Below are 115343 nucleotides of genomic sequence, written 5' to 3' on the forward strand. Positions count from 1 at the left end.
GCCTTTTAGTATCAAAACCAGAAGACTTAATTAAATTAGAGTCCCAAAAATAATCAATTTTATTTTGTAATACATTAATTTATAGAGTGTAAGAATGTTGTCTGAGTTTTTTTTAGTACATTTAAAACGCTATTAATTTACTAAAAAAAACAAATGAAAAATTTAGGAACTCTAATCCTAGGAATTATTCTTGGGGCATTACTGATGTATTTTTATTTTAATATGTCTAATAAAGGAGATGGAACTACCGCCATTATCAAACCAAAAGGAGTCATCACTCCAGCTGAAGCAAAAGTATTAGATACGACTTTCAATCTAAGACACAAATTAATTAGTGATAGTATTGTTATTAGGCCAGATAATAGGTCGAGTTGGTGGTCTTTAGATGATATTACAAATTATTTAGAGTATTCTAAACATAAAGCAGATAGTTTAGGATATGCTATGAGTGGTGTTAGAGTTTATTTGGGCGCTTATCCTGAAGAAAATGGGCAAGTAGGCTACACAACGATGTTTATGGTTCCAACAGGTTCCGAAACGCAGGTAAACGAAGGTTTTAAATTTGAAGCTATAAATAATGAGGATCTTACAGGTATTGGTCCTTTAAATATGGGGACAGGGGGTAATCCACCAAACTCAAATTATCCTCAATAATAAATTGATTTGGAGACGTTTTTAAGACAAAATTACGGAGCAATAACACATGGTGTAGAGTTATTAGCGGTATTAGTTGGTTTATTTTGTTACAAAAAATTTAGATTAACTGCAGCTAGGTATTTTATTTTCTTTTTGCTTTATGTTTTTACTATAGATTTAATTGGAGAATATCCTAATTTTTATGATCAAATAGAATGGCTGTCTATTATAAGGTATTCTAAATTTCACTATAATTACTGGTTGTTTACAGTATTCTATATTTTAGGTAGTATTTTGTTTTTTATGTTTTATTATAGTAAAATATTAAAGAATAAGACGTACCAAACAACTGTAATAATAATCGGGAGTGTCAATTTTATTATTGCTGTTATTTATATAGTATTTAATATAGATGCCTTTTTTATTAAATTTTTACCTTTACTTAATGTTTTAGCTTGCATTTCTATCCTAGTGGGCACTATTTTTTATTTTATTGAATTATTACAAAGCAATAAGATTTTGAATTTTTATATTTTTTTAGATTTTTATATAAGCATAGCGTTATTTTTTTGGTGGATAGTTACAACTCCAGTCATATTTTATGGTGTTTATAATTCTTTTGAAGATTTAGATTTTGTATTATTAAAGTGGCAAATATTTTTATTTTCAAATGTATTGATGTACTTGATTTTTGCTTTTGGACTTTTAATTTCTAAAACAGAAAAATAACTTTAAATAATAAAGGATTAAATTAAATGAATGAACGCGTTTTTATATTCCTATTACTTGTTTATTGACTAAATACTTTTAGTTTTATGTATTGAAAAAGTATAAGTATAGTTTAATCTGGGCATGTATTTTTTGTGCCTTTTTATTAGTGAGAGGTGGTTAAGTCTTTATTAGTGTAACAGGAGTGAGGATGGAGATTTCGCAAATTTATAACGACGTGTATTATTATTTACTGATATATTTATGTATACTTGTTTTTGTATAGGACAAATAGCTTCCAAACCTAATTTTAATCATGACTAACTTTTTATTTTTTTTGCAAACACCTCAGGTGTCTACAACAGCAGAACGCTATTTACTGATATACATGATTGGCGTTTTAATAGTGGTTACCACTTTGGTTATTTTATTTTTTATTGTGTTTCAAAAAAGAAAAAATAAGTTGCTCTTAGATCAAATCGTGCAACAACAAGCTTTCGATAAAGAACTGTCCAATGCGCAGACCGAAATACAAGAACAGACCCTTAAAAATATTGGTTGGGAGCTTCATGATAATGTAGGGCAGTTGTTAGCGGCAGCAAGTATGCAGCTTAATATTTTAAAAACTAAAGTGGATGAAGAAACTAGAGAACACTTTTCTGAAGCGTCAGACTATGTCAAGCAAAGTCTTAAAGAAGTAAGAATGTTGTCACGCTCTTTAAACAACGAAGTTATTTTAAATATAGGGTTTGAACAATCAATTACTAATGAGTTAAACAGATTAAAGAAAATGAAGTTTGCGTCTGCAGAGCTTCAAGTGAAAGGTGATATTGTGCCTTTCAATAACAAAAAACACGAAATTATTATATTTAGGATATTACAAGAGTTTTTCTCTAACACCGTTAAATATTCTGAAGCTAAAAATCTTAACGTTACGCTTCATTATTTAAAAGAGCAATTACTAGTAGAGGCTAAGGATGACGGAATAGGTTTTGACATGACTACCATAGAAGAAGGCTGTGGATTATTAAACATGAAAAGCCGTGCAGAACTTATAAATATGTCTTACAAACTGTCTTCTACAATAGGAGAAGGTGTGAAATTAGAATTGGCATATCCTCTTGGTACGCTTTCTGAGTAGTAGTAACGGGTCAATTACAACCAGTTTAATACTTTTTTAACAAGCTTTAATTTTCCGTTATAAGGCGCGTAACGTACTGTTATATCTAACCAATTTGCTTTTTTGACCACTCCTTTTTTATGGCTAAACGTGTCAAAAGTATAGTGTCCATGATAAGCCCCAAGACCACTATTTCCAACACCTCCAAACGGTAATCTATGATTAGCAAAGTGTACAATGGTGTCATTGATACAACCCCCTCCAAAAGAGAATTTTTGTATTAATTGTTTCGCTTTCGCGGAATTTGTGCCAAACACATACAAGCTTAAAGGTTTGTTATAAGATAAAATAATAGCTTCTAATTCCGAATCATTTTGATAAGAAATCACAGGAAGAATAGGACCGAATATTTCGTCTTTCATCACTTCGCTATCAAGTGTCGGATTGTCAATAACAGTAGGCGCGATGTATAACGTATCAGCATCTGTTTGTCCTCCAATAATACAGTTTTGATTGATTAGCATTTTAGATAAACGCTCAAAATTTTTAAGGTTTATAATACGTGCAAAATCTTTAGATTGTTGCGGTGTGGTAGAATATGCTAGTTCAACCTCATATTCCATAGCTTTATAGAACGCGTTTTTTTTAGAGTCGTGAATCAAAATATAATCAGGAGCTATACACGTTTGTCCTGCATTAACAAATTTACCCCAAACAATGCGTTTTGCGGCTAGTTTAATATTAGCAGTATCATCAATAATACATGGGTTTTTTCCGCCTAATTCTAAAGTGGTTGGTGTTAAATTAACAGCAGCAGCTTTGGCTACAATTTTACCAACGCCAACACTACCTGTAAAGAAGATATAATCCCAGCGTTGCTCTAATAATTTGGTAGAGGTATCCACACCACCTTCTACAACTGTAACATGCTCTGGTTTAAATACTGTTTTAATAATGTCACTAATTAAGGCCGAAGTATGTGGCGTTAATTCGCTTGGTTTTACAATCACAGTGTTTCCTGCAGCAATAGCACCAATTAAAGGTGCTAATGCTAATTGGTAAGGATAATTCCATGGTGCGATAACTAAAACACTTCCATAAGGTTCTGCGTACAAATAATCAGAAGACGGAAAGTTTAACAATGCAGGAAATACACGTTTAGGCTTAGCCCATTTATTTAGTTTTTTAATCGTGTGTTTTAAATCCTGAATAACAATAGCTGTTTCTGTTAAGACAGATTCGAATTCTGGTTTTTTAAAATCGTTGTATAGCGCAGCAGTAATGTCTTGTTCTCTTGCTACTAATTGATTTAAAAGTGCTTTTAATAGTGTTTTCCTAAAGGTGATGCTTAACGTTTCACCTGTTTTAAAATAACTTTTTTGATCGTTTAGTAATTCCGGAATCATGCGTATGTTTTTATATAAAGGTAATGTATTTTATTGTTTTGCTATTGTTGCGTTAGTGGTAGTAATGGCATCCTTTTTTTGCTGGCATAAATGGCAAAAAAAGATATATTGGATAACACGACCCTTGTGGTAACGCCCTTAAATTATAGACAAGCGTCCCAAATAGCATCTTTTGGTAAAGGTGCAGTTATGTTTAGATTGTCTTGAGAAACAGGATGTGTAAATTTGATGTTTCTGGCGTGTAAACTAATACTAGCATCTTTATTACTGCGATCAAATCCATATTTTAAATCGCCTTTTATGGGACAACCAATAGTAGAGAGTTGCGCGCGTATTTGATGATGGCGTCCCGTTTCTAGATTAACTTCTAACAGATAATAATTATCTAATGTTTTGATTGTTTTGTAATGCAGAATGGCTTTTTTACTTTCTGGAATTTCCTTTATATAAGCGGTTGACTTATTATTTTTAGGGTTCTTCTTTAGCCAATGGATTAAAGTATCTGCTTCTTTTTCTGGTTTATTTTTAACTAAAGCCCAATAGGTTTTAGAAATTTCTTTGGATACAAATAGCTTATTTAAACGGGGTAGGGCTTTACTTGTTTTTGAAAAGATAACCAAACCTGTAGTTGGTCTGTCTAAGCGGTGTACGGTCCCTAAATAGACGTTGCCAGGCTTGTTGTATTTGTGTGCAATATATTCTTTAACAACATCACTTAATGGTTTGTCTCCCGTTTTATCGCCTTGTACAATATCTCCTGCACGTTTATTTACGACGATGATATGATTATCCTCGTAGATGACTTGTAGGTTGTCTTTATTTGAAATTATTTTGGACACAAATTATAAGCTAAAAGCCAATAGCAATAAGCTAAAAGCTAAATTAATACTGTTCTTTATCACTAGGGAAGTCACCACTTTTGACATCTTCTCCGTATTGCTTCATAGCATTAGTCATGTCTTCGTAAAGATTCATGTAACGACGTAGAAATCTTGGATTAAACTCGTGTGTCATTCCAATCATATCATGTGTAACTAACACTTGACCATCAACACCAGCACCAGCACCAATTCCGATAACAGGAATAGAAACACTTTCTGCAACTTCTTGCGCTAATTTTGCAGGTATTTTTTCTAATACAATTGCAAAACAGCCTGCTTTTTCTAACATTAAAGCATCTTCTTTTAGCTGAATAGCTTCTTGGTCTTCTTTAGCACGTACGGTGTAAGTGCCAAATTTGTATATAGACTGAGGCGTTAATCCTAAATGTCCCATGACAGGAATTCCAGCATTTAAAATACGCTTGATAGATTCTTTAACTTCTTTACCACCTTCCATTTTTACGGCATGTCCACCAGACTCTTTCATGATTCTAATTGCAGAGCGTAAGGCTTCTTTAGGATCACTTTGGTAACTTCCAAAAGGTAAATCGACAACCACTAAAGCACGATGTATACCACGTACTACGGAAGAGGCATGATATATCATTTGATCTAAAGTAATTGGTAGTGTTGTTTCATGACCCGCCATTACGTTACTTGCAGAATCACCTACTAAAATAACATCTGTACCAGCACCATCAACTATTTTGGCCATAGTATAATCGTAAGCCGTTAACATGGAAATTTTCTCTCCATTTTTCTTCATTTCTACTAAAGACTTAACAGTTACTCTTTTATATTCTTTTTTTGCTACAGACATATTTTTATAGTTTAATATATATTGTAAAAATACTAAAATTAGTACTTATACTAAAGGCTTAATTCTTTTTTAGGATAATACTAGAATTCATTTTTTTTGTCTAACGTCTTAATCCTAACAATCAGATAGACTTACACGTACTGCTAAACCACCTTCAGAGGTTTCTTTATATTTAGTATTCATGTCTTTTGCGGTCTCCCACATGGTGTCTACCACTTTATCTAAGGGCACTTTGACATTTTTTGGATCTGTATCTAAAGCTAATTCTGCTGCATTTATAGCTTTGATGGCTCCCATACTGTTACGTTCTATACATGGAATTTGTACTAAGCCACCAATAGGGTCACAGGTTAACCCGAGGTGATGTTCCATAGCAATTTCTGCAGCAATCATGACTTGTTCTGTAGAGCCGCCCAATAAATCACATAAAGCTGCTGCTGCCATAGCAGAAGAGACTCCAATTTCGGCTTGACAACCTCCCATTGCAGCACTAATTGTTGCGCCTTTTTTAAAGATGCTTCCAATCTCGCTAGCAACTAATAAAAATTGTTTGATTTCTTTAAAACCAGCGTCATGGTTTTCTATAACCAAATAGTACATTAACACAGATGGTATTACACCAGCACTTCCGTTAGTTGGTGCAGTAACGACACGACCAAGAGCAGCATTAACTTCGTTTACTGCCAAAGCAAAGCAGCTCACCCATTTTAAGATTTGTCTAAATTTGACTTCACTATGTCTAATACTTTCTAACCATTCTTGTGGTGTAGTGTAAGGGACTTCTATATTCAAACGTTTGTGCGTATCAAACGCACGTCTTCTCACATTTAGTCCTCCAGGTAAATTACCTTCCGTATGACATCCTGTAAACATACAGTCTAACATGGTGTCCCAAATACGGTGTAACTCAAAATCTATTTCTTCGTCCGTTCTAAGAGAGCGTTCGTTTTCTAGAACAATTTCTGATATCGTTTTGTTTTCACTTTGACAAAAGGCTAACAGCTCGGTAGCTTTATCAATAGGAAAAGGGAATTCTTTTTTAAGTTCTTTATTTTCGGCATCCACCGTACGTTCTTCTTTAACAACAAAACCACCACCAATGGAGTAGAAGGTAGAGGTGTGAATTTCATTTTCAGCGAAAGCGGTAAATTTAATACCGTTAGAGTGAAATGGTAAAAAAGCGCGGTTAAAGACGATGTCTTGCTTTTTATCAAAAGAGATAATACGTTCGTTATTTAGTACGAGTTTCTCCGTATTGCTAATAGACGCTATGATAATATCAATAGTATCTGTGGGTATTCTTTCTGGATCAGCACCACTTAGACCTAGCATAACCGCTAAATCTGTAGCATGACCTTTTCCTGTTAGAGACAATGAACCGTATAAATCTATACGGACGCGTTGTACACTATCAAAAAGGTTTGCTGCTTTAAGTTCATAAAGCCAACGCTCTGCAGCACGCCAAGGGCCTAAAGTATGAGAACTAGATGGGCCAACACCAATCTTTAGCATGTCAAAAACAGAAATACACTCCATATTACGAAATCGTTTAAGTATTAAGCGACAAATATAGTTTTTTGCAACAGATATAAAAGTTAAAAGGGTGTTGATATTTAATTAGATTCTGCCATCATGTCAGTCCGATTGTCTTGGCATAATCATTGACTTACTGATACCGTAACAATTACAATACAAAATTTAAATTATATAAAATTATGAGTAAGATTATTGGAATCGATTTAGGAACAACAAACTCTTGCGTTTCTGTAATGGAAGGTAATGAAGCAGTTGTGATCCCAAACGCAGAAGGTAAACGTACAACACCTTCAGTTATCGCTTTTGTTGAAGGAGGCGAAATTAAAGTTGGTGATCCAGCAAAAAGACAGGCAGTAACTAACCCTACAAAAACTGTTTATTCAATTAAACGTTTTATGGGTAACAAGTATTCTGAGTCTAAAAAAGAAGCAGAACGTGTACCTTACAAAGTAGTTAAAGGTGATAATGATACACCACGTGTAGACATTGATGGTCGTTTATATACGCCTCAAGAATTATCAGCTATGATCCTTCAAAAAATGAAGAAAACTGCTGAAGACTATTTAGGTCAAGATGTAACTGAAGCAGTTATTACTGTACCCGCTTATTTTAATGACTCACAACGTCAAGCAACTAAAGAAGCAGGAGAAATTGCAGGTTTAAAAGTACGTCGTATCATAAACGAGCCAACAGCAGCAGCTTTAGCTTACGGAATGGACAAGAAAGGTACGGACCAAAAAATAGTAGTATTTGATTTTGGTGGAGGAACACATGATGTATCTATCCTTGAATTAGGAGATGGTGTATTTGAAGTGTTATCTACAGATGGAGATACACACTTAGGTGGTGATGATGTTGATCAAAAAATTATTGATTGGTTAGCTGACGAATTTAACGGAGAAGAGGGTATTGATCTAAGAAAAGATCCAATGTCTTTACAACGTGTTAAAGAAGCAGCAGAAAAAGCGAAGATTGAATTATCTTCTTCTGAACAAACAGAAATTAATTTACCATATATTACAGCTACTGCAAGTGGACCAAAACACTTAGTGCGTTCATTAACACGTTCTAAATTTGAGCAGTTAATTGACGATTTAGTAAAACGTACTATCGCCCCTTGTCAAACAGCATTAAAATCTGCAGGTTTATCAAAATCTGATATTGACGAAGTTATTTTAGTAGGTGGATCTACACGTATCCCAGCAGTACAAAAAGCAGTAGAAGCATTTTTTGGAAAAGCACCTTCAAAAGGCGTTAACCCGGATGAGGTTGTATCTTTAGGAGCAGGTATCCAAGGTGGAGTATTATCAGGAGATGTAAAAGATGTATTACTTTTAGACGTAACACCTTTGTCATTAGGTATCGAAACTATGGGTAACGTATTTACTAAGTTAATTGAAGCAAATACAACGATCCCAACTAAAAAGTCTCAAGTATTCTCTACAGCAGCAGACAACCAACCTTCAGTAGAAATTCATGTTTTACAAGGTGAACGCGCTATGGCTGCAGATAACAATACAATTGGACGTTTTCACTTAGATGGTTTACCACCAGCACAAAGAGGAGTTCCTCAAATTGAAGTAACTTTTGATATTGATGCTAACGGAATCATTAAAGTGTCTGCAGGAGATAAAGCCACTGGAAAAACACAAGATATTCGTATCGAAGCATCTTCAGGATTAACTGAAGAAGAAATTAAGCAAATGAAAGCTGATGCTGAAGCAAATGCTGAATCAGATGCTAAAGCAGCTGAAAATGCTAAGACTTTAAACGAAGCTGATTCTATGATTTTCCAAACAGAAAATCAATTAAAAGAATTTGGTGAGAAATTATCTGATGATAAAAAAGCACCAATCGAAGCAGCTTTAACAGAATTAAAGGCGGCTTACGAATCTAAAGATGTAGCAGTTATTGCTCCAGCATTAGAAAAAATTAACGAAGCTTGGAAAGTAGCAAGTGAAGAAATGTACAAAGCACAAGCAGATGGACAAGCTGGTCAACCAGCACCTGATGCAGGAGCAGATACAACTGAAAACAGTGATGTTGAAGATGTAGATTTCGAAGAAGTAAAGTAATAACGTCTTTCTGAACTGGTTTCAGAATCATATTATATAAAAACGCAATCATTAATTTGATTGCGTTTTTTTTTTTGTTTAAGATTTATAGAATGTTCCGTATTAAGGCTTGACGTTAATAGCTAAATCTTGGGTGTTGTAAATACTTAATGAATACTTCAATCTAGTAATTCAAAAAAAAACTATGCATGCATAGTAAATTATTGTTTATATTTGTAAGTATAACAATACTTGAAAAATGGAAACTAAATTAACTCAGCTTTTAAATATAAAATATCCAATCATACAAGCGCCAATGTTTTTGGTGTCTAACGTAGCAATGGTTACAGAAGGTATGAAAGCCGGAATAGCAGGATGTATCCCTGCGCTTAATTATAGAACATTAGATCAGTTAAGGTCTGCTATAATAGAATTAAAGGCTAATAAGGTAGAAGGAGGATCATTTGGTTTTAACTTAATCGTTAATAAATCAAATATTAAATATAAAGAACAACTTAGGGTACTGTGTGAAGAGGGGTGCGATTTTATTATCACATCTTTAGGGAGTCCTGAAGAAACAATTAAACAAGCACATAAAGTTGGTATTAAAGTGTTTTGTGATGTTACTGATTTGCGTTTTGCTAAAAAGGTAGAACAACTTGGTGCAGACGCGGCAATAGCTGTTAATAATGAAGCTGGTGGACATAGAGGTAACTTAACCCCTGAAGAGCTAACCAATCAGTTAAGTAAAGCATTAACAATTCCGGTTATATCTGCAGGAGGTGTTGGTTGTAAAGCAGACATTGATAAAATGATAAGTTATGGTGCAGAAGGTGTATCTGTAGGAAGTCCATTTATTGCTTCTATAGAAGCGGGAGTGACTGATGAGTATAAGCAGGCTTGTGTCGATTATGGAGAAAAAGATATCATCATGACAGAACGTATTTCTGGTACACCATGTACGGTTATTAATACGCCATATGTTCAGAAAATTGGAACGAAGCAAACTTGGATAGAGCGTGTTTTAAATAAAAACAAAAAACTTAAAAAGTGGGTTAAGATGATTCGTTTTTCAATAGGGATGAAGGCTACAGAAAATGCAGCTAAAAAAGCAACTTATAAAACCGTTTGGGTTGCAGGACCAAGTATTGAGCACACTAAAGCAGTATTGCCAGTTAAAGATATCGTTGCTCATCTAACAGTGTAATAACTGGGAGTCATGTCTAAAACGTCTAGATCAGTTAAAAGACTTGTTATCGCCATAGTTCTAATTTTTGTTTTAATAGTTAGTGGCGGATTTTATGCTTTAATATATGAAAGTAAAAAAGAGGTCTCTGAAGACGAGCGCTATTCTAAAGTTTTAAATAGAGCTTTTAAGCTTAAAGATGTGGCCACAATACGTTGGAATGCCACTAACTTAAGATTTAGAAATTATAGTTTAGTTTTAAATGAAGCTTCAGAGTATGATACTCCAGATGTTAAGTCGGTGAAAGTATATAAATCAGGAGATCCCATTACTTTTATTTCAGCAAAGTCTTATTCTAGTTTACATGTTGGTACAACATATTATCTCATTGGACGTGATACTTTAAATACAGGGGAGGTTGTAGAGTTTGAGTATTATTATACAGGAGGTGTACCACCATTTTAATAGTAATAACTATTCTATAGACTAATATTGTAGTAAATGTGATTATAAAACCACCCGATGCCGACCTTATAGTTCCGAATTATAATTCCTATTTTTACATTCTAAAACAAAACAAGTGCAAAATATTACCATAGCCATAGACGGTTTTTCATCAACAGGAAAAAGTACAGTAGCAAAGCAATTAGCTAACCACTTAGGTTACATTTATGTAGATACTGGTGCCATGTATAGAGCAGTTACTTTATATACGATGCAGAATGGTTGGATTGATAAAGACCAATTTGATGTGGTTGCTTTGGTTTCTAATTTAGATAAGATTACGATTAGCTTTACATTTAATCCAGCTTTAGGATTTGCAGAAGTCTATTTAAACGGCGTAAATATAGAAAGAGAAATTAGAACACTAGAAGTCTCTAGTTATGTGAGTAAAGTTGCAGCGATTCCAGAAGTACGTTACCAATTGGTAAAACAACAGCAGCAAATGGGGAAGGACAAAGGTGTGGTTATGGATGGTCGTGATATTGGAACAGTTGTGTTTCCTTATGCTGAATTAAAACTGTTTATGACAGCATCTGCAGATAAGCGTGCCACAAGACGTTTTGAGGAATTAATAGGTAGAGGAGACGATGTTAAATATGAAGCTGTACTGCGTAATGTTCAAGAGCGTGACTATATAGATTCACATAGAGAAGATTCGCCTTTAGTAAAAGCAGACGACGCTATAGAGATTGATAATTCTGATTTAACCTTAGAACAACAATTTGATGCCGTACTTAATTTAGTTAATAAAACGCTAGGTGATTTAGCCTAATTAAATTGTAGGGCATAAAAAAAAAGCGAATTGTTGGCTTTCGCTTAACAATCCGCTTTCGTAATGTGTTATTAAATTCCTATAAATTAGGAATTTTTAATTCTTGATCTACATTGATCATATCAGGATTCTTTAAAATATCCTTGTTAGCTTCAAAAATAGCAGTGTATTTTGCTGCGTTACCGTAGTAATGTTTAGCAATTTTACCTAAAGTGTCACCACCTACAACAGTATGTTTTGCATAAAGACTCTCGTCAGCAACATCAATGTTTGCTAAAATGTCAGAAGGACTATCACCACCTGCACTTTTAATAGCGTCCCACATTAAATTTTTCTCATATTGTGTAGCAGCCGTTCCTTTAACTTTTAATACACCATTTTCTTCAGTAATGTCACCATTAGCGATTTTTAATTTCTCTCCTAAGTCAAGTACACCTTGATATTTTGCTCTTAAAGCCATAAATATTTTGTTTTTAATTGTTAATTCTTCATTAAAGATAGTAATTAAAATAGCAGTTTGAAAAACTAAAATTAAATTTATAACAGGTTTAGATTAAGTGTTTGATTTATCGGTTGAAATACATAAATCAAAGATAATTAATATATTTGTAGTTGTTTGAAAGTCAGTGATTTAATATTTTTATATTACTATTAGGCTGTGTTAGTAAAAAGTAGTATTTTTGCACTCCTTTTTAACGCCTACCAGAAAGATGAAAAGGGATTAAAACAATTTTATTTATAACACTTCTGTGTGTTAGCGTCTAAATCTTCTAAACATAACAGAATACAAAAACATAGTGTATTTAATTCAGCGAAAGCTAAAAGTACATTATTAAAATTATTTAAATGGCTGAAAAAGCAAAACAAGCAGAAGTTGCAGCTCAAGAAGCAGCAGCAGAAACAAAAGCAGCTCCAGTAGTATCTGAAGCTCAAGCAAACCCTGAAAAATTCTTAGCAGATTTTAACTGGCACAATTACGAAGAAGGAATTGATGAGGTTGAAGATTCTCAATTAAAAGAATTTGAAAAATTAGTATCAGAAAATTTCGTAGATACTTTAGATGATGAGGTTGTTGAAGGAACAGTAGTGCACATGACAGATCGTGATGCAATTATTGACATCAACGCTAAATCTGAAGGCGTTATTTCTTTAAACGAATTTAGATACAATCCAGACTTAAAAGTAGGAGACAAGGTTGAGGTATTAATTGATGTGCGTGAAGACGCAACAGGACAATTAGTATTATCTCACAGAAAAGCTCGTGTAATCAAGGCTTGGGACAGAGTAATCAAAGCTAATGAAACTGGAGAAATCGTTAACGGTTTTGTTAAATGTCGTACTAAAGGTGGTATGATTGTAGATGTTTTTGGTATCGAAGCATTCTTACCAGGATCTCAAATTGACGTTAAGCCAATTAGAGATTACGATCAGTATGTAAACAAAACTATGGAATTTAAAGTTGTGAAAATCAACCACGAATTCAAAAACGTAGTAGTATCTCATAAAGCTTTAATTGAAGCTGATATTGAAGAGCAGAAAAAAGAAATCATTGGTCAACTAGAAAAAGGACAAGTATTAGAAGGTGTTGTTAAAAACATTACTTCTTATGGTGTGTTTATTGATTTAGGTGGTGTTGATGGATTAGTTCACATTACAGATTTATCTTGGTCAAGAATTAACCATCCAAATGAGATTGTTGAGTTAGATCAAAAATTAAATGTTGTAATCTTAGACTTTGATGAAGATAAGTCTAGAATCCAATTAGGCCTTAAGCAATTATCTAAACATCCTTGGGATGCTTTAGGAGAAACTGTTGCTGTAGGTGATAAAGTTAAAGGTAAAGTTGTTGTAATCGCTGATTACGGTGCATTTATCGAAGTTGCAGAAGGAGTTGAAGGTTTAGTACACGTGTCTGAAATGTCATGGTCTACTCATTTACGTTCTGCTAACGACTTTGTAAAAGTTGGTGACGAAATTGACGCACAAATCTTAACTTTAGATAGAGAAGATCGTAAGATGTCATTAGGTATCAAGCAATTATCTGCTGATCCATGGACAGATATTACAACTAAATATCCTGTAGGTTCTAAGCACACAGGTATTGTACGTAACTTTACAAACTTTGGTGTTTTTGTTGAATTAGAAGAAGGTATTGATGGATTAATTTACATCTCTGATTTATCTTGGACTAAGAAAATCAAACATCCATCTGAGTTCTGTAACGTAGGTGATACATTAGATGTAGTAGTATTAGAGTTAGATGTTGAAGGACGTAAATTATCTTTAGGTCATAAACAAACAACTGATAATCCTTGGGATAAATACGAAACTGAGTTTGCTTTAGGTACAACACACACAGCTGAAATTGCTGATGTTGTAGATAAAGGAGCTACTATTGAATTTAACGAAGATATCGTTGCTTTCGTACCATCTCGTCACCTTGAAAAAGAAGACGGTAAGATGTTAAAGAAAGGTGATTCTGCAGAATTCAAAATTATCGAATTTAACAAAGAATTCAAACGTGTTGTTGCTTCTCATACTGCTATATTTAAAGCAGAAGAAATGGCAAATGTAAAAGCAGCTGTTAAAAAGGCAGCGTCTCAAGCTGACGAAGCTAAACCAACTTTAGGTGATGCTAACGAAGCTTTACAAGCGTTAAAAGATAAAATGGACGGAAAAGCATAAGCTTTAAAGTTTTTATCAATATTAAAAGCCTCTCAGAAATGAGAGGCTTTTTTTTTGATACAAAAACACCTTTCAACTTATAATAATTTACTTTACCTTTGTTTACCAAACCCGTTTGGAACACTATGAGTCAAAAAGTGCTACTTAATGCTACAGAAGTCAACATCATTCTACATAGATTGGCTTGTCAACTCATCGAAAATCATAATGATTTTTCTAATACCGTTTTAGTTGGTATACAACCTAGAGGTAAGTATTTGGCTAACCGTTTAGCATCTATGCTAAAGAAGGAGTATAAAATCAAAAACTTACAACTTGGTCATCTAGATATTACGTTTTACAGAGATGATTTTAGAAGAGGAGATACGACACTGGAAGCAAATACGACTGAAATTAATGTAGACGTTGAGGATAAAAAAATAGTTTTTATCGATGATGTATTATATACAGGACGTAGTATACGATCTGCATTAACGGCTATTCAATCTTTTGGACGTCCGTCTGAAATTGAATTACTAACCTTAATCGATAGACGTTTTAGTAGACATTTACCGATACAACCCAATTATAGAGGTCGCCAAGTAGATGCTATAAATAATGAAAAAGTTAAAGTGAATTGGGTTGAGAATGAAGGAGAAGATGCAGTATACCTGATAAAAAGTTAAAACAGACTTTCTAGACACGTAATACTAGTGTTTCTTAGATTTAAACTAAAAGATTAACTGGTAGTTTTGACTACCACCTGAATACTATATAATATGAGCGAGTTAAGTGTCAAACACTTATTAGGAATTAAATATCTGAATATACAGGATATAGAGCTTATTTTTAAGACAGCTGATCATTTTAAAGAAGTGATTAATCGTCCTATTAAAAAAGTGCCTTCCCTTCGTGATATTACCATTGCCAATTTATTTTTCGAAAATTCTACACGAACAAAATTGTCATTTGAATTAGCCGAAAAACGATTGTCTGCAGACGTTATTAACTTCTCAGCATCTCAATCTTCGGTTAAGAAAGGTGAAACCTTAATAGATACAGTAAATAATATTCTTTCCATGAAAGTGGATATGGTCGTTATGCGTCATCCTAATCCAGGAGCGGGTGTCTTTTTATCAAAGCATGTTAACGCAAGTATAATTAATGCGGGAGATGGTGCGCATGAGCATCCTACGCAAGCGCTATTGGATAGTTATTCTATAAGAGAGCGATTGGGTAGTGTTAAGGGTAAAAACGTTGTTATAGTGGGTGATATTTTACATAGCCGCGTTGCATTATCCAACATATATGCGTTAAAATTACAAGGTGCTAATGTTATGGTTTGTGGGCCTAAGACTTTATTACCAAAACATATTGATAAGTTGGGTGTCAAAGTGGAAACAGACTTAAGAAAAGCACTTAATTGGTGTGATGTCGCCAATATGTTACGGGTTCAAAATGAACGTATGGATATTAGTTATTTTCCATCAACAAGAGAATATACACAACAATTTGGAGTTAATAAAGCTTTACTAGATAGTTTAGATAAGGAAATCACGATAATGCATCCTGGACCAATAAATAGAGGTGTAGAGATAACGAGTGATGTTGCCGATTCTAAGCAAGCCATAATTTTAGATCAAGTACAAAACGGAGTAGCAGTTAGAATGGCAGTAATCTATTTACTAGCTTCGAAAATAAAACAATAGTTATGATTATAGACCAAAATGAAAATTTAATTATCGTAACCCAAGAAAATGCTTCGGTTATAGAATTAGTAAAAAAAATAGAAACACTGTATCCAAAATTTAAAAACAATAATATTATTGTTAATTTAAATACGATTAAAGGAGTCGCATTAAAAGATGTTATTGAGTTTTTAAGAGTCTCTAACCAACACCGTGCAACAAAACATTCTTTTGTTATTGTTAATGAAGGTATTGATACCGATAAAACTCCAGATGAAATTATAATAGTCCCAACCCTACAAGAGGCTTATGATATTATAGAAATGGAAGTTATGGAACGCGATTTAGGCTTATAAAAAGCGTATTAGCATCTTTTATAAGGTCTCATTTTAAAACAGTAATTATTCTTATCTAATGAAATTAAACATCTTAGGTTGTTATAGTGCAACACCACGTACGTTTACAAATCCGACGTCTCAAGTATTAGAAATAAATAATCATATATTTTTAATCGATTGTGGCGAAGGAGCACAAGTAGAATTGCGTAGGCATAAGATTAAGTTTAATAGGATAAAACACATTTTTATTTCGCACTTGCATGGGGACCATTTTTTTGGTTTGGTTGGTTTGATATCAACGTTTAGATTATTAGGACGCGATACTGAATTACACATACATTCCCCAAAAGGGTTAAAAGAAGTAATAACGCTTCAAATGAAATTAGCCAATTCTTGGACTAATTATAAGTTGACGTTTCATGAGCTAACTAATAAAGATTCAGAGGTTGTTTTTGAGGATGATAAGGTAGAAGTACATACCATCCCTTTGGATCATCGTATTTATACTAATGGTTTTTTGTTTAAAGAAAAGTCAGGAGATAGAAAGTTAGATATGAATGCCGTTTTAAATGAAAATATTGATGTGTCCTACTATCGCAAGTTAAAGCAAGGCTTTGATGTTATAAATGAGGCTGGAGCGCTGGTTAAAAACAAATCCGTTACATTACCACCTAACAAGCCTAAAAGTTATGCTTTTTGTAGTGATACGGCGTACAGTGAGTCAATAATACCGATAATTAAAGATGTGGATGTATTATATCACGAATCTACCTTTTTAGAGCAACACGCCAAATTAGCAACTCCAACTAAGCACAGTACAGCAAAACAAGCAGCTAGTATTGCAAAACAGGCTAATGTTGGGCAATTAATATTAGGACATTACTCTACGCGTTATGACGATTTGAATGTTTTTAAAACAGAGGCGCAAACCATTTTTGAAAACGTAACGCTTGGAGATGATGGTAAAGTATTCGAATTTTAAAGTTTAAAACGTCTATTGGCTATAAAACGACTAATAATAAGTACACTAATTAATAGTGCACTATTTATGTAAAGGATACTATTATCATTTACATTACATATTTTCAATAGTAAATAGGTGAATAAACAGAAAACTCCAAGTCCTATTAATAAGCGTTGTAAAAAGGAGGCTAATCCTTTACTATCTATTTTTTCTTTTTCGGAGTGACTTAATGTATTGTATCCCGCGATCAAATCTGGATATTTTTTCACTAGAAAACCAAAAATAATAAGAATAAAACTTATTAAAAGTTGAGAATATATCATAGCCTAAATATAGTGAAAAACCTGTAAATTTACATATAATTAAATGTTATGGAAAAAGACTTAAGCGACTATAGAAGAACTTACGAAAAAGGAGAATTACTACTAAAAGACACACCAGAAAATCCGCTAGAGCTTTTTAGGTCTTGGTTTAATGAGGTGGATCAACACTTTCCTGAGGACGAAACTAATGCTATGACAGTCGCGACAATTGGTAAGGATGGATTCCCTAAAAGTAGAGTCGTACTACTTAAAAAATTCACGTATGAAGGGTTTATTTTTTATACTAATTATGATAGCGAAAAAGGAAAGGCGATACTTAATAATCCAAATGTGTGTTTATCCTTTTTCTGGCATGGCGCAGAACGACAAATAATAATTAAAGGTAAGGCAGAAAAAATCGCAGCCAATTTAAGTGATGGTTATTTTGAATCACGTCCGCGTGGTAGTCAATTAGGTGCGATTGTTTCTAATCAAAGTAGTATTGTAGAGAGTAGAGACGTGTTAGAAGCTAAATTAAAACAGTTGGAACTAGATTATGAAGGTAAGGAGATCGAAAGACCTACATTTTGGGGTGGCTTTATCGTTAAACCTGTTTCAATTGAATTTTGGCAGGGAAGACCTAACCGCTTACATGATAGAATTTTATATAACTTAGATGCCGATTTTAACTGGGTAAAAAACCGTTTATCTCCATGATTTATCCGTTTACATGTATTCAGTTAGTATGTTTTACCGATTAAATGCAGTTAAAATCGATTAAAAACATGTTTTTAATCGATTTTAACATTTCTTTAACAGTCTGTTCTTTATAGCTGTTCTATTTTTAGAGTCCCAAACCTACTTAACTCTTTAAAAATGAGAACATTTACCTACCTAGTGACTGTTATTTGTGTTGCGATAACTTTAACATCTTGCTCTACTGATAGTTTAGAAGACACTATAGAAACTGATAGTATTGCTATGGTCATTCCTGAAACTAAAGCAATTGAAACTGAAATTTTAGAACTTATAAATCAACACAGAATAAGTATTGGTTTAAATGCTTTGGTTAATCATGAATTAATAAAGGGGCAAGCTTTTAGTCATACAGTGTATATGACAGATATAAATGAAGTTAATCATGATCACTTTTTTACTAGAAAATCTTACTTAGTTACTAACGCTAATGCAGTAAAGGTGTCGGAGAATGTTGCTTATGGTTATTCTAGTGCTTCTGCAGTAGTAAATGCCTGGTTAAATAGTGAAGGTCACAGACATAATATCGAAGGTGATTATACAGATTTTGAAATTTCAGCAGAACAAGGAGAGGACAATAAGTGGTATTTTACTAATATTTTCATGAAGAAATAAATAGAAAAAATAACGTTTTCTTTCAATAATAATAGATTTAATTCAAAACAAAACCTGAATGCTATACGTAGTATTCAGGTTTTGTTTTTTTTAATTTAATATGTTATTTATAACGAACGAGTTATTAGCTTGTAACCGGTGGCTTTTTTGTTAGAATAATCAATTTTCACTATTTTATCAGATTGGTGATCATGGGTTACATGCGTGTTGCAATCTTTTTAATACTTGTATAGGTTTGTTAGTAATCCATTAGTGGAAGTCTTTCACGTCTTTGTTAGGTGTTATATTAATAATAATATTCTAAGTGTAGTTCTTTTTATTTGGATAAAAGTCAACAAAAAAAAAGCCTTTCTAAATGTAGAAAGGCTTTTTTTTACTTGTATTTATTTGTTATAATAAACTTAGATCGTCTATTTTCTTCATGCGCTTTGTCTGTGCATTTTACATCATTTATACATTGATTGAGGATTTGTGTTTCACCATAACCAACTGCACTTTGTATTCTGTTGTTTTCAATGCCTCGGGAGTATAAATAGTCTCGTGTAGATTTAGCACGACGATCAGATAATTTTAAATTATAAGCATCACGTCCACGACTGTCTGTATGTGATTCGATTTTAATTATCATTTTTGGGTGCTCTCTTAAAACAGCAACTACATTTTCCAATTCGTAAGCAGCATCGGGTCTAATAAAGGATTTGTCATAATTGAAATAGATAGGATTAATGACTATTTCATTATCTATTATTAAAGGATCTAAATGAAGATCTATAGTCGTTGTTTCTCCATCAGCAGGAGAGGTTACAAATTCTTTTTTATCAGGTCTATAAATTACGCGCTCACCTAGTATAGTATAAGTTTTATCACACCCAATAGCTTTGAATTCGTATTTCCCATCTTTATCCGTGAAATAAGTTTCTATAACTTTTCCGTTTATATCTAATAATGAAACATTAACCTTTGCTAATGGTTCTTCAGATAGTTTATTATAGGCAATACCGGATACAAGCTGTTTGCATTGGTATTTACCAAAGGCATAAATATCATCTCCCCCTTTGCCGCCTTCACGATTAGAAGAAAAATAACCTGTTTGTGTATCAGAATCCACGAAGTAACAAAAATCGTCAAAAGGACTGTTAAATGGAGCTCCTAGATTTTTTATGAAAACTTCTGTGGAATCGTTTTTTTTGATTTTTAAAAGATTGGTTTCAAAGATATCAAGTAATCCTAAATTTAAATTCGCATCACTTGAAAAGTATAATGTTGAATCTTTGGCTACAAACGGAAACTTCTCGTTTCCTTCTGTGTTTATTTCTGCTCCTAGATTAGTAGGTGTACCATAAGTACCATCTTGTTTGATAGTGACTTTATAAAGATCTGTTTGACCAAAACCACCGTCCATATCAGATACAAAATATAAAGTTTTGTTATCCGGACTTAACGCGGGTGCACCACAAGAAAAAGCATCATTATTAAAAGGTAATTCGGTTACATTGGTCCACTTATTATCAGATAATGTGGATTTATATATTTTTAAATTAGAGGTACCTTCTTTTGAATATTTGCGTTTATCTTTTTTGGAAACATTGTTTCTTGTAAAATACATTGTTTGACCGTCATTAGTAATCGTTACTAATCCTTCGTGATCGTCTACAGTATTTACGGATGAGTTTAGTTTAGTCGGTTCTCCATAGGTTTTTGCTTTTTGTCCTATTTTTGTTTCAGCCTCAAAAATATTAAGAAAAGGTTCGTTATTCCAACCATATAAATCTTTTTCATCTACAATAGAGTCTTTAACCCAAGTAGAGTAGTAGTATAAGGTGTTATGATGTTCATAGCCACCAAAATCTGAATAACTGGTGTTTAAAGGCAGGTTTTCGATAGTTACATAAACTTTTTCTGTATTAGTCAGTTGGTTGTAATTTTCGATATTAAATAGATCAATATCTTTAATGCGTCTATCTTTATTATTTTTTAGTTTGAAATTTCTTAAATAGTCATTTGCTAAGTCATATTTTTTTTGACTTCTTAAAGTTTGAACATATTTATAGATGTATTCCGAGTCTATTGATGGGTATTTCTCAATAGCTTTACGATACCAAAATTCTGCTTTTTCAACTTTACTAATATTAAAGTAACTATCTCCAATTCTTTTCAGAATATATTCGGTACTATCTTCTTTTTTTAAAGCCTCTTGATACAGTTCTGCTGCTTTTTCATAAGAAAAATCTCTAAAAAAATTATCGGCTACTTTTGTCTGTGCAACTGCTTGTTGCACGAATAAAAAAAGTGATATGTATGAAATTATTTTTATTTTCATCTTAAAAATATCTAGGTGATTTTACACGTTTTGTAGGTTTGAAAACTTCAAACATTAATAATATTTCATGTGTTCCACCAGTATATGGTCTCAGGTCTGTTATATAATGTTCGTAAGCATAACCAATTCTCATCTGTGGTGATATTTGAAAATCAGCTAAAGCTCCAATTGTAGATGTGTCTCTGTTATATCTATAACTTCCTCCCAACCAAAATGTTTCGTTAAATAAAACATGAGCACTAAGGTCAAAAGAAATTGGAGCGCCATTAGTTACTTTAACTAATGCAGAAGGTTTTAGTTTTGTGTTTTCATCTAAATCAAAAACATAACCTCCCGTTAAATAGTAACCAACACGTTCTAAAGCGACGTAGTCAATCTCAGGATCTAAAGCACTTTGGTTATAGTCTGTATTTAATATTCTTGGGGCAGATAAACCGACATACCATTTATTTTGATGTAAGTAAGCACCAACGCCAATGTTAGGATTCCATCGATTAGTGAAGTTACTAAAGAATGGATCTATAGCTACAGTAGGGTCATCTAGAAAGCCTTCTTGATCTAAGTTATAATGTGTGAAACCGGCTTTTAATCCAAAAGCTAATTTAGTTTTCTCAGAAAGCGCAATGGTGTATGAAAAGTCACCATAGACATAAACAAAATTTTCATACCCTAATTCGTCATTAATGACGGACAATCCTAGTCCAACTTTCTCATTTTTAAGTGGTGCATGCACAGAAACGGTTGATGTTGTCGGTGCACCAGCTAGTCCAACCCATTGACTTCTATGTAATCCGACGACACTAATGGTTTCTCTACTACCTGCGTATGCAGGGTTGATAGCAATAGTGTTAAACATGTATTGAGAAAATTGAGGTAATTGTTGCGCTAAAACCTGTGCGCAACTCAACAATAATATAATCCCGATGCTATATATTTTTATTTTTTTCATCTATTATTTTATTTTGTTCCTAAATAAATAGGGCCTGCTAATGGTTTGATTCCACTATCTAATATATTTATTACATAGTAATATGTTCCGTTTGGTAGTCTTCCTGCCGATCCTACAGATCCACTTGGACTTTGTCCATTCCAATCATTTTGGTAGTCTCTAGATTCGTAAACAATATCACCAAAACGGTTAAATATTTTTAGGTCTATTATAAAACCACATTCATTTAAACCACCAACGGTGAAAAACTCGTTGTAGTTGTCGCCATTTGGAGTTACAGCCTTAGATATTTTTAAGTCATCTTCTCCACATGGAAGTACAATACAGTCGTCATTAATAGTAATGGTTAACTCATAGGTGTTTAAACAACCATTATTTAAAGAGGTATATGTAAATACATAATCACCAACCGCTATTTCAAGAGGATCAAATATCCCATCTACAATTGTTATACCATCTGTTAGAACGTCCCATTCGATGTCTGTGTCAGCATCAGCAGGTAAGAATTCGTAAAGATCTAATAAACCGTCTTCAGTACATCTATCGGCGGTTAATGGTGTTATGAAATTTTCAGTAGTCACATTGATTGTATGCGTAATTACTGTATCATTTCCACAATTATCAGTAGCTATCCAAGTCCACGTAACATCGTAAACCTCTTCAGATCCAGTAAATGTCGTTGTCTCTTCAAAGACGACTTGAACATCAGTTATAGAACAGTTGTCGTCAAATACTAATTCTGGTATTTCAGGAACGTTAGAACAAGTAACACTTGATGGTAAATCTAAAGGTATGGTTAATGCAGGGCCTGTTGTATCAACAATGCTAACTGTAGCAGTAAATGTACTAGCATTACCAGTCGTATCTGTTAAAGTATATATTACTTCAATGGTTCCGCTAGCACCACAAGTAGATACTAAATTAGTAAAGTCATAATTTGACGTTACTGTAAACGTATTGTCACAAGCATCTGTGGCACAATTTTCAAGAGCTGTAATATTAGCCTCGTTCCATATTTCAGCAAGTAAATTATTATTCTCACCATCACATTCAATTGTTTCATCTAAAACCGCACAAGTTGAAACGTTAGGCGGTGTAGTATCTTCGATTAATTCTGTAGTCGTTTGACTTGTCGCTGTTGTTGTTTCTCCATTAAGAATTGCTGTAGCTATTACAGTAGCAGTATTGACAACTTCTGTAGCATCAATATCTAATTGTGTAACTAAATACGTGGCAGTATATATCCAAGTTTCGGTAGACTCAAGAATATTATTATTGTTTGCGTCACCAGAAACATATGTTACTGACACAGGCGTCGCTGCATTATCTAGTAATGGATCTGTTATTATAATATTTTCTAATGATAGCGTACCTGAGTTTGTAACAGTGAATGTATATGTAATTGTTTCATCTACTTCAGTACAGTCATTACTATTATCATTGTTGAAAACACCTGTTTTAATTATATCAATTATAGCTGTAGGAGTACAGAATGTTACGTCTGTATTAGTCTGATCAATCACATAAGTATCCGTAGCAGTTACCTCTGTATTACCAAGAATTTCAATACCATCCACAGTTACTGTGTTAGTAATAATTCCGGCATCAACATCCGCTTGCGTTACTGTGTAGTTATTAGCAGTATAGATCCAAGTTTCTGTTGGCTCAATCACCCCGTTAGTGTTAGTATCACCAGCAAGTACTAAGTCAGCAGTAATAGCACCACCTAATAAAGCATCTGTAATAGTTATTGAGTTAACCGATACTGTACCTGTATTAGTTACAGTGAACGTATAGGTTACTTCGCTACCAAGGACTAAACAAGCCTCACCGTTTGCAATCTCAGCCGACTTAACAATGTTTAAACCATTAGTAGGTGTACAGAAAGTTACTTCAGTATTATTCTCATCAATCACATAAGTATCCGTATCAGTCACTGTAGTATTACCAAGAATTTCGATACCATCCACAGTTACTGTGTTAGTAATACTTCCAGCATCAACATCCGCTTGTGTTACTGTGTAGTTATTAGCAGTATAGAACCAAGTTTCTGTTGGCTCAATCACACCGTTAGTGTTAGTGTCACCAGCAAGCACTAAGTCAGCAGTAATAGCACCACCTAATAAATCATCTGTAATAGTTACCGTATTAATAGATACTGTACCCGTATTAGTTACAGTGAATGTATAGGTTACTTCACTACCAACTACTAAACAAGCCTCACCGTTTGCAATTGCAGCCGACTTAACAATGTTTAAACCATTAGTAGGTGTACAGAAAGTTAACTCTGTGTTGTTTTCATCAATCACATAGGTATCCGTAGCAGTTACCTCTGTATTACCAAGAATTTCAATACCATCTACAGTTACTGTGTTAGTAATACTTCCAGCATCAACATCCGCTTGCGTTACTGTGTAGTTATTAGCAGTATATATCCAAGTTTCCGTTGGCTCAATCACACCGTTAGTATTAGTATCACCAGCAAGTACTAGATCAGCAGTAATAGCACCACCTAATAACGCATCTGTAATAGTTACCGTATTAATAGATACTGTACCAGTATTAGTAACAGTGAACGTATAGGTTACTTCGCTACCAACTACTAAACATTCCTCACCGTTTGCAATTGCAGCAGACTTGACAATGTTTAAACCATTAGTAGGCGTACAGAAAGTTACTTCTGTATTATTCTCATCAATCACATAAGTATCCGTAGCAGTTACATCTGTATTACCAAGAATTTCAATACCATCCACAGTTACTGTGTTAGTAATCATTCCAGCATCAACATCCGCTTGCGTTACTGTGTAGTTATTAGCAGTATAAATCCAAGTTTCCGTTGGCTCAATCACACCGTTAGTGTTAGTATCACCAGCAAGCACTAAGTCAGCAGTAATAGCACCACCTAATAAATCATCTGTAATAGTTACCGTATTAATAGATACTGTACCTGTATTAGTTACAGTGAACGTATAGGTTACTTCGCTACCAAGGACTAAACAAGCCTCACCGTTTGCAATTGCAGCCGACTTAACAATGTTTAAACCATTAGTAGGTGTACAGAAAGTTACTTCAGTATTATTCTCATCAATCACATAAGTATCCGTATCAGTCACTGTAGTATTACCAAGAATTTCGATACCATTCACAGTAACTGTGTTAGTAATCATTCCAGCATCAACATCCGCTTGCGTTACTGTGTAGTTATTAGCAGTATAGATCCAAGTTTCGGTAGGCTCAATCATACCGTTAGTGTTAGTATCACCAGCAAGTACTAAGTCAGCAGTAATAGCACCACCTAATAAAGCATCTGTAATAGTTACCGTATTAATAGATACTGTACCAGTATTAGTAACAGTGAACGTATAGGTTACTTCACTACCAAGAACTAAACAAGCCTCACCGTTTGCAATTGCAGCCGACTTAACAATGTTTAAACCATTAGTAGGTGTACAGAAAGTTACTTCAGTATTATTCTCATCAATCACATAAGTATCCGTAGCAGTCACTGTAGTATTACCAAGAATTTCGATACCATCCACAGTAACTGTGTTAGTAATAATTCCAGCATCAACATCCGCTTGCGTTACTGTGTAGTTATTAGCAGTATAAATCCAAGTTTCCGTTGGCTCAATCACACCGTTAGTGTTAGTATCACCAGCAAGCACTAAGTCAGCAGTAATAGCACCACCTAATAAAGCATCTGTAATAGTTACCGTATTAATAGATACTGTACCAGTATTAGTAACAGTGAACGTATAGGTTACTTCGCTACCAAGGACTAAACAAGCCTCACCGTTTGCAATTGTAGCCGACTTAACAATGTTTAAACCATTAGTAGGCGTACAGAATGTTACTTCTGTATTATTCTGATCAATCACATAAGTATCCGTAGCAGTTACATCTGTATTACCAAGAATTTCAATACCATCCACAGTTACTGTATTAGTAATGATTCCAGCATCAACATCAGCTTGCGTTACTGTGTAATTATTAGCAGTATAGATCCAAGTTTCTGTTGGCTCAATAACACCGTTAGAGTTAGTATCACCAGCAAGTACTAGATCAGCAGTAATAGCACCACCTAATAAAGCATCTGTAATAGTTACCGTATTAATAGATACTGTACCCGTATTAGTTACAGTGAATGTATATGTTACTTCACTACCAAGGACTAAACACGCTTCACCGTTTGCAATTGTAGCCGACTTAACAATGTTTAAACCGTTAGTAGGTGTACAGAAAGTTACTTCTGTATTATTCTGATCAATCACATAGGTATCCGTAGCAGTTACATCTGTATTACCAAGAATTTCAATACCATCCACAGTTACTGTATTAGTAATCATTCCAGCATCAACATCTGCTTGCGTTACTGTGTAGTTACTAGCAGTATAGATCCAAGTTTCTGTTGGCTCAATCACACCATTAGTGTTAGTATCACCAGCAAGTACTAGATCAGCAGTAATATCACCACCTAATAAAGCATCTGTAATAGTTACCGTATTAATAGATACTGTACCAGTATTAGTTACAGTGAACGTATATGTTACTTCACTACCAAGGACTAAACACGCCTCACCGTTTGCAATTGCAGCAGACTTAACAATGTTTAAACCATTAGTAGGCGTACAGAATGTTACTTCTGTATTATTCTGATCAATCACATAGGTATCCGTAGCAGTTACATCTGTATTACCAAGAATTTCAATACCATCCACAGTTACTGTATTAGTAATGATTCCAGCATCAACATCAGCTTGCGTTACTGTGTAATTATTAGCAGTATAGATCCAAGTTTCTGTTGGCTCAATAACACCGTTAGAGTTAGTATCACCAGCAAGTACTAGATCAGCAGTAATAGCACCACCTAATAATGCATCTGTAATAGTTACCGTATTAATAGATACTGTACCAGTATTAGTTACAGTGAACGTATAGGTTACTTCGCTACCAAGGACTAAACAAGCCTCACCGTTTGCAATTGTAGCCGACTTAACAATGTTTAAACCATTAGTAGGCGTACAGAATGTTACTTCTGTATTATTCTGATCAATCACATAAGTATCCGTAGCAGTTACATCTGTATTACCAAGAATTTCAATACCATCCACAGTTACTGTATTAGTAATGATTCCAGCATCAACATCAGCTTGCGTTACTGTGTAATTATTAGCAGTATAGATCCAAGTTTCTGTTGGCTCAATAACACCGTTAGAGTTAGTATCACCAGCAAGTACTAGATCAGCAGTAATAGCACCACCTAATAAAGCATCTGTAATAGTTACCGTATTAATAGATACTGTACCCGTATTAGTTACAGTGAATGTATATGTTACTTCACTACCAAGGACTAAACACGCTTCACCGTTTGCAATTGCAGCAGACTTAACAATGTTTAAACCGTTAGTAGGTGTACAGAAAGTTACTTCTGTATTATTCTGATCAATCACATAGGTATCCGTAGCAGTTACATCTGTATTACCAAGAATTTCAATACCATCCACAGTTACTGTATTAGTAATCATTCCAGCATCAACATCTGCTTGCGTTACTGTGTAGTTACTAGCAGTATAGATCCAAGTTTCTGTTGGCTCAATCACACCATTAGTGTTAGTATCACCAGCAAGTACTAGATCAGCAGTAATATCACCACCTAATAAAGCATCTGTAATAGTTACCGTATTAATAGATACTGTACCAGTATTAGTTACAGTGAACGTATATGTTACTTCACTACCAAGGACTAAACACGCCTCACCGTTTGCAATTGCAGCAGACTTAACAATGTTTAAACCATTAGTAGGCGTACAGAATGTTACTTCTGTATTATTCTGATCAATCACATAGGTATCCGTAGCAGTTACATCTGTATTACCAAGAATTTCAATACCATCCACAGTTACTGTGTTAGTAATCATTCCAGCATCAACATCTGCTTGCGTTACTGTGTAGTTACTAGCAGTATAGATCCAAGTTTCTGTTGGCTCAATCACACCATTAGTGTTAGTATCACCAGCAAGTACTAGATCAGCAGTAATATCACCACCTAATAAAGCATCTGTAATAGTTACCGTATTAATAGATACTGTACCCGTATTAGTTACAGTGAACGTATAGGTTACTTCACTACCAAGGACTAAACACGCCTCACCGTTTGCAATTGCAGCAGACTTAACAATGTTTAAACCATTAGTAGGCGTACAGAATGTTACTTCTGTATTATTCTGATCAATCACATACGTATCCGTAGCAGTTACATCTGTATTACCAAGAATTTCAATACCATCCACAGTTACTGTGTTAGTAATACTTCCAGCATCAACATCAGCTTGTGTTACTGTGTAGTTATTAGTAGTATAGCTCCAAGTTTCTGTTGGCTCAATCACACCATTAGTGTTAGTATCACCAGCAAGTACTAGATCAGCAGTAATATCACCACCTAATAAAGCATCTGTAATAGTTACCGTATTAATAGATACTGTACCAGTATTAGTTACAGTGAACGTATAGGTTACTTCACTACCAAGGACTAAACACGCCTCACCGTTTGCAATTGCAGCAGACTTAACAATGTTTAAACCATTAGTAGGCGTACAAAATGTTACTTCTGTATTATTCTCATCAATCACATAGGTATCAGTTGCTTGTATGCTTGTTGTTCCATCAGGTTCTAATCCAGTTACAGTAACACTGTTTGTAATTAGACCTGTATCGACGTTTTCTTGGGTCACAGTGTAATTTGGAGCTGTATAAACCCAAGTTTCTGAAGGGTCAAGTAGACCATCATTGTTTGTGTCTCCAGTCAAAGTTACATCAGCAGTAATATCACCACCTAATAACGTATCAGTAATTGTTATAGAGCTAATAAGTAAATCACCAGGATTTGTAACGGTAAATGTATATGTTACTAAGTCACCAGCTACAATACAAAGGTTTCCGTTAGCATTAAAAGCTGCTTTTACAACATTTAATCCGGCAATACCGTTTATGGTAATATAGACAGTAGCTGTATCACAAGCTTGGTCAGTATTATCATCACAGATTGTGTATGTGAATGAGTCAGTACCAGAGAACCCTGGGTTAGGGGTGTAAGTAAAGTCACCATTAGGAGATATTGTTACTGTACCATTTGTTGGGTTTGTATTGGCTGTTACCGTTTGATTATTGCCTTCAATATCATTATCATTTACTAATACATTCGCTGTTAATGGAGATGTTGGTGTTGTAAAGTATGCATCATCATTAGCATTAGTTGTATTAGGCGTATCTGTAGGTTGTACAGTTACTGTTACCGTTGCAGTATCACAAAGTGCAGGATTAGCATCATCACATATTGTATAAGTAAAAGTATCCTCACCCGTAAAACCATCATTAGGCGTATAAGTAATAACACCAGTTGGATCAACAGTTACTGTTCCATTATCAGGAGTAGTTGTGTTCGTTACAACTATTGTGTCTCCGTCAGGATCAAAATCGTTAGTAAGGACAGTAATTTCTATTTCAGTTGCTTCTGGAGTTGTAGCAGTATCTGCATTAGCAATCGGTGCTTCATTTCTAGGGCTACTAACAGGTAATACTTCAATATAAACTGTAGCTGTATCACATGCTTGTGGGCTACCATCGTCACAGATTGTGTACGTGAAAGTATCCTCACCAGTAAATCCAGTGTTAGGTGTATAAGTATAGTTTCCAGCAGCATCAATAGTTACAGTTCCGTTAGCAGGATCTGTATTAGCAGTTACTGTTTGGTTATCACCTTCAAAATCTTCATCATTAGTTAATACATTACCAGTTACCGGTTGGTCTTGGAATGTATTATTAATATCCGCTATAGCATCTGTAGTATTAGCGATACCACCAATAGTAATATAAACAGTTGCTGTATCACAAGCTTGGTCAGTATTATCATCACAGATTGTATATGTAAAAGAATCAGTACCATTGAATCCAGAGTTAGGAGTATAAGTAAACTCACCAGTAGGAGAGATTGTTACAGTACCATTAGTCGGGTTTGTATTAGCTGTTACTGTTTGATCATCACCTTCAATATCATTATCATTTACTAATACGTTTTGAGTTACATCAGCTCCTGGAGTTGTTGTGTAAGCATCATCATTAGCATTAGTTGTATTAGGCGTATCTGTAGGTTGTACAGTTACTGTTACCGTTGCAGTATCACAAAGTGCAGGATTAGCATCATCACATATTGTATAAGTAAAAGTATCCTCACCAATAAATCCATCATTAGGTGTATAGATAATTTCACCTGTAATAGGATCTACAGTTACCGTTCCGTTATCCGGAGTTGTTGTATTAGTTACAGTAATTGTATCACCATCAGGATCAAAATCGTTAGAAATTACAGTAATAGTAATCGGTGTTCCTTCTGGAGTTGTAGCAGTATCAGCGTTAGCGATAGGCGCTTCATTTTCAGGACCACTTACAGGTAATACTTCAATATAAACTGTAGCTGTATCACATGCTTGTGGATTACCATCGTCACAGATTGTGTAGGTGAAAGTATCCTCACCAGTAAATCCAGCGTTAGGTGTATAAGTATAGTTTCCAGCCGCATCAATAGTTACAGTTCCGTTAGCAGGATTTGTATTAGCAGTTACTGTTTGGTTGTCACCTTCAAAATCTTCATCATTAGTTAATACATTACCAGTTACCGGTTGGTCTTGGAATGTATTATTAATATCCGCGATAGCATCAGTAGTATTAGCAATACCACCCACTGTAATATAAACTGTAGCTGTATCACAAGCTTGGTCAGCATTATCATCACAAATAGTATAAGTGAAAGAGTCCGCACCAGTATATCCAGGGTTAGGGGTATAAGTAAAGTCACCATTAGGAGACATTGTTACAGTACCATTAGTTGGGTTTGTGTTAGCAGTTACTAATTGAGTATCACCTTCAATATCATTATCATTTACTAATACGTTTTGCATTACATCAGCTCCTGGAGTTGTTGTGTAAGCATCATCATTAGCATTAGTTGTATTAGGCGTATCTGTAGGTTGTACAGTTACTGTTACCGTTGCAGTATCACAAAGTGCAGGATTAGCATCATCACATATTGTATAAGTAAAAGTATCCTCACCAATAAATCCATCATTAGGTGTATAAGTAATAACACCAGTTGGATCAACAGTTACTGTTCCATTATCAGGAGTAGTTGTGTTCGTTACAACTATTGTGTCTCCGTCAGGATCAAAATCGTTAGTAAGAACAGTAATTTCTATTTCTGTTCCTTCTGGAGTTGTCGCAGTATCAGCGTTAGCGATAGGCGCTTCATTTTCAGGACCACTAACAGTTAATACTTCAATATAAACTGTAGCTGTATCACATGCTTGTGGGTTACCATCGTCACAGATTGTGTACGTGAAAGTATCCTCACCAGTAAATCCAGCGTTAGGTGTATAAGTATAGTTTCCAGCAGCATCAATAGTTACAGTTCCGTTAGCAGGATTTGTATTAGCAGTTACTGTTTGGTTATCGCCTTCAAAATCTTCATCATTAGTTAATACATTACCAGAAACTTCTTCGTCTTGGAATGTATTATTAATATCTGTGATAGCATCTGTACAGTTAATAAGAATATTTGTACTTATTGTTGTGCCACATCCATTGGCATCTATTACTGTTATCGTATAATTAGCTTCCGGTAAATTAGAGAAAGTTCCACTTGTTTGGTAGTTGGTTCCACCATCTATAGAGTATGAATATGGATTTATACCTCCAGCACCTTCGACTATAATTGTTCCTAAACCTTCACATATTATATCTGATTGTGTAGTGATTGTAACAGACACGTTAGTGGTAGGCTCTATTATAGTAGCTGAATTAGTACTTTGACAGCCTTCAGAATCAGTGATAGTTACAGAATATGTTCCAGCAACCACGTTTATTAAATCCTCAGTGGTTTCTCCATTATCCCATAGAAAAGTATAACCACCATTACCACCATTAACAGCTAAATCAAGAGAACCTGTAGCATAGTCTTTACATAATATATTAGATACTGCTATAGCAGAACTTAAAATGTTAGGTTCATTAATCGTTATAGTCGTACTTGTTGTACATGATGTGATAGCATCTGTAACAGTAATAGTATGATCTCCAGCTGATAAGTTGCTTACCGATGTTGTTGTGTTAGAAATAGTATCCCATGCATAAGTAAAACTACCTGATCCTCCAGTTACAGTGGCAGCTACACTTCCATTACTTTCTCCAAAACAAATAGCAGGGCTAGAAGTACCTGTTACTGACAGGTTATTACATGAACCAGGGTTGACAGTAACTGTAGTTGAGTCTTTACAATCATTGGCATCTGTTACTGTTATAGTATAATCGCCAGCACTTAGTCCAGTAATTACACTCGTACTTTCTCCTCCAGGGGACCATGAATAGGTGTAAGGTTCAACACCTCCAGTAACAACAGCTGTTGCTGTACCATCATCTGTTGCAGGTCCCAATTCATCAGTAGTTGTAGCTGTTACATCAAGAGCATTACTAGGTTCAGTAATTGATATTGTTTCTTCAACAGCTTGGCATACAGTTCCGTCTATAGTTACACTTACGGAATATACACCAGCAGTTAAGTTTTCCAAAGTACTAGACGTTACACCAGTATTAACTTGACCAGATGACCATGTGAATGTAAATGTAGCGCTAGGGTTAGCATCCGAGTTAGCAGTTACAGTTCCAGCCCCAGTTGTATCACCAGTACAAAGTACATCTGTAATATTGGTTATATCAATCTCCGCATCACAAGTGTTAACACATTCAATAACTATACTTTGTGTTATGGTACAATTATTACCATCGGTAATAGTTACACTGTGCGTGCCATCAGATAAACCAGTAACCAAAGCAGTAGTCGCGTTTCCTGCAGAACTACTCCATTGATAAGTGTAATCTGTTGTACCACCAGATACTATTGCTGTAGCTTCACCATTAGCACAGCCTTGAGCAGTTGTAGCATCTACTTTTGTTATGTTTAAACTAAGAGGACTAGATGGTTCAGAAATGGTAGCTCCTATATTGGTAGTACATCCATTGTCATCAGTAATTGTTACACTATATGCGCCAGCTATTACATTTGATAAATCTTGATTAGTTGAGTTATTTACATCATTCCAAACATACATGTAAGGTTCTGTTCCTCCACTTATAGCAATGTCAATGCTTCCATTAGCGTCACTATTACAAGCAACATTTGTTACTGTTGTTATAGAAGCTGTTAGAAGCGCTTGTGTAACTGTTAATATTTGAGTATGTTCTGTTGTCAGATTGCACTCATCTGTAGCAATCCAAGTTCTTGTTATAGTAATTGCTCCAGTACAAATATCATCAGTAGTACTTTCATTAAAAGTAACATTGGCATTACCACAATTATCTGTAGCGGTTAATATTGCAGCATCAGGAATAGCATCAAAATCGACGGTGCCATTTGCTGGTAAGGGGGCAACAAAACTAGGAGGAGTTGTGTCCGATACAGTAATTGTTTGTATTTGTGTTGCTGATGCGTTTCCGCACTCATCAACTAATGACCATGTACGATTAATAACAAAAGTACCTGGGCAAGTGCCGTCTATAATGTTATCTGTAAATGTAGCATTTAAAGTTGTTGAGCAATTATCGGCTTCATCAGTTACCTCTCCCGTTATAGTTGTTGAAGCATCATAATTACAAGAAGAATCTGTGAAGATTTCAGTGTTTTCAGGAGCTGTAAAGGTTGGAGGTGTAGTATCAGTTACAGTAATTGTTTGAACGTAGTTTGCAATTGTTCTTCCACATGAATCAGTAAAATTCCATGTATTGGTATAAGTTCCGTTTGATGGACAATTATTTGAAGCTACAAAATCTCCAGATGTTTTAACCAAAGTCAACCCGCTACAGGAAGCTATAGGAGCTAAAGATTGTGCACTAATTAAACCTGCAGCATCAGTACAACTGATATCTCTATCAAGCGCTTCAGGTAAAGTTACCCAAGTAGCAGCAGGTGGAGCATTAACAGTAACAGGAGTTGCTAATGAATTCCCTATGCCACAACTATCAAAACTATTAGAACTATTGTTTGAAAAATCTTTAATGTTTAGTTCTCCCGTATATGTAGCTGTTAATATTGAATTTAATACGTCTGAACATTGATTTGTTAAATAATAACAACTCACATTGATTGTCGAATTATAAGATAATGTTAGACTTTCTCCGGATAGTAATATTCCATTAGGAACATTAAAAATTAGTACTCTTGTGCTATTGTTATAATTATAAGTTATTCCAGAAGGTAAACCTGTTATAGGTAACACTACTTCAGAACCTAAAGGTATTACAGTAGAAAGTACTACGTTATCAGCATTGTCATTTCCTATATTTGTTATAGTTGCAGAGTAAGTTACCGTTTCCGGAGTGTCACTAGGAGTTATAGCTGCAGGTGTTGCTGTAAAAATTGTTTCTAAATTTGGTTGGTAGACTTCAACAGAAAAACCTAAAACAAATAAACCATAGGTTTCTTGATTAGAAGTTAATCTAAAAGTTGCAGATGTTTGGTTATTAGTTAGAATAGAATTTCCATTATTAGATAAAGGAAAAACAGCAGCATCAAATCCTAAGGTGTTTAAACTTGCAGGATTTCTATCAGTAAAATTATTCGCACCATTACTTGGTCCTACTGTAATTCTACTATTAAAAAAATTATTTTCACTTCTTAATGGGGCATCAACATCTACAAAAGTATTTGAAGCATTTAATATTTGTAATCGGTCTCCTGATAAAGAGCGATCTCCTTCTAAAGCTCCAATTACTATATCTGCTTTAACTTTACCATTTGGTACGGTTTGGAAGCCCGAAAAGTTAACATTAAAATTATTTTGAGCACTAGTAACATTTGCATAACCATCAAATAATGTTATATTCTTTGTTTTTAATTTATCACTCTTATAAACCATTATGATTTGCCAACCACCAGAGGTACCAGTATTTGTGTTACCATGTGATACTAAATAACCAGTTCTAGCTTCAATATTGGCCACTTGATATTTACCAAAAGGGTCGGCTAAATTTTTAACTGTATTTGTTATGTCTTTGACACAAACGTATGGATCGTTATTTAAATGTGGGTTTTCATTTCGACCTCTATAAATAACATCGTCAGCAATTATTGTAGTATAAGTAGTTTGACCTGGAAGCATTAATTTTACATTATTGTAATTCCAGTTTGGTTCGTTTTCCGACTCAACGCCAGCTGTGTTTATACCTTTATCTGCTGCCGCCCAATATAACAATACTTTATCAACCTCTAAGCACGAATCATTAGGTCTAGGGTTTACAAGATTGGCACTACTAGAGTTAAAAGTACTATTATCACTGTCTATGTCAACATAAACGTTATTAGTAAAATCGTGATTATCTTGCTCTCCCTGATAATCGGTAGTCGCTGTTCTTGATAGAATATTATTGGCAACCATTGTTATCTCTCCAGTTATAGTGGAGTTATAGCGAGGATTAAAATCTTTTTTTACTTGAGCTTGAGCAACTAAGCCAAATAAAAGGAACACTAGAAGTAGCCCCCTTTGTAATTTATTTATTTTCAACATCTTTAAAAATTAGATAGTTTAATATTTTTAAGCCAAATAAAATACACGCACAAATCCTTTTGACATTAAAAGGGTATAATAAAGATTAAATAATAAAAGAGAATTTAATATTCTCTGGTATATAAATACCTTTACTGCATTATGTTTCTACTCAACTAAGTATCTTAGTTAAATTATGCTATAGTTTAAGGGAGATTATCACAAAGTGATTATTGAAAGTATTCTGTAATTTTAATAGGTTTTGAATAAAAGTTAATTAATAGCTCTACAAAAGAATGGTGATTTGTGTTGCAAATCAAAAAAATATGTCATAGAACACATAAAAACGATAAAAGGTATTTTGGGTTTTTATAAACGGTTATAATAACACTTAAACGATAGGTATGAATAAAATAATACAATTTATTAGACACGCTAAATCTTCATGGGAAAGTAATGTTGAAGATCATGATCGTCCTTTAAAAAATAGAGGAGTTAAAGATGCTATTTTAGTTTCTAACCACTTAAAAGTTAATTTTTTAAATCCTGACCTTATTTTTTGTAGTACTTCAGAAAGAACAAGGTTAACTGCTATGTTATTCGTCGAGGTTTTAGATTTAAAACACATCAAATTTGAGCCAAAAAAAGAACTTTATGACTTTTCTGGAGCATCAATTTTAGACTCAATTTTATCTTGTGATGACTCAATTAATGTTTTGATGATTTTTGGACATAATTTTGCTATAACTAAATTGTGTAATTTGTTAGGAAATATACCTATTGACAACGTTACTACTTCTGGATTTGTACAAATAGAATTTGCCCAAAATACATGGAGAAATATAAAAAATGGAAAAACATCAAAAATTGTATTTCCAAAACATTTAAAATAGACAATCTATTTAGATATATTTGTGATAAATATTGCATTTAAATGACTGATCATATTATCGATAATAAATACATTAATAGGGAGTTAAGTTGGTTACAATTTAATCACCGAGTATTGCAAGAAGCTGCAGATGAAACTGTTCCACTAATAGAGAGACTGCGTTTTTTAGGGATTTTTTCAAATAATTTGGACGAATTTTTTAAAGTACGTTATGCAACTGTAAAACGAATTGATTATGCTGGTAAGGCTGGTAAAAGTCAACTTGGAGGTATAAAAGCTTCAGAGTTATTGGAAATTATTACCAATATTGTTATTAAGCACCAAACGGAAAGTTTAAAGATTTTAAGTGATATTCAGAAAAAGTTAGAAGCAGAAAATATTTTCATATTACGAGAGGCAAAAATCACTAAAACTCAAAAACAATATCTTAGAAAGTACTTTTTGGATAAAGTGAGTCCCGCACTGGTAACCATAGTTTTAAATTCAGAAATTAAGTTGCCTAATCTTAAAGATAGTGCCGCTTATTTAGCTGTTAATGTGCACATGACGGATAGTACTAACCAATATGCTTTAATAGAAATTTCTAAAAACATGGATCGTTTTATTGTCTTACCAAAAGATGGAGAGACTGATAATATTATTATGTTAGACGATTTATTACGTTTATTTTTAAGTGATATTTTTAACATATTTGAATATACAAAAATAACGGCTCACATGATTAAAATCACTAGAGATGCCGAGTTGGATCTGGATAGTGATTTAACTAAAAGCTTCATGGAAAAAATGAGCGATAGTGTAAAGGATAGACAGGATGGAGAGCCTGTTAGATTTGTTTACGATAAAACTATTGATAAATCCACTTTAGCTTTTTTAATGGATAAAATGGGTATTGACAATACTGATAGTATTATACCCGGTGGACGTTATCATAATCGCAGAGATTATATGGGGTTTCCTAGCTTGGGACGTACGGATTTATTATATGATAAAATAATACCATTACAAGTTAAAGGATTGAGTTTACAAGGTAGTATTTTTGAAGCGATAGCTAAAAAGGATTTTTTATTATATGCACCTTATAATACGTTTTCTTATGTTGTTAAATTTTTACGAGAAGCAGCCATAGATCCAAAAGTAAAAACGATAAAAATTACTATTTATAGACTCGCTCAGATATCTCATGTGGCTAGTTCTTTAATTAATGCTGCAAAAAACGGTAAAAAAGTAACCGTATCGATGGAGATTCAGGCTCGTTTTGATGAAGAGGCCAATATTGCTTACGCAGAACAAATGCAGCGCGAAGGAGTTAATTTAATTTTTGGAGTTCAAGGACTAAAAGTACATAGTAAGATGTGTATTATTGAGCGTGAAGAAGATAAAAAAATAAAACGTTATGGTTTTATAAGTACAGGGAATTTTAATGAGTCTACTGCAAAAATATATACTGATTATACCTTATTTACAGCTAATCAAAAAGTGTTGAAAGACGTTAATAAAGTCTTTAATTTTTTTGAAGTTAATTATAAAATTTATCGATTTAAACATATAATTACGTCTCCGCATTATACTAAAAATAAATTTTTCAGATTAATCGATCAGGAGATTGCTAACGTTAAACAAGGAAATCCAGCCTATTTGAAATTAAAAATGAATAGTATTTCTAGTTATCAAATGATTGATAAATTGTACGAAGCTAGTCAAGCAGGGGTAAAAATACAGATGATTGTTAGAGGTATTTGTTGTTTAGTTCCTGGTGTAAAAGGGGTTAGTGAAAATATAGAGGTAATTAGTATTGTTGATAAATTTTTAGAACATACAAGACTGTATGTTTTTTGTAACAATAACAATCCAAAAGTATATATCTCTTCTGCAGATTGGATGACTAGAAATATAGAAAATAGGGTAGAAGTAAGTTGCCCAATTTATCAGGAAGATATAAAGGATGAGCTGTTAGATACCTTTGAAATTTGTTGGAAGGATAACGTCAAGGCTAGAATTTTGAATAAAGCCCAAAACAATCCTTATAGAAGAAATGATGCTCCTAAATTTAGATCACAATTTGAAGCTTATAATTATTTAAAAAAGAAATTAGATGCTTAATATTCAAAAATACGCAGCTATTGATATTGGATCTAATGCCGTTAGGTTATTAATATCCAATATTGTTGAGGAAAAGGATAAGCCAACACGTTTCAAAAAGAGCTCATTGGTAAGGGTTCCTGTAAGATTAGGTGCGGATGTATTTATAAGAGATGAAATTTCAGAACATAATATTCAGCGAATGCTTGATACGATTCAAGCGTTTAAATTATTAATGCAAACGCATGGTGTCGTTAAATATAAAGCATGTGCCACGTCCGCAATGCGTGAAGCTAAAAACGGATTAGAAGTTGCTAAATTAATAAAGAAGAAAACTGGCGTTCAAATTGACGTTATAGAAGGAGAGGAGGAAGCAGCTATTATAGCAGCTACAGATTTACAAACCTATATTGATCCCAATAAAACCTATTTATATGTAGATGTAGGTGGAGGAAGTACAGAGTTTTCTGTTATAGATAAAGGTGGGAAAATTGCGTCCAAATCCTTTAAATTAGGAACTGTTCGATTATTAAACGATATGGTAAAAAAGGAAGTTTGGTTAGAACTAGAAACTTGGATAAAAATACAGACGTCAAGTTATGAAAAAATAGAAGTTATTGGGTCTGGAGGAAACATAAATAAAATATTTAAAGTATCCGGTAAAGCAATTGGTAAACCATTGTCTTACTTCTATTTAACATCGTATTATAATATGTTGCAAACATATTCTTATGAAGAGCGTATATCAATATTAGATTTAAATCAAGATAGAGCAGATGTTATTATTCCGGCAACACGTATCTATTTATCTGCTATGAAATGGTGCGGGGCAAAAGATATCTATGTTCCAAAAATTGGACTTGCGGATGGTATCATAAAAAGTATGTATAATGATACAGTATTAAGTCATACAAAGTTAAAATAATACATTTTATCTATTTAATGTTTCATATTTATGAAAAAAAGATATCTTTACTTGTGTAATCATACATTAAATAAACCAATTTAAGTTTTCAAAATATGAAAAAAACTATTTTACTACTAACTTTTGCATTAACCTCTTTTTACGGATTTTCACAAGATGCTTTATATGGTGTCAGAGCTGGGTATAATATTTCTAATTTAGATTTTGATCCAAGTGTACCCGCTGGAGTTGAAAATACTCATAGAAATGGCTTTTTTATAGGTTTTTTCGGAGAGTATAGTTTGTCTGAATCATTGTCATTTGCGCCAGAAGTTCAATTTTCTGCAGAAGGAGCAAAGGACCAAGAATTACGTATTAACTATATACAAGTACCCCTATTTTTTAAATATAAAATCGGAAAGTCTTTAGCAATAGGTTTAGGACCTCAAGCAAGTTTAAAAGGCCATTCTTACGAGGATGGATTGAGAAACTTTGGTTTCTCTGCTTTAGGAGGATTAGAATATTTAATCTCAGATGAGTTTTTTATAGATTTTAGATATTCTTATGGTTTATCTAATGTCTTAGATGACAATGCTTTTGATTTAGAAGCTAAAAACACGAACATGCAAATCGGTTTTGGAGTAAAATTCTAAACTTCAAATTACATCAAATAAAAAAGCCAATTCTAATTTAGAATTGGCTTTTTTTTTTTTGATGTATTATTAACCGTGTATTGTTTCTTTTTTACTTAGCTTTTGCATGATTTGGGCTTCATACTCTAATAAGTCGTTCCATTTTTTATCGACTTCAATTCTGTCTCCGTATTGTCTAGCAAATCCTAAAAACATAGTGTAGTGGTTTGCTTCACTGACCATAAGGTTACGGTAGAATTCAGCTAAGGATTTGTCTTCTAACTCTTCTGATAACAATCTAAAACGTTCGCAGCTTCTAGCTTCAATTAATGCGGCATATAGAAGTCTGTGTACTAATTGTGTGGTTCTGCTACCGCCTTTAGGAAAAAACGTGATTAATTGTAATACGTAATCATCTTTTCTATCTCGGCCTAGCACCCAGCCATTTTTAAGAATCAAATCATGAACCATTTTAAAATGGCTAATTTCTTCTTTTACTAAAGCAACCATTTCTTGAACTAAATCTGTATATTCAGGAAAGCCTACAATTAATGATATGGCTGTACTCGTTGCTTTTTGCTCGCAATAAGCATGATCTGTTAATATTTCTTCTATATTTTTTTCTACTATATTGACCCAACGTGGATCTGTTGGTAATTTAAGTCCCAGCATGTCTTGTGTATTAAAAATTAACTCTCTTTTGTTATATTATAGAAACCATTAGCATCAATAACTATATTATAAATTGAACAATTTGCCGCTCTAGGAATACATAGTGATGCCACTAAATTTACTGTATTGGTTTCTAAAGATTTTACTTGATCTATATACACCTCATTATTTATGTAATCTGAGATTTGTAAGGACAGGAAATCATCATTTAAAACCTGTTTAAAGATTGGTTTGTCATCTTTAAAGACTTCGATTTCAGATATGAACTTTCTGAAATAATGTTTATTTATAATGGATTCATTTTTAGAAGTTTGTAATACAGAGTGGTGCATATCGGAATAGTTCTTAATTGAAATTCTAAATCCATTGCTAAGGATTGTATCCGTTTTTACTTCGGTATATTCTTTAGGGAAATATTGTATATTTTCAGAAAAAGAATCTAATAGTTTATTTTCTAGTAATACTTCACGAGGCGTTTTATTTATGCGGTCACGACCATCACAACTTAAGAAAGCAATTAGAATACTTAAAATTAAAAGTGTGAATTTATTCATGATTATACGTCTAAGTCAAATGTTGTACGGAGTAATTCTAAATTTGGATTCTTTTCTTTCAACTTCTCGTATTTTTCGAGAGGTGTGTAAGCGTATTTAGTATCCAGTTCTTCATTAATTGAAATATCTAAAGTAACATCGTAATTTTTTAAGTTTTTACGTAAGTAAGACATTAAGTCAAAAGACTGACGCTCGACTTCAACTTTATTGGTCGAATTTGGAAATGTCAATTGTATAGAAAACCCATCAGGCCCTAATGTTGGTTTGTCTATGGATAGGATAGAGGCTAAGTTAAATTTACCCTCTCCTTCAATTTTAGTTACAAAAGCATTCCATACTTCTGTTAATTCGTCTTGATTAAATGGTTCTCTAGGAAGGTTTTCTTCGTCTACTACAACATCAAGTTGTTTAATTAGATGTTCTTTTTTTGCTCTAATACTTTTTAAAGATAAACCAGAAGTACGTCTTTTATTAGATGTTATTCCGTTTTCTAATATTATTTTAGATTTAGTCGGTTCTGCTGGTTTCTGTGATACAGGATTGGCAGGACTTCCTGTATTAGTATTAGTGTCTACCTTTTTTTCTGGGATTGTAACTTTAACAGGTGTAATTCCTATCTTCTTGAAATAAGAAGGGGGAATTATGAACCGACTGCTATTTTTTTTTTCTCCATCAAAAGTGATAGAGGCAAGTTGCATTAAAGTTAGTTCGACGAGGAGTCGTTGGTTTTTACTACTCTTATATTTCAAATCACAATCGTTAGCTAAGTTAATTCCTTTTATTAAAAAGTCTTGACTCGCTTTTTTTGATTGCTCTAAGTATTTATTTTTAGTGTCTTCACCAACCTCTAATAATTCTACAGTAATAGGGTTTTTACAAACTAGTAAGTCTCTGAAGTGAGAGGCTAAACCAGCAATATACTGATGACCGTCAAATCCTTTGGCTAATGTCTTATTAAACTGTATTAGCAATTCAGGGATTTTATTTTCTAATATGTAATCTGTACTTTCAAAATAAGTTTCGTAATCTAAAACGTTTAAATTTTCTGTAACGGATTGTCTAGTTAATTCTTTTCCAGCAAAACTAACGACTCTATCAAATATGGATAGAGCATCACGCATAGCACCATCAGCCTTTTGCGCAATGATGTGCAAGGCATCATCTTCGGCATTTACACCTTGTTCTTTTGCAATATATTTTAGGTAGTTTTTGGCATCTGTAACAGTTATACGTTTAAAATCAAAAATTTGACAACGTGATAGAATAGTTGGTATTATTTTATGCTTTTCAGTAGTTGCTAAAATAAAGATGCAATGTTTTGGCGGCTCTTCTAATGTTTTTAAAAAGGCATTAAAAGCAGCTTGAGATAACATATGGACCTCGTCAATAATATATACTTTGTATTTACCAACTTGTGGCGGGATACGGACTTGGTCTGTCAAACTCCTAATATCATCCACCGAGTTGTTAGAGGCAGCATCCAGTTCAAAGATATTGAAAGCATAGTCTTCATCTCCAGTTTCGTTACCATCGCTATTAATCATTTTAGCTAAAATACGAGCACAACTAGTTTTACCAACACCACGAGGACCAGTAAATAGTAAAGCTTGTGCTAAATGATTATTTTCAATAGCATTTAGTAATGTATTTGTAATAGCAGATTGCCCTACAACATCTTTAAATGTTTGAGGTCTATACTTTCTTGCTGATACTACAAAGTGTTCCAATTTTGCTAAATTTATTTCAACATCTATTTGATGCCATTATTAACTGATTACAAATTTAAAAAATAGGAATTTAATTTAGTCGTCAAAATCCCGTTTTTATTTATAGTTATCAACAAATTAATGGAAATGTTATTAGTTGAAACTATTTAAAGTTTCTAGCTTAAAAAAAGATTAGTTTATTGTAGTTTTGCAGCCAGTAAATCGCCTTATCGCTTTAAATTTAGTTTAAAGAGGAAAGTCCGGACACCATAGTGTAATCATAGTGGTTAACAGCCATCCACCGAGAGGTGAGGAAAAGTGCAACAGAAAGTATGTACAGGTCATGCTGTAGTGAAACCAGGTAAACTCTATGAGGTGCAATACCATGTATACTAACGTTTGAGCGTACACGCGCGATTGTTAGAGGGTAGGTAGCTAAAGCGTGTTGGTAACAGCAAGCTCAGATAAATGATAAGGGCTCTTTAGGGAGTACAAAATCCGGCTTATAGATTTGCTTAATTATAAAAAAAAACCATCTAGAAATAGATGGTTTTTGTTTTATTTTATTCTTCTTCGTCTGAAGGTACATTTTTAAAAAAGCTAAAGGTGTTTCCTCCATAACTTTTAGAGTGACTATAATTAGTGGCTTGCGACAAGTCTGTATATTTAGAATGCTCAACAATAAGTAAACCATCCGTTTCTAATAGGCTATTGGTGAAAATCAATTCCGGTATTTTGGAAAATTCTTCAACTGTAAACTCGTAAGGAGGATCTGCAAAAATTATAGTATGTTGCTGTTTCGTTTTTTCTAAAAACTTAAATACATCACTTTTTATGGTCTGTATGTCCATTTCAAAACTAGCAGCAGTTTCGTTTATAAATTTTATACAGCCATGATCTTGATCTACAGCAATAATCTGTTCTGTTCCTCTAGAAGCAAACTCATAGCTTATATTTCCTGTTCCTGAAAACAAATCTAGTACAGATATGTCATCTAAGTAATATTGATTATTTAAGATATTAAATAAAGCTTCTTTAGCCATGTCTGTTGTAGGTCTGACAGGTAGCTTTTTTGGAGCAGTAATTCGTCTTCCTTTAAATTGTCCTGATACAATGCGCATTATAAGCTTTTTAGTAAGGTGAAATGTGAATGATTATGTAATGGTTTTTCAGCGAAAGCGTAAGTATCCATTCTGTTACCAAAGGATACGTTTCTTATATATTTATATGCTATCTTAAACAGCGGATTCTCTTTATCGATATCTCCTAAAAATAAAACGTCAATAGTTTCTGGATTCAGCTGTAGTTGCTCTAAGGTAAACAATAAATAATAGATAAAGTCTTCTTTTGTATGGAATTCAAAAGTGTTATAAAGCAGTAATTTACCTTTGTTTAATACAATAATTTCAAAAGTGGCATCAGCCGTATTTATATACACTTTTGATGTGTTGCTATGTTTTTCAAAAGTCAATAATTGTTCTATTAAAATAGTCGAAAAATGATTGTATGTAAAACTTCCAAAACGATCAAAAATGAAGTTGTTTATGTTCGTAAAAGGGACATAAACATTGATACTATCGTTTGCTGAAATCTCATCAAAAGTAATAAAATCAGTCTTTAAAATTTTAGTATTAAATTTTAAATAGTCGGCTAAAGCATCTTCCTTAAATAATGGTTTGGGCACTATTGTGGACCAGTCATTTACATGTATAATATTAATAGCTCTAAAGGTCTGTTTAAGTACTGTTTCTGTATTAAAAAGATGCTTAACGGCATCCAAAAGCTCAGAGGGTGTCTTTTTAATAGAATACTTTTCAGCTTTAAGTTCTATAATGGTTTTTGTGCTTGTATCTAAAACACAAAAAGAATGTCCACTCAAACTAATTTGAATGGACAATTCTAGGTTGGTTAAATCGATAGGATTATTATTCGTTACTGCCATAAGTTTTTGGCCAGTTTCCTATAGTTTTTACTTCTTCCATAGACCCTACACGTAATGCATCTCCATTTACTCCTTCTACAGATTGCACTTGGCTTTCTTTTAGAACTAAGTTAGAATCTTGATCGTATAAAACATCTGTTTTCTTTACAAAAGCCTCAAAAACTGGAATTTTATTTCCTTTTTCATCTTCAATCTCTCCTGCATTCATAGTAAACTTAGTATCTTCTTTGCCAAGTGGTACATTCATCATCTCTTTATATCTATCTGTGTTTTTGAACAAACGATTTTTAACTGGCTCAAATCCAATAGTGTCAATGATTACAATTTCTTCAAACATTTCAACACCACCAAAAGCTTTAGTTCTTTCTACGTCAAGAACACTAGAATCTCTTCTCTCTACTAAAGTGAATTTTCCGTTCTCAATAAATTTAATTAGGTCGTCATAACTGTTTGTAAACTTTCCTGTAACTGTTCTGTGCGCTAATTGAGCATCTCTAATATCCACTAAACGCTCAATAGCTGCTCTATATCTTTTTTCTTTTAATTTATTGAACTTGATTTCTCCATAAACAGAGTCAAAAGTTAAGTATCCTAAACAAGCTATAAGTGCCCATAGCGCAAGTGTAATAAGTGGTTTTACTTTTGTTGGAATAAATTTGTCAATAAGCCAAACAATCAAAATTGTAAGTAAAATTGCTCCAAGTATAATAAGTGCTAATTTTATCATAAGTATTTTATTAAATTTAATTAAGGTCTGTGACAAATCTACAATTTTTTTTTATTCGTAAAAACCATTGTTGGTAAAAATGATTTATATATTTGATAAAAAGTTTTCAATCCACACTATTTAATGACCAGTTCTCAATTTTATTCCCTTATAAGACAGCATTTTCCGTTCAATCCGACCTCAAAACAAGATATTTTACTTTTGCAACTTTCTGAGTTTATTTTAAATGATAAAGAAAAAGGCGTGTTTTTGTTAAAAGGTTACGCCGGTACGGGTAAAACCACCATTATTGGTACGATTGTAGCTAATTTATGGCACGCAAAAAAAAGTGCATTGTTGATGGCGCCAACTGGTCGCGCGGCTAAAGTAATCTCTAATTATTCCAAAAAAGAGGCGTTTACCATCCATAAAAAAATATATTTTCCTAAAAAAGAAAAAGGTGGAGGCGTACAATTTGTGTTGCAACCTAATAAACATAAAGATACTATTTTTATTGTTGATGAAGCGTCAATGATACCAGATACGCCAAGTGATTCTAAATTATTTGAAAATGGATCACTTTTAGACGACTTAATGCAGTATGTCTATCAGGGTAAAAATTGTAAATTGTTATTAATCGGTGATACAGCACAGTTGCCGCCTGTAAAATTAGATATAAGTCCAGCGTTAGATGAAAACGTATTGAGTCTTAATTATGATAAGTCTGTTACTAAAATGGAATTGGACGAAGTTGTAAGACAGGGAGAAGGCTCTGGGATTTTAGAAAATGCAACTATTTTGAGAGAAACCATTGCTGATGGTTTTTTTGATAGTTTTAAGTTTGATTTAAGAGACTTTAAAGATATTGTTAGGCTTGTTGATGGTTATGAGATTATGGACGCTATAAATGATGCTTATAGCAATTTTGGTTATGAGGATACCAGTATTATTGTAAGAAGTAACAAACGCGCTAACCTATATAATCAACAAATACGAAGTCGTATTTTATTTAGTGAGAACGAATTATCTGCGGGAGATTATTTAATGGTGGTCAAGAATAATTATTTTTGGTTAAAACCAACTTCCGAAGCTGGTTTTATTGCAAATGGTGATATTATTGAAGTCCTAGAAATTTTTAGCATTAAAGAATTGTATGGGTTTAGATTTGCAGAAGTAAAAGTTAGGATGGTGGATTACCCAAAAATGCAACCGTTTGAAACTGTTTTAATGTTAGATACTATTGAAGCAGAAACGCCGTCATTACCTTATGAAGATTCAAACAGACTGTATCAAGAGGTGCAAAAAGATTATGAAGATGTAACAAGTAAATATCAAAAATTTTTAAAAACTAAAAACAATAGTTTTTTTAATGCATTACAAGTTAAGTTTAGTTATGCAATTACATGTCATAAGTCTCAAGGTGGTCAATGGAATACTGTTTTTGTAGAACAACCTTATTTACCTAATGGAATTGACAAAGATTACTTAAGATGGCTTTATACAGCTATAACTAGAGCTAAAGATAAATTATATTTAATTGGTTTTAAAGACGAATTTTTTGAAGAAGACCATTAAATTATTATATTTTTATCCACCAATTTAATTCTTAGATGAAGATAATAGCAATGATTCCAGCACGATATAGTGCCTCCCGTTTTCCTGGTAAGCTTATGAAAGACTTAGGAGGAAAACCGGTAATAACACGTACCTACGAGGCTACGGTTGATACCAAATTATTTGATGACGTTATAGTGGTCACCGATAGTGCTATTATTTATGACGAAATCGATAAAATTGGTGGTCATGTTTTAATGAGTAAAAAAGAACACGAGTGTGGTAGTGATCGTATTGCAGAAGCTGTTGAAGATTTAGATATAGATATCGTTATTAATGTGCAAGGTGACGAGCCTTTTACGGATGCGGAATCCCTTAAAAAATTAATTAAGGTTTTTAAAGAAGATTCAGAGAAAGAAGTTGATTTGGCTTCATTAATGGTGCATATTACTGACTGGGATGAAATTAAAAATCCAAATACAGTCAAAGTAATTGTAGATCAACAAAACTTTGCTCTTTATTTTTCTAGAAGTCCAATACCTTATCCAAGAGACGAATCTGTAGCGGTCAAATATTTTAAACATAAGGGCGTGTATGCCTTTAGAAAAGAAGCAATACTTGATTTTTATAAGTTACCGATGTTGACTTTGGAAGCTTCTGAAAAAATAGAATGTATTAGATATTTGGAATACGGAAAGCGTATTAAAATGGTGGAAACGGATATTCAAGGTGTAGAAATAGATACACCTGAAGATTTAGAACGTGCAAAAAAACTATGGAAGTAAATTATAGTCAAATTAAAGTTATTGGTTTTGATGCAGATGATACACTTTGGGTTAATGAAACCTATTTTAGAGAAGCGGAAGTCCAGTTTGCAAAGTTGTTAAACCAGTTTGAAACTGAAAATAAAATTGACCAAGAGCTATTTAAAATGGAAATTAAAAATCTTCCAGTATATGGTTATGGTGTTAAAGGATTTGTATTGTCAATGGTAGAAATGGCTTTGGAATTGTCAAATAATACGGTGTCAAACCAAACCATATCTAAAATTTTGGATATTGGAAAAGATATGATTAACGAAGAGGTGGAATTATTAGATGGAGTAGAGGATGTATTACAACAGTTATCAAAAAAATATAAATTAATAGTCGCAACCAAAGGAGATTTATTAGATCAAGAACGTAAACTTGAAAAATCAGGACTGTTGGATTATTTTCACCATATTGAAGTTTTAAGCGATAAAAAAGAAGCCAATTATTCTAAATTATTAAACCATTTAGAGATAAAACCATCTGAGTTTTTAATGATAGGGAATTCTTTAAAATCAGATGTGTTGCCTTTAATTAATATAAAAGCTAAGGCTGTGCATATTCCATTTCATACCACTTGGGCACATGAACAAGTAGTCGTAAATACACAAGAGTCAAAACAATATAAAACATTAAAGAGTCTAAAAGACTTGCCTAAACTATTACAACAATAATTGAAAACAATAGATATTAATACTTGGGACAGAAAAGAACTTTTTCAACATTTTTTGAAGTTAAAAGATCCTTATTTTGGAGTCACAATACCTTTTAATGTAGAGAATACTTATCAATATGCTAAAGATAATAATGTTAGCTTTTTTGGGGTATACCTTCATGACTGTATGAAAGCAATTAATGCTATCGATAATTTAAAATATAGAATAGCAGATAATACTGTTCAGATTTATGATACTATACATGCTTCGGCTACTATCATGAGAACCAATAAGACTTTTGGATTTTCATTTATAGATTACGACAAAGACTTAAATGTCTTTTTATCTAATTTATCTGCAGAAAAGCGAAGAATAGAGCGTACATCAAACCTATTTCCACCGGTAAATGGTTTAAATTGTATACATTGTTCCGCATTGCCTTGGTTAAATTTTTCAGGTCATAAAGAACCAGTATCTGGAGTACTAGATTCTGTGCCAAAATTGTCATTTGGTAAAACAGTAAAAGAAGGAAATAAGTTGATGATGAATGTGGCAATAAATGTAAATCATGCCTTAGTTGATGGCTATCATGTTGGTTTATTTTCAGAAATATTTCAGAAAAACTTAAATAAGTAATAAATTTACAATCTAAGACGAAAAGTCAATGAGTTATAAAAATTTTCCAATGGTGTCCAAAGTTATATTTGGACGAGGTAGTTTTAATCAATTAAGCGAGATTTTAGAACCTAAGCGATTAAACACTAATGCTCCGTTTATATTTTTTGTGGATGATGTTTTTAAAGGTAACGCTTGGTTAACCTCTAGAATACCGTTATCATATCAAGATAAAATGGTGTATGTTTCTGCAAATGAAGAACCAAAAACGGAACAGATAGATAAATATGTAGAAGATATTATTTTAAATTATAAAGAGAGGCCATCTGGTATTATAGGTATTGGTGGTGGTTCCTTATTAGATGTAGCAAAAGCTGTTGCTATAATGTTAAATAATGATGGGGACAGTAAAGAGTATCAAGGCTGGGATATCGTTAAAAATCCAGCGGTGTATCACGTGGGCGTACCTACTATTTCAGGAACAGGTGCAGAAGTGTCTAGAACAACTATTCTAACTGGACCGGAACGTAAATTGGGTATTAATAGCGATTATACCCCTTTTGATCAAGTCCTTTTAGATCCAGAATTGACTAAAGATGTTCCAAAAAACCAATGGTTTTACACAGGAATGGATTGTTATATACATTGTATAGAGTCTTTAAACGGAACCTATTTAAATGCTTTTAGTCAGTCTTATGGAGAAAAGGCTTTAGAGTTATGTGAAGAAATTTTCTTAAGTAATGATTTACCTGAGGAAGAGTCTCAAGACAAGTTAATGATGGCTAGTTGGCATGGTGGTATGAGTATTGCTTATTCTCAAGTAGGTGTAGCACATGCTATGAGTTATGGGTTAGGGTATTTATTAGGAGTCAAACATGGTGTTGGAAACTGTATTGTTTTTGATCACTTAGAGGAGTACTACCCCGAAGGTGTTGCTGTTTTTAAAAAAATGAAAGCATTACATAATATAACGTTGCCTCAAGGTATATGTGCCGATTTAACAGATAAGGACTTTGATATTATGATTAAAGTAGCACTAAGTTTAGAGCCTCTTTGGGAAAATGCAATCGGTAAGAATTGGAAAAAAACAATTACCCACGATACGCTTAAGGCTTTATATAAAAAGATGTAATATGTATTGGTTAGCAAAATTTATATATTTTAAAGTTATTGGTTGGAAAGTTGTCGGTAACAGTAACTTTTCACAGGATACTATAAAAAAAGCAATCATTATTTCTGCCCCACATACGAGTAATTTAGATTTTATAATAGGTATTTTATTACGTAAAGTAACTCGCATAAAAACCAATTTTATTGGTAAAAAAGAACTCTTTACTTGGCCTCTTGGATATTATTTTAGAGCAGTAGGAGGAGTGCCTGTGGATAGAAAGAATAAAGAAAATAAAGTACAAACTATTGCTAAGCTATTTGAAAATAAGGACGAATTTAGATTAACATTGGCTCCAGAAGGTACTAGAAGTAAAGTCGAAGAATGGAGAACAGGGTTTTACTACATTGCTAAACAAGCAAACGTACCCATTATAATGTTTACTTTAGATTATGGTAATAAGCAAAATACAATTTCTGAGGCTTTTTATCCAACCGATAATATGGAAGAAGATTTTAAGTTTATGAAAGCTTTTTTCAAAGGCGTAAAGGGGAGAATTGAAAAAAATGGGTAATTTTTATTGAAAATGCCATTGTGGTATAACATTTGATTTATAATAGACGTAGTATACAATGAAACATAAAGTAAACTTTTAGTCCCTAAAAAGAAACATTTACCTACTACAATTGAAGCAAATAAAAAAGCGACTTTAATTAAAAATTAAAGTCGCTTTTTTATGTCATAGATTTTAATCTATTTAATTTTTGTTATGTATTTCTTCCGTTTCACAACCAAATAAACTTTGTTCTTTAATTAGTTTAGAGACGCCTTTAGGTAACATTTGTTGCCATCCATCTTCTCCGCTAGCAATCATTTTTAATACCATTCTAGAAAATACATTTAAAGTATTTGGGTCGTATTCTGTAATGTCAACAACTTTACCATTGTATTTGAAGAATTTGTATAATTCTTTCATCCTTGGATGTACTTTAAGATTGTCACTTGTAGTTAAAGAGCCATCAGTTTCTTTCATTGGGTATAAGTAGACTCGTAAATCTTTAAAGAACAATTTACCAAAAGCTTCTAAAATACCACCACTTAAGTGTCTATAGTACTTCTCGTCAAAAATATCGACAAGGTTGTTTACACCCATCGCTAATCCCATTCTACTCTTAGAGTACTGAGAGAAGTATTCTACTAATTTATAATATTCTTGGAAGTTAGAGATCAAGACAGTATGTCCTAAAGAGCATAATAATCTAGCACGATCCATAAAATCCTGCTCGTCTATTTCTCCTTCTGCCCTTAAGTTAGATAGTGTAATCTCAAATATAACTTGCGTATTATCTTCGTCGACTTTGTTTTCTTTAATAAACATGTCTAAGGATTTCTCGTACATGTCAATATTAACTTTGGTTACAGGTCTAAAACTTCCACGTAATGCTAGGATATTTTTTTTATATAATACTCTGGCTGGTAAAACATTATTTCCGTCAGGAGCAAACATAATGGCATCAGTCATTCCATTTTTAACCAATTGTAAACTCATTAATCGGTTATCTACATCTTTAAAAACAGGACCAGAAAAGTTTATGGTATCAATTTCTATTTGATCTTTATCTAAATGATCATATAAATAACGTAATAACTTTCTTGGTTCATGATATTTGTAAAAGGCACCATAAATAAGGTTTGTTCCTAAAATACCTAGAGTTTCTTGTTGTAGTCTAGCATCGTTTTCTTTAAAACGTATGTGTAAAACAATCTCATTGTATTCTTCCTCTTCTGGATCAATTTGGTATTTTATACCAACCCATCCGTGTCCTTTGTATTTTTTAGCAAAGTCAATTGTGGCCACGGTGTTTGCAAAACTGAAAAACATTTTGTGTGGATTTTTTTCACGATCAATGCGTTCTTCAATCAATTTAATTTCATGAGACACCATTTTACGTAAACGCGCTTCAGTAACATAACGTCTGTCGTTTTCAATACCGTAAATAGCATCACTAAAATCTTTATCATAAGCAGACATTGCTTTTGCAATTGTACCAGAGGCACCTCCAGCTCTAAAAAAGTGACGTACAGTTTCTTGCCCAGCTCCAATTTCAGCAAACGTACCGTAAATATTTTCATTTAAATTAATACGTAATGCCTTGTCTTTTAGAGAGGGAATGTTTTCAAACTCTTTATCTCCTTTTAGCCTTATTTCCATATAAAAATACCAATAATGTTTAGTTTTACAAAGGTACCAAATAACTATATGAAACAAAATAAATAACTTATTTTTGTGAGAAATCTTCAACAATTGAAAATTACATTTTTAGGCACAGGTACATCACAAGGTATTCCCATTATTGGAAGTACACATCCTGTGTGTTTGAGTACTAACCCTAAAGACAAACGTTTACGCGTATCTGTATTGATAGAGTGGGATGATAAGACATTTGTTATAGATTGTGGCCCTGATTTTAGACAACAAATGTTATTAGCGAATCCTGAAAAAATTGACGCCCTTTTATTTACACATGAGCACGCTGATCATACTGCTGGTTTAGATGATATTAGACCGTTTTGTTTTAAACAAGGTGAATTACCGATCTACGCACATCAACGCGTTATAGAACAACTTAAAATAAGGTTTGATTATGTTTTTACTACAGAAAACAGATATCCTGGAGCACCAACGGTAGCGGTAAATGAAATTAAAAATGAACCATTTACCATTGGAGGGAAGTCGATTATTCCTATTGACGCCTTACATTACAAACTACAAGTTTTTGGTTTTAGATTTGACAAATTTGCTTATTTAACAGATATAAAAACGATTACTGCAGCAGAGTTAGATAAATTGAAAACACTTGATGTTTTAGTGATTAATGCTTTAAGGATAAAGGAACATATTTCTCATTTAAATCTTGACCAAGCTTTAGAGATTATAGCAATGCTTAATCCTAAACGTGCCTATATAACGCATATTAGTCATTTACTAGGGTTTCATGACGAAGTACAACAAAATCTACCAGAAAACGTTTTTTTAGCCTACGACCAATTAAAAATAATTATTTAAAAGACCTATAAAAATGAAGAACAAAATCTTTATGTATCTGTTTATTTTTGCATCATTAATTGTGGTGTTTCAATATGTGAATTCAAAAAAAATATTAGATGCTAGTGCTAAACGTATGGATAGTATTAAAATTTTAAATACTAAATTAAAGGATTCTATAGCTATACAAAAAGAAGAATTATCAGACTTATCTTTATTTGATTTGAGATACAATCAAGAAGCTCAGGATTATTTTTATGCCAAAAAGATGGATACGGACTCATTAATACCTTTTGTAAAAAATGAGTTATATAAATTAAATGAAGCAGAAGGTGAGCATCCGTTAATTCCGTTTGCCGCTTCTGAAGGAAGAAAAATGCAGTTTAATACTATCAAAATGCTTAATCACAGATGGATTATTGCAGATTTTTCTGATGGACAATATTGGGGTGAATTACTAATTAAGTATTTTATGGTTGGATCTGATGATGTCGAGTTTGAAGTGCTAGATTACATGTTGTATACTAGATAAAGTAAAACATAAATACTTACACTATTTAAGTAAAAAGCCTAATTAAATTTTTGATTTAATTAGGCTTTTTTATTTTGCAAAATTCTAGTAATCTATAATAAGTGTTCTAACCAGCTTTTAAACTCATAAAAATTTTGGGGCGCAACACCATGACCAACAGGAAACTCATTAAATTGGTTCTTAATGTTTAAAGCATCTAAAAACTTAGGTGCTTGTCTCGCCCAATCCACAGGTATTACTTGGTCCACACTTCCATGAGAACAGTAAAAATTTAAATGTTTGTAAGCATTGGCGTCTTTGACTTCAAATAAATCTTCATTAACATAACCGCTTAAGGCTATAATATTGTTGATTTTTTCAGGATAGGTTAGGGCAACTGCATAGCTTAAGATACAACCTTGGCTAAAGCCTAAAAGCGAAACACTATCTTTATTTACGGGGTAATTAGTTATAACTTGATCTATAAAAGTAGCTATTAAATCTCTAGATTGAATGGCTTGCTCGTTATCGCTCCATTTACCCTGATCTGCATCAAAATTAATAGCATACCATGCATTACCATGAGGTTGCATTGGATAAGGTGCTCTAACGGAGATTATAAATAACTCTTCTGGTAATTCTGTAGCAAAGCTAAACAGGTCATTCTCGTCACTGCCATACCCATGAAAGAGTATAAGTAAAGGGGCGTTTTCTTTTAAAGACGATGGTCTTGTGATATGATGTAAGTTAAAGTTTTCCATTAGTTACCTAGTCCTTTAAATAGTTTTTGAAATAGTGGTCCAATAAAAGGGATAGGTTTCATTGATCCGTTAATAGCAGTCATAACTCCCAAAAATAATAAAGCTCCCATACTTATCCAAAAGGCAAGAGAGATTTGCATATTGTCAAATTGGCTAACAAAATAACCAATTAGCATCCACAATAAGCACAAACCTAAACCTTGTCTGTTATGGAAACTTGTAAATTCATTTTTCTTCTCGCCATTCATTATAATAGCAATAACGCTACCAACGACAGTAAGGTAACTAACTACAGCAAATGTCTTGCCTTCTTCAATTGTCTCTTGATTCATTATATTATAATACTATTTTGTTATTTGAAATTATTCCGTAAGCTTTTCCTTTTAATGCTTGGCCTAAAAACGCACTATTCTTAGATTTTGAAACGATATCAGATTCCGCGAAAGCGTATGTGTAAGTTGGATTAAATAGCGTTAGATTAGCGACTTCACCTTCGTTTATACTCGTTGTTTCTTGACCAAATCTAGCTTTTCCTTTAGTTAATAGTTGGATGGTTTTTTTAGTTAAAAAGACTGTGTTTAAAGCGCCAAAAGCACTTTCTAAACCTACGGTTCCGAAAGCGGCATGATCAAATTCTACTTTTTTATCTTCGATGGTAACGGGATTGTGATCACTTGTAACCATATCTATAGTGCCATCTTTTAAGCCTTCTATTAAAGCTTCAACATCTTTTTGTATTCTAAGTGGCGGGTTGACTTTATAATTAGTATCAAACTCTACTAACACATCGTCCGTTAAGCATAAGTTATGGATAGCTACGCTGCAAGTTATATCTAGTTTTTTACTTTTGGCAGCTCTAATAAGCGAGACACTTTCTGCAGTAGAAATAGTAGGTATATGTAGTTTCCCACCAGCATATTCTAATAAAAACAGGTCTCTAGTCACTTGTAATGCTTCTGCTAAATTAGGACTTCCTTTTAAGCCTAATGACGTACTTGTAAACTCTTCGTTTACTATTCCTTTACCAGATATTTTTGTTTCTAAAGGAAACGAACACACCAACCCATCAAAATTACTAGCATATTGTAAGGCTATTTTTAGGAGATTAGGGTTGCTGATTGGTTTTTTGTAATCCGAAAAAGCGACCGCTCCAGCATTTTTCATATCAAAAAGCTCTGCCAAATCAACACTTTCGCTGTTTTTTGTTAAAGCACCTATAGGTAATAATTGTACGGGATGATTTTGCGCTTTTGAAAGTACAAAAGCAATGTTAGCATTAGTATCTATTATAGGATTAGTATTTGCTTGTAACGCAACACTTGTAAAACCAGATTTAGCTGCTGTTTTTAAACCATTTTCTATGGTCTCGCGATCTTCAAAACCAGGTTCTCCAAAACAGACACTACTATCAAACCATCCTTGAGATATATGTAAATTATCTAAAGTTATTGTTTTGTAATTATTAGTATTAGCAATGCTTTTAGCGATTTGACTAATCTTTCCTTTTTCAATTAACACATCACAAACTTCATTATGAAATTTGCTTGTGGGGTCTACAATTGTTGCTTTTTTTATTAAGACGTTCATTTAAAATATTTTAAGATGACCATTTCTAAAATTAATAATACGAATCCCAAAATTACAAACCATTTCCATAATTCGTTGACTTTAGTATCGTTATTTATGTTTTCGAAAACAGAAGAGATAGAATCACTTACTGTTCCGTTTTTGTAATTATCTAATTTGCTATAACTTAAGTTGCTTTCTGCCCTATTATAATTATAGCTTATGTTTTGTATGATTTCTGTATTGTTTTTTAAATCGTAAATACCTGCTTTTTCAGGTAGATCATTTGTCTTTATAACCACTTTATTATTAAAGTAACTCTGTTCTGGTATTATTTTATCCTTAGCATTAACTAAAGTGACTACAGCGTCTTGTTTTAAATTAATAGCCGCATCATAACTATTATTTTGGCCAATGGTATAATATAATGTAGACGTGTTTAAACTTTGTTTTGCAATATTATAAAATGTGGGAACAATTAAATTAATGTTTTTAAAATTGGAATTCTCCATATTTATGGGAGCGGAAAACACGTAAACCGATTTGTTTTGTGACAAAAAAGGTTTAGCATCTTCAAACTGCAACACGCTTATTGATTTAGCACTGCTTTGCGGATAATAACGGTTTACTTTTGGATACTGAAAATTATCAACACGTTTTTCAAAAACACCATTAGCATAAATAGGGTGTGCATAGTTTATGCTTGTTATACGTTTTTCAGTGGTTTGTATAGCTTTAAAAGAAGAAAAACCAAAACGGTTTAAAAAGGTATTATAGTCGGTTAGCTTTCCTTTTGTAGCGGGAATGAAAACGACAGCACCTCCATTGTCTGTAAAGGCTTTTAATGCTGTTGTTAAATTTTCAGACAAAGTTTCAGTCTCATCAATAACTACTAAATTTTGGTTATCAAATAAGCTGTAATCTAATGTACTGGTTGTTTTTGAAGTAAAATTGAATTCATCTTCGGTAAACATGCGACTTAAATAATCTGTATTGGTATCACTAATTGCTAAGATATTGATTTTTGAGGGTGAATTTATATTAAAATAAAGGGTGTTATCAAATTGTAACTGTGTGTCTTCAATAGTGATTTTTCCTTTGATAATTTGATTTGCAGGTATTGTAAAGATAGTAGAGGCTTCTCCATTTATATCCACCGATGCTTTCGATAATAGTTGTCCATTATTAAATAAAGAGATGGGTAAGTTTTTAACTTCTGGTCCTTTACTTTTTAAGATAACTGTTAGTTCTAAATTACTTGGGTCTTGTTTTGAAATGTATAAACTATCAACGGTTATGTTATTAGGATTTACAGGTCTTAATTTGACTAAATTTAGAGTGATACTAGAATCTTTTATGGTATTAAACTCTGTTGTATTCTGTTGAAAATCTGATATAAAAATTAAATTTTTTATAGTGTTACTGTTAGTTGAAAACCCTTTTTTAGACTTTAATACAGCCGCGTCATAACCCAGTTGACTCGAGGAGTAATTGAGTTGTAATAATTCATTTCTAATGGCTTTTATAGTCGTGTTTCTGTAACTATCGGTATTTGTAATTAAGGATAATGTTTCGGTTTCAGGAATAGTTTCAATTAAATCTTGTACTGCACGTTTTAATAATTCGCCTTTTTCCCCTTTGGCCTGCATACTAAAAGAGTTATCCAAATAGATAACGGTTTCTTTTTCGGCATTAAAAGTATTTGTTTTCGAGAAATAGGGCTGTGCAAATGCAAAGATGATTGCTGCGAGCAGTAACAGTCGTGTGACTAGTATGAGCCATTTTTTAATTGTCGCACTTTTACGGGTTTGTAATTGTACTCTTTTTAGAAATTCAACATTAGTAAAGTATACCTTTTGGAATTTTCTAAGCTGAAATAAATGAACAATAATAGGTATAAGCAGTAAGAAAAGCGCGTAAAGAAGTTCTGGGTTTTTAAACTGCATTAATTTTAAAGTTTGTCAAAGATAATAATTGCATTTTAATTGTGCCTATTCCCAAAATAACATTTTAACAAAAACTTAATGTATTTGTTATGTAACAAATTTTACATTTGAGCGTCTTTTAAGCAAGACCATTAACAATCAAAACATTTATAATGAAAAAACTTCTAGTAACTACTATCGCAACAGGACTTTTATTAGTCGGTTGTAATAGTACAAAAACAACTGATAAATTAGCGTCTCAAACACCAATAGCGACAGCAATTGATTTGTCTAAAGTCGTAAACGATAAAGCCCCAGTAACGATTAACCCTGGACGTTTTACAGAGCAAACAGTAACTTATAGACTGCCTAGAGTTGTACAAGGAACGTATTCTGTGAGTGATTTTGGTAAATATATTGACGATTTCAAAGCGGTAGATTATAAAGGAAATGAATTGCCAACAAAAAAAGTTGATACAAATACTTGGACTATTGCCAATGCAACACAGTTAGACTACATTACATATAATGCTAATGATACTTTTGATCAAGAAGTATCAGGAGGAATAGGAGGGGAAGCACCATTTTCTCCAGCAGGAACAAATATCGAACCTACTAATTACGTCTTAAACTTGCACGGTTTTATTGGGTATTTTGATAATTTAAAGGATAGCCAATACAGTTTAGATGTTACGGCACCGGCAGATTTTAAACGTACTTCTGCTTTACAAGAAACAGGTAAAACCGTTAGTGATGATGGTAAATTGGCAACGTCTAGTTATTTTGCGCCGCGTTACTTTGATATTACTGATAATCCAATGTTTTATGGTGATTTAGATGTTGAAGAGTTCCAGGTCGGAGATATTAAGATCGTATTAAGTGTATACTCTCCAAATAAAGTACATACAGCAGCAAGTATTAAAGCTGTTATGGAAAAAATGATGCTTGCTCAAAAAGCATATTTAGGTGATGTAAATAGTACACCACGTTATGATATTTATTTATATTTATCTGAAGGAAAGCCAGACTCTCCTAAAGGATTTGGCGCTTTAGAGCACCATACGTCTACAGTGGTAGTTTTAGAAGAAAGTTCACCTTTTGAGGCACTAGCAGAAAGTATGGTTGATGTTGTTTCTCATGAGTTTTTTCATATTGTAACGCCTTTAAGTGTACACTCGGAAGATGTGCACTATTTTGACTATAACCAACCAACATTTTCTAAGCATCTTTGGATGTATGAAGGTGTGACAGAGTATTTTGCGACATTATTTCAAGTTGATCAAGATTTAATTGATAATGAAGAATTTTATGGAGATATTTTAAGTAAAATACAGACTTCAGCCAATATGGATGATAGTATGAGTTTTACAGTAATGAGTGAAAATGTACTAGACCAACCGTATGCACCTCAGTATTATAATGTATACATGAAAGGGGCTTTAATTGGTATGTGTGTAGATATTTTAATGCGTGAAGAGAGTAATGGAGATAGAGGTATTTTATCTTTAATGAAAGAATTGTCTAATAAATATGGTAAAAACAAACCTTTTGAAGATGATAAGTTAATTGAAGAAATTACAGCAATGACCTACCCAAGTATTGGAGCGTTTTTAAATACACATGTTGTTGGAGGTACACCGATAGATTATTCCGTTTATTTTGAAAAAGTAGGATTATCTTTGGATGAAGGGCGTGTTAAAACTAATTATATACAAAATGATGGTGTTTTAATTTTCTCTCCTAATCAAGAAAATATGACAATTCCTTTTAGCGAAGAAGTGAGTAATAATAGTTTTTGGGCAGATAATGGGGTCTTACCAGGAGATGTTATTAAAACGGTTAATGGTAAAGAATTAAATATGGGAACAGCTCAAACCGTTATTACAGGGATGTATATGTGGCAACCAGGAACAGATATTAATGTGGTTATTGATAGAGCAGGAGAAGAGATTGTTATTAAAACAAAAACTACGCAATCCTATACTATGGGAACTAAATTAGCAGAAAACCCAAAAGCTACTGCTGCACAAAAGGCAACAAGAAAAGCTTGGCTTAAAGGTTAATTAAGTATAAAAAGTTTGGCACAAAAGTTGAAAGACTTAACTTGTGGGATGATTTATAAGATTTTATAAAAATTATTCGGCTAATAAACTTAAAATATATAAAAATGAAAAAATTAATTCTTATTGTATTTACGTTATTCTTAGGTGTAAATTCTTTGCAAGCACAAGATGCTAAAACAATTGAGGACACTAATTACGTGATTTTGTTAGATAGTAAAGTATTTCATTATACCGCAGATGGTGTTGCGCAATTAAAGGAGAATGTGACTTTACATAATGGTACAGTTGTTAAAACAGATGGTACTTATGTCACAGACAAGAAAACGCTTCAACTTAAAGATGGAGAATGTTTAGGAATGAGTGGAACTTTTTATAAAGACCAAGAAACTTTGACTAAAAAGCTTATTAAATTAATGAGTAAATCATAGTTAAAATCTAATATTATAAAAAAAGCCTAATCGTATGATTAGGCTTTTTTTTATTTTGCTATGGTAAATTTAAATGTGCTGCCTGTGCCTACTTCAGATTGTAAAGTAATGGAACCACCAAGTTTTTTTACCAAGCTTTGGACTGTAAATAAACCAATACCAGTTCCTTTTTTTCCTGTAGTGTCTATTTGATTGTTATTATTAAATAACTTGAACACTTCTTCTTGTTGATTATCAGGAATACCATTGCCATTGTCTGTAACAGAAAAAAGATAGTGGTGTTTATTTTCGGTATAGTTTAATAAAACTTCTGGATTAGATTTTTTGTTATATTTTAAAGCATTATCCACTAAATTTATTAATATTTGGGTAATTGCAGCCTTATTAATAAATGCATTTTGAGTGTTGCTATTTGTTTTAAATTGGTTGTCATCCAACATGTGCATACGTTGTACACTATCAAACAATTGATCAATACTAACTAATTCTTTATCTGCTCGTAGTAATTCATTAGTCTTATAATGCATTAATATACCATCAATATAGTCTTTTAAAGATTCTGCAGACTCTTCAATATAGTTGATAAATTCAACGGACTCCTCAGTAAACGTATTACCGTCTTCTTCTTTTAGAAAATTGGTTAACGAAATGATATTTGCTAATGGTGATTTTAAATCATGTGAGACATGACTTGCAAATTTATTTAGTTCGTTATTTCGATCAATTAATTCTTGCTTTGTTTCATCTAAAAGCCTGTTGTTAAGTCTTAATTCAAACAAATTCATGACTTGTTTAGAAATTGTAATTAAAGCTTTTTTTTGTAAACTAGTCAGTTGTCTTGGTTTGTGGTCATACACGCATAATGTTCCTAAAGCTAACCCGTCCTGGTCTCTTAATGGTACCCCCGCATAAAAAATAGCCTTATAACCATTAACTAAAGGATTATCTTTAAAACGGATATCTTGTCTGGAGTCTTCAACAATAAAAATGTCGTCTTCATTTAAAATGGCATGTCCACAAAAAGAGATGTCTCTTGGTGATTCTTGCAAATCTAGACCATGGTGCGATTTAAAGAAATTACGATCAGCATCTAATAATGTAATTAATGAGATGGGAACATCGCATATGGTCGCTACCAAACTGGTAATGTTGTCAAAATCACTTTCCGGAAGTGTATCTAGTAGTTTATATTTTTGTAAAGAAGAGACACGTTCAAGTTCATTTATAGGAAAACCAGGTTTAATCATTTAAGGATGAAATGTTACTTATTATGCTATTATGCGTAAAAATACTGATAATTTGGTTTTTATAACGTTAAAATTTTTCAAAAACACCTAAACCAAATAAAGCAAAATCATATTTTACTGGGTCATTTTTATCTAATTGCCTTAATGCAGTATCTAATTCGGCTAAAGCCTTACCATCATTTTGTTTACGTTTTAAAAGCCCTAATTTTCTAGCGACGTTTCCAGAATGTACATCTAAAGGACACGATAATTGAACAGGAGATAAACTGGTCCAAATCCCCAAGTCCACATTAGTAGTGTTTGGTCTCACCATCCAGCGTAAAAACATATTGATACGCTTAGCAGCACTGTTTTTAAGCGGATCACTAATATGTTTTTGTGTGCGTTGTAAATGTTCTATTTCGAAGAAGGTTTGTTTAAAATGATGTATTGATAATTGTAAGCTGTCTTTTTCAGCATGTTTAGTAAATACAGCTTCTAAACCGTCGTGTTTTGTATATATGTGTTGTAGGCCTTTAATAAACGTTATAAAATCAAGACCATTAAATGTGCGATGTACAAAAGGTTCTAACTTTTCTAAATCAGACTCTTGATGGTTCATAACAAAATCAAATGGCGACTGTTCTAATAAAACCATCATTTTATGACAATTAGTAATGATACTTTTTCGGTTTCCCCAGGATATAGTCGCACTTAAAAAACCAGCAATTTCAATATCTTCTTTTTTGTTGAATAAATGCGGAATTTGAATGGGATCACTAGTTATGAAATCGGGCTTATTATACTGTTCTACTTTATTGTCTAGGAAATCTTTAAGGTCTTTTTTATTCATTTAAGATGGTTCTTATTCTATAATATACGTATTAGAAGTCACCGTAAATGTGTCTTCATTAGAGTTTTCAATTGTAATGGTTAGTTTAAACGCTGTTGGGGGTACAATTGTATCGTTAAAAAATAGAGTTATTAAGTCTGGTGATTGTTGGAAGGGGTTATCTTCAGTGTTTGTAGGATTATAAAATTCGGTGATTTCAAAACTATTGTCGCGATCATAATAAGAAAACTTCATAATCTCATTAAGACTTTCACCAGCTATAATACCATTAATATCTTGGTCGGCAGTAATATTTAAGTTAGTAAACGCATGCTCATAAATATAAACATTATCGGGACAAGTCGTTGCTAAAGCTGTGTTGAAATTGAAGTTAGAGGTATTTATTGAAGTGATATCTTGATAGTCATAAATAAAGTTTACGTATAGTAATAAGTCTTCTGAAGTTGTGGTTATGACACCATCAGTTTCGTCATATATAACAAGAGATTGTAGATGCACTCGATAAGTTTTTTCTTTACAACAAGAAAATAAAATCAATTGAAGGCCTAGAAAAAATAGGAGGGCATACGCCGTTTTTTTTAGCATTGCTTTTATTTATAGATGCAAAAGATCTGTTTTGGTTGCGTTAAAAAACAAGTTTTAGTTTTTTAGCTCATCAATAAGACAGAAGGAATAATTATAACGCCGTTATAACTGGCATGTAATAACATGGAGTAGACTAGTCCTAAACGCACCCGGATGTAACCAAAAATGAATCCTACAACAATTTGAGGCGCTACTAATAGTGGCGATAATAATATTATTTTTGGTGTAATCTCAAAATTCATAATATGAACATAACCAAAAAGTAATGTGAAGGAGTAAAAAGCTATTTTAAAATATTTTTTATTGAATAGCGTTATTGGTCCTCTAAAAATTAGTTCTTCAATTATTGGGGCAACAATTACTGCAGTACATATGATATAAATTCCAGATTTTTCTTCAAAAAGCTTATTCATGGCATGCGTGTCAGAACTATAAACACCCACAGCTTCAAGTACAGCAATTAAAACACCAAACCCCAATCCAAGTACTAGACAAAGAGGGACACATTGAAATACAATACCAAATTTTTGTTCAAAGGTGATGTGTTTTAATTGTTTTGGACGTGGATTTTTAACATAAGCAAAAATAGACTGAAATAGTTTGATCATATATTAAATAATATTTCCATCTACCATGGTTAATTTTCTGTCTGCCAAATTAGCTAATTCTTCGTTGTGAGTAACAATGACAAAGGTTTGTCCAAATTGATCTCTTAATTTAAAAAATAGATTATGTAAATTTTCAGCACTTTCGCTATCTAAATTCCCAGAAGGTTCATCAGCAAAAATTAATTCAGGATTATTTACTAAAGCTCTAGCAACTGCAACACGCTGTTGTTCTCCACCAGATAACTCGCTAGGTTTATGATTATAGCGATGTGATAAGCCTAAAAAAGCAAGCAATTCTTTAGCTCTGCCTTCAGCTTCAGCTTTACTGGTTCCTTTTATAAATGCGGGAATACAGACATTTTCTAAAGCTGTAAACTCTGGTAAAAGTTGATGAAACTGAAATATAAATCCAATATGCTGGTTTCTAAATTGCGCTAATTGTCTTTCGGTTAAACCTGTAATATCTTTACCATTAATTTTTAGTTCGCTTTGTTTTTTATTTTCAATAAAATCTAGCGTTCCTAATATTTGTAATAATGTCGTTTTTCCTGCACCAGAAGCTCCGACAATAGACACTATTTCTCCTTTTTTGATGTGGACATTTACACCTTTTAATACGTGTAAATCGTCATAATACTTGTGTATATTTTTTGCTTTAATCATAGATATTTGTAAAGTACGGAAATTACTACTTTAAATATTGTTAGGCAACAATTAACTGGTTTTGGTTTTTCTTTTAAAAACATTTCTTAAATCACTATAATCAATGAAGTAAACTAATTTTAACGAAAACGTATTACGTTGTTGTTGTTTAAATAAATCGTCTGTACTGTCAAAAAAGCTAGCTTCCGAGTTGTTAGATAAATTAAAAATTTGATTTCGGTATAATGCAGTCAGTTGGCTTCCCGGAGCAAATTGCCAGGTGTAGCTTAAATCTAAATTCCAAGTATTAAAGCTAATGTCCGGATCAAAATCAGGGTCACTGCTAATCGTATTTTTAGTATAGATATCCGATTTACTTAGGGTTCCATTGTTTTGTAATACATACAGGTTATTATCATAAGTAACTGTGCTCAAGTAGTTTCTAAAACTTAACGTTAATGCATTAAAGGAGTTAAAGTTATAACTACCAGAGATACTTGCTGTCATGTCTATACGATCCCGTTGTCCAAATAAAATCCTGTCGTCAATTTCTTGACCATTGACATAACCTCGGTCTGCGGTATAATTGTCGTAATCAAAACCTAATACCATTAAAAATTTGTCATTAAATTTAAATCTTGGATTTAGCCCAAACCAAACATTATTAAAATTTTTACGTGTTTGATTAAATAAGCGCCCATACCCAAGGTTAGCGTCAATCGCAAAAAACAAGTTGTAGTTGCTAGAAATCCACATGTTGGTTTGTGCATAATTTTCGGTAACAAAGTAACTATCAAACCCGTTTCTAGGCTCAAAATAATCATATTGTTTACCAATATTCCAATTAGAGTTAATTCCTAAATTATGAAGTGTTTTGGTTTGTCCATTAAATTCAATACCTGTATTTGCTCCCGTAAAAGTATTCGGATTAGCTAGTTGTTCGTAGTTTAGCCAAGCACCCAAATAGGTGTTATTAAAGTTTTTACTAGGCTCAAAAGTACGGTAACTAATATCTGCACCATAGTTACTATAATTATTTCTGAAAAGGATTCCTAAATCGTTGATGTCATAATTTTCATCAGCATAGCTGTAATCAATACTATATCTAAGTTTTCCACTGTTTTTACCCACAGCAAACTGTGCATTATAACCATTTTCTTTATCAGGAACGTCATTAAACGTGCTCATTTTAACTTCGGCTACAGCCCCATAAGTATTACTTTTATTAACTAAATCTAATAGCAACCCAGTAACGTTGGCATCTCTAAAATCGCCATCTCTGGTTACATTTGTATTAATTAAGGTTACAGAAGAGTTTTTATTAAATTGTTGGTCTAAAACCATGATATTATAATTAGCTAGAGGTTCTACCACTTGATTTCGTTTTCCTCCAGTTTCTGCGTCTGTAATGGATACTTCTGTTTTTTCTGTGATGGCATTAAAAAAACCAATACCTAATCCACTTTTTGTGCGTCCCGATACTTTTACAGCATTTAATAATTGTACTTTTTCTGGGTACTCGTGTACAGACTCGTTATCGTTTAAATTTAATCGTCCGCTTGGACTGTTTCCAACACGTCTGGAATAAAATAAATTACCTTTGCTAAATAAATCGACACCTTCGGTAAAAAATTGACGTTGCTCAGAAAATTGCTGTTCAAAAGGGCCTAAGTTTAGTTGTACATCGTCAAAACCTGCTTGGCTAAAATCTGGAATTAGGGTAGCATCTAAGGTTAAATTTTCTGTAATACCATATTTAATGTCTAAACCTGCAGCAAAATCAGAATCAGTCTGACCGTCATAAGTACTAACTAATCCTGAAGCATAAGGAAAAAAGCTTAATCGGGTAGGTGGTGTGATGTTTGTAATACCTTTTAATTCGGCATTATAAAGACCAACATTTCCTTTAGTGACATCAATAGCACTCCAAGTCATTTGTTCACGTGTTTTTCTATAATGTCTATGAAACTGGATGCCCCAAGTTGGATCTTCTTGTTGCGTAAAACGTAATGCTCTGTAAGGTATTTTGATTTCTACGATCCAACCATCCTCAACTATTTTTGTACTACTTTCCCATACGGCATTCCATCCAAAATCCTCTCCGTAATTTGGACTCTCCACAGCATCTGCTTGTGTGCCTGAACTAAACACGAAAAATTCGGTATTGTTTTGTGCATCATTATTAGGATTAAAAATTAACCCAAAAAAGTCAGATTGCCCAAAATTATCACGTTGTGTAAATTGACGCATAATATCTTCCGGCTTATCATAGCAATAGGCCGCTACGTAAATACCAGAATCGTCATAAGTCATTCTAACTTTAGTCTTTTTATCTGCTGTAGCTGTGTCTCCAACATCAGGCTTAAATTCGGTAAAATCTGTAGCTACTTGAGCATCAATCCAAGCTTTATCGTCTAAAACACCATCTATTTTTGGTGGGTATTCAGTACGTTTTATTTGATACGCTTTTTTATCTTGTGCTATGGATTGATAGGACATTATTATTGCGAAAAAGAACAGTAAGTAAGGTTTCATTTAGTTTTGATTGATGATTACTGTAGTAAAGACCTTATTATTTTTCCTTTGTTACAGTATGATGTTACAAAACTAAATTTGATGTTAAATTATACTCATAATTAAACGTTAAAATTAATTTTGTTTATACAGAGATAAATGTAAGCTATGCGGAAATAGTTATTTTTATAAAATGAAAGAAGAAAATTTACAAATAGCTACGTTTGCAGGTGGTTGCTTTTGGTGTACAGAAGCCGTTTTTTTAAGAATTGAAGGCGTGGAGAAGGTTGTTTCCGGGTATACGGGAGGTACTATTAAAAATCCGGCTTATCTAGAAATTACAACAGGGAGGACAGGACATGCTGAGGGGATTCAGATATTTTATGATGAAAATGAAGTAGGGTATACCGAGTTACTAGAGCTTTTTTTTGCAACACACGATCCCACAACTTTAAACAGACAAGGACATGATGTAGGAACACAGTATAGATCTGCTATTTTTTACAATTCTGAAATCCAAAAAGAAAAGGCGGAAGCTTTTATTAATTTACTAGAAAGAGAAACTGTTTTTGATAATCCAATTGTAACGGAAGTTACAGCATTAGGCCCTTTTTACATCGCCGAAGATGCGCATCAAACATATTATGACAGAAATAAAGAAGCGTCTTATTGTCAATTTGTAATTGATCCAAAAATTAATAAGATCAAAAAATATTATAGTAATAAATTAAAAGAAAAACACGTTTAAAGATGCCATATAAACAATTTGAGGAGTATAATATTAAAGTTACCGATGATGTTAAAGCACGTTATAAAAATATTATTGAAGATTTAGGAGAGGATATTAATCGCGAAGGTTTAATAAAAACTCCAGAGCGCGCAGCTAAGGCTATGCAATTTTTAACGCAGGGTTACGATCAAGATGCGGCTGAAATATTAAAAGGCGCTATGTTTAAGGAATCTTATAATGACATGGTTATTGTAAAAGATATCGAATTTTACTCGCTTTGCGAACATCATATATTACCATTTTTTGGAAAAGCACATATTGCCTATATTCCAAATGGTCATATTGTAGGATTAAGTAAATTACCACGAATTGTGGATGTTTTTTCTAGACGTTTGCAAGTCCAAGAGCGCTTAACGCATCAAATATTAGATTGTATAAATGATACATTAAAGCCGGAAGGTGTAGCGGTAGTTATTGAAGCGAGTCACATGTGTATGCAAATGCGTGGGGTACAAAAACAAAATAGCGTCACGACAACTTCAGGGTTTAGAGGGGCTTTTGAAAATATTGAAACTCGTACAGAATTTTTAAATTTAATAAGCACTAAGTTAAGTTAATATTTTTGGAATACTATTTGCTTTGTATACCATACAATTACAAATTATTTTAAATGAATTTTAACGACACAAACAAATACACAAAACTATTTTTAGAGCTAATCTTTGATGCCTTAGGCTATGTTTCTTTTATTATTCCAGGTATTGGCGAATTTGCCGATATTGTTTGGGCGCCGGCGTCCGCTTGGTTAATGACGAAGTTATATAAAGGCCGCACCGGAAAAATAGCAGCTGTTTTTAGTTTTATTGAAGAAGCGTTGCCCGGGTTTGATATTATACCATCCTTTACCCTTATGTGGTTATATACTTATGTATACAGCAACAAAGCAAAAGACAAGACTATTACAGCTAATTAAAAACCAAAGCAGCACTTTAAAAGGTGCTGCTTTTATTTGTAAAATAATTTCCTGATCGCTATAAAAATAAAAATCATTCCAGAATAGCCAACAAAAAAAGGAATGATTTGGTCTTTTAATCCTGAGACTAATAATACAGCTATAATCAATAATTGAAACCCTAAACCAAAGGTCGAAATACTAGTCATCAACCATTTTGGAAATATTTTTCCGTAGGCTGCTCTTGGATCTAAAAAGTAAATGGTTTTATCAAAACCACCATATAATAGCGTGTATAGTTTAAAAAGAGTATTAACATGACTTTGTTTTTCGCCAGTTAAAGCGATTGGGGTTTTAGATTCAAAAATGCGACTTGTTGTATCACCATCAAATTTATTTCTTAAAATAACATAATAGTAATTATACAACGTGCCTTGTAATTGTATTCCTAAAAAGGCTAGTACAGTTAACCAAATAGGAGTCTCTGTGATATACCAAATGGCACTAAAAATAATAGCATTTAATAAAATATCTGCAACCGAGTCTAAATAACGCCCCGTATATGAGGGGGTTTGTTTGACTCTAGCCAACTCGCCATCTGCAGCATCAAGTATAGATTTACATATTAAAAAGAAAGCAGCGGTCCAATAATAACCCATTATAATACAGTAAATAGCAATTAGTCCAGAGACTATAAAAGCTAAAGTTATATGGACTGGTGTAAATTGGGTGTGTTTTAAACGATTGGCAATAACTCTGGCAATAGGTCTTCCGTAATCCGAAAGATCAATAAATTTATGCGCTTGTGGTAATTTTGACATGTAAAGTCATAAGATAGATAGGTGTTGCGGAATATACCAGGTTAATACTATAAATAGAGACTTCCAACTATTATAAAAGCAAAGATAAGACTTTAATAAAAGGTTACTTGCTAATTAATTTAAAGACTGTATGTGGTAGGTTTATTACAGGCGGTTATTTTTTTAAAGACATACTTAATAATCTATAAGAGACGGATAATTTAATGAGAAGGTTTCCTTAAAAATGGCAGGATAGTTCTCATTATATTTTTGTACCCATTCCGGATAATAATACGTTGCTTTTAAAGTCTCTCCGTGTAATGTGAATTTAGCAAAGGGTTTTCCGTTTTCAGGATTTTTTATAGAGGTGTAAGTATCAGCAAGACCACTATCAAAAACGCAGTCCATGTCTTGTGACCAAATAAGTTCTACTTCATTCTCATTAATAATTTTGACAGGATACACATAATAGCATTGCGCATGTAAACTGTATGTAATTCCTTTGTTTGAAATACTCATTTCATCCCAAGTACTAAATAGTGTGCATTTGTCAAGATTAGCTAAATAACCACTAAAAACATAACCTTGTTGTTTGGTATTACTTGTTTTATCTAAAAAAGAGGTTTTATACCAATAGCCTTCAATTGTTACATATTCTTCTTCTTCGTAGTCCATTTCAATAGCCATTTTTTCGATTATTTCAATGACATCACCATAGTCAAATTTGCCAATTGGATTGCCTTCAGGGCTATCTCTAATAATCAAACCATTTTTAGCAAATACTCTATATTTTTTAGTTTCTAAAATCTTATGGTTGGGACTATAGGTTTCTCCATTCCATTTAAAAAGGGAATTGCAATCTATAACAAGATCGTGCATACCATTTGTTTTGCTTTCTAGTATACCAACGCGATTAACACTTCTCTTAAAAGTTTCAATGGTTTCAATATTTATTTTGTTCGTCAGGCGTATTTTTAATTCAGAAAAGCCATTTACAGTTTTGTCGTAAGTCATTGTTAATAAATCTTTTGTTCCATCGCCGTTAATATCAAAACCAAGATATTTTTCACTATTTACAACTGATGTGTTATTGATCAGAGCAGTAGAGTTAACTTCTTTAATAGCCTCGATTTTTTTGTTTTCTGTTTTTGAAGTTTGTTTGAGATCGTAACCTTCTAATACATAAACGGCTTCCTTGTCAGTACATGATAATTCTTTTTTAATGCTGTAAGAGGGATTTAGAGACGTTGCAATTGAAAAATGAAGTGTTCCATCTTTCATCTTCATTTCAATCCCATTCCATGCGATTCCTATTTCTTTAGTACTTCTAAAACGTGTTCCGTCGTACGTCATTATAAAATAAGAACTTCCTTCAGAACTCACATAACTTGTGCCTGTAACACTTGTGTGACAACCGTGACGATGTTCTAATAATACGTCTGTAGCACCATCATTATTAAAATCACCTTGTAGTTGAATGTACAAAAAAAGATGTTCGTCAAAATCAATAATAATATGTTCTTTATCATCTACTGTCGCTATTAATTGATTACTGCAATGGTCATCACCTGTTTTTAAGTGATAAGAAATGGACACACGTTGCTGTTTTATAGAATCACTTGCATTTGGGGATGTTTTACCATTTTTACAAGCTGTAAATAGTAAGGTAATTAATAGTAAATAAAGAGATGTGTCAGGTTTGATTAGATTCATTATTTTAGAATATAGACGTAATGATGTTGTATTGAAGACGTAATAATACTACATTTTATAATAAATCATTCTTGTTGTTATTTATTTTAGAGTGAATTAACTGATTATTTTTTTGAATTGTTTCGCTATTGTTTTCAAATAAGTAACCCCTTCTACATTGTCTAACATAAATTGAGGAATACTTGAAAGTCCCATTTTACCCCCTAGAATACCAGTTGTAATGGATGCTATTGAGTCTACGTCACCTCCTAAATTAATAGAGTGTTTTAAAGCTTCAAAAGGGGATTTGCTTATTTTTAAGACATATAATACGCAGCCCGCAGTAAATTTAGAGTCCGAAGGGACGCCTTTAATTCCAGGTAAAAAATAGGGTGCTGTAATGGGTTGCGCTCCACAAAGTATGGAGTAGTCGTTTTCAGTTAATGGTTTTTCAATATCAATAAGGTTAACCGCATTTAAATACTCGGAATACTCACTATTTACTTTTACTTTTTCCAAACAATAGTCTATTATTTTTTTAGGATCATTATTTTTTATTAAAAGATAATGGGCTGCATGAGAAATACATTGACTAGAAATTATGGCATTTTCATTTGGGTGTGTTGCGTTTGCATTAATTTCTGAATAGTGATTAATTAATTGTTCATTTATTAGTCCAAGCGGAACAGCACGCATAGCAGGTGCATTACCCGGATTTTTTCTGTGTCGTTGAAAGTCTCGTACTTCTCCAATAGTTTTTTCTTTAGAATAGTACCATCTCATGGACCCATGTCCATTTCTTCCAAATCCTTTTAATTGTATTCCTTTGTCATATTCTTCTTGCCATTTTTTAACAAGAAGTGCTTCTGTAAATGGTTCAGAAGAGAGTAGGGCATGTATAACTCCGATGGTCATTTCTGTGTCATCAGTATAATCCCAAGCCGTGTAGTTTTCTGTGAATAGTTTTAGTTTGTCACTTGGTACTTTAATCTTATTTCGGACATTTACAAATGCTTTAAAATTAACATTTTTAGATATCCAATCTCTGTCCTGAAATTCTACACCAGCACCAAACGCATCACCTATTGCAGTGCCTAATAAAAGTGATTCAATGTCCATAGTTTAAATAGTGTGTAAGCTTGTTTGTTGTAGTTGGTAAGATAGCTGTGTGTTTTTTTGTGCTTCTAATTTTTGCAAACATTTTAAGCATTACAATCTATTATTTTATGTAAAATTAGAACATTCTATTTTAATTATCGTATTCTATCTGCTCTGTTACCTTATTTTTTTTATAAATGACATCTTTGACTAGGTTTCCAGATTTTTCATCAAAATAGCTTATCATTTTTAATCTATTATTTCGACCATAAAATTCCGTTGTACTATTTCTGCCATTTTTTTGAGTATGTACCGTTTTTAAGTTGCCATTTTTTCTATAAAAGTAATAGTTAATATCATAAAAAGCACCGTTATAATCTATACCTTCATGGCTATACTTTGCTGTATATGTACCTTCTTTTACAAGTTGATTTTTATCATTATAAATAAAATAATATGTATTGTTTTTAGGTTTTATTAATTTATAATGAATTTCTAATCTTGGTTTACTACAAGGTCTATGGCTCATTAATTCTAACTTTTCAAAAACCAATGGATCATTTTGGAAAACAATTAAGGTGTCTTTTGTTTGAGAAAAACTAGGGTGTGATCCAATAAAAAATAAGAGTAATAGTATCGTTTTTATAAAAGAATTAGAATGCATTAAACGGCGTGTTAATAGTTGTTTTTAACTTTTATAATTAGCTATGTCCTTTTTTGTAATAATAGCCTGAAAGGTTCATTTTTACTTTTGTTTGGTCAAGTATATTCCAATCTTTTGATTATGATTTATACAGAAACTAAAAGTAGTCAACTTTGGATTAAGTACCAAAAAGGCGAGCGTTATAACTTTTATGTTTGTCACATAGCATTTCTATTACAGCTTTTAGCAGTTTGAATTGTAATTTAAATGAAAAAGCATAAATTTTATTTTAGAAAAATAAGATCGTAAAACACAGTATAACTAAAACGCTTTAGTGTTCTTAAAAGAAGATTTTATCTTAGAATATTATGCTACTTTTTAATAGTTTTGAATTCTCTATAAATAGTCCCTTTTGGATATGCAAAAAACGTTTATATCAGCATAAGTTTTATAGAATAATGGTATAATTTAAAGTGTCAGAAATGAAAAATATAGAACGGGCAATACACTATAAAAGTGAAGGAGATTGGAAAAAAGCAATCACTTATTATGAAAAGGCAGCTATAGATGATCCCAATAACGCAGATCTTTTTAAAGATTTAGGGTTATGTGCTCGTAATGCTAAGGCGCATGAAAAATCTTTTGAAAGTTATAAAAAAGGGTATGAGTTAGCACCTTCAAGACCTGTTTTTCCTTACCGTATGGCAAGTGCGTTAATAGAGTTGAAACGATTTGAAGAAGCTATTGCGGCTTGCGATTTGGCTTTACAAATAAATAACGAGTATACGTATGCACTAGAACAAAAGGCCGTTATTTATCATTTTCATTTAAAGCAATCTGAAACAGCTTATCAAATATACAAAGCGGTTGTGCGTGTTGAAAAGATGCAAACGTATGGTACATATTTCAATTTTGGTCAAGTATGTTATATTTTGGGAAAAAAGAAGGACGCTTTGGATGCGTTTTCAAAGGCTCATAAAGCGGCTCCTAAAAATCCACGTCCTCTTAAAAATATAGCCATTAAATTTATCGACTTTAAACCTAAAGCAGTATTAGAAGCTGCTAAAAAATGGTTACTATTGGTTGCAGACGATGAGGCCGAAAAAGAAAATGCGGAGGTTACGATCTGTAAAGCATTAATTGCATTAGAAGCATTTGAAGATGCTATTGTATTAGCAGAAAAGCATAAACTTTTATTTAGTGATATTGCCATGAAGGCGTTGTCGTTAAAAAAGGATAAAATGGCTTTACCAATGTTGCTAAAAGCTATTGAGTATAATACTCAAGAGTTTTTAATTGTTGCTTTAATCCAGTTATATATACGATTAGATCAGGTAGATACTGCACGTCTTTGCTTTGATACAAATAAGGAAATGATGGGTGGAGATCCTGACTTTGATAGAATGAGTGGAATGATTAGGAAAGCTGAAATGGCGCTTATAAATGGGACGAATATAAGTACTACTGAGATAGAATGGTTAACAGAAATGGATCGTTTTATAGCGGGTGTGTTTGCTAATCAAACAAATGAGAAGCTAGTAGGGGGCGTTAGTATTGAATTTAATAATGATGATGAAGCATCAGGCTATCAAATTCAGGTAACTGCGCACGGGTATTCAAATAAAGCGACCGCACGTAAGCTTTTTAAAACGTATCATCCCGAAACCGAACATACGATTGGATCTTATTTTTTCCAAGATGATGTACTTATACCAGACGAATTTGCATTTATTAGATTATCTAAAGCAATTATTGAAAAATTAGCTCAGACAACCGAATTAAAGAAAAATGTCTTTGTTAATCTACAAGAGCATGATCATTCTGTTCGTTATTTTTATGAACATAAATCATAATATTATGCGGTATTAATCCATCAATTTGAGTCTTTTTGAAACAATTTGTTTTAATTAGTGAGATTTGGATGTTATTAAAATAATGTAATTAACTAGGTCGTAAGAGGATTTAGAAAAAGCCTTTGTTTTTAGCAAAGGCTTTTTCTATCACCCTTTTTCGTATTTATATTTATGATTACATAGCTTATCGTATGTGAACTTCCACAGGTGTTTTTAAGTGATTTAGCTTTGCTTTTTATGATATTATTTAAAAGACTATTTACGTTTCCAATATTTATCGTCCACTTTATTTTATGAAAATCGTTTTTAATTTGTCCAAACGTTAAAGGAATACTCTTTTCCTGTTAATCTTACTAAAGTTTGTACAAAAACGAACAAAATATTAAGCAATAGCACTTATAGTTTTGCTTTTTGAAATAATAGTACTTTACAAGGTTATAAACTTCTATTTAAACGTATCAAAATTAAGGTAAATCTTAATAAGTAATAAAAAAATAAGCCTCTTAAAAAGGCTTAATTTACTCAATCGATTAAAATATTAAGGGGTTGTGCAAGGGTTACCGTTGTTGTAAGTAGTGCTTATTTCCAAAATTCCTCCGATTGCTCTTTTAATTCTTTTACTCTCCTTTCTACAAAGTCTTTTTCTTTTTGATCTCTCAAATAGTATTCGGGATAGTATAAGAACCATTCGTTATCGACTTTGACAATTTGTGGTATTTCGAAATAATACTTTTCATTGTTGTAGTCCATTTCGACAGTTAAATCAGCCCAATTTCCAATTAGAGTTTTACCAAAACTTCCATATTTTTTTATCTTTTCTAACTTGTAATATATTGAATCTATTGTTGCGTTTTCTATATTGAACCCTTTATCATTTTTCATTATGTCTAAAATATATCCAGCTCTAACTAAAAAGTTATCTGTTCTATCCTCATATTTTTTCTTAAGATTTCGATATACAGCCATTGTATCATTTTCTTGAGGGTTAAATTTTATATTTTCGGCAAAAAGCTTCTTTTGTTGTTTTAAGGGAATAGCAATATTTAGATATTTTGTGGTATCTTTTTTTTGTAAAAATTCAATAACAGACTTTGCAATATCAATAGGTGTGTTCTTGTTTGAATTTACTATACTCGTTTGTGTCTTCTCACTTTTATTTTGTCCGTTTTCAGTAACGTCAATTAAATTAATTTCATATTCATTCGTGCTTTTCGTACTCATATATAAATCTTCATTATCAGCTAGACTAGTTACAGTAATTTTTATTTTAGATTTTATATAATATCCATTTTCAATATCGAAATAATAAGTTCCTTTACCAATTTGTGAAAATTCATAATTCCCTTCAAGGTTTTCAGGTAAATCTAATTTAGAAATATCAATATCTCCAACAAGAACGGCACATCTATGCCCATTGATAACTTCATAATTTAAAAGTTTAAGTGAATTGAAACCTTTTGAATTTATTATCGAACCATTTATATTATAAGGTGAATGCATTGGTATGTCACATTTTTCTCCTTCACGTAAATTTTTATTAGGTAAAGGAAATAGTAATCTTATAAAGTCATTTGTTTTAAAAGAAATTAGAGTTCCATCTGACTTTAAGTCTTGAATTATAATATCTGGTTGATTTTGAGAAATAGTGTCTTTAGTGAAATTATTTTGCATTTTTACTTTGAGGTCAATCAAACTCAAATCAGCTAAATTTTCTGATTTACTTGTAATAATTATTTGCCCTTTACCAGAAATATATGAATTATCACTCTTTTCTTGTTTTGACATTTTATTCTCACTTGTAGTTTTTTGAGAAAAAGAGTATGTGTAATTCTTGTTATTATTAAAATTCCATTCAAAGTTTTCGCTTTTGTTTTTGCAACCTGATAGAATTATTAATATTAATCCGAATAATATTTTTCTCATAAATGTCTGTTTTTTGAATTATCTACAAAGGTTAGTATAAGAAACGTAGGGCAGGTGATAAGCATTATCGTTTCGGTTTATTACTTAGCTAAATATAAATATTTTGCTTTTATTTTTTCTCTTAAATGCCAAATTATATATTTAGCGGTCTTCATTAATATCTTCAAAACTTTCAGCTTAGCACAAACGGTCTATGTTTTTTACACCTTATGTGTGCCCAGCATGGGCATTTTTTATTTATGGAAAGATAAATAATTAATGTAGAGGGTGCAAGTCCCTGTATGCGCATGAGTAACCCTTCGGCTACGCTCAGGACAGGCTTATTGAAGTAGTAGTAAGTCGCAAGGGTGAAAACCGTGAGGTTTTATCTGAAGGCTATTTGTGATTGATTAAAGAGCAAATACTACTACAAAAGGCGGTACTGATACTTCGGCTGCGCTCAGCATAAACTAAACAGAAATCGTATACAGAGGCATAGTTATTCGGGTAAGCAAGGATAGCATTGTAACGCCCAACGATTACCAAAAGGGTAATTATGTAGATACGGCAGTGATTGAGTGAAAGATGATGCTATTACCTGGGGAGATTTCCAAAGTTACGAGTTAGCTATTTGGAGGAATCAGCAGAGGTCATAGTACTTACAGGACACGAGTTGGCAATACCTCAGAAGGTCTCACAAGTAAGGAAGGAGGGAGCGTAATTCTCGTCAAAATTCGCATAGGAGCACTAGTGGTAGCCTATGCCTAAATTAGAAGATAGTGTCAAGGGTGAAAAGCCCTTTGGCGTGATGATTTACGAATTGTCGTATACGTTCCTTAGTGCTATTGTTAGTAATAATAGAGACGAAAGGACTAACGTAGTTGCGCACGTACGGTGTTGTGAGAGGCGCACTCTTACTATTTTAGTCGGAGCCGTCTATTCGATTGTAGCAAGTACTTTTTCAGTTTTATAATTCAGCTAATTGTTTTCTGACGTCTTCTCGTAAAATATTTTCAGCCGTTTTCTTATTCAGCAGTTTGTCATTCGGACTACTTTGAGTTTGATACCAGTACCAAGTTTCTTGAAGAGCAATAATGTTTTTTGGTAATTCTTCATAAACTTTTCTCCGTCCTAAACTTCCTGATATTTTGAACTTGTCTTGATTATAAATCCGACTATTTCTTTGACTTTTATTCGGAAAAGCAAAGTGCCCGGTGTTGAAAACTACACCAAAGTTCTTTTCACGATTATAAACATCAAGTATTATTTCTTCTTCGTTTTCCAATTCGAATAATATATATTGTTTTGTTTCAAATCCGAGTTTTTCTAATTCGTCAATAATAATGGGAACAGCTTCGTGTCTTCGTATCCAATTCGTTGTTGTTTTTGTTGTTCCGCCAGAGTGATAATGTTCGTAATAATTTTCAGAGTTTATTTTCGGATTAGGACTTTCATCTGTTTGTGCTTTACAGGTCGTAAAAGACAAAATTAAAATTCCAAATGCTATAATATTATGATATGTACTGTTCATTTTTCGTATTTGCTGCAACTGGTTATATAACAACTAATATAGCTGTATTATTAAAAGCTAAACTACAATAATATAATCAGAGTTAATCAAAATTCTTCATTGGTTATATTTTGATGCAGCTCTTGTAATATGGTGTGGGTGAATTCTAAATTATTCTCATTATATCTTCTAGCCCAAAATGTATAGATAGTAATAAGCCTACTTTCTTCCGTTGAATATTTTTTAGGGTAATTACTATAATTTAGATCATTTAAAGTATCTAATATTTCATTAGTTACTAATGATGAAATAATAGATTTAATAGTTTTATGGTTTATATCTGATTCAGATGCTATTTGATAAATTTGAGATAGAACATCTTTACTATCTTTGAAGCTTTCATATGCTAATAACGATGATTTTACCATTGAATAAGCTCCACAGTCTTTATACAGGTTATTTTGTTTAAAAACAGTATATATGAGTTTTTTTATTTCTGGAGTAATGATTTTTTCTAGAGATTCAGAACTTCTATCAATTTTAGAAATCATATGATTAGCAAAGAATTCTTCATTTGCAAAAGGATATTTATCACCATATCCTGGATGAATCATCCAACTATTTTTAATGGCGCTTTCTACATCATTTTTTTTAAAATTAGTTGTCTCTAGGAAAAATTCGAGCATTTTTTTATTATTTATACTGAGCCACGAATTGGGTTTTATTAAAAATGATAATTCTTCTTTTTTTACGAGATTATTTGCTATTTTAATTCTAAGACTTTCTTCAACTGAGGATAAGACATTATTTGATTTTTTTAGAGATTTAATTTCTTTTTCTTTTTTTGAAACATTTTGTTCTAATTGCTTTATTTTTAATTTATATTCATCTGAATTACATGAAAATATAATTAAAGTTATAAAAGTAAAAAATACTCTTTTTGTCATTTAAATTTTGTTTTAGTATCTAGACTAACGTTAGATTTACTTAAAATCCTTTACGAGAGTTTGAGTAGTTAATTAGTTTTAATATGAGATAATTACTGCCAGCGGTGACGTATAATAAATCGTAGGGCAGGTGATAAGCACTATCGTTTCGGTTTATTACTTAGCTAAATATAAATATTTTGCTTTTATCTTTTCTTCTATAAACTCCAAATTTTATATTTAGCGGACTTTGTTAATGTTTACAGGCCTTTCGGGGTAGCAGAAACGCCCTATGTTTTTTATACCGTTTTAGCCTACGTTTCTTATCATCATTATGCAAGCTTTCCCAAAATATAATTGTTCAATTTTCTATATTCTCAATAAAATTAACATTCGAAAAGTTAAACCTAACTTGTTTTAGTTTGCGAATTTTTTAGGGAGATGTTTGAAAAAACTATTATTGACTTAAATAGATTTTATATAGTTAAAAGTATCCCATCTTAAAATAGTATGATGTTAGCTTCACTTTTTTAACAAGTATTGGTAAGCTTAGTATTTTTATTTTGAGTTATTTTTGATGCAAATAATTTACAGAAATCCCATTTAACTAAATGAATTTATTTTAAAATGTGATGACTAATAATTGTTTCAGAATTTTCACAATTATGTTCTGTAACTTCCAATGCGCCGTTATTGTATAGCTGTGAATAAACCCTATTACAAGCATGTCCTTTTATGTTTGAATGATATACCTTAATTGGCTTTTCTAAGTTTTTAGATACTATATATCCGTACAGATGGTTTGTGTGTTTAGTCTGTATAATTACCAACTGAGTATTATTATAAATAGAACTCGACAAATTATAATATCCATCTTTGAATGATTCATCTAGTGGTATGTTATATTTTTTTAATTCATTATAAGTCAGGGTTTTTGGATGTTGTTTTTTTTTCTTCATCATAAAACCCAAATTTATGTTCGTTTGTCGACACGGTACATACTCATTTTCGTAAAATTCCAATAGTTTTTTTATTCGATTGTTTTCTTGTTTTAACTCCATAAGCTTCACATAATCATGAATAATATGACGTAATGCAGATATATAGTCGCTTGTGTCTTTTTCTGGTAAAGCTTGATTTAATTCAATTAAATCTTGAGTTGCTAAAGCTCGTAAGTAAGGTTGGTTATATATTTCATTTTCAGAGAGTGTAACATTATCATGAATTTTAATAATATTGTTGGTTACCAATTGTTGAAATTTGGCTCGATGCTTGAACGTTGTGCTTTCATTTTTAAAGTGAGAGCGAACAAATGTATATCCAATTAATAGACCAGAGCAAAGGCTAATGATTACAAGGTATATTGGTTTTATTTTTTTCATATAAAAGTAAAATTTTGATATGTAGATTTGCAAAAGTAATTATCCGTTAATTCATAACTTAATCTGTAAGTTACCGTTCATAATACAAATATATTTCATAGTATTATGGGAGATAGTAATAGTTTCAAGTTCATTTTTATCATTGAGATTGATTTTTTCATTGCTGTACCCAATGTGCTAACGTTTGGTGTAAGGAACGTAGGGCAGACGATAAGCACTGTCTTTCGAATACTCACTAAGCCAAATTTACATATTTTGCTTTTATCTTTTCTATTGTAAAAGCCAAATTAAAAATTTGGCGGAACTTTGTAAATAAGCACTATCCTTTGATTTAGCACTTACCAGCTATGTTTTATACACGTGTTATATGCAGTTTTTTAATCATTATTGATTCCATCTTTCGTTAAAATCTTCCATGTAAACTTGAATCATTTCAGATCCTTTTTCCTCAAGAAACTGTTCTTTTTTTTCTAATGTTATCAAAACTGTTCTTACTTGTTGCCATATGGATTTTAAAATTTCAATGGTAACTCCAAAATTATTTGCATTATCTGCTGTATAGTGCACCGCAAAATTTCTCAAAGTGAATAATTTTGCAATAAAATTCAATGATAAGTTTTGTCCTTTTGTGATAAATAAAATTTTGTTTATAACAGATGATTTTTCTATATGTTTGTATTCAAAGGAATCAATTTTATTAGTTGTTTTTAGAAAAAGTAAATGTCTATTTATTATGGTTTCGAAGAATAAAGCAAAATTAGTAATATGAAGAAGAGTTTTCATATCATTCATATTGTGTTTTAAAGGAAATTTTAAATCAAGAGATTCTTTATTAATCATTGCTAAAGCTCTCCTTTCTTTAATCTTGATAAAAGTAACATTTGTGATATTTGAATAGCCATTTCTTAAATGTTCAATTGGTTTTTTCTCTGTTTCCTTATAAATACTCATTAATTCTAAATCTTCTTCCGAATATTCAAGATTGTCGTAAACAGTTCTATCTATACTTTCATTTTCTAAAGCTTCATTAAGAACTTTAAATGAATTTTCTAAATAAACACTTGATGCACCTTTTAAATTTCTAAAACTTGGTATCATTCTTCTTTTTTCTGTAATTGCATATAACGGTTAGTATAAGAAATGTAGAGCAGGTGGTACGCGATACGTTTCGATTTGATACTTAGCCAAATATAAATATTTTGCTTTTATCTTTTTCTTTATAAATGCCAAATTTTATAGTTGGCGACCTCGAAAAGAAGCACCACCTTCCGATTAAACACAAATGCCCTATGTTTTTTATATAGTGTGTGTGCCCAGCATGGGCATCTTTTAATTTACCTAAAGGTAAATAATTAATCTAGAGGGTGCAAGTCCCTTATGCGCAGGAGTAACCCTTCGGCTACGCTCAGGACAGGCTTATTGAAGTAGTAGTAAGTCGCAAGGGTGAAAACCGTGAGGTTTTATCTGTAGGCTATTTGTGATTGCTTAATGAGCAAATACCACTACAAAACCCGGTACTGATACTTCGGATGCGCTCAGCATAAACTAAACATAAATCGTATACAGTGGCATAGTTATTCGGGTAAGCAAGCATAGCATTGTAACGCCCAATGATTACCAAAAGGGTAATTATGTAGATACGGCAGTGATTGAGTGAAAGAAGATGTCATTACCTGGGGAGATCTCCAAAGTTACGAGTTAGCTATATGGAGAAATCAGCAGAGGTCATAGTACTTACAGGACACGAGTTGAGGCAATACCTCAGAAGGTCTCACAAGTAAGGAAGGACTGAACGTAATTCTCTTCAAAATTCGCATAGGAGCACTAGTGGTAGCCTATGCCTAAATTAGAAGATAGTGTCAAGGGTGAAAAGCCCTTTGGCGTGATGATTTACGAACCGCCGTATACGTTCCTGAGTGCTATTGCTGGTAGCAATAGAGGCGAAAGGACTAACGTAGTTGCGTATGTACGGTGGTGTGAGAGGCACACTCCGGCTATCTTAGTCGGAGCCGTCTACTCGATTGGCGTGCGTTTTTTTAATAATATTATCTCTATTTTTTATTCTCAAAATATTTCTTCTCGTCCAATTTGTTAATTAATATGTCAAACAAGTTATTAGCATAAAGTTGGCAGTTGTCAAAAAATCCGACTTTAACTGTAAAGTTCGAAGTGTCTTCCATTTTAATCAACTTTTCTTTAACATAAAATAGTGTTTCATCCTTTGTTTCGTTATCGAGAGGAAAGTTTAGATTGAAATTAATTCCGTTTTCCTCATAAATAATATGTGTTATTAGAACTGCATATTTCTTTATTGAATTTCTTAAAAACCTTGAAATAATTAAAAAATCTGAACCTTCTTGAATTGTCTTAAGTATATCTTTATCATAATCATAAGTGCCTTTTAGAAGATTTATTAATTTTTTTTTGACGCCTCCATCCACTGATAAATCAGGTAGTTTGCTACCAACGTTTTCATATCCTAATATCTCTTTACTTTGATAAAGGGCTCGGAAATATTTTGAAATAAACTGTCTGAACACAAATAAAAAAGTTTTACAGAGCAAGTTGATTCTCAATTGAAGTGGGTCTTCTATAAGATTCAATCTTCTAATTGATGAACTATTGTCTTTTCTCTCAATGTTTTTCTTTTCTTCTAACCTGATTTTAATCTCTTTTAGTACAATATCAATTTCTGCATTTAGAATTTGAAGTTTTCCTAAATTACTTTCTAAATTTTCTTCGATTTTCACATCAATTTCAATTTCTTCTTTTTCCATTGCAATGATAATTTAGTACAGTTTGTCTTTCATAATGCACGCCAACGTGATTGTGTATGATTGGTTGCGTGATTTAAGGAACTAAGTTAGCAAATAAATCACAGATAGAATATTCCGCAGGAATTTTCGCAAGTAGGCTAGAACCAAGCAATTAATTATACACGGCTTAAGTTTACAATTCATTAAATTTATACATAGATCAGAAAGCACAAAAGAGAGGAATAAGGTTATTATACACGCAGAGACTTTAGATCTCGTCAACATTGAAAATCCCCTCTCTTTTTCTACCCAGATTTCGTACAACTCTGTGAGGCTTTTAGACCTCGATTTTAAGTCGTTGAAACTCGCGTAGTATGTCCTTTACTCATTTTATAATATTTAAATAAATTGGAAATCGTGAATCTTCGTTCCTTGATTTCAAAAAACACTTTGTTATGAATAAAGACATAAAATATTTTGGACTTGACATCAGTCATTTAGTATTTGATGTTACAGATTCCGAAGGGAATTATTACCAATTTAAAAATAGTATTTCAGGCTTTAAAAAGCATGTAAAGCTGTTAGATATTAATAGTCATTCTGTAATGGAAGCTACAGGTTATTATCATTATCAGCTGGCTTATTATTTATTTGAAAATGGTCATAAAGTATCAGTAGAAAATCCATTGTCAGTTAAGCGTTTTATCCAGATGAGGCTGTCTAAAATCAAGACAGACAAAAGCGACTCTAAACTAATTTGTGACTATGCGCAACATGTAGAATTAACGTTATGGCAGGGTAGCTCTAAGGAAGTTCAAGAGTGTCTTCAAATCACCAGAATCCTTACCGTGTATACAAAGCAATGTACAATGTTAAAAAACAAACTACATGGTGAAGCTGTTTTGGGAGAACCTAGTAAAGCTGTTGTAAGATCATTAAAGCGTAGTTTAAAGCACACTGAAAAAGAGCTAGAAAACTTAGAAGCACGTTTATTGCGTTTGGTAAAAGAGGCGCATAAAGATTTATTTACTCGTATAAAAACGATACCAGGAATTGGTAGAAAAACAGCTATCATGCTAATCGTTTTAACAGGTGGATTTGAACGTTTTTCTAGCGCAAGTGAACTGTGTAGTTATGCTGGATTAACTCCTGTGATTAGGCAAAGTGGAAGTAGTGTAAAAGGGAGACCACGAATTAGTAAAATGGGCAATCAAAAACTTAGAAATTTATTGTTTATGTGCAGTTTTAGCGCTTGTAAATACAACAAAGCATGTAAAGCTATTTATGAGCGATTAGTGGCCAAAGGAAAAAGTAAAAAATTAGCCTTAATAGCGGTTTGTAATAAGCTATTAAAACAGGCATTTGCTATTGCTAAATCAGGGTTAATGTTTGATAAAGAATATAAAAGTACGTTAGTGAAAAATTAATGACATTTTACTTGTTTTTTAACACAGTACTTTGTTGTAATACGTTTTTTTATTCATTATTTGATTTCATTAAACCTTCTAGCATAGCGTACATTGTTTTGGCTCCATCTTTTAATCTATTTTCTTCATCAGATTCTTGAAACACTCCTTTTCCGTAATTATTTTCGGTAATTTTTAATCCATCAACGACAAGTTTTTTTGCAATTATGTAAGTTTCTGGAAATTCATTCTGATACTTTTCTAAAAAAGCAAATGAAGTTAAAATAAAACCTCTATTATGTCCTACATCATTAATATTAGAATATGTAGAAAGAATCCTTGAAGCATTGTGCTCAATAGAATTTCTTACTTTTAATTCTTTTGATAGATTTCGATTTTCATCGTTTATTGATTGAAAATAAAGAAAAGATACACCTATCAAAATTGTCAGTACAAATGTGTAAATCGTATGAATCCACTTTGGTTTTTCGATTTTCCAACTTATAATTAACGATATTATTGAAGCTATACTTCCAAATATTCCTAGAAAAACAAATGGGTTCATTGTATTATGTTTTTAAATATTATAATCCGTATTCGGTAAAGCAATATCAACACTAAAGTTTATTCTAGATATTGTTTTATTTTCTTCTGTTCCTTTAGTTTTTGCTCCTAAACCAATTCCATAAACTGATATTCCAGCTTTAATCCCGTTTTCTTCCTTTTCTGTAACTGTTACTGCAACATCAAAATCAATTTTAGAGACTTTTACAGCTCCTTCTTCCTTGTTGTAAAATATGTAATTTTCATTGGTGTTTTTCGGTCTAACTCTAGGATTAATTCTGGCATTGTGTTCGATAGCAAATTCTTTACAATCGTCTAAACCCTTAATTACTGACTTAACTGTTTCCGATATAAATTCATCTAATTTCATAGTCTTTTGTTAGTTTGGTCAAATGTGTTACAACGTCTAGGCTATGGTTAGTACGGGATTTAAAAGCAGTGAACTTTCGATTGAGCACTTAGCCAAATCTTTTTATTTTGTTTTATCTTTTCATTTATAAAGCCAAATCAAAAAGATTTGGCGGACTCTATAAAAATACGCTAAACTACGGATTAAGCATCAAACCCGTATTAATTATAGCCATTGTGCCTGTTGCACAACGTGTTGTTAAAGATATATAAATTTCGTATATTTAGTAATGCAAGGCACAAAAATATATCAAGAGAAATTATTCAACAATTTCCAGTTGAGTCGTCGGGTTCCCCAAGACAATTTTTATAGACGATTATCAGAAATTTTAGACTTAGAGTTTCTACGGAATCAAACAAAAATCTATTACGGAAACTGTGGACAAAAAAGTTTAGATCCCGTAGTGTTTTTCAAATTCTGTTTAGTTGGTTATTTAGAGAATATCACTAGCGATAGAAAACTGGTATTACATTGTAGTCTTCGACTGGATATTCTTTATTTTCTAGGCTATGATATCGATGAAGAATTACCATGGCATTCCACGGTAAGTAGAACACGTCAACTGTACCCAGAGTCAGTTTTTGAAAGTCTATTTACTCATGTTTTCAAAATGTGCGTAGACATGCAAATGGTAAGCGGTCACACCCAAGTTATTGATGCCGCACCTGTAAAAGCAAATGCTTCGATGGATAGCTTAGAACTTAAAGTGCCAGAAGAAGATTTAGAATCTCATTTACGAGCAGTACGACATATAAGCAATAGAGATAAAACGTTACCCTTTCGTAGCTCTAAGGTTAATAAAGCCCCAAAATCGCAACAAGAATTATCAGCAAGCCGTCAGGAATTACAAGCGATAAAGAGCCGAAACAAAAAATGGTCAAAAGATCAAAACCATCGCCCTGGAGCAGGAAATAAAGGTTCCCGTTATACTAGTAATAAAACGCATTATAGTCCAACCGATCCCGATGCTCGCATAAGTGTAAAACCAGGAAAAGCGAGAAAATTAAACTATTCAAGTCAGCTCACGGTAGATGCCGCACATCATGTAATAAGTGACATCAAGGCCTATCATGCCGATGGCAAAGACAGTCAGCATTTACCAGATATTGTATTGCGAGTAAAAAGACGCTTATGGCAATCTGGTCTTACCATAGATACCTGTCTCGCGGATACTGGTTACAGTAGTGGCGAGAATTATGCTTTTTTAGAAAAGCAAGATATTACCAGTTATATTCCCCCACACGGCACCTTTAAAGGAGGACCAGATGAATTTATTTATAATGAAAAAGAAGACCATTACACCTGCCCTCAAGGGAAGATTATCCCCTTTAAAAAGGTATTTTACGAAAAGAAGAACAACACCAAAAAGAAGGCCTATAGAGGTTCAAAAAAACTTTGTATAGATTGCCCAATACGAAGCGCTTGTTTAAGCAAAACGGCACAAGAAAAGTCATTTTCGGTAACGTATTACCGCGCAGAATACATGCGGAATATAGCACGAGTTGATAGTGAAAAAGGAAGCTATATGAAAGGAAAAAGACAAAGCACGGTAGAACCTGTTTTTGGTACACTAACCCAGTTTTTAGGCATGGGAAAAGTGAATACCCTTGGGATTAAACAAGCTAATAAGTGTATGCATCTATCCGCAACAGCCTATAATCTTAAAAAGTATTTAAAATATATGAAAAACCTGCCAGAAAGTATAGCAGGACTACTTGCTTTTATTAAAAGTACCAAAAACTACCTAATAAGCCTTCGAATGCTATGTTTTAAGCCACTTCAATTTTAGAGAAAATATGGCGTATTAAAATCAAAAACAGCTTAAAATCAAAGATTTTAAGCTGTTTTTGTGCTTTTTTAAGGGGTTGTGCAACGGTTACCATTGTTAGCACCAGTTTTTGCTATTTCCTTGCAATGATTAATAATTTTCCAATCAGGGATTTTATTTATTTCAGTTTTAGTTTGTTTGTCAATTGTTAGTTTATCAAAAGCTTTTTTCATATTGTTTGCTCTTGGAGGAGAAGAATGAAGCCATGTATTAATACTTAGTTTTAAAAAGTATAAAGACCTCAATTTTTCTTCAGTGGACTTAAGTATATTAAATATCCAAGAAGAAGCATACCCAATGTTTAATTTCGAATGACTAGTTTCTTCTTTGAATAAAATATTTATAGAGATATAATAACAAGTAAGAGCGTTTATTTTATCATTCATTAATTCCAGACACTTACCAATATTACCGTAAAAATTACCACTCAAGTCTTCATTTACGTTATTAAGAATGTTTTCAATATTTTCGCCCTTTAGAAAATAATTAAGTGCTTTCTTGATGTTAACTTCTTCTTTTGAATCCCTACGAGCTAGAGCTAGATTATGTTTTAGAGAATAATTATCCGCAATTCCAGATTCAGTTATTAAGAATTCCCCATATTCCCCAATTTCAATGGCATCTTCAAATTTTTCTTGAAACCATAACAAGTAGCATTTTTCACTACAATAGGACAAATACTGAGAACCTTTTCCAGGTATTAATTTAGCATAATGTTCTAGTAGCTCTTCGGATGTAGAATACTTTCCAAACTGTGTGAGGATTGTTGTTAAAGTAGAGAGTTGACTGTCAAAATAGGAGTATTCATTTTCAATAGCTTTTTCCCAGTCAATGGTATGAAATAGTTTTTCTGAAACTCTTAAATATTCTTCGGCAAAACCAGCTGATAAAATCGAAGAAGAGACTTCCTCTAATGCGACTAGAGCAGATTTAAAATCACCTTTATTTATTTGTAATTCTATTTTCGAAGTCCAGTTTTGAAAAGCAGATAAATTCATCTCTGAATTTAGATTTGGTTTTAATATGTAAATAAACTTGTCATAATACTGCACAAATAAAGTAATATACTTTGCTCTTTCGGTTTGAGGGAATTTTGACAATATGAACTCTTTAACTAATGGATGAAGTTCTATTTGGTCTTCACTTATAGTAGAAGATTTAATTACAATTAAATTTAAATTTTTTAGAACCTTAATTGCTCTATCAAATTGATTATTTTTCAATTCAGTTTCAATAACTTTTTTTAGATTAGTTACAGTTTCGGGTTTTACAGTTTCTGCAATTCCACGTATAAGTATCCTTTGTTTTTCATTTAAAGAATACCAAACTTCATTTAATATTTTTTCAGATAATATTGAAGAAAAACCATCTTCATTAAAATCAGTTTTATCTTCAATACTCTGAATAAATTTATTTACGGTGTCTATACCTCTAACGGCTTGTGCTGCAATTAAATTCAACCAAAGTGGGTGACCATTTGTTAGTTTATATGCTTTTTGACTTAATTCATCAAGTAGATATTTTTTAATTGGTATATTATAAAGTGAGAATATTTCTTTACTTTCCTCTATAGATAAACCATTAAGTGTAAGTTGATAGAAGTTTGGTCCAGCTTCTCTTATGAAAGGTCGACAAGTGAAAATAAACTTAGAACTATGATTAACTTCCAAAGCTTGTTCAAAAAAGTATTTTATACCACCACTTGGTTTAAAAGTTTCCAAATCGATATAACTATCTATATTATCAAAAACAAATACTATTTTTTTGTTTGCTAAATTTTGAAAGAAAATATCAACTAATTCTATGTTAGAAACATTATCAAGTTGTTTTGCAGTAACGTTATTTTCCGAAATCCTCTTGATTGTTGAAATTAGCTTTGTTTGAAATCTGTTTGTTTCTTCTTTGAAATCTCTCCAGTCAGCAAATTCAAATGAATTTGAATCAAAGCAATTTTTAATATAATGTGCAGCAAGCGCGGATTTACCTTGACCACCAATACCTGTAATAAAAATGACTTTAAATATGTCCGTTGAAATATTCTCAATTTCTTTTTTTCTTCCAACCCAAAACTTATTATTTGGAGGTAAATCGTACTCAAGAGATTCCGAAACTTCAATAATGTTTTCTGTTTCTGTATTTATTTTTTTTTGAAAATCATCATTTTTTTTACTTTTAACTAAAATCTCCTTATTAATTTGGTCTAGTAAAATTTCTGTATCTGAATGAGAATTAATATGTATTGGATTTATTTTATTTGGCCAAGTTTTATCTTTTTCTGTGGTGATAATAAAATGTTCGGGTGTAAAACCGTTATAAATATTGGCTATAAAATCAAAAACAAAATTAATATGTGGGTCAGATAAACTGAATCCAATAAACAGAATTGATTTATCAGAAATTATTTTTTTTAACTCAAATACTGAGGATTGTTCGTTTTTGTTATAAAGCTCTTCATATTGATAAGGAAAAAGTATGCATTTATCAGGTTCGTGTATATCTCCATGTATTTTGAAAATATATTTATTGTTTTCTGAAAGTTTGGCAACTTTATATTTATTTGAGTATGATATAACTTCATGCTCTTTAAATTGACTTTCTAATAAACAATCGTAATTCGTTGTTATTATTTTAGTTGAAATATCCCCTAGTTTTTCATGGATTTTAGTAGGTTTTCGATTATCATAAGACCTTATGTTTTTACTTAAAGCTTCAATAGCGAATTCTTTATGATGTTCTATCTTGTTTAAAACATCTAAAGGAGTCATAATATCTCCTTTTATAGCATCTTTGTATCCATCACTTTTAGGTTCTTTTTCTTTAATTTCTTCTAAAATATTTATTATTAAATCTGTCCAACTAGGCAAACCCGCATTCATTGATAAACCTGCTCCTGCAAAAATCACTATTTGCTTCTTATTTATTTTTTCAATTAATGAGTTAGGTATATTCATGAATTTAGGTGTGTTTTTTAAATTGGTGCTAACTCGTTATATGGAAACTTTTGTTCCGGATATCCACTCAATATTACGGGATATCCGCACTTTTTGTTCCTGATTTCGGTTTTGAAAAGCGAAGCTACAATTTATAAAGTAGTTTTACAATACGTAGAACTACGTATATTTTTAAAGTTCTTTTTATTTAAATTAAACATATAAATTTATAATATTAGTAAGCGAAACTAGATTTTAAGCAATTGAAGAGGGTATAATAATTGGTCTTTTACCTCTTTTGATTAGGTAGAAGCTACAAGTCATTGTAAAGCCTATTAACAACTGAATTTTATTTATTCAGTCAGTTCTTTTGAAAAAAAGATTGGTCTGTGCCCTTTTGGAAAACCGTTTATTGCTTCAATTTGTTTATATCCGTTTTTAAGTAAAATTTATCAGCTTTAAAATCAAACGTATTTAACATTGCAATTTCTGCCTCTTTTTCTAACGCTATTTTTTTAGCTTGTTTTAAAATCTGTGTTCCAACTCCTTTTTTCTATACTTTTATTTGATCCAAAGAATATTAATTTCTAGGCCATTCCTGTATCCTAGTCCTGGGAGTTGTCTTCCATTTTCAATGCCGTCTTTATCTTTGGCTACAAATTCTAGACGCGTCTAAATATCAGAAACCATTACAACTTTACTTAAATTATAATCGTTAATACTGTCTACTATTTTCCTTTTGACAGGTTTAAATGAAGTTTAGAGGTATGCTTTTGGATTTTATGACTGAACGTTGTATTTTTTGAAACTATAATATTGTCAGGGATAAGTTCTGGTAATACAATAGTCCACAAAATATAAATTTTGAGGACTATTTAAAAGGAGATAAGCTTTGTTTGTCTTTACTTTTTTTCAGTATTTATAATACCCAGTCTATATAAATCTAAGGCTTCATTTAATATTGTTATAATAAGATTAATGGGCAAGTCTTTATTTGGGTTTACTCTAAAGATTTTCATTCTAGTACGTGAGCCCTCTTCTAATTCTGGATGCTTTAAGTGTTTGCCTTCAACCATTAAAAGGTAAGGGGTGTCCGTTTTTTTATCAGTCCATAGATAACAGAGCCTTTTTTTCTTATAACAAAAACAGGGCATTCCGTATGTTCTTGTTTCTGTAATATTTACATCTTGCCTAATAATGATGTCTCTTAAAGTTAGTAAACAACTTTTATTTGGTTCGTCCTTTTCTAAATAATAGCTATCAATGTCTGTACTCATTTTTGTTGTTATGATTTAACAGCAATTAAAATATCAATTTCTGCATCTTGTGGGTTTTGTGCTTTCTCTCCAAAGACTTCAAAATCTGCCGAATATTCGCGGTCTAAATCCATAGTCCATATGGCTTTCCATTGATTAATAATTAAACCTTTTGTTAAATCGCCTTTAGTTGTAAACTTCTCATATTGCCCTCCTTTGATAGACGTACCAACCATTCCGTTGGGGATTTCATTTAAATGTTCGACTTTACAGGCCAGAATGGCAGTATAGGGTTGTGTATAGTCGCTTTCATAATCTGTGTAGATGGAATACACAGTCGTATCTATTTTATTAGGAATTTTGTCAAGAATTTTCTCTGACATAAATTTATGCCATAAGGCACCAATATCTTGTGCTGCTTGTTCGTTTTGGTTAGTTGTTCTTACCGAAATACCGATTACTTTAAATGCTTTAACTGTTACTTTGTTCATTTTTTAATGTCTTTGTGATTAATTATGAAACAAAAGTAACTACAGGTTATGACAACGGTATGTCAGGGGGTGTTGCATATTTTTGTTTACAAATTTCAAAATACTCTTGAAGCGTTATTTTTTGAGGTTCAAAATGTTGATTGAGAACAGTTAATGTAGTGATATGGTCTAATCTAAACGCTCTAAAATCATTACGTAATCGACATATAGCAATTAAAAGCCAATTGTCTTGCGTGCTATATAAAGCGAAAGGCTCAATAGTACGTTTAGTATTTTTATCTTGTAAAGAATGATATTCGATGTCAATAAGATTAAAATGGGAAAGGGCAGATTGGATACTCATTAAATGATTGCTTGTTTTTTGATTTTCAGTATTATGTCTGAAGTGTATTTTTTCTGCTAAAAATTCAATTTTCTCTTTCTGCGAATGTTGTAAAATGGCTTTTATTTTAGCGATTGCATTTTGGTATTCTATTGCAAATGATTGGTCTTTGTTTTTTAATATAAGTTGTTCTGCAGTAATCAAGGCATTTGCTTCTTTTTCGGTAAACATGACTGGGGGAAGATTAAAACCATCGACTAAAGAAAATCCTTTTCCTTCCACGGTAATTATTGGTATTCCTGAATTTTCAAGCGTTTTAATGTCCCGGTAAATTGTTCTAATACTTACATTGTGTTTTTCTGCAATTTTGCGGGCAGTCAATAGTTGTTTTGACTGTAATTGGGTTAGAATTGCGGTTAATCTGGAAAGTCTGGGTTTTTCTTCCATTGTGGTTTTTTTTTCCTGCTTTTGGTAAATAGTAGTTAATCTAAAACTAAAGTTAGTCGTTTTAAATTAGAATATCTATAGCTAGTTCGCTTTAATATTATCTTGTTTATTGTAGATGTATTTCTATTTTTTTTTAGACTACTGGTAATTACTGTTTAATCTGAAATAACTGGTGTATAAAACGTTTTATTTCATGATTTAAACCACAGGTTTTAACTAGCATTAAAATAGATAGGAATTTCAGGATTGTATTTTATTTATATTTATTCATTAACCCAAAGTCGAAAGGGGTCCATAAACAAGATTTTAAGCCACTTTCTTTAAATGCGATATTTACCCAACTGTTACAAGTATTAAAACAAGAATAACTTCCTTTTGATTTATAAAAATTATCTGTAGAGGAATACCCTTTATTATCAAGAATAATTTTACTTCCGTTGGCATTACTTTCAAATGTATTCAGTAAATAAATGTTTAGTTTATGTAATTCAGAGTTAGTTACTTTTATTTCCATCCAATCGGAACGTTTCTGTTTGTAACGGGTGACATGCATTAATGTTGAGCTTTCTAAAAACATAGCTTTAAAAGCATTACTAAAGGTTAATTCGCCCCAGGTAGGGGTGTTGATATAAAAGTTTTCATCGCCCCAACCAAAAGATAAATATTTTTCGTTTTTATTATATTTTAGACCAGATAACACTAAAGTATTAATGTTTTCTATAGGTATTAAAATATCTAAATGCACGCCATTTGTATTTAGATATATCAGTTTTTCAGCGTTGGTATTACGCTCTTTTCTATCAATTGTTATTGAAGATAAAATAAAAGAAACAATTATATATGTTATAGGAATAAGCAAAAAATATAAAAACCATTTAAGTACTTTCTTTGCTATTTTCATAAAGTTTGGTTTAGTGCTAATATGCCTGGGATTTGATTTTTGTTTAAAGATGTATTTGTGTTTGTGTATAGATCAAACTAACCAAATTTATATTATTGTAGTTGTTAGCGAATAACTTTGAACAATCATAAAAAAGACATTAAACTTTTAAGAGTGGTTATTTTCTTTAGTATTGATTAACATGTAAATTCCGTAACCTAAAGAGAAGATTCCATATAATGCCATCATTCCACCAAAAAATGCTAATCCCCCTTTATCCATGGCTACTCTGGATCCTCCTAGACCAATAAAAATTATCCCTATCAATATTTTGCTTAATCCTTTTTTTATCTATATTCAGTTTTTATTTAATATATTATTTTTTTTTTTTTTTTAAATTGCTTACAACGTCTCGTATAAGAAACGTAAGGCAGGTGATAAGAAGTATCGTTTCGGTTTAACCAAAAGCTAAATATCAATATTTTGCTTTTATTTTTTTACTTAAAAGACCCATTTTATATTTAGCAGAATTGCCTTATGTTTTTTATACATTGTGTGTGTCCAGCATGGGCCTTTTTTATTTACGGAAAGGTAAATAATTAATCTAGAGGGTGCAAGTCCCTTGTGCGCAAGAGTAACCCTTCGGCTACGCTCAGGACAGGCTTATTGAAGCATTAGTAAGTCGCAAGGTTGAAAATCGTGAGGTTTAATTAGAAAGCTATTTGGGATTGAGTGAAAGAAGGTGCTATTACCTGGGGAGGTCTCTAAAGTTACGAGTTAGCTATATGGAGCAATCAACAGAGGTCATAGTACTTAAAGGACACGAGTTGCGGCAATACCTCTGATGGACTAACAAATAAGGAAGAGGAAACGTAGTGCTCTTCAAAGTTCGTATAGGATCACTAGTGGTAGCCTATGCCTAAATTAGTAGATAGTTCCAAGAGTGAAAAGCCTTTTGGTGTGAGAGGGTCACTCCGACTATTTTAGTGGGAGCCGTCTACTCGATTGTAACACGTTTATTTTAGGACTTTCCTTTCATCAATATTTTTTAAATTGTTTTTAGGTAAGTGTTTTTGACCTTTTATTTTGTTAGGAGCAAGAAATTCAACTGAGTCAATTTTACCTATATATTCAATCGCATATTTATATTCCATAAATACCCTTTGAGAATGTCCATCAATTTTTCCATTTATGCGATAAGTAAATGATTTTTCGTTATTAAGTATACCTATTTTGTGGTCTTCTCTTTTTGGTAATCCTATCGAGTATTGATTCGCAATGTAATTCAATGAGAATTCAAAATTTGATTTATCAGTTTTTGCTATTTTAAAAATTTCAAAATCACATCTTGAAGTCAGAGAAGGAAAACATTTTATTTGAAGATTTTGAGATAGTAAAAATTGTGATCTAGATTCTTTGAACCAATCAGGAAGATTAGAGTTTCTTAATTCATTGTTTATTAAGAAAGGGTCAAAGCCCTCAATATCCTGGATAATAATTAAATCCGAATTCTTAATATCGGGATTTGACCGTTGCGAGTATGGCAAGAATAGTTTTTTGTCCGCTACATATCCAGTTTTTGATTGAATTGCATCAGGCCAATCCTTTATACTTGATCTACTATTAGAATTATAGTCTGATTTGTCAATTGCATAAACTGATTTATATATTTGAATTACTTCTGTCATTCCGAAAATGCGTTGCATTGTTTATGTATAACAATAGTTAGGTGTTTGTATGTTAGTGTTTTATGTCTTAGCATGTCCTAATAACGATTGGTTTTAGTTTGTGTATTAGGTCTTAGTTATAACTAACTTTGATTTAAATTGAATTGTTAACTTCAATCCAATAGCCATCTGGGTCCTGAAAGTAAATTTGTTGTACACCATCGTCTCGAATATAGTCCTTTTTTGGGGTGTCACGCCAATCGGAATAATAAATAGCTAAATGCTTAAGGTGTATTATAAACGCTTCAAAATTAGGAGTCGCCAAAGCAAAATGAACGGCTTTATTGGTTTTAACTTCTAATTCTGGTCTAGGTATTAAGTGTATTTGTTTAGTATCCGTCAGTGCTAGCCATTGTGTTTTTGAATTAGAAGCTGTGTTTTTTATGGATTGTAACCCAAAGACGGTTTTGTAAAAATTAACAGATCGGTCTACGTCTTTTACAGATAGTGCAATATGATCTAGTTCAAACGTCATTATAATAAGTGGTATTTTGGTTTCTGCATTTAAAACTAATTAAATGATATTGCGTTTTTAAGTCGTTAACAGCGCAATGTATTTTATTTAAAGAATAAACTTCTAATTTTTGCTAAAAATCCAGTATTATCATTCATATCAGTAGCAGGTTGTACTGGTTTTAATAGAAGGTTTAAAGTAGCTCCATAATCTTGTAAATCTCTGTTGTTGTCGTTATAAATATACTGCCATTTAAAATTAGGAAGTAATATTTTAGAATTGACATCGTTATTCCATTCGACTTTAAGTCCATTCTTACTTAAAATTTCAGCTACTTTTTGTCCTACTTTTAATGTAACGTCATCGTCAGAGTTATCCACTTTTTGAAACGCAATATATAAGCTTGAATGTTCTGGAGTAATCGCTCTAGACAAGTCTTGTTCGTGATAAAAGCAATACCCCTCAGAAGGGGATTGGTTTTGTCGTAATGCTCTTTCGACTTCAACTACCTCATATTCGCCATCACTTGTGGTATATCCTGCGTTGTGTAGTGCTATGATATTAGCGGAGCAGAGGGCATCAAAAGCTTTAATAAGCTTTTCAGTATCTGTTGGATGGGGCCAATGTTTACTTTCGGAAAGTAATGTCGTATAGGTTTCTGTAATACATTGAAACGCCCAAGCTTCAGAAATATCCTCTTCAAAACCATTGTCTTCGATTTCTTCAAGGATAGCATCCTTAATTTCTGAAAGGGAACGAAACCCCATTCTGACTTGATTATAAATAGATTCAAATATAAATTGTTTGTTTTCTGTCATTGTTGTACAATGGTGTTGGTTTATAATTGTATTTGGTCTTAAATAGCGTCAGGTGTCATCCAAACAATAGTTGTATCTTTAAAATAGTTGTGAATAATAGGAATTACTTTTTGAACTTTAGTATGGATATCATGAAATAATAAAATCCCATGTCTCCATAGTAGCATTAATTTAATTTGTCTGTCTGCCACTTGTTGTACATTTAATTTAGAACTCCAATCTCTAGAGTCTATATTCCATAAAATTATTTTAGAGTCTTTTTCTGTAAAATAATCCGTCATTGCTGTGTTACGTTGTCCGTAAGGTGGTCTAAAATACACGAGCTTATCATTATTTTCAGGATAGATTTTATTAATCAAAGCACTAGTATAGTCAATAGACGTTTTCCATAAATCATATTTTTGATGGGCTTTATGAACTTTTCCATGAGAAAACACTTTGTTATCCCCGTATAATTGCTTTACAGCTTCTTTGGATGTAGCGTTTAGTCTTTGTTCTAGATTTTCTCCTAACACAAAAAACTGTCCTGTTAAATCATAGGTATTTAGGACTTTGATAAGTTTATCTGTATTACCATTGACAGCAGTAGGACCATCATCAAAAGTTAATAAAAAGTGTTTATCTATAAAATTGTGTCCTTGAATTTCATTTTCTGAAAACTGTAAAATTTCACTTGTAATTTTAGGAAATAAAGCCGCTAATCGTAACTGTTCTCCAATATAATCCGTATAAAATACTTGAGTTGCTTTATACCACGCTAAGAAATTAGCAGGCATATCGGATTGTAATTCTAAAGCAGATAAAATCTCCCATGTACTATTATTATTAATACAAATTACGTCTTTTAAAGAAGCGTCAGATAGCTTGGAGAAATTGGCAATTAGTCTTGCTTTAGTGTCTTTTTTCCATTGTGTAATGGATTCTAATTTAGCCTTAGGGACTTTAATCCTTTGGGCTAAATCAGTATCTGATAGTACATCATAGTCATTAAAAACTTCAATAAAAACAAGCATTTCGCATTTTGAAGCGACGTCAAAACTATTACTAGACTCTAAAGTTAATGGCCAGTTGTTACCAACGTCTTCATTTAGATTATTAGCAAAAGAAAATAACGGAAGTAATAAAAATAGACTGTAAAGACATGTTATATTATATTTCATGGTCTATCTTAATTTTGCAGTCATTCTTACAATCCCCTCATTATAAGCTCTGTGCTCTCTATTGTTTTTAGCAAATTTGTAGTTGTCTAATGCGTCTTGCCATTGTTGTTTTTTCTCATATATTTTTGCAATGTTGTAGTACGAGCTAGCTCTAACAACATGTGCTTTACTACCAGAAGCTAAATCTATTGCTTTACGGTTGGCCCATAACGCTTCTGCTTCTTTATTAAGTTTCTGAAAAGCTAATCCTAAGTTACTGTAGGCTTGTCCATTTTTGTAATTTAACTCTATGGCACTTTGATATAAAAAGATAGCATTTTCTAAATTACCTGCATGGTATTCTTCTTCTCCTTTTCTATTAATAATTGTAGATTCACTTTTATCAGAACTAGTGACTACAGATTGATCGCCGTCAAATCTATAGTTTCTTAAAATGGTGCTTACACCTTCCCAACTCGTAGCATTTTTAAAGTCACCAACATTTACAATGTTTCCCATCTCATCAATTAAAAAAGGAATCCAAATAGTCCCTTTTAATCCTGTTGGCATCGTGTACGTTTTAATAAGTGTATTTCCGATATAAATAAATACCTTAGCTCTACTCACATTAGACAAATTTGAATTGTTGATCAATTCTTTATCTGAAAAATTATGCACCGCATAAACGTACTTTTTACCTTGTTCCTTTTTTGTAATAGTAATCGTTTCTGGTCCATAGCCATCCGTATCATCAACATCTAAAATGGCGTGTGAAGATTCTTTTTTATAATAACAAACGTAACCTCCTGCATATGATAAATGCGAATCTATGTCTTGCGGAGAGTTATCCCAACTTAGTACAATTCGCATACCATCCAATTCTTGCATTGTAGGACTAATAGCATACGTTAATCCTTCGCATAAACATTTTGTAATTAAAGGAGAATAGCCCTCCTTTTTGATAATAACGATGACCTCAGAATCATTTCTAAACTGTTCCGGAATGGATGCAATACCATTAGAATTAGTATATTTTGTAATAGAGGTTTCTCCATTTTTTTGAAAAATAACTTCTGCACTAGGTATGGTTTTATCTTTTACTATGGCGCTTAGCACTAAAAGTTCTGATGATGATTGTGCAAAGGTTGTTGTGCCGACAATAAGTAATAGGAGGGTGCAAAAGATGTTTTTCATTTTGGATTTAAGTTTAAATTAATGTTATTATGTTAAGGTGTAATATTGTAGCACGGATGATATGTAACGGGTTAGGTGTAGTGCTAAGCCAAATATAAATATATTGCGCGACTATTTTGGTAAATTGTAACTTAAGATTGGAAGATTAAGAAAAAAAATGAGACACTTAAATCAGGTGTCATTTTCAAGTTTTTTTAGAGACTATGGGAAGCGGTTTTATTTTTTTTAGGGGGAAAGACAATGATATGTGAGTCATAATCTGTGTAATTGGTAAACTTGGTTTTCAAGAATAACGGCTTGTTACCATCTATATCATATTTTTTGGCAGGTGCGCCATTCCAATTACACTCTTTTAAATACTCAAAACGAGTGATCCATGTATGCCAACCTTGTTCGCTAAATCCCCATCCAAATTCGTTTGCCTTTAATAGGGTAGTGATTTGATCTTTATCGTCATCGACATCAAAAACGTTTTTTATTGCAATATTGGGCTGTTTCCATACATGATATGTTTTATCTGTTTTAAAGTTTTGTAAACAGGCTTTATATTCTGAAGACTGTTTTGAGATAAAAAGATACGCGTCCCAATTATAAAATTTGGTTAAAATATAGGCCAAACTCCATCCTGCAAATTCGTGGTCAGACCAAATTTTAGTATGTTGTTTTTTTATGTTTTCAAATGCTGTTCCAAATCCAGACTCTAAAGCTTTTACAGCATAAATAGTACAATGCATACTGTCTAAAGTGATAGTCTTTTGTTCTGAAGCGTAGTGTTCAAAAACAGTAGAGGAATCAGAGGAATATAAACGTTGTCCAACAGAATAGTACCATTGCGTACCATAATAATTACTTACAGTGTTATTATAATCATTAAAGTAAGCATTTTCGATGTTTGCAATGGTATTTATAGCATCAGGAGAATTAAAATGAAGGTAGTCATTATCAAGACGACTGGGGTGTGTGTATACTTTAAAGCTATCAATAGCTTTATTTTGGCTACTAGTCATTGTTGGTGTCTTTTGCTTGCAGGCGTAAGACAAAGCAATAAGTAACAGTAGAAAATAGAGTTCTCTTTTCATAAAATTGAGCTAACAAAAGTAACGTTTACTATCAAGAGTACTAAGATACTACAATAGTATGGCTAATTTTTTATAGGTTCAATGTTTTAAAAAGACACCCGTATATAGCTAGGATTTTAAAGTTTTACTACAGGTTAGGCATTCAACAAAAAAGACTTCAAACCATCGTAGTTACTAATTTTTGTAGCCACCTTCGTTTTATCCATGACAGCTTCAATTTGTGGCGGTAAGGCTTGTTTTTGTTTAATTACGTCTTCCACGACCTCTAAAAATTTTGTAGGATGTGCAGTTTCCAAAAATACACAATGCGCATTTTTATGGTCTTTTAGATAAGCTTTACAACCTAAATACCCAACCGCTCCGTGTGGATCTGCAACATAGTTATAGTTGTCGTAAATTTCTTTTAATGCCACTTTTGTCTCTTCGTCAGTAAAACTAAACGAGGATAGGTTCTCTTTTAAGTCGCTGAAGTTGTTTTTGTAAATTTCCTGGATACGTACAAAATTGCTTGGATTACCTACATCCATAGCATTACTAATGGTTTGTACTGATGGTTTTGGGTTATAATCTTCTGTTTTTAAGTAATTGGTAACCACATTGTTCTGATTGTTAGCTGCTATAAAATGTTTGATTGGTAACCCTAATTGTTGTGCCATCATACCCGCACAAACATTACCGAAATTACCGCTTGGTACGGAAAAAACAAGTTCTTTTTGTGTGTTATGTAATTGCTTGTAGGCAAACATAAAATACAATAGTTGTGGTAACCAACGTGCGACGTTTATCGAATTTGCAGAGGTTAATTGCATTTTACTGGTTAACGTGTCGTCTAAAAAGGCACGTTTTACCATGTCTTGACAGTCGTCAAAAACACCATCCACTTCTAATGCTTTAATATTTTGACCTAAGGTGGTTAGTTGTTTTTCTTGAATATCACTGACTTTTCCTGAAGGATATAAGATAACAACGTTAACGCCTTTAACCCCTAAAAAACCGTTAGCAACAGCACCTCCAGTATCGCCTGAAGTGGCAACTAAAACAGTGACTTCGTTGGTGTTGTCTTTATTAAAGTAGCCTAAACAACGTGCCATAAAACGGGCGCCAACATCTTTAAAGGCCATGGTTGGACCATGAAACAGCTCTAATATGGATATGTTATCGTTTAGTTTTACTATCGGAAATTCAAACGATAGGGTTTCTGCAATAATAGTTTTTAAAACAGCCTTTGGAATATCAGGAGACACAAATTGTTGTAGTGCTTCAAAAGCGATAGCATTATAACTTAAATTATCAATATTTTCAAAAAATGAAGCCGGTAAAGGTGTTATGCTTTCAGGAAAGTACAAGCCTTTATCTGGTGCTAATCCTTTTATAACGGCCGCTTTAAAAGAAGTGTTTGGTGCTTTGTGGTTAAGACTATAATAATTCATTGTACTTGTGTTTGATCTTTAATTTTATTTGAGCGTCTTCGCATTGTTAAAAAAGACAATCGTATTCCTTTTGTTGACTGATTTATGACTCCGATTGGCTTACTATTTTCATCCCTTGGGTATTTATTTTAGAGACGTAGGTATTAAATGCAATCGGTGTTTTAGAATAAATTGTTGTCATTGCTTCAGCGACAGCTTCAGCCGTTTTTTTACTTTTAGATAAGGCAAATATGGAAGGGCCAGAACCTGAAATTCCAGCGCCTAAAGCACCTGCTTTTATGACTTCGGTTTTAACCGAATCAAAATGTGGTATCAATTGACTTCTATAAGGTTCTACCACAACATCAATTAGGGTATCACTTAATAAACCGTAATCACTAGTATGTAAAGCATGGACCAAACTTCCAACATTGGACCATTGTGTAATAGCGTCTTGTAATGGAATTTGTTTAGGTAAAATTGCGCGCGCTTCAGACGTTTTTATTTCTATCTGTGGATGAATTATCGTAACGTATAAATCTTCTGGTGTTGGCAATTGTAATACTTGTAATGGTACCGTGCTTTTGACTAATGTAAACCCGCCAAATAGGGCAGGAGCGATGTTATCTGCATGCTCGCATCCACTGGCAACCGCTTCCCCTTTCATAGCAAAATCAGTTAATTCCGTTTGGTTATAAGGTCTTCCTAATAACTCATTAATAGCAAAAACACTTCCAGCAGCACTAGCAGAACTACTTCCAATTCCACTTCCAGGTTTAATGTTTTTATAAATTTCGATTTCGAAACCACAATCTGGTTTTGCATGATTATATAAGGCTAAAGCCGAAACGCTAGCTACATTTTTGTCAGCTTCAAAAGGTAAGTCTGCACCAACAATTTTAGTGATTTTGATTCCTTTTTTAGTGGTTTTTCTAATCACCATGTCGTCACCAATAGTATCTAGACAAAAGCCTAGGACATCAAATCCACAGGAGACGTTGGCTACTGTTGCTGGCGAGAATATTTTGATTTCGTTCATTTAAAACTACTTTTTTGATTTCCGCTACAGCGATAATCTTTTTTATTTTATGTTCTTATAAGAAGTGAATCATGACTAATTAAGTATAATTCATTACCCTTTCATCTTATCTATTACCTATTCTTATAATATCTGCAAATAAGCCAGAAGCTGTAACATCTGCGCCTGCACCAGCACCTTTAACAATTAAAGGTTGTTCTGGATAACGCTGTGTGTAAAACATAACTATATTATCTTTTCCTTCTAGGTTATAAAAAGGATGACCTTCAGGTATTTCTTGTAGGCCTACCTTAGCTTTTCCGTTTTTATATTCGGCAACATATTTAAGTTGACAATTATTAGCTTTTGCAGAGGCGTATAATTTTTGAAAATGGGCTTCGTCATTAATTAGTGTCTCGTAAAAATTATCGACTGATGTGCTGTCTAAATTAGCTTTAGTTAAAAAAGACTCGTTAACAATATCTTCAATTTCCATTGGAACTCCGTTTTCACGTGCCAGAATTAATATTTTTCTAGCGACATCAATTCCGCTTAAATCAATACGAGGGTCAGGTTCTGTATAACCTTCAAATTGCGCTTGTTTTACAGTGTCGTGGAAATTCTTTTTATCACTAAAATTATTAAATACAAAGTTTAAACTACCAGATAAGACAGCTTGTATGCTAATCACTTTGTCTCCAGAAGCGACTAAATTATTAAGGGTATTTATGATAGGTAAACCTGCACCAACATTAGTTTCGTATAAAAAAGAAGCATTGTACTTAAGTGATAAGTCTTGTAGGTTTTTATAGTTGATATATTTATCAGAACATGCTATTTTGTTACAAGCAACGACCGCTACACTTTGTTTTAAATAATTTTGATAAACAGCAGCTACATCATGATTTGCAGTAACATCTACAAAGATGCTATTTCTTAAATTTAAGCTGATAACTTTTTGGAAGAAACCTTCTATACTCGATGGTTCTGCATGATGAAACTGATCCGTCCAATTATTTAAATCAATCCCTTTTTGATCAAATATCATTTTTTTGGAATTGGCCATTCCAACTATTTTGACGTCTAATTTTAAGTTTTTCTTTAAAAAACTATGTTGTTGATGGATTTGATCAATTAACTTTTCTCCAACATTACCAATTCCTGTAATAAATACATTGAGCTGTTTAGTATTAGTCTCAAAGAAACGTTCATGCAAACTGTTTAATGCTTTGCTAACATCTTTTTCGCTAATAACTGCAGAGATGTTTTTCTCTGAAGCCCCTTGTGCGATTGCTCTAACATTAATATTGTTTTTTCCTAATGTACTAAATAATTTCCCGCTAATTCCTTGATGACTTTTCATATTATCACCAATTAAAGCAATAATGGATAGGCCTTTTTCTACAATTATAGGGTTGATTTTATGTAAAGAAATCTCATACTCGAACGCTAGATTAATCGCGTTTTCTGCTTTTTCAGCATTACTAATATCTATTCCAAAACAAATAGAATGCTCTGAAGAGGCCTGCGTAATAAAAATGATATTAATTTTTTCGTTAGCTAGTGTTTCAAACAAACGTTTTGAAAATCCAGGAATACCAACCATTCCACTACCTTCTAATGTTAAAAGTGCGACATTATCTATATGGCTAATGCCTTTAACTGTAAGATTGCTTTCCTTTTTCTGATTAGAAATAACCGTTCCTACTGCTTCAGGATGTAACGTGTTTTTTATATGAATAGGGATCGCTAAGTTTAAAACAGGTTGTACCGTTGGAGGATATAATACTTTTGCTCCAAAGTGTGATAATTCCATCGCTTCCTGATACGATAAATTAGCTATTGGGTAGGCTTGTTTCACTAGTTTTGGATTAGTAGTGTACATCCCGCTAACATCAGTCCAAATTTCTAATTGTTCTACTTTTAAAGCTGCAGCTATTATGGCTGCCGTAAAATCTGAACCTCCGCGACCTAATGTTGTGATTTCGCCAGCTTGAGATTTGGACACAAAACCAGGTAATACTGTTATTTGCTGATTCGCTTTATTAAAGTAGTCAATTATATTTTTATTTGTAATGTCATAGTTAACTTCCGCTTTAGTAAAGTTAGAATTGGTTACAATTAGGTCTTGACTATTTTTTAGAAATGCATTTAATCCCATGCCTTCCATAGTTTTTGCAATGATAAAAGAGGATAGTATCTCTCCGTAACTCACTAGCTTATCTGATGTTTTAGGTGACAATTCGTTAATTAAAAAAATACCATTGAGTAATTGATTAAGGGCTTCAAATTTTTGATCAACTTCAGTAATAATAGCTTTAGACTCTGAGGTTAATCCTTCAATAACTTTATAGTGAATGCTTTTAATTTTATCCAAAACCGTTAGATAAGACTTGTCTTTTTGCTTAGCTAATGCTCCTGCTTGAAGTAATTTGTCTGTGACACCACCAACTGCGGAAACAACACAAACGATTGGACTAGTAAGAGATTCTTTTTGAAGAATGGCTATAACTTTTTTTATGTTTTGTACTGAACCAACAGAGGTTCCACCAAATTTTAATACTTTCATTTTAATTTATTTTATGATAGAAATTGTAGTTGAAAAACTACCTAAACGGAAGGAATATATAGTTGTTAACCCAAAAGGGTAATGGTCATGATTACGCTAAAAATAGTATGTCTTTTTTTCATTTTATGCATCTATACCTGTCAAATGTATTACATTTACTGTTATCAAAAAAACAATACATCAATTTTTGCGAGATTGATAATTAATAGCCAATATATTATTAAAATGAAAATATTTTCGAAAGAACAAATTTATGAAGGTGATGCATTAACTGCTAAAAAACAAGGTATTACATCTACGGATTTAATGGAGCGTGCAGGTATACAAATCTTTAATTGGTTGCATATGCGTATGCAAGGCGCACAAGTTCCAATCCATGTGTTTTGTGGTATTGGTAATAATGGAGGAGATGGTTTGGTAGTCGCTAGACATTTGGTAACGCATGGTTATAATGTTAAGACTTATATTGTCAATTATAGTACAACACGATCAAAAGATTTTTTATTGAATTATGATCGTATAAAAAACACCACTAAAGATTGGCCAGTTTTATTAAGTGAGAGTAGTGATTTTCCAGTAATAGATGAAAAAGATATTATAGTAGATGCTATTTTAGGTATTGGTCTAAATAGAGCTATTGAAGGTTGGGTTAAGAATTTATTTTGTCATTTTAGAGACACTAAGGCGTTTGTATTATCTATAGATTTGCCTTCTGGATTGAGTACTAGTGCTGCGCCGGAGGATGCAGAGTGTGTGGTAAATGCGGGATATACATTGAGTTTTCAAACCCCTAAATTAGTGTTCTTTTTACCAGAAACGGCGAAGTATACTGTGCAATGGGAAGTTTTGGATATAGGTATTGATCCTGAATATTTACATGTAACACCAACTGAAGCCGAATTGATTGGTAAAAATGAAGTCTTACCATTATACAAACCAAGAGAAAAATATAGTAATAAAGGTGATTTTGGTCATGCTTTAGTCATCGGAGGAAGCTATGGAAAGATAGGTGCTGTTACTTTGGCGAGTCATGGAGCACTATCTATTGGAGCAGGAAAAGTGACCGCTTTTACGCCTAAATGTGGTTATATCCCTTTACAATCAGGTTTTCCGGAAGCAATGGTTATTACGGATACTGAAGAAGAAAAAATTACCGATATTAAATTTGATATTAAACCTGATGTTATTGCATTTGGAGTAGGTGTGGGAACCGACACAAAAACAAGTAGTGCTTTTGAAACCTTTTTGAAAACAAACACAACGCCTTTAGTTATTGATGCTGATGGAATTAATATCCTTTCTAAAAAGAAAGCATTACTAAAATTATTACCAGAAAATACAGTGTTAACACCACATCCAAAAGAGTTAGAAGGTTTAGTAGGGAAGTGGAAAGATGATTTTGATAAACTTAAAAAAACGAAAGCATTTTCAAAAAAGTATAAGTGTATTGTTGTTATCAAAGGCGCGAATACAATTACGGTTTTTGAAGATAAATTATATGTTAATTCTACAGGAAATCCTGGTTTAGCAACAGCAGGAACAGGAGATGTACTAACAGGAATAATTACAGGGTTAATAGCACAGGGGTATGACACTTTAGCGGCAACATTATTTGGAGTGTATTTGCATGGTAAATCTGCCGACTTACTTATCGAAGATTTAGGATATCAAAGTTTTATTGCTAGTCATGTTATTGAAGGTATACCTTTGGCGTATTTGGATTTGTTCAAACAACCGGAGCAACCGGAACCAGAAAACGGAGATACTGAAGCTCCTAAAAATTAACTATTATAAAGTATAAAAAAAGCGAACTATTCAGTTCGCTTTTTTTATACTTTATTTTAAAGTTTTTTAGATTCCAAAAGAACTTAAGTAGTCTTTGATTTTTGAGTAAGATGGTCTAGGGGCATCTGCGTTAACAATATTTCCATTTGGATCAATTAAGATAAATCTAGGAATAGAGTTGATTTTGTAACCTGTTACAAAATCAGATTGAAAGGCTTTGTCAGAAAATAATTGGATACCACTCATTTGCTTTTCAGCAATCATTTTTTTCCAACCTTCTTTAGCTAAATTAAAAGATGCTTCTTTGCTTCCTGCTCTGTAGCCTCTTCCATCATCTGTAGATATACTAACAAAAGCAATGTTTTTACCTTCGTAATCTTTTTCTAATGATTGTAATGAAGGAATTTCTCCAATACAAGGACCACACCAAGTTGCCCAAACATCAATATAAACGTACTTACCTTTTAAGTCTGATAAAGATACAGTACCACCTTTGTAATTTTCGTAATTATCAAAAGTAGGAGATACTGTTCCTGCTGGTAATTCTTGTTTTAATTTAATACCACTTAAAATGTAGCCTTTTAACCCAGAAAGCATTTGAGGAACTTGTTTTTTATAATCCGCAATAAGCGTAGAGTCTATGGCTGCATTCTTATCATAAAACGCAAGCATTTCAGTTTCTAAACTTTTCATTTTGGTCTCTAAACCAGCTTCGTCTAAATTTTTTAAAGCTTCTGTATCAACTAAATTATTTTCAAATTTTAATTTTTCAATTAAAAAATTTGTTTTTTCTGCACCTTTTCCATTCACAACAATCGATTCTTTAAATGTTTTAGTATCTAAAGTCATTTTTAAATCCATGTCGTTTGCTAAAAAAATAGTAGTCTGCTCTTTACCATCATATATTCCGTAAACACCAGATTTAACTTTTAAAGTATCACTAAATGTTCCATCTTCATTAACTTTAATAGTCTTTTTAAAGTCTCTACCTTGATAAACAAATAAAGAATCACTGTTTTTATTTTCTATCTTACCAGAAAAAGTAGCGTAATCTTTTGGCTTAGGTTCTTCTTTTTTGCAAGCAACAATTGATAAAGCTGCTAAACAAACTAATAGTTTTTTCATTATTATAGTTTTAATTTCATTCAAAAATATAGAGAATTATTAGGGATATAAAGTTTTTTTTTAATTATTAACAATTCCTTGCATATTATTATAGTATTGATGACTTTTGAATAGTTAAAATAAGACAATGAATACAACACACATTATATCTTCAACGCCATTAGATTTGGCTACTATACAATCAATAATTTTAGAACAGAAAATACTAACGTTATCTGCAGAATCTATCACAAAAATAGAAGACTGTAGGGCGTATTTAGATAAGAAAATGACTTCTGTATCTAGACCTATTTATGGTATAAATACGGGTTTTGGATCGTTGTATAATGTTAAGATTAGTAGTGAAAATTTAACAAAACTTCAAGAAAATCTTATGATGTCTCATGCTTGTGGGACTGGAGATTTAGTGCCTGAATCGATTGTTAAATTAATGTTGTTATTAAAAATACAATCGTTAAGTTATGGACACTCAGGTGTACAGTTGCAAACGGTGATGCGTTTAATAGATTTTTATAATCATGATGTTTTACCATTAGTTTATACACAAGGCTCTTTGGGAGCCTCGGGAGATTTGGCACCTTTGGCGCATATGTCGCTACCTTTAATAGGTAAAGGGAAAGTCAGTTTTAATGGGGAAGTGGTAGAAGCGGAGGTCGTTTTAAAACATTTTAATTGGGAACCAATCACCTTATTGTCTAAAGAGGGCTTAGCGTTATTAAATGGGACTCAGTTTATGAGTGCCTACGGGACTTTTTTATTATTAAAATCTTATAAATTATCTTATTTAGCAGACTTAATCGGTAGTGTCTCTATTGATGCTTTTGATGGTAGAATCGAGCCTTTTAATGAATTAATACATTTAGTTAGACCGCATAATGGTCAGTTAAAAACAGCACAGCGTGTTCGTGATTTTTTAGAAGGAAGCGAAATAATTACCCAAGAAAAGCAACACGTACAAGATCCTTATAGTTTTAGATGCATACCGCAAGTACATGGTGCTACTAAGGATACTTTAGCTTTTGTAGAGAAAACGTTTACTACAGAAATTAATTCGGTGACTGATAATCCTAATATTTTTGCTAAAGATGATGAGATTATTTCCGGTGGTAATTTCCATGGACAACCATTAGCATTGGCTTTAGATTATTTGAAAATTGCTATGGCGGAATTAGGTAATATATCTGAAAGACGTGTGTTTCAGTTAGTGTCGGGACTTAGAGGTTTACCTGCTTTTTTAGTTGATAATCCAGGTTTAAATTCTGGTTTTATGATTCCGCAATACACAGCAGCAAGTATTGTTAGTGCTAATAAGCAATTAGCAACTCCTGCTTCGGTTGATTCTATAGTCTCTAGTAATGGTCAGGAAGATCATGTTAGTATGGGGGCTAATGCAGCGACGCAAGCTTATACTTTGATTAATAATGTTGAGCGCGTATTGGCTATCGAATTGTTAAATGCTTCTCAAGCATTAGCTTTTAGAGGACCTTTAAAATCTAGTGATTTTGTTGAACAATTTTTATCTACCTATCGTGAGGTTGTTCCTTTTATTAATGAGGACGAGATTTTACATAATAGTATTCAAGCATCGATAGATTTTATTAATACACTAGGTATTGATAGTGATGAGTTGTTTTAAATCTGTTTTTTTTTAAGGATACTTGTAAAAGGGGAGATTAGCACTTTATTGTTGCTTTGTTTAACAATGGAATGTCAGTCTTATTATAATTTATTATTAGAATTTTCTTTGATAATTTTTGAAGCCCATGTTTTTGCGTCTTCTATATCCGTGAAAATTTCAAAAGGTTTGTTTAAAAATAAGCGTTCAATTTCTGCGTTTTTTCCGGATTGCGTTTGAGATACGACAGCAAAGCCTTGTAAGGTTTTTACTTGAGAAACATCCTTGTAAATTATTGGATCTACGGAATAGGAGTGTATTCTGTTAGTAATATAAACAAAAGGCATGCCTTTAAAAGCAAGAGAGGCAAAATATATTATAGCATCCGATAGTGCTTTGTTAAGGGTAATACCTTCATCTATTTCTGCAATTATTATATTACCAGAAACCAAAAGGGAACAAAAGGATAGTTTCGTTTTTGTATACATTTTTGACAAATTAAAAAAGCTTCACTTAAGTTAGTGAAGCTTTTTTTGATTTGCAAATATATCTCTAATTTTAAGATTCAGCAGGTTTTTCTGCTTTTTCTATTTCAATAGTGATTTCATCAGTTTTTGTATCTAAATCCATGACTATTTTATCGCCTTCTTGTAATTTTGCTGTAATAATTTCTTCAGCTAAAGCGTCTTCAACATACTTTTGAATAGCACGTTTTAAAGGACGCGCACCGTATTGTTTGTCAAATCCCTTCTCTGCAATAAAATCTTTAGCAGCTTCTGTTAATTTAAGCTTGTAACCTAAACCATCAATACGCTTTAGAAGTTTGTCTAACTCGATATCAATAATTTTGTTAATGTCTTCTTTTTCAAGCGCATTAAATACAACGACATCATCAATTCTATTTAAAAATTCAGGAGCAAATGACTTTTTAAGTGCATTTTCAATAACACTTTTTGCGTTGGCATCTTCTTGAGATTTTTGAGAAGCTGTTCCAAAACCAATTCCAGTACCAAAATCTTTTAATTTTCTGGCTCCAATATTAGAGGTCATTATAATAATCGTATTTCTAAAATCGATTTTACGACCTAAACTATCCGTTAAATAACCGTCATCCAATACTTGAAGTAGCATATTAAATACATCAGGATGGGCTTTTTCAATTTCATCTAAAAGAATTACAGCGTAAGGTTTACGACGGACTTTCTCTGTTAATTGGCCTCCTTCTTCATAACCTACGTATCCTGGAGGTGCACCTACTAATCTTGAAATAGCAAATTTTTCCATGTATTCACTCATATCAATTCTGATCATAGCTTCTTCGCTATCAAATAATTGATTTGATAACACTTTGGCTAACTGTGTTTTACCGACACCTGTTTGACCTAAAAAGATAAATGACCCAATTGGTTTATTAGGATCTTTAAGGCCAGCACGGTTACGTTGAATAGCTTTCACTACTTTGGCAACAGCTTCGTCTTGACCAATTACTTTTCCTTTTATAAGATTAGGTAGTTCTGCAAGTTTGTTACTTTCTTTTTGAGCAATACGATTTACAGGTATCCCCGTCATCATACTCACTACATCAGCAACATTATCCTCGCTAACAATTTCTTTATGTAATTTGGTGTCTTCTTCCCACTTTTCTTGTGCGATATCTAACTCTTTTTCTAAACGCTTTTCATCATCACGTAAACGTGCAGCTTCTTCGTATTTCTGTTTTTTAACTACAGAATTTTTCGTTTCTCTAACGTCTTCTAACTTTTTCTCTAACTCTATGATTTGTTTTGGTACGCTAATATTAGTAATATGTACTCTAGAACCAGCTTCGTCTAAAGCATCAATAGCTTTGTCTGGAAGAAAACGTTCTGTCATATAACGATTAGTTAGTTTAACGCAAGCTTCAATAGCTTCATCTGTATACACAACATTATGGTGTTCTTCGTATTTGCCTTTAATATTATTAAGGATTTCAATGGTTTCATCGACACTTGTTGGTTCAACAATAACCTTTTGGAAACGTCTTTCTAACGCGCCATCCTTTTCTATATATTGTCTGTATTCATCTAAGGTAGTTGCTCCAATACATTGAATCTCTCCTCTTGCTAAGGCGGGTTTAAACATGTTAGAGGCGTCTAAACTTCCCGTTGCTCCTCCAGCACCAACAATCGTGTGAATCTCATCTATAAAAAGAATCACATCGTCATTCTTTTCAAGCTCATTCATAACCGCTTTCATGCGCTCTTCAAACTGCCCTCTGTATTTTGTTCCTGCGACTAAACTTGCTAAATCTAAAGTAACGACACGTTTATTAAATAATATACGGGATACTTTTTTGCTTACAATTCTGTTGGCTAGTCCTTCAGCAATTGCAGATTTACCAACACCAGGTTCACCAATCAATAATGGGTTGTTCTTTTTACGACGTGATAAAATTTGAGACACACGCTCAATTTCTTTTTCTCGTCCTACTACTGGATCTAATTTTCCTTCTTCAGCCATAGCTGTCAAATCGCGTCCAAAATTATCTAAAACTGGTGTTTTAGATTTTTTGTTCCCTTTAGTTCCTCCAGGCGTATTAAATATGTCTTTAGAACCAGAGTCTTCTGCAGAGGAATCATCCTGAAATGACTCCGCTTTAGGCGCTCCAGTTATATCTTCGAAGTTATCGTCGTTTGTTATCATAGACTTAAATTGTTCTTTAACGTTATCATAATCTACTTTAAGCTTATTTAAAAGCTTTGTTGTAGGGTCGTTTTCGTTTCTAAGTATACATAATAATAAGTGTGCAGTATTAATTGATGTACTTTGAAACAGTTTAGCTTCTAGAAAAGTTGTTTTTAGCGCACGCTCTGCTTGACGTGTTAAGTGCAGATTTTTCTTTTCGTTAGAAGTAATTGTGGTATTAGGATTAGCAGGACTTAGTATTTCAACCTTTCGCCTTAAATGATTTAAATCAATGTCCAACGCATTTAAAATATTAATTGCTTTTCCGTTCCCGTCTCTTAATAAACCAAGCATTAAGTGTTCAGTGCCTATAAAGTCATGTCCTAAGCGTAATGCTTCTTCCTTACTATAAGCAATGACGTCTTTTACTCTTGGTGAAAAATTATCATCCATATATTTGTTCCTTTCAGCTTTAAAAATAGTAAACATAATTAGTAATGGCAAAAACTATACCTTAAATAATATGTTAATTGTTTAAAGCTTGAAAGTACATATTTTTTCAAAATAAACCACAATTGAGTTATCAACTAAAAAAGAGAATTAAATTGTTAATAAAAAACATCAAAAAATAGAGGTAAAAGGCGTACCGTTACTAATGAAAGTTTTATATTAGCGTGTTTTGAAATAATGAATAAAACTAATTAAATTTATATATGGCAGAAGGAGAGAAGGTCATTCCAATTAATATTGAAGATGAAATGAAATCGGCTTACATTGATTATTCAATGTCAGTCATTGTGTCACGTGCATTACCAGACGTTAGGGACGGGTTAAAACCTGTGCATAGACGTGTTTTATTTGGTATGCATGAACTGGGTGTTAGAGCAACCGGAGCACATAAAAAGTCGGCAAGAATAGTTGGGGAAGTTTTAGGAAAGTATCACCCACATGGTGATACATCAGTTTACGACGCAATGGTACGTATGGCTCAAGAATGGAGTTTACGTTATATGTTAGTAGATGGTCAAGGTAACTTTGGGTCTGTAGATGGAGATAGTCCAGCTGCAATGCGTTATACAGAAGCACGTATGCGTAAGATATCTGAAGACATGTTGGCAGATATTGACAAAGAAACAGTAGATCATAAATTAAACTTTGATGATACTTTAGAAGAACCAACGGTTTTACCAACACGTATACCTGGTCTTTTAGTTAATGGTGCGTCAGGAATTGCGGTAGGTATGGCAACAAACATGCCGCCACACAATTTAACGGAAGTTGTAGATGGTACTATTGCTTATATTGAAAACAATGATATTGAAATAGACGAGTTAATTACACATATTAAAGCGCCAGATTTTCCTACAGGAGGAACAATATATGGTTATGATGGTGTAAAAGAAGCTTTTCATACAGGTAGAGGACGTATTGTAATGCGTGCCAAAGCTATTATTGAAGAAGTGCAAGGACGTGAATGTGTTATTGTAACTGAGATTCCGTATCAAGTCAATAAGGCAGACATGATTAAAAAGACTGCTGACTTAGTTAATGATAAAAAGCTGGAAGGTATTTCTACTATTAGAGATGAATCTGATAGAAATGGAATGCGTATTGTATACATCTTAAAACGTGATGCTATACCAAACATTGTCCTTAATAAACTGTATAAGTATACGGCTTTGCAATCGTCATTTAGTGTTAATAATATTGCATTAGTTAATGGTAGACCACAATTGTTGAATCTAAAAGAATTGATTCATTATTTTGTTGAGCATAGACATGATGTAGTGGTTAGACGTACAACTTATGAGTTACGTAAAGCTGAAGAAAGAGCACATATTTTAGAAGGTTTAATTATAGCATCAGATAATATAGATGAAGTTATTGCTATTATTAGAGCCTCTAATAATGCCGATGAAGCTCGAGCTAACTTGATTAAACGTTTTGAGCTTTCAGAAATACAAGCCAAAGCAATTGTCGAAATGCGTCTGCGCCAATTAACAGGCCTGGAACAAGACAAATTGCGTGCGGAGTATGAAGAGATTATGAAAACGATTATAGACCTTAAAGACATTCTTGCGAACAAAGAGAGAAGAATGACTATTATTAAGGACGAGTTGCAAGTCGTTAAAGATAAATATGGTGATGAGCGTCGCTCTGTAATTGAGTATGCCGGTGGAGATTTAAGCATTGAAGATATGATTCCTGATGCGCAAGTAGTGATTACTATTTCTCACGCAGGTTATATTAAACGTACATCTTTAACAGAATATAAAACACAAAATAGAGGAGGGGTTGGTCAAAAAGCGTCAACGACTAGAAATGAAGATTTCTTAGAACATTTATTTGTTGGTACTAACCACCAGTATATGTTATTCTTTACTCAAAAAGGTAAATGTTTTTGGATGCGTGTTTATGAAATCCCTGAAGGAAGTAAAACGTCTAAAGGTAGAGCAATCCAAAACCTTATAAATATTGAGCAAGACGATAAAGTAATGGCGTTTATTTGTACTCAAGATTTAAAAGACGAAGCATATATTAATAGTCATTATGTGATTATGGCAACTAAAAAGGGTCAAGTTAAAAAGACTTCTTTAGAGCA

At 32.5% G+C, this 115343-nt stretch carries 94 protein-coding genes and 1 other RNA gene (2 of these 95 only partly in view); 39 read left to right on the top strand and 56 right to left on the bottom strand.

Annotated elements, in window-relative coordinates; translation table 11 throughout:
* From H0I26_RS11260 to H0I26_RS11275, 4 genes are all read left to right on the top strand, one after another.
* A protein-coding gene (locus H0I26_RS11260) for a hypothetical protein (protein ID WP_218698768.1) crosses the window boundary here: on the top strand, positions 1–53 show its 3' portion. Its footprint begins 673 nt before the window's first position; 53 of the gene's 726 nt are visible here — the last part of the coding sequence; its start codon lies off the left edge, out of view; its stop codon occupies positions 51–53.
* A 100-nt stretch (positions 54–153) separates the two neighbouring features.
* Positions 154–654, top strand: a complete 501-nt coding sequence (locus H0I26_RS11265; protein ID WP_218698770.1) for a hypothetical protein — start codon at positions 154–156, stop codon at positions 652–654.
* A 9-nt stretch (positions 655–663) separates the two neighbouring features.
* Positions 664–1365 carry a hypothetical protein gene (locus tag H0I26_RS11270; RefSeq protein WP_218698772.1) on the top strand — a complete coding sequence of 234 codons (702 nt, stop codon included), beginning with the start codon at positions 664–666 and terminating at the stop codon, positions 1363–1365.
* Positions 1366–1660: 295 nt separating this feature from the next.
* Positions 1661–2485 (top strand): sensor histidine kinase, encoded by an 825-nt coding sequence (locus tag H0I26_RS11275; RefSeq protein WP_256935112.1) that lies wholly within the window; start codon positions 1661–1663, stop codon positions 2483–2485.
* A 14-nt stretch (positions 2486–2499) separates the two neighbouring features.
* Here the strand turns inward: H0I26_RS11275 and H0I26_RS11280 are convergent, their stop codons facing one another.
* The 4 genes from H0I26_RS11280 to H0I26_RS11295 all read right to left on the bottom strand — a co-directional run bounded on the left by H0I26_RS11280 (position 2500) and on the right by H0I26_RS11295 (position 7107).
* Positions 2500–3870, bottom strand: coding sequence for an aldehyde dehydrogenase (locus H0I26_RS11280; protein WP_218698774.1), 1371 nt, complete (start codon positions 3868–3870; stop codon positions 2500–2502).
* Between the two features lie 143 nt (positions 3871–4013).
* Positions 4014–4709, bottom strand: a complete 696-nt coding sequence (locus H0I26_RS11285; RefSeq protein WP_218698776.1) for an RluA family pseudouridine synthase — start codon at positions 4707–4709, stop codon at positions 4014–4016.
* A gap of 43 nt (positions 4710–4752) precedes the next feature.
* Positions 4753–5571, bottom strand: a complete 819-nt coding sequence (panB, locus tag H0I26_RS11290) for a 3-methyl-2-oxobutanoate hydroxymethyltransferase (RefSeq protein WP_101018337.1) — start codon at positions 5569–5571, stop codon at positions 4753–4755.
* A 114-nt stretch (positions 5572–5685) separates the two neighbouring features.
* Positions 5686–7107 (bottom strand): L-serine ammonia-lyase, encoded by a 1422-nt coding sequence (locus H0I26_RS11295; protein ID WP_218698778.1) that lies wholly within the window; start codon positions 7105–7107, stop codon positions 5686–5688.
* Between the two features lie 179 nt (positions 7108–7286).
* On the opposite strand from H0I26_RS11295, the gene dnaK reads away from it, so the two are divergent.
* The 4 genes from dnaK to cmk all read left to right on the top strand — a co-directional run bounded on the left by dnaK (position 7287) and on the right by cmk (position 11623).
* Entirely contained in the window at positions 7287–9182 is a 1896-nt protein-coding gene (gene dnaK, locus H0I26_RS11300) for a molecular chaperone DnaK (protein ID WP_101018339.1), read from the top strand.
* Between the two features lie 238 nt (positions 9183–9420).
* A complete protein-coding gene (locus tag H0I26_RS11305; protein WP_218698789.1) occupies positions 9421–10368 on the top strand; it encodes an NAD(P)H-dependent flavin oxidoreductase in 948 nt (315 codons plus the stop codon).
* A gap of 12 nt (positions 10369–10380) precedes the next feature.
* Positions 10381–10812 carry a hypothetical protein gene (locus tag H0I26_RS11310; RefSeq protein WP_218698791.1) on the top strand — a complete coding sequence of 144 codons (432 nt, stop codon included), beginning with the start codon at positions 10381–10383 and terminating at the stop codon, positions 10810–10812.
* A 115-nt stretch (positions 10813–10927) separates the two neighbouring features.
* Complete coding sequence (cmk, locus tag H0I26_RS11315; RefSeq protein ID WP_218698793.1) at positions 10928–11623, top strand: (d)CMP kinase; 696 nt, start codon at positions 10928–10930, stop codon at positions 11621–11623.
* A gap of 79 nt (positions 11624–11702) precedes the next feature.
* Here cmk and H0I26_RS11320 read toward each other — a convergent pair whose 3' ends face one another.
* Positions 11703–12083 carry a LysM peptidoglycan-binding domain-containing protein gene (locus tag H0I26_RS11320; protein ID WP_218698795.1) on the bottom strand — a complete coding sequence of 127 codons (381 nt, stop codon included), beginning with the start codon at positions 12081–12083 and terminating at the stop codon, positions 11703–11705.
* A gap of 386 nt (positions 12084–12469) precedes the next feature.
* Here H0I26_RS11320 and rpsA point away from each other — a divergent pair, with 386 nt between their 5' ends.
* From rpsA to H0I26_RS11345, 5 genes are all read left to right on the top strand, one after another.
* Positions 12470–14308: a 30S ribosomal protein S1 gene (gene rpsA / locus H0I26_RS11325; protein ID WP_101018344.1), complete on the top strand. Its 1839-nt coding sequence runs from the start codon at positions 12470–12472 to the stop codon at positions 14306–14308.
* 125 nt (positions 14309–14433) lie between these two features.
* Complete coding sequence (gene pyrR, locus H0I26_RS11330) at positions 14434–14973, top strand: bifunctional pyr operon transcriptional regulator/uracil phosphoribosyltransferase PyrR (RefSeq protein ID WP_101018345.1); 540 nt, start codon at positions 14434–14436, stop codon at positions 14971–14973.
* A gap of 93 nt (positions 14974–15066) precedes the next feature.
* Entirely contained in the window at positions 15067–15996 is a 930-nt protein-coding gene (locus H0I26_RS11335) for an aspartate carbamoyltransferase catalytic subunit (protein WP_218698797.1), read from the top strand.
* 2 nt (positions 15997–15998) lie between these two features.
* The gene (locus tag H0I26_RS11340; RefSeq protein ID WP_101018347.1) at positions 15999–16331 is read left to right on the top strand and encodes a ribonuclease Z; all 333 of its coding nucleotides are present in this window, start codon (positions 15999–16001) and stop codon (positions 16329–16331) included.
* 58 nt (positions 16332–16389) lie between these two features.
* On the top strand, positions 16390–17295 hold the full coding sequence (locus H0I26_RS11345; protein ID WP_218698799.1) for a ribonuclease Z: 906 nt from the start codon (positions 16390–16392) through the stop codon (positions 17293–17295).
* Here the strand turns inward: H0I26_RS11345 and H0I26_RS11350 are convergent.
* A complete protein-coding gene (locus H0I26_RS11350; protein WP_218698818.1) occupies positions 17292–17600 on the bottom strand; it encodes a DUF3784 domain-containing protein in 309 nt (102 codons plus the stop codon). The genes H0I26_RS11345 and H0I26_RS11350 overlap by 4 nt on opposite strands.
* A 48-nt stretch (positions 17601–17648) precedes the next feature.
* Here H0I26_RS11350 and pdxH point away from each other — a divergent pair, with 48 nt between their 5' ends.
* Complete coding sequence (gene pdxH / locus H0I26_RS11355; protein WP_218698820.1) at positions 17649–18296, top strand: pyridoxamine 5'-phosphate oxidase; 648 nt, start codon at positions 17649–17651, stop codon at positions 18294–18296.
* A 159-nt stretch (positions 18297–18455) separates the two neighbouring features.
* Positions 18456–18950, top strand: coding sequence for a CAP domain-containing protein (locus H0I26_RS11360; protein ID WP_218698822.1), 495 nt, complete (start codon positions 18456–18458; stop codon positions 18948–18950).
* Between the two features lie 373 nt (positions 18951–19323).
* Here the strand turns inward: H0I26_RS11360 and H0I26_RS11365 are convergent, their stop codons facing one another.
* The 3 genes from H0I26_RS11365 to H0I26_RS11375 are packed head-to-tail and all read right to left on the bottom strand — an operon-like array spanning position 19324 to position 35829.
* Complete coding sequence (locus H0I26_RS11365) at positions 19324–21270, bottom strand: OmpA family protein (protein WP_218698824.1); 1947 nt, start codon at positions 21268–21270, stop codon at positions 19324–19326.
* A 1-nt stretch (position 21271) separates the two neighbouring features.
* Positions 21272–22219 carry a type IX secretion system membrane protein PorP/SprF gene (locus tag H0I26_RS11370; protein ID WP_101018353.1) on the bottom strand — a complete coding sequence of 316 codons (948 nt, stop codon included), beginning with the start codon at positions 22217–22219 and terminating at the stop codon, positions 21272–21274.
* Positions 22220–22227: 8 nt separating this feature from the next.
* Entirely contained in the window at positions 22228–35829 is a 13602-nt protein-coding gene (locus H0I26_RS11375; RefSeq protein WP_218698826.1) for an Ig-like domain-containing protein, read from the bottom strand.
* A 383-nt stretch (positions 35830–36212) separates the two neighbouring features.
* On the opposite strand from H0I26_RS11375, the gene H0I26_RS11380 reads away from it, so the two are divergent.
* The 4 genes from H0I26_RS11380 to H0I26_RS11395 all read left to right on the top strand — a co-directional run bounded on the left by H0I26_RS11380 (position 36213) and on the right by H0I26_RS11395 (position 40339).
* Positions 36213–36701 carry a SixA phosphatase family protein gene (locus H0I26_RS11380; protein WP_218698828.1) on the top strand — a complete coding sequence of 163 codons (489 nt, stop codon included), beginning with the start codon at positions 36213–36215 and terminating at the stop codon, positions 36699–36701.
* Positions 36702–36742: 41 nt separating this feature from the next.
* Entirely contained in the window at positions 36743–38803 is a 2061-nt protein-coding gene (ppk1, locus tag H0I26_RS11385; protein WP_218698830.1) for a polyphosphate kinase 1, read from the top strand.
* Positions 38796–39707, top strand: a complete 912-nt coding sequence (locus tag H0I26_RS11390) for a Ppx/GppA phosphatase family protein (protein ID WP_218698862.1) — start codon at positions 38796–38798, stop codon at positions 39705–39707. Before ppk1 ends, H0I26_RS11390 begins: the two co-directional genes overlap by 8 nt.
* A gap of 95 nt (positions 39708–39802) precedes the next feature.
* The gene (locus H0I26_RS11395) at positions 39803–40339 is read left to right on the top strand and encodes a porin family protein (protein ID WP_218698864.1); all 537 of its coding nucleotides are present in this window, start codon (positions 39803–39805) and stop codon (positions 40337–40339) included.
* 69 nt (positions 40340–40408) lie between these two features.
* Here H0I26_RS11395 and H0I26_RS11400 read toward each other — a convergent pair whose 3' ends face one another.
* From H0I26_RS11400 to dnaX, 3 genes are read right to left on the bottom strand one after another with little or no spacing between them, the layout of a single operon-like run.
* Entirely contained in the window at positions 40409–40990 is a 582-nt protein-coding gene (locus H0I26_RS11400) for a tRNA-(ms[2]io[6]A)-hydroxylase (protein WP_218698874.1), read from the bottom strand.
* A 17-nt stretch (positions 40991–41007) separates the two neighbouring features.
* Positions 41008–41544 carry a hypothetical protein gene (locus H0I26_RS11405; protein WP_218698876.1) on the bottom strand — a complete coding sequence of 179 codons (537 nt, stop codon included), beginning with the start codon at positions 41542–41544 and terminating at the stop codon, positions 41008–41010.
* 2 nt (positions 41545–41546) lie between these two features.
* Positions 41547–43271 carry a DNA polymerase III subunit gamma/tau gene (gene dnaX / locus H0I26_RS11410; RefSeq protein WP_218698878.1) on the bottom strand — a complete coding sequence of 575 codons (1725 nt, stop codon included), beginning with the start codon at positions 43269–43271 and terminating at the stop codon, positions 41547–41549.
* A gap of 193 nt (positions 43272–43464) precedes the next feature.
* Between dnaX and rnpB the strand changes: the two genes are divergently transcribed.
* Positions 43465–43772: RNase P RNA component class A (gene rnpB, locus H0I26_RS11415), an RNA gene on the top strand.
* A 41-nt stretch (positions 43773–43813) separates the two neighbouring features.
* Here the strand turns inward: rnpB and rsmD are convergent.
* The 3 genes from rsmD to H0I26_RS11430 are packed head-to-tail and all read right to left on the bottom strand — an operon-like array spanning position 43814 to position 45919.
* A complete protein-coding gene (rsmD, locus tag H0I26_RS11420; RefSeq protein WP_218698890.1) occupies positions 43814–44371 on the bottom strand; it encodes a 16S rRNA (guanine(966)-N(2))-methyltransferase RsmD in 558 nt (185 codons plus the stop codon).
* Positions 44371–45192, bottom strand: a complete 822-nt coding sequence (locus tag H0I26_RS11425) for a DUF3822 family protein (protein WP_218698892.1) — start codon at positions 45190–45192, stop codon at positions 44371–44373. Before H0I26_RS11425 ends, rsmD begins: the two co-directional genes overlap by 1 nt.
* Positions 45176–45919 carry a hypothetical protein gene (locus H0I26_RS11430; protein WP_218698894.1) on the bottom strand — a complete coding sequence of 248 codons (744 nt, stop codon included), beginning with the start codon at positions 45917–45919 and terminating at the stop codon, positions 45176–45178. Before H0I26_RS11430 ends, H0I26_RS11425 begins: the two co-directional genes overlap by 17 nt.
* A gap of 123 nt (positions 45920–46042) precedes the next feature.
* Between H0I26_RS11430 and H0I26_RS11435 the strand changes: the two genes are divergently transcribed.
* The 6 genes from H0I26_RS11435 to H0I26_RS11460 are packed head-to-tail and all read left to right on the top strand — an operon-like array spanning position 46043 to position 51214.
* On the top strand, positions 46043–47473 hold the full coding sequence (locus tag H0I26_RS11435) for an ATP-dependent RecD-like DNA helicase (RefSeq protein WP_218698896.1): 1431 nt from the start codon (positions 46043–46045) through the stop codon (positions 47471–47473).
* A gap of 35 nt (positions 47474–47508) precedes the next feature.
* Positions 47509–48237 (top strand): 3-deoxy-manno-octulosonate cytidylyltransferase, encoded by a 729-nt coding sequence (kdsB, locus tag H0I26_RS11440; RefSeq protein ID WP_256935113.1) that lies wholly within the window; start codon positions 47509–47511, stop codon positions 48235–48237.
* Positions 48228–48935 (top strand): HAD family hydrolase, encoded by a 708-nt coding sequence (locus H0I26_RS11445; RefSeq protein ID WP_218698908.1) that lies wholly within the window; start codon positions 48228–48230, stop codon positions 48933–48935. Before kdsB ends, H0I26_RS11445 begins: the two co-directional genes overlap by 10 nt.
* Positions 48936–49553: a CatA-like O-acetyltransferase gene (locus H0I26_RS11450; protein WP_218698910.1), complete on the top strand. Its 618-nt coding sequence runs from the start codon at positions 48936–48938 to the stop codon at positions 49551–49553.
* 28 nt (positions 49554–49581) lie between these two features.
* A complete protein-coding gene (locus tag H0I26_RS11455; RefSeq protein ID WP_256935114.1) occupies positions 49582–50664 on the top strand; it encodes an iron-containing alcohol dehydrogenase family protein in 1083 nt (360 codons plus the stop codon).
* Between the two features lies 1 nt (position 50665).
* On the top strand, positions 50666–51214 hold the full coding sequence (locus tag H0I26_RS11460) for a 1-acyl-sn-glycerol-3-phosphate acyltransferase (RefSeq protein WP_218698912.1): 549 nt from the start codon (positions 50666–50668) through the stop codon (positions 51212–51214).
* Positions 51215–51397: 183 nt separating this feature from the next.
* On the opposite strand, the gene H0I26_RS11465 is transcribed toward H0I26_RS11460, so the two are convergent.
* Entirely contained in the window at positions 51398–52852 is a 1455-nt protein-coding gene (locus H0I26_RS11465) for a nicotinate-nucleotide adenylyltransferase (RefSeq protein WP_101018369.1), read from the bottom strand.
* Positions 52853–52945: 93 nt separating this feature from the next.
* Here H0I26_RS11465 and H0I26_RS11470 point away from each other — a divergent pair, with 93 nt between their 5' ends.
* Together H0I26_RS11470 and H0I26_RS11475 are read left to right on the top strand one after the other, a co-directional pair.
* Positions 52946–53707: an MBL fold metallo-hydrolase gene (locus H0I26_RS11470; protein ID WP_218698924.1), complete on the top strand. Its 762-nt coding sequence runs from the start codon at positions 52946–52948 to the stop codon at positions 53705–53707.
* A 13-nt stretch (positions 53708–53720) separates the two neighbouring features.
* A complete protein-coding gene (locus H0I26_RS11475; protein ID WP_218698926.1) occupies positions 53721–54218 on the top strand; it encodes a hydrolase in 498 nt (165 codons plus the stop codon).
* A 92-nt stretch (positions 54219–54310) separates the two neighbouring features.
* Here H0I26_RS11475 and H0I26_RS11480 read toward each other — a convergent pair whose 3' ends face one another.
* Genes H0I26_RS11480 through H0I26_RS11495 form a run of 4 tightly spaced genes read right to left on the bottom strand, consistent with a single transcriptional unit; the run spans position 54311 to position 58470 of the window.
* Entirely contained in the window at positions 54311–54958 is a 648-nt protein-coding gene (locus H0I26_RS11480; RefSeq protein WP_218698928.1) for an alpha/beta hydrolase, read from the bottom strand.
* Entirely contained in the window at positions 54958–55290 is a 333-nt protein-coding gene (locus H0I26_RS11485) for a hypothetical protein (protein ID WP_218698930.1), read from the bottom strand. The genes H0I26_RS11480 and H0I26_RS11485 overlap by 1 nt, the downstream gene beginning before the upstream one ends.
* 4 nt (positions 55291–55294) lie before the next feature.
* On the bottom strand, positions 55295–56545 hold the full coding sequence (locus H0I26_RS11490; RefSeq protein ID WP_218698932.1) for a dihydroorotase: 1251 nt from the start codon (positions 56543–56545) through the stop codon (positions 55295–55297).
* Positions 56542–58470 carry a BatA domain-containing protein gene (locus H0I26_RS11495; RefSeq protein WP_218698951.1) on the bottom strand — a complete coding sequence of 643 codons (1929 nt, stop codon included), beginning with the start codon at positions 58468–58470 and terminating at the stop codon, positions 56542–56544. Before H0I26_RS11495 ends, H0I26_RS11490 begins: the two co-directional genes overlap by 4 nt.
* Positions 58471–58622: 152 nt before the next feature.
* Between H0I26_RS11495 and H0I26_RS11500 the strand changes: the two genes are divergently transcribed.
* Complete coding sequence (locus tag H0I26_RS11500; RefSeq protein ID WP_218698953.1) at positions 58623–60512, top strand: peptidase M61; 1890 nt, start codon at positions 58623–58625, stop codon at positions 60510–60512.
* Positions 60513–60616: 104 nt separating this feature from the next.
* Positions 60617–60940, top strand: coding sequence for a DUF6799 domain-containing protein (locus H0I26_RS11505; protein WP_218698955.1), 324 nt, complete (start codon positions 60617–60619; stop codon positions 60938–60940).
* 50 nt (positions 60941–60990) lie between these two features.
* On the opposite strand, the gene H0I26_RS11510 is transcribed toward H0I26_RS11505, so the two are convergent.
* The 6 genes from H0I26_RS11510 to H0I26_RS11535 all read right to left on the bottom strand — a co-directional run bounded on the left by H0I26_RS11510 (position 60991) and on the right by H0I26_RS11535 (position 67389).
* Entirely contained in the window at positions 60991–62187 is a 1197-nt protein-coding gene (locus H0I26_RS11510) for a sensor histidine kinase (RefSeq protein WP_218698957.1), read from the bottom strand.
* Positions 62188–62254: 67 nt separating this feature from the next.
* Positions 62255–63019 (bottom strand): TIGR02757 family protein, encoded by a 765-nt coding sequence (locus H0I26_RS11515; RefSeq protein ID WP_218698959.1) that lies wholly within the window; start codon positions 63017–63019, stop codon positions 62255–62257.
* A 12-nt stretch (positions 63020–63031) separates the two neighbouring features.
* The gene (locus H0I26_RS11520) at positions 63032–63517 is read right to left on the bottom strand and encodes a hypothetical protein (RefSeq protein WP_218698961.1); all 486 of its coding nucleotides are present in this window, start codon (positions 63515–63517) and stop codon (positions 63032–63034) included.
* A 149-nt stretch (positions 63518–63666) separates the two neighbouring features.
* Positions 63667–64212 carry a CPBP family intramembrane glutamic endopeptidase gene (locus H0I26_RS11525; RefSeq protein ID WP_218698963.1) on the bottom strand — a complete coding sequence of 182 codons (546 nt, stop codon included), beginning with the start codon at positions 64210–64212 and terminating at the stop codon, positions 63667–63669.
* Between the two features lie 3 nt (positions 64213–64215).
* A complete protein-coding gene (locus H0I26_RS11530) occupies positions 64216–64875 on the bottom strand; it encodes an ABC transporter ATP-binding protein (RefSeq protein WP_218698965.1) in 660 nt (219 codons plus the stop codon).
* A 51-nt stretch (positions 64876–64926) separates the two neighbouring features.
* Positions 64927–67389: a DUF5916 domain-containing protein gene (locus tag H0I26_RS11535; RefSeq protein ID WP_218698967.1), complete on the bottom strand. Its 2463-nt coding sequence runs from the start codon at positions 67387–67389 to the stop codon at positions 64927–64929.
* A gap of 172 nt (positions 67390–67561) precedes the next feature.
* On the opposite strand from H0I26_RS11535, the gene msrA reads away from it, so the two are divergent.
* Genes msrA through H0I26_RS11550 form a run of 3 tightly spaced genes read left to right on the top strand, consistent with a single transcriptional unit; the run spans position 67562 to position 69071 of the window.
* Positions 67562–68116, top strand: coding sequence for a peptide-methionine (S)-S-oxide reductase MsrA (gene msrA / locus H0I26_RS11540; RefSeq protein ID WP_218698969.1), 555 nt, complete (start codon positions 67562–67564; stop codon positions 68114–68116).
* A 2-nt stretch (positions 68117–68118) separates the two neighbouring features.
* On the top strand, positions 68119–68715 hold the full coding sequence (gene folE / locus H0I26_RS11545; protein ID WP_218698980.1) for a GTP cyclohydrolase I FolE: 597 nt from the start codon (positions 68119–68121) through the stop codon (positions 68713–68715).
* A 53-nt stretch (positions 68716–68768) separates the two neighbouring features.
* Positions 68769–69071, top strand: coding sequence for a hypothetical protein (locus H0I26_RS11550; protein ID WP_218698982.1), 303 nt, complete (start codon positions 68769–68771; stop codon positions 69069–69071).
* Positions 69072–69103: 32 nt separating this feature from the next.
* Here the strand turns inward: H0I26_RS11550 and H0I26_RS11555 are convergent, their stop codons facing one another.
* The 4 genes from H0I26_RS11555 to H0I26_RS11570 all read right to left on the bottom strand — a co-directional run bounded on the left by H0I26_RS11555 (position 69104) and on the right by H0I26_RS11570 (position 73304).
* Positions 69104–69871: a CDP-alcohol phosphatidyltransferase family protein gene (locus H0I26_RS11555; protein WP_218698984.1), complete on the bottom strand. Its 768-nt coding sequence runs from the start codon at positions 69869–69871 to the stop codon at positions 69104–69106.
* A 174-nt stretch (positions 69872–70045) separates the two neighbouring features.
* Positions 70046–71563, bottom strand: coding sequence for an SH3 domain-containing protein (locus H0I26_RS11560; protein ID WP_218698986.1), 1518 nt, complete (start codon positions 71561–71563; stop codon positions 70046–70048).
* A 96-nt stretch (positions 71564–71659) separates the two neighbouring features.
* Positions 71660–72661 (bottom strand): ADP-ribosylglycohydrolase family protein, encoded by a 1002-nt coding sequence (locus H0I26_RS11565; protein ID WP_218698988.1) that lies wholly within the window; start codon positions 72659–72661, stop codon positions 71660–71662.
* Positions 72662–72791: 130 nt separating this feature from the next.
* The gene (locus tag H0I26_RS11570) at positions 72792–73304 is read right to left on the bottom strand and encodes a hypothetical protein (RefSeq protein WP_218698990.1); all 513 of its coding nucleotides are present in this window, start codon (positions 73302–73304) and stop codon (positions 72792–72794) included.
* A gap of 461 nt (positions 73305–73765) precedes the next feature.
* Between H0I26_RS11570 and H0I26_RS11575 the strand changes: the two genes are divergently transcribed.
* Entirely contained in the window at positions 73766–75136 is a 1371-nt protein-coding gene (locus tag H0I26_RS11575; protein WP_218698992.1) for a tetratricopeptide repeat protein, read from the top strand.
* A 579-nt stretch (positions 75137–75715) separates the two neighbouring features.
* On the opposite strand, the gene H0I26_RS11580 is transcribed toward H0I26_RS11575, so the two are convergent.
* The 6 genes from H0I26_RS11580 to H0I26_RS11605 all read right to left on the bottom strand — a co-directional run bounded on the left by H0I26_RS11580 (position 75716) and on the right by H0I26_RS11605 (position 83633).
* Complete coding sequence (locus H0I26_RS11580) at positions 75716–77059, bottom strand: hypothetical protein (RefSeq protein WP_218698993.1); 1344 nt, start codon at positions 77057–77059, stop codon at positions 75716–75718.
* Between the two features lie 946 nt (positions 77060–78005).
* On the bottom strand, positions 78006–78569 hold the full coding sequence (locus H0I26_RS11585; protein WP_218698995.1) for a hypothetical protein: 564 nt from the start codon (positions 78567–78569) through the stop codon (positions 78006–78008).
* A gap of 86 nt (positions 78570–78655) precedes the next feature.
* Positions 78656–79495, bottom strand: a complete 840-nt coding sequence (locus H0I26_RS11590; RefSeq protein ID WP_218698996.1) for a hypothetical protein — start codon at positions 79493–79495, stop codon at positions 78656–78658.
* Positions 79496–80091: 596 nt separating this feature from the next.
* On the bottom strand, positions 80092–80856 hold the full coding sequence (locus H0I26_RS11595) for a hypothetical protein (protein ID WP_218698998.1): 765 nt from the start codon (positions 80854–80856) through the stop codon (positions 80092–80094).
* 384 nt (positions 80857–81240) lie between these two features.
* The gene (locus H0I26_RS11600) at positions 81241–81954 is read right to left on the bottom strand and encodes a hypothetical protein (RefSeq protein ID WP_218699000.1); all 714 of its coding nucleotides are present in this window, start codon (positions 81952–81954) and stop codon (positions 81241–81243) included.
* Between the two features lie 953 nt (positions 81955–82907).
* On the bottom strand, positions 82908–83633 hold the full coding sequence (locus H0I26_RS11605; RefSeq protein WP_218699002.1) for a hypothetical protein: 726 nt from the start codon (positions 83631–83633) through the stop codon (positions 82908–82910).
* 434 nt (positions 83634–84067) lie between these two features.
* Between H0I26_RS11605 and H0I26_RS11610 the strand changes: the two genes are divergently transcribed.
* Positions 84068–85039, top strand: coding sequence for an IS110 family transposase (locus H0I26_RS11610; RefSeq protein ID WP_218699013.1), 972 nt, complete (start codon positions 84068–84070; stop codon positions 85037–85039).
* A 49-nt stretch (positions 85040–85088) separates the two neighbouring features.
* Here H0I26_RS11610 and H0I26_RS11615 read toward each other — a convergent pair whose 3' ends face one another.
* Both H0I26_RS11615 and H0I26_RS11620 read right to left on the bottom strand, forming a co-directional pair.
* On the bottom strand, positions 85089–85583 hold the full coding sequence (locus tag H0I26_RS11615) for a hypothetical protein (RefSeq protein ID WP_218699015.1): 495 nt from the start codon (positions 85581–85583) through the stop codon (positions 85089–85091).
* 12 nt (positions 85584–85595) lie between these two features.
* Positions 85596–85952: a hypothetical protein gene (locus H0I26_RS11620; RefSeq protein ID WP_218699017.1), complete on the bottom strand. Its 357-nt coding sequence runs from the start codon at positions 85950–85952 to the stop codon at positions 85596–85598.
* A gap of 268 nt (positions 85953–86220) precedes the next feature.
* Between H0I26_RS11620 and H0I26_RS11625 the strand changes: the two genes are divergently transcribed.
* Positions 86221–87780 (top strand): IS1182 family transposase, encoded by a 1560-nt coding sequence (locus H0I26_RS11625; RefSeq protein WP_218699019.1) that lies wholly within the window; start codon positions 86221–86223, stop codon positions 87778–87780.
* A 68-nt stretch (positions 87781–87848) separates the two neighbouring features.
* Here the strand turns inward: H0I26_RS11625 and H0I26_RS11630 are convergent, their stop codons facing one another.
* The 15 genes from H0I26_RS11630 to thrA form a co-directional block, all read right to left on the bottom strand.
* Positions 87849–90722, bottom strand: coding sequence for an SIR2 family protein (locus H0I26_RS11630; RefSeq protein WP_218699021.1), 2874 nt, complete (start codon positions 90720–90722; stop codon positions 87849–87851).
* A gap of 929 nt (positions 90723–91651) precedes the next feature.
* Positions 91652–92026 carry a DUF1801 domain-containing protein gene (locus H0I26_RS11635; RefSeq protein WP_218699023.1) on the bottom strand — a complete coding sequence of 125 codons (375 nt, stop codon included), beginning with the start codon at positions 92024–92026 and terminating at the stop codon, positions 91652–91654.
* 8 nt (positions 92027–92034) lie between these two features.
* Positions 92035–92496 (bottom strand): GyrI-like domain-containing protein, encoded by a 462-nt coding sequence (locus H0I26_RS11640; RefSeq protein ID WP_218699035.1) that lies wholly within the window; start codon positions 92494–92496, stop codon positions 92035–92037.
* A 46-nt stretch (positions 92497–92542) separates the two neighbouring features.
* Positions 92543–93265, bottom strand: coding sequence for a helix-turn-helix transcriptional regulator (locus H0I26_RS11645; RefSeq protein WP_218699046.1), 723 nt, complete (start codon positions 93263–93265; stop codon positions 92543–92545).
* Between the two features lie 253 nt (positions 93266–93518).
* Entirely contained in the window at positions 93519–94166 is a 648-nt protein-coding gene (locus H0I26_RS11650) for a DUF2459 domain-containing protein (RefSeq protein WP_218699048.1), read from the bottom strand.
* A gap of 147 nt (positions 94167–94313) precedes the next feature.
* A complete protein-coding gene (locus H0I26_RS11655) occupies positions 94314–94472 on the bottom strand; it encodes a hypothetical protein (RefSeq protein ID WP_218699050.1) in 159 nt (52 codons plus the stop codon).
* Positions 94473–95161: 689 nt separating this feature from the next.
* The gene (locus tag H0I26_RS11660; RefSeq protein ID WP_218699051.1) at positions 95162–95851 is read right to left on the bottom strand and encodes a hypothetical protein; all 690 of its coding nucleotides are present in this window, start codon (positions 95849–95851) and stop codon (positions 95162–95164) included.
* Positions 95852–95966: 115 nt separating this feature from the next.
* Positions 95967–96347 carry a VOC family protein gene (locus H0I26_RS11665; protein WP_317618185.1) on the bottom strand — a complete coding sequence of 127 codons (381 nt, stop codon included), beginning with the start codon at positions 96345–96347 and terminating at the stop codon, positions 95967–95969.
* Positions 96348–96430: 83 nt separating this feature from the next.
* Entirely contained in the window at positions 96431–97144 is a 714-nt protein-coding gene (locus H0I26_RS11670; RefSeq protein ID WP_218699053.1) for a DUF6891 domain-containing protein, read from the bottom strand.
* 38 nt (positions 97145–97182) lie between these two features.
* Positions 97183–98304: a polysaccharide deacetylase family protein gene (locus H0I26_RS11675; protein WP_218699055.1), complete on the bottom strand. Its 1122-nt coding sequence runs from the start codon at positions 98302–98304 to the stop codon at positions 97183–97185.
* 3 nt (positions 98305–98307) lie between these two features.
* A complete protein-coding gene (locus H0I26_RS11680) occupies positions 98308–99477 on the bottom strand; it encodes a tetratricopeptide repeat protein (RefSeq protein WP_218699057.1) in 1170 nt (389 codons plus the stop codon).
* Positions 99478–99671: 194 nt separating this feature from the next.
* A complete protein-coding gene (locus tag H0I26_RS11685; RefSeq protein ID WP_218699059.1) occupies positions 99672–100556 on the bottom strand; it encodes a hypothetical protein in 885 nt (294 codons plus the stop codon).
* 134 nt (positions 100557–100690) lie between these two features.
* Positions 100691–101986, bottom strand: a complete 1296-nt coding sequence (gene thrC, locus H0I26_RS11690) for a threonine synthase (RefSeq protein WP_218699061.1) — start codon at positions 101984–101986, stop codon at positions 100691–100693.
* A gap of 82 nt (positions 101987–102068) precedes the next feature.
* A complete protein-coding gene (locus H0I26_RS11695) occupies positions 102069–103004 on the bottom strand; it encodes a homoserine kinase (protein ID WP_218699063.1) in 936 nt (311 codons plus the stop codon).
* Positions 103005–103110: 106 nt separating this feature from the next.
* Entirely contained in the window at positions 103111–105552 is a 2442-nt protein-coding gene (thrA, locus tag H0I26_RS11700; RefSeq protein WP_218699065.1) for a bifunctional aspartate kinase/homoserine dehydrogenase I, read from the bottom strand.
* Between the two features lie 225 nt (positions 105553–105777).
* On the opposite strand from thrA, the gene H0I26_RS11705 reads away from it, so the two are divergent.
* Positions 105778–107337 carry an NAD(P)H-hydrate dehydratase gene (locus H0I26_RS11705; protein ID WP_218699067.1) on the top strand — a complete coding sequence of 520 codons (1560 nt, stop codon included), beginning with the start codon at positions 105778–105780 and terminating at the stop codon, positions 107335–107337.
* A 66-nt stretch (positions 107338–107403) separates the two neighbouring features.
* On the opposite strand, the gene H0I26_RS11710 is transcribed toward H0I26_RS11705, so the two are convergent.
* On the bottom strand, positions 107404–108462 hold the full coding sequence (locus tag H0I26_RS11710; RefSeq protein ID WP_218699069.1) for a TlpA family protein disulfide reductase: 1059 nt from the start codon (positions 108460–108462) through the stop codon (positions 107404–107406).
* Between the two features lie 127 nt (positions 108463–108589).
* Here H0I26_RS11710 and hutH point away from each other — a divergent pair, with 127 nt between their 5' ends.
* The gene (gene hutH / locus H0I26_RS11715) at positions 108590–110098 is read left to right on the top strand and encodes a histidine ammonia-lyase (protein WP_218699080.1); all 1509 of its coding nucleotides are present in this window, start codon (positions 108590–108592) and stop codon (positions 110096–110098) included.
* Positions 110099–110181: 83 nt separating this feature from the next.
* On the opposite strand, the gene H0I26_RS11720 is transcribed toward hutH, so the two are convergent.
* Both H0I26_RS11720 and H0I26_RS11725 read right to left on the bottom strand, forming a co-directional pair.
* Positions 110182–110565: a hypothetical protein gene (locus tag H0I26_RS11720; protein ID WP_218699082.1), complete on the bottom strand. Its 384-nt coding sequence runs from the start codon at positions 110563–110565 to the stop codon at positions 110182–110184.
* A 70-nt stretch (positions 110566–110635) separates the two neighbouring features.
* Positions 110636–113194, bottom strand: a complete 2559-nt coding sequence (locus tag H0I26_RS11725) for an ATP-dependent Clp protease ATP-binding subunit (RefSeq protein WP_218699084.1) — start codon at positions 113192–113194, stop codon at positions 110636–110638.
* Positions 113195–113454: 260 nt separating this feature from the next.
* Between H0I26_RS11725 and gyrA the strand changes: the two genes are divergently transcribed.
* Positions 113455–115343, top strand: the 5' portion of a protein-coding gene (gyrA, locus tag H0I26_RS11730; protein WP_218699085.1) for a DNA gyrase subunit A. The gene runs 670 nt beyond the window's last position; 1889 of the gene's 2559 nt are visible here — the first part of the coding sequence; its start codon is at positions 113455–113457; its stop codon lies off the right edge, out of view.

This window comes from Olleya sp. HaHaR_3_96 (assembly GCF_019278545.1).
Lineage (GTDB): Bacteria > Bacteroidota > Bacteroidia > Flavobacteriales > Flavobacteriaceae > Olleya.

Excerpts from the sequence above, each read along its gene's own strand:
- H0I26_RS11365 (WP_218698824.1), bottom strand. The coding sequence starts at position 21,270 with ATGAAAATAAAAATAATTTCATACATATCACTTTTTTTATTCGTGCAA.
- H0I26_RS11295 (WP_218698778.1), bottom strand. The coding sequence starts at position 7,107 with ATGGAGTGTATTTCTGTTTTTGACATGCTAAAGATTGGTGTTGGCCCA.
- H0I26_RS11405 (WP_218698876.1), bottom strand. The coding sequence starts at position 41,544 with ATGAATAAATTCACACTTTTAATTTTAAGTATTCTAATTGCTTTCTTA.
- H0I26_RS11425 (WP_218698892.1), bottom strand. The coding sequence starts at position 45,192 with ATGGCAGTAACGAATAATAATCCTATCGATTTAACCAACCTAGAATTG.
- H0I26_RS11660 (WP_218699051.1), bottom strand. The coding sequence starts at position 95,851 with ATGCAACGCATTTTCGGAATGACAGAAGTAATTCAAATATATAAATCA.
- H0I26_RS11560 (WP_218698986.1), bottom strand. The coding sequence starts at position 71,563 with ATGAATCTAATCAAACCTGACACATCTCTTTATTTACTATTAATTACC.
- H0I26_RS11485 (WP_218698930.1), bottom strand. The coding sequence starts at position 55,290 with ATGAATCAAGAGACAATTGAAGAAGGCAAGACATTTGCTGTAGTTAGT.
- H0I26_RS11565 (WP_218698988.1), bottom strand. The coding sequence starts at position 72,661 with ATGGACATTGAATCACTTTTATTAGGCACTGCAATAGGTGATGCGTTT.
- H0I26_RS11590 (WP_218698996.1), bottom strand. The coding sequence starts at position 79,495 with ATGACAAAAAGAGTATTTTTTACTTTTATAACTTTAATTATATTTTCA.
- pyrR (WP_101018345.1), top strand. The coding sequence starts at position 14,434 with ATGAGTCAAAAAGTGCTACTTAATGCTACAGAAGTCAACATCATTCTA.
- msrA (WP_218698969.1), top strand. The coding sequence starts at position 67,562 with ATGAAAGAAGAAAATTTACAAATAGCTACGTTTGCAGGTGGTTGCTTT.
- H0I26_RS11570 (WP_218698990.1), bottom strand. The coding sequence starts at position 73,304 with ATGCATTCTAATTCTTTTATAAAAACGATACTATTACTCTTATTTTTT.
- H0I26_RS11515 (WP_218698959.1), bottom strand. The coding sequence starts at position 63,019 with ATGAATAAAAAAGACCTTAAAGATTTCCTAGACAATAAAGTAGAACAG.
- H0I26_RS11550 (WP_218698982.1), top strand. The coding sequence starts at position 68,769 with ATGAATTTTAACGACACAAACAAATACACAAAACTATTTTTAGAGCTA.
- H0I26_RS11310 (WP_218698791.1), top strand. The coding sequence starts at position 10,381 with ATGTCTAAAACGTCTAGATCAGTTAAAAGACTTGTTATCGCCATAGTT.
- H0I26_RS11650 (WP_218699048.1), bottom strand. The coding sequence starts at position 94,166 with ATGAAAATAGCAAAGAAAGTACTTAAATGGTTTTTATATTTTTTGCTT.
- H0I26_RS11720 (WP_218699082.1), bottom strand. The coding sequence starts at position 110,565 with ATGTATACAAAAACGAAACTATCCTTTTGTTCCCTTTTGGTTTCTGGT.
- folE (WP_218698980.1), top strand. The coding sequence starts at position 68,119 with ATGCCATATAAACAATTTGAGGAGTATAATATTAAAGTTACCGATGAT.
- H0I26_RS11430 (WP_218698894.1), bottom strand. The coding sequence starts at position 45,919 with ATGATAAAATTAGCACTTATTATACTTGGAGCAATTTTACTTACAATT.
- H0I26_RS11525 (WP_218698963.1), bottom strand. The coding sequence starts at position 64,212 with ATGATCAAACTATTTCAGTCTATTTTTGCTTATGTTAAAAATCCACGT.
- H0I26_RS11620 (WP_218699017.1), bottom strand. The coding sequence starts at position 85,952 with ATGAAATTAGATGAATTTATATCGGAAACAGTTAAGTCAGTAATTAAG.
- H0I26_RS11600 (WP_218699000.1), bottom strand. The coding sequence starts at position 81,954 with ATGATACCAAGTTTTAGAAATTTAAAAGGTGCATCAAGTGTTTATTTA.
- H0I26_RS11595 (WP_218698998.1), bottom strand. The coding sequence starts at position 80,856 with ATGAAAAAAATAAAACCAATATACCTTGTAATCATTAGCCTTTGCTCT.
- H0I26_RS11530 (WP_218698965.1), bottom strand. The coding sequence starts at position 64,875 with ATGATTAAAGCAAAAAATATACACAAGTATTATGACGATTTACACGTA.
- H0I26_RS11380 (WP_218698828.1), top strand. The coding sequence starts at position 36,213 with ATGAATAAAATAATACAATTTATTAGACACGCTAAATCTTCATGGGAA.
- H0I26_RS11725 (WP_218699084.1), bottom strand. The coding sequence starts at position 113,194 with ATGGATGATAATTTTTCACCAAGAGTAAAAGACGTCATTGCTTATAGT.
- H0I26_RS11475 (WP_218698926.1), top strand. The coding sequence starts at position 53,721 with ATGAAGAACAAAATCTTTATGTATCTGTTTATTTTTGCATCATTAATT.
- H0I26_RS11605 (WP_218699002.1), bottom strand. The coding sequence starts at position 83,633 with ATGGAAAAAGAAGAAATTGAAATTGATGTGAAAATCGAAGAAAATTTA.
- H0I26_RS11390 (WP_218698862.1), top strand. The coding sequence starts at position 38,796 with ATGCTTAATATTCAAAAATACGCAGCTATTGATATTGGATCTAATGCC.
- H0I26_RS11645 (WP_218699046.1), bottom strand. The coding sequence starts at position 93,265 with ATGGAAGAAAAACCCAGACTTTCCAGATTAACCGCAATTCTAACCCAA.
- H0I26_RS11275 (WP_256935112.1), top strand. The coding sequence starts at position 1,661 with ATGACTAACTTTTTATTTTTTTTGCAAACACCTCAGGTGTCTACAACA.
- H0I26_RS11500 (WP_218698953.1), top strand. The coding sequence starts at position 58,623 with ATGAAAAAACTTCTAGTAACTACTATCGCAACAGGACTTTTATTAGTC.
- H0I26_RS11555 (WP_218698984.1), bottom strand. The coding sequence starts at position 69,871 with ATGTCAAAATTACCACAAGCGCATAAATTTATTGATCTTTCGGATTAC.
- H0I26_RS11510 (WP_218698957.1), bottom strand. The coding sequence starts at position 62,187 with ATGATTAAACCTGGTTTTCCTATAAATGAACTTGAACGTGTCTCTTCT.
- H0I26_RS11675 (WP_218699055.1), bottom strand. The coding sequence starts at position 98,304 with ATGAAATATAATATAACATGTCTTTACAGTCTATTTTTATTACTTCCG.
- rsmD (WP_218698890.1), bottom strand. The coding sequence starts at position 44,371 with ATGCGCATTGTATCAGGACAATTTAAAGGAAGACGAATTACTGCTCCA.
- H0I26_RS11585 (WP_218698995.1), bottom strand. The coding sequence starts at position 78,569 with ATGAACAGTACATATCATAATATTATAGCATTTGGAATTTTAATTTTG.
- H0I26_RS11535 (WP_218698967.1), bottom strand. The coding sequence starts at position 67,389 with ATGAAACCTTACTTACTGTTCTTTTTCGCAATAATAATGTCCTATCAA.
- H0I26_RS11610 (WP_218699013.1), top strand. The coding sequence starts at position 84,068 with ATGAATAAAGACATAAAATATTTTGGACTTGACATCAGTCATTTAGTA.
- H0I26_RS11685 (WP_218699059.1), bottom strand. The coding sequence starts at position 100,556 with ATGAAAAGAGAACTCTATTTTCTACTGTTACTTATTGCTTTGTCTTAC.
- H0I26_RS11305 (WP_218698789.1), top strand. The coding sequence starts at position 9,421 with ATGGAAACTAAATTAACTCAGCTTTTAAATATAAAATATCCAATCATA.
- dnaK (WP_101018339.1), top strand. The coding sequence starts at position 7,287 with ATGAGTAAGATTATTGGAATCGATTTAGGAACAACAAACTCTTGCGTT.
- H0I26_RS11640 (WP_218699035.1), bottom strand. The coding sequence starts at position 92,496 with ATGAACAAAGTAACAGTTAAAGCATTTAAAGTAATCGGTATTTCGGTA.
- H0I26_RS11490 (WP_218698932.1), bottom strand. The coding sequence starts at position 56,545 with ATGAACGTCTTAATAAAAAAAGCAACAATTGTAGACCCCACAAGCAAA.
- H0I26_RS11705 (WP_218699067.1), top strand. The coding sequence starts at position 105,778 with ATGAAAATATTTTCGAAAGAACAAATTTATGAAGGTGATGCATTAACT.
- H0I26_RS11615 (WP_218699015.1), bottom strand. The coding sequence starts at position 85,583 with ATGAACCCATTTGTTTTTCTAGGAATATTTGGAAGTATAGCTTCAATA.
- hutH (WP_218699080.1), top strand. The coding sequence starts at position 108,590 with ATGAATACAACACACATTATATCTTCAACGCCATTAGATTTGGCTACT.
- H0I26_RS11465 (WP_101018369.1), bottom strand. The coding sequence starts at position 52,852 with ATGGAAATAAGGCTAAAAGGAGATAAAGAGTTTGAAAACATTCCCTCT.
- H0I26_RS11670 (WP_218699053.1), bottom strand. The coding sequence starts at position 97,144 with ATGACAGAAAACAAACAATTTATATTTGAATCTATTTATAATCAAGTC.
- H0I26_RS11575 (WP_218698992.1), top strand. The coding sequence starts at position 73,766 with ATGAAAAATATAGAACGGGCAATACACTATAAAAGTGAAGGAGATTGG.
- H0I26_RS11480 (WP_218698928.1), bottom strand. The coding sequence starts at position 54,958 with ATGGAAAACTTTAACTTACATCATATCACAAGACCATCGTCTTTAAAA.
- H0I26_RS11495 (WP_218698951.1), bottom strand. The coding sequence starts at position 58,470 with ATGCAGTTTAAAAACCCAGAACTTCTTTACGCGCTTTTCTTACTGCTT.
- kdsB (WP_256935113.1), top strand. The coding sequence starts at position 47,509 with ATGAAGATAATAGCAATGATTCCAGCACGATATAGTGCCTCCCGTTTT.
- H0I26_RS11665 (WP_317618185.1), bottom strand. The coding sequence starts at position 96,347 with ATGACGTTTGAACTAGATCATATTGCACTATCTGTAAAAGACGTAGAC.
- H0I26_RS11695 (WP_218699063.1), bottom strand. The coding sequence starts at position 103,004 with ATGAACGAAATCAAAATATTCTCGCCAGCAACAGTAGCCAACGTCTCC.
- H0I26_RS11435 (WP_218698896.1), top strand. The coding sequence starts at position 46,043 with ATGACCAGTTCTCAATTTTATTCCCTTATAAGACAGCATTTTCCGTTC.
- H0I26_RS11395 (WP_218698864.1), top strand. The coding sequence starts at position 39,803 with ATGAAAAAAACTATTTTACTACTAACTTTTGCATTAACCTCTTTTTAC.
- thrA (WP_218699065.1), bottom strand. The coding sequence starts at position 105,552 with ATGAAAGTATTAAAATTTGGTGGAACCTCTGTTGGTTCAGTACAAAAC.
- rpsA (WP_101018344.1), top strand. The coding sequence starts at position 12,470 with ATGGCTGAAAAAGCAAAACAAGCAGAAGTTGCAGCTCAAGAAGCAGCA.
- thrC (WP_218699061.1), bottom strand. The coding sequence starts at position 101,986 with ATGAATTATTATAGTCTTAACCACAAAGCACCAAACACTTCTTTTAAA.
- H0I26_RS11345 (WP_218698799.1), top strand. The coding sequence starts at position 16,390 with ATGAAATTAAACATCTTAGGTTGTTATAGTGCAACACCACGTACGTTT.
- pdxH (WP_218698820.1), top strand. The coding sequence starts at position 17,649 with ATGGAAAAAGACTTAAGCGACTATAGAAGAACTTACGAAAAAGGAGAA.
- H0I26_RS11370 (WP_101018353.1), bottom strand. The coding sequence starts at position 22,219 with ATGAAAAAAATAAAAATATATAGCATCGGGATTATATTATTGTTGAGT.
- H0I26_RS11680 (WP_218699057.1), bottom strand. The coding sequence starts at position 99,477 with ATGAAAAACATCTTTTGCACCCTCCTATTACTTATTGTCGGCACAACA.
- H0I26_RS11375 (WP_218698826.1), bottom strand. The coding sequence starts at position 35,829 with ATGTTGAAAATAAATAAATTACAAAGGGGGCTACTTCTAGTGTTCCTT.
- H0I26_RS11580 (WP_218698993.1), bottom strand. The coding sequence starts at position 77,059 with ATGAGAAAAATATTATTCGGATTAATATTAATAATTCTATCAGGTTGC.
- H0I26_RS11400 (WP_218698874.1), bottom strand. The coding sequence starts at position 40,990 with ATGCTGGGACTTAAATTACCAACAGATCCACGTTGGGTCAATATAGTA.
- H0I26_RS11625 (WP_218699019.1), top strand. The coding sequence starts at position 86,221 with ATGCAAGGCACAAAAATATATCAAGAGAAATTATTCAACAATTTCCAG.
- panB (WP_101018337.1), bottom strand. The coding sequence starts at position 5,571 with ATGTCTGTAGCAAAAAAAGAATATAAAAGAGTAACTGTTAAGTCTTTA.
- H0I26_RS11710 (WP_218699069.1), bottom strand. The coding sequence starts at position 108,462 with ATGAAAAAACTATTAGTTTGTTTAGCAGCTTTATCAATTGTTGCTTGC.
- H0I26_RS11340 (WP_101018347.1), top strand. The coding sequence starts at position 15,999 with ATGATTATAGACCAAAATGAAAATTTAATTATCGTAACCCAAGAAAAT.
- H0I26_RS11635 (WP_218699023.1), bottom strand. The coding sequence starts at position 92,026 with ATGAGTACAGACATTGATAGCTATTATTTAGAAAAGGACGAACCAAAT.
- ppk1 (WP_218698830.1), top strand. The coding sequence starts at position 36,743 with ATGACTGATCATATTATCGATAATAAATACATTAATAGGGAGTTAAGT.
- H0I26_RS11360 (WP_218698822.1), top strand. The coding sequence starts at position 18,456 with ATGAGAACATTTACCTACCTAGTGACTGTTATTTGTGTTGCGATAACT.
- H0I26_RS11350 (WP_218698818.1), bottom strand. The coding sequence starts at position 17,600 with ATGATATATTCTCAACTTTTAATAAGTTTTATTCTTATTATTTTTGGT.
- H0I26_RS11335 (WP_218698797.1), top strand. The coding sequence starts at position 15,067 with ATGAGCGAGTTAAGTGTCAAACACTTATTAGGAATTAAATATCTGAAT.
- H0I26_RS11455 (WP_256935114.1), top strand. The coding sequence starts at position 49,582 with ATGAGTTATAAAAATTTTCCAATGGTGTCCAAAGTTATATTTGGACGA.
- H0I26_RS11445 (WP_218698908.1), top strand. The coding sequence starts at position 48,228 with ATGGAAGTAAATTATAGTCAAATTAAAGTTATTGGTTTTGATGCAGAT.
- H0I26_RS11460 (WP_218698912.1), top strand. The coding sequence starts at position 50,666 with ATGTATTGGTTAGCAAAATTTATATATTTTAAAGTTATTGGTTGGAAA.
- H0I26_RS11505 (WP_218698955.1), top strand. The coding sequence starts at position 60,617 with ATGAAAAAATTAATTCTTATTGTATTTACGTTATTCTTAGGTGTAAAT.
- H0I26_RS11320 (WP_218698795.1), bottom strand. The coding sequence starts at position 12,083 with ATGGCTTTAAGAGCAAAATATCAAGGTGTACTTGACTTAGGAGAGAAA.
- H0I26_RS11280 (WP_218698774.1), bottom strand. The coding sequence starts at position 3,870 with ATGATTCCGGAATTACTAAACGATCAAAAAAGTTATTTTAAAACAGGT.
- H0I26_RS11265 (WP_218698770.1), top strand. The coding sequence starts at position 154 with ATGAAAAATTTAGGAACTCTAATCCTAGGAATTATTCTTGGGGCATTA.